The organism is Sinomonas flava, from assembly GCF_039531875.1.
Taxonomy (GTDB): domain Bacteria; phylum Actinomycetota; class Actinomycetes; order Actinomycetales; family Micrococcaceae; genus Sinomonas; species Sinomonas flava.
In genome coordinates, this window is sequence record NZ_BAAAQW010000005.1 from 105,041 (window position 1) to 220,383 (window position 115,343).

Annotated in this window: 94 protein-coding genes (2 of these 94 running past the window's edge); 51 read left to right on the forward strand and 43 right to left on the reverse strand. The window is 67.5% G+C overall.

From position 1 onward, the window contains the following. The 4 genes from ABD298_RS09055 to ABD298_RS09070 all read right to left on the reverse strand — a co-directional run. Window positions 1-799: the 5' portion of a DUF4386 domain-containing protein gene (locus tag ABD298_RS09055; protein WP_344299354.1), read on the reverse strand. 326 nt of this gene lie to the left of the window's left edge; 799 of the gene's 1,125 nt are visible here — the first part of the coding sequence; its start codon is at window positions 797-799; its stop codon lies beyond the left edge, outside the window. Window positions 800-905: 106 nt separating this feature from the next. Beyond that, a complete protein-coding gene (locus ABD298_RS09060; protein WP_208711856.1) occupies window positions 906-1,109 on the reverse strand; it encodes a cold-shock protein in 204 nt (67 codons plus the stop codon). Between the two features lie 212 nt (window positions 1,110-1,321). After that, window positions 1,322-1,783 (reverse strand): hypothetical protein, encoded by a 462-nt coding sequence (locus ABD298_RS09065; protein ID WP_344299355.1) that lies wholly within the window; start codon window positions 1,781-1,783, stop codon window positions 1,322-1,324. Window positions 1,784-1,844: 61 nt separating this feature from the next. Beyond that, window positions 1,845-2,951: a fatty acid desaturase family protein gene (locus ABD298_RS09070; protein WP_344299775.1), complete on the reverse strand. Its 1,107-nt coding sequence runs from the start codon at window positions 2,949-2,951 to the stop codon at window positions 1,845-1,847. Between the two features lie 297 nt (window positions 2,952-3,248). Here ABD298_RS09070 and ABD298_RS09075 point away from each other — a divergent pair, with 297 nt between their 5' ends. The 4 genes from ABD298_RS09075 (at window position 3,249) to ABD298_RS09090 (ending at window position 7,867) form a co-directional block, all read left to right on the forward strand. Beyond that, the gene (locus ABD298_RS09075) at window positions 3,249-3,716 is read left to right on the forward strand and encodes a hypothetical protein (RefSeq protein ID WP_344299356.1); all 468 of its coding nucleotides are present in this window, start codon (window positions 3,249-3,251) and stop codon (window positions 3,714-3,716) included. Between the two features lie 61 nt (window positions 3,717-3,777). Further along, window positions 3,778-4,320, forward strand: a complete 543-nt coding sequence (locus tag ABD298_RS09080; protein ID WP_344299357.1) for a hypothetical protein — start codon at window positions 3,778-3,780, stop codon at window positions 4,318-4,320. Window positions 4,321-4,456: 136 nt separating this feature from the next. Further along, a complete protein-coding gene (locus ABD298_RS09085; protein WP_344299358.1) occupies window positions 4,457-6,190 on the forward strand; it encodes a glycoside hydrolase family 13 protein in 1,734 nt (577 codons plus the stop codon). A gap of 225 nt (window positions 6,191-6,415) precedes the next feature. Next, window positions 6,416-7,867 (forward strand): amino acid permease, encoded by a 1,452-nt coding sequence (locus ABD298_RS09090; RefSeq protein WP_344299359.1) that lies wholly within the window; start codon window positions 6,416-6,418, stop codon window positions 7,865-7,867. A 97-nt stretch (window positions 7,868-7,964) separates the two neighbouring features. On the opposite strand, the gene ABD298_RS09095 is transcribed toward ABD298_RS09090, so the two are convergent. Further along, window positions 7,965-8,885, reverse strand: coding sequence for a LysR family transcriptional regulator (locus ABD298_RS09095; RefSeq protein WP_344299360.1), 921 nt, complete (start codon window positions 8,883-8,885; stop codon window positions 7,965-7,967). Between the two features lie 177 nt (window positions 8,886-9,062). Between ABD298_RS09095 and ABD298_RS09100 the strand changes: the two genes are divergently transcribed. Further along, window positions 9,063-10,469 (forward strand): MFS transporter, encoded by a 1,407-nt coding sequence (locus ABD298_RS09100; RefSeq protein ID WP_344299361.1) that lies wholly within the window; start codon window positions 9,063-9,065, stop codon window positions 10,467-10,469. A gap of 55 nt (window positions 10,470-10,524) precedes the next feature. Then, window positions 10,525-12,012: an FAD-dependent tricarballylate dehydrogenase TcuA gene (tcuA, locus tag ABD298_RS09105; RefSeq protein ID WP_344299362.1), complete on the forward strand. Its 1,488-nt coding sequence runs from the start codon at window positions 10,525-10,527 to the stop codon at window positions 12,010-12,012. Window positions 12,013-12,173: 161 nt separating this feature from the next. Here the strand turns inward: tcuA and ABD298_RS09110 are convergent, their stop codons facing one another. Both ABD298_RS09110 and ABD298_RS09115 read right to left on the reverse strand, forming a co-directional pair. After that, entirely contained in the window at window positions 12,174-13,499 is a 1,326-nt protein-coding gene (locus ABD298_RS09110; RefSeq protein WP_344299363.1) for an MFS transporter, read from the reverse strand. A gap of 4 nt (window positions 13,500-13,503) precedes the next feature. After that, window positions 13,504-14,559 carry an MBL fold metallo-hydrolase gene (locus tag ABD298_RS09115; protein ID WP_344299364.1) on the reverse strand — a complete coding sequence of 352 codons (1,056 nt, stop codon included), beginning with the start codon at window positions 14,557-14,559 and terminating at the stop codon, window positions 13,504-13,506. A 109-nt stretch (window positions 14,560-14,668) separates the two neighbouring features. On the opposite strand from ABD298_RS09115, the gene ABD298_RS09120 reads away from it, so the two are divergent. Continuing rightward, window positions 14,669-15,613 carry a LysR family transcriptional regulator gene (locus ABD298_RS09120; protein ID WP_344299776.1) on the forward strand — a complete coding sequence of 315 codons (945 nt, stop codon included), beginning with the start codon at window positions 14,669-14,671 and terminating at the stop codon, window positions 15,611-15,613. A gap of 35 nt (window positions 15,614-15,648) precedes the next feature. Here ABD298_RS09120 and ABD298_RS09125 read toward each other — a convergent pair whose 3' ends face one another. The 4 genes from ABD298_RS09125 to ABD298_RS09140 all read right to left on the reverse strand — a co-directional run bounded on the left by ABD298_RS09125 (window position 15,649) and on the right by ABD298_RS09140 (window position 20,152). Further along, window positions 15,649-16,656: a TolB family protein gene (locus tag ABD298_RS09125; RefSeq protein ID WP_344299365.1), complete on the reverse strand. Its 1,008-nt coding sequence runs from the start codon at window positions 16,654-16,656 to the stop codon at window positions 15,649-15,651. After that, a complete protein-coding gene (locus ABD298_RS09130; protein ID WP_344299367.1) occupies window positions 16,653-17,903 on the reverse strand; it encodes an MFS transporter in 1,251 nt (416 codons plus the stop codon). The genes ABD298_RS09125 and ABD298_RS09130 overlap by 4 nt, the downstream gene beginning before the upstream one ends. A 976-nt stretch (window positions 17,904-18,879) precedes the next feature. Next, the gene (locus ABD298_RS09135) at window positions 18,880-19,215 is read right to left on the reverse strand and encodes a hypothetical protein (RefSeq protein WP_344299368.1); all 336 of its coding nucleotides are present in this window, start codon (window positions 19,213-19,215) and stop codon (window positions 18,880-18,882) included. Between the two features lie 685 nt (window positions 19,216-19,900). Then, complete coding sequence (locus tag ABD298_RS09140; protein ID WP_344299369.1) at window positions 19,901-20,152, reverse strand: hypothetical protein; 252 nt, start codon at window positions 20,150-20,152, stop codon at window positions 19,901-19,903. 167 nt (window positions 20,153-20,319) lie between these two features. On the opposite strand from ABD298_RS09140, the gene ABD298_RS09145 reads away from it, so the two are divergent. Then, complete coding sequence (locus tag ABD298_RS09145; protein ID WP_344299370.1) at window positions 20,320-20,736, forward strand: hypothetical protein; 417 nt, start codon at window positions 20,320-20,322, stop codon at window positions 20,734-20,736. A gap of 91 nt (window positions 20,737-20,827) precedes the next feature. Here the strand turns inward: ABD298_RS09145 and ABD298_RS09150 are convergent, their stop codons facing one another. Genes ABD298_RS09150 through ABD298_RS09160 form a run of 3 tightly spaced genes read right to left on the reverse strand, consistent with a single transcriptional unit; the run spans window position 20,828 to window position 23,402 of the window. Continuing rightward, complete coding sequence (locus tag ABD298_RS09150) at window positions 20,828-21,589, reverse strand: IclR family transcriptional regulator (protein WP_344299371.1); 762 nt, start codon at window positions 21,587-21,589, stop codon at window positions 20,828-20,830. Window positions 21,590-21,633: 44 nt separating this feature from the next. Continuing rightward, the gene (locus ABD298_RS09155) at window positions 21,634-22,956 is read right to left on the reverse strand and encodes an MFS transporter (RefSeq protein ID WP_344299372.1); all 1,323 of its coding nucleotides are present in this window, start codon (window positions 22,954-22,956) and stop codon (window positions 21,634-21,636) included. Window positions 22,957-22,988: 32 nt separating this feature from the next. After that, complete coding sequence (locus ABD298_RS09160; protein ID WP_344299373.1) at window positions 22,989-23,402, reverse strand: cupin domain-containing protein; 414 nt, start codon at window positions 23,400-23,402, stop codon at window positions 22,989-22,991. A 130-nt stretch (window positions 23,403-23,532) separates the two neighbouring features. Here ABD298_RS09160 and ABD298_RS09165 point away from each other — a divergent pair, with 130 nt between their 5' ends. Beyond that, the gene (locus ABD298_RS09165; RefSeq protein ID WP_344299374.1) at window positions 23,533-24,462 is read left to right on the forward strand and encodes a DUF6282 family protein; all 930 of its coding nucleotides are present in this window, start codon (window positions 23,533-23,535) and stop codon (window positions 24,460-24,462) included. Continuing rightward, a complete protein-coding gene (locus ABD298_RS09170; protein ID WP_344299375.1) occupies window positions 24,462-25,223 on the forward strand; it encodes an HpcH/HpaI aldolase family protein in 762 nt (253 codons plus the stop codon). Before ABD298_RS09165 ends, ABD298_RS09170 begins: the two co-directional genes overlap by 1 nt. A 35-nt stretch (window positions 25,224-25,258) precedes the next feature. On the opposite strand, the gene ABD298_RS09175 is transcribed toward ABD298_RS09170, so the two are convergent. Both ABD298_RS09175 and ABD298_RS09180 read right to left on the reverse strand, forming a co-directional pair. Then, window positions 25,259-26,179, reverse strand: a complete 921-nt coding sequence (locus ABD298_RS09175) for a dihydrodipicolinate synthase family protein (protein WP_344299376.1) — start codon at window positions 26,177-26,179, stop codon at window positions 25,259-25,261. Window positions 26,180-26,257: 78 nt separating this feature from the next. After that, window positions 26,258-26,638 (reverse strand): hypothetical protein, encoded by a 381-nt coding sequence (locus tag ABD298_RS09180; protein ID WP_344299377.1) that lies wholly within the window; start codon window positions 26,636-26,638, stop codon window positions 26,258-26,260. Between the two features lie 214 nt (window positions 26,639-26,852). Between ABD298_RS09180 and ABD298_RS09185 the strand changes: the two genes are divergently transcribed. Together ABD298_RS09185 and ABD298_RS09190 are read left to right on the forward strand one after the other, a co-directional pair. Further along, on the forward strand, window positions 26,853-27,257 hold the full coding sequence (locus ABD298_RS09185) for a hypothetical protein (protein WP_344299378.1): 405 nt from the start codon (window positions 26,853-26,855) through the stop codon (window positions 27,255-27,257). Window positions 27,258-27,353: 96 nt separating this feature from the next. Beyond that, window positions 27,354-27,938 (forward strand): dihydrofolate reductase family protein, encoded by a 585-nt coding sequence (locus tag ABD298_RS09190; RefSeq protein WP_344299380.1) that lies wholly within the window; start codon window positions 27,354-27,356, stop codon window positions 27,936-27,938. Between the two features lie 134 nt (window positions 27,939-28,072). Here the strand turns inward: ABD298_RS09190 and ABD298_RS09195 are convergent, their stop codons facing one another. Then, window positions 28,073-28,609, reverse strand: coding sequence for a flavodoxin domain-containing protein (locus ABD298_RS09195; RefSeq protein WP_344299381.1), 537 nt, complete (start codon window positions 28,607-28,609; stop codon window positions 28,073-28,075). 223 nt (window positions 28,610-28,832) lie between these two features. Here ABD298_RS09195 and ABD298_RS09200 point away from each other — a divergent pair, with 223 nt between their 5' ends. Further along, the gene (locus ABD298_RS09200) at window positions 28,833-29,507 is read left to right on the forward strand and encodes a biotin transporter BioY (protein ID WP_344299382.1); all 675 of its coding nucleotides are present in this window, start codon (window positions 28,833-28,835) and stop codon (window positions 29,505-29,507) included. 38 nt (window positions 29,508-29,545) lie between these two features. Continuing rightward, window positions 29,546-29,833, forward strand: a complete 288-nt coding sequence (locus ABD298_RS09205; protein ID WP_344299383.1) for a CHY zinc finger protein — start codon at window positions 29,546-29,548, stop codon at window positions 29,831-29,833. Between the two features lie 51 nt (window positions 29,834-29,884). On the opposite strand, the gene ABD298_RS09210 is transcribed toward ABD298_RS09205, so the two are convergent. From ABD298_RS09210 to ABD298_RS09220, 3 genes are all read right to left on the reverse strand, one after another. Then, entirely contained in the window at window positions 29,885-30,427 is a 543-nt protein-coding gene (locus ABD298_RS09210) for a flavodoxin domain-containing protein (RefSeq protein WP_344299384.1), read from the reverse strand. Window positions 30,428-30,544: 117 nt separating this feature from the next. Beyond that, window positions 30,545-31,219 carry an SRPBCC family protein gene (locus tag ABD298_RS09215; RefSeq protein WP_344299385.1) on the reverse strand — a complete coding sequence of 225 codons (675 nt, stop codon included), beginning with the start codon at window positions 31,217-31,219 and terminating at the stop codon, window positions 30,545-30,547. Window positions 31,220-31,283: 64 nt separating this feature from the next. Beyond that, on the reverse strand, window positions 31,284-31,826 hold the full coding sequence (locus ABD298_RS09220) for a TetR/AcrR family transcriptional regulator (protein WP_344299386.1): 543 nt from the start codon (window positions 31,824-31,826) through the stop codon (window positions 31,284-31,286). A 94-nt stretch (window positions 31,827-31,920) separates the two neighbouring features. Between ABD298_RS09220 and ABD298_RS09225 the strand changes: the two genes are divergently transcribed. After that, the gene (locus ABD298_RS09225; protein WP_344299387.1) at window positions 31,921-32,628 is read left to right on the forward strand and encodes an MBL fold metallo-hydrolase; all 708 of its coding nucleotides are present in this window, start codon (window positions 31,921-31,923) and stop codon (window positions 32,626-32,628) included. 21 nt (window positions 32,629-32,649) lie between these two features. On the opposite strand, the gene ABD298_RS09230 is transcribed toward ABD298_RS09225, so the two are convergent. After that, complete coding sequence (locus tag ABD298_RS09230; RefSeq protein ID WP_344299388.1) at window positions 32,650-34,494, reverse strand: hypothetical protein; 1,845 nt, start codon at window positions 34,492-34,494, stop codon at window positions 32,650-32,652. Window positions 34,495-34,693: 199 nt separating this feature from the next. Between ABD298_RS09230 and ABD298_RS09235 the strand changes: the two genes are divergently transcribed. The 4 genes from ABD298_RS09235 (at window position 34,694) to kce (ending at window position 38,874) form a co-directional block, all read left to right on the forward strand. Next, a complete protein-coding gene (locus ABD298_RS09235; RefSeq protein WP_344299389.1) occupies window positions 34,694-35,746 on the forward strand; it encodes a LacI family DNA-binding transcriptional regulator in 1,053 nt (350 codons plus the stop codon). Between the two features lie 70 nt (window positions 35,747-35,816). After that, window positions 35,817-37,139, forward strand: coding sequence for an MFS transporter (locus tag ABD298_RS09240; protein WP_344299390.1), 1,323 nt, complete (start codon window positions 35,817-35,819; stop codon window positions 37,137-37,139). A gap of 13 nt (window positions 37,140-37,152) precedes the next feature. After that, on the forward strand, window positions 37,153-37,929 hold the full coding sequence (locus tag ABD298_RS09245; RefSeq protein ID WP_344299391.1) for an SDR family oxidoreductase: 777 nt from the start codon (window positions 37,153-37,155) through the stop codon (window positions 37,927-37,929). 12 nt (window positions 37,930-37,941) lie between these two features. After that, window positions 37,942-38,874 (forward strand): 3,5-dioxohexanoate:acetyl-CoA acetone transferase, encoded by a 933-nt coding sequence (gene kce / locus ABD298_RS09250; protein WP_344299392.1) that lies wholly within the window; start codon window positions 37,942-37,944, stop codon window positions 38,872-38,874. Between the two features lie 270 nt (window positions 38,875-39,144). Here kce and ABD298_RS09255 read toward each other — a convergent pair whose 3' ends face one another. The 3 genes from ABD298_RS09255 to ABD298_RS09265 form a co-directional block, all read right to left on the reverse strand. Further along, window positions 39,145-39,321 carry a hypothetical protein gene (locus ABD298_RS09255; RefSeq protein WP_344299393.1) on the reverse strand — a complete coding sequence of 59 codons (177 nt, stop codon included), beginning with the start codon at window positions 39,319-39,321 and terminating at the stop codon, window positions 39,145-39,147. Window positions 39,322-39,808: 487 nt separating this feature from the next. Continuing rightward, the gene (locus ABD298_RS09260) at window positions 39,809-40,717 is read right to left on the reverse strand and encodes an Ltp family lipoprotein (protein WP_344299394.1); all 909 of its coding nucleotides are present in this window, start codon (window positions 40,715-40,717) and stop codon (window positions 39,809-39,811) included. Window positions 40,718-41,231: 514 nt separating this feature from the next. Further along, on the reverse strand, window positions 41,232-41,771 hold the full coding sequence (locus ABD298_RS09265) for a hypothetical protein (RefSeq protein WP_344299395.1): 540 nt from the start codon (window positions 41,769-41,771) through the stop codon (window positions 41,232-41,234). A gap of 66 nt (window positions 41,772-41,837) precedes the next feature. Here ABD298_RS09265 and ABD298_RS09270 point away from each other — a divergent pair, with 66 nt between their 5' ends. Further along, window positions 41,838-42,272 (forward strand): hypothetical protein, encoded by a 435-nt coding sequence (locus ABD298_RS09270; protein WP_344299396.1) that lies wholly within the window; start codon window positions 41,838-41,840, stop codon window positions 42,270-42,272. A 44-nt stretch (window positions 42,273-42,316) separates the two neighbouring features. After that, window positions 42,317-42,568 carry a hypothetical protein gene (locus ABD298_RS09275; RefSeq protein ID WP_344299397.1) on the forward strand — a complete coding sequence of 84 codons (252 nt, stop codon included), beginning with the start codon at window positions 42,317-42,319 and terminating at the stop codon, window positions 42,566-42,568. 128 nt (window positions 42,569-42,696) lie between these two features. Here ABD298_RS09275 and ABD298_RS09280 read toward each other — a convergent pair whose 3' ends face one another. Then, window positions 42,697-43,383 (reverse strand): DUF2848 domain-containing protein, encoded by a 687-nt coding sequence (locus tag ABD298_RS09280; RefSeq protein ID WP_344299398.1) that lies wholly within the window; start codon window positions 43,381-43,383, stop codon window positions 42,697-42,699. Between the two features lie 78 nt (window positions 43,384-43,461). Between ABD298_RS09280 and ABD298_RS09285 the strand changes: the two genes are divergently transcribed. Beyond that, entirely contained in the window at window positions 43,462-44,805 is a 1,344-nt protein-coding gene (locus ABD298_RS09285) for an MFS transporter (RefSeq protein ID WP_344299400.1), read from the forward strand. 54 nt (window positions 44,806-44,859) lie between these two features. Here the strand turns inward: ABD298_RS09285 and ABD298_RS09290 are convergent, their stop codons facing one another. Continuing rightward, window positions 44,860-45,495 carry a GntR family transcriptional regulator gene (locus ABD298_RS09290; protein WP_344299402.1) on the reverse strand — a complete coding sequence of 212 codons (636 nt, stop codon included), beginning with the start codon at window positions 45,493-45,495 and terminating at the stop codon, window positions 44,860-44,862. A gap of 26 nt (window positions 45,496-45,521) precedes the next feature. On the opposite strand from ABD298_RS09290, the gene ABD298_RS09295 reads away from it, so the two are divergent. Further along, complete coding sequence (locus ABD298_RS09295; protein WP_344299403.1) at window positions 45,522-46,328, forward strand: carbon-nitrogen hydrolase family protein; 807 nt, start codon at window positions 45,522-45,524, stop codon at window positions 46,326-46,328. Window positions 46,329-46,390: 62 nt separating this feature from the next. Here the strand turns inward: ABD298_RS09295 and ABD298_RS09300 are convergent, their stop codons facing one another. Further along, a complete protein-coding gene (locus ABD298_RS09300) occupies window positions 46,391-47,746 on the reverse strand; it encodes an MFS transporter (protein ID WP_344299404.1) in 1,356 nt (451 codons plus the stop codon). 235 nt (window positions 47,747-47,981) lie between these two features. Between ABD298_RS09300 and ABD298_RS09305 the strand changes: the two genes are divergently transcribed. From ABD298_RS09305 to ABD298_RS09315, 3 genes are all read left to right on the forward strand, one after another. Next, window positions 47,982-49,202: an exonuclease domain-containing protein gene (locus tag ABD298_RS09305; RefSeq protein WP_344299405.1), complete on the forward strand. Its 1,221-nt coding sequence runs from the start codon at window positions 47,982-47,984 to the stop codon at window positions 49,200-49,202. Further along, complete coding sequence (locus ABD298_RS09310; protein WP_344299406.1) at window positions 49,199-50,092, forward strand: winged helix-turn-helix domain-containing protein; 894 nt, start codon at window positions 49,199-49,201, stop codon at window positions 50,090-50,092. The genes ABD298_RS09305 and ABD298_RS09310 overlap by 4 nt, the downstream gene beginning before the upstream one ends. Window positions 50,093-50,195: 103 nt before the next feature. Further along, window positions 50,196-50,648, forward strand: a complete 453-nt coding sequence (locus tag ABD298_RS09315; RefSeq protein WP_344299407.1) for a hypothetical protein — start codon at window positions 50,196-50,198, stop codon at window positions 50,646-50,648. A gap of 19 nt (window positions 50,649-50,667) precedes the next feature. Here the strand turns inward: ABD298_RS09315 and ABD298_RS09320 are convergent, their stop codons facing one another. The 6 genes from ABD298_RS09320 to ABD298_RS09345 all read right to left on the reverse strand — a co-directional run bounded on the left by ABD298_RS09320 (window position 50,668) and on the right by ABD298_RS09345 (window position 57,773). Next, window positions 50,668-51,912: a hypothetical protein gene (locus ABD298_RS09320; protein ID WP_344299408.1), complete on the reverse strand. Its 1,245-nt coding sequence runs from the start codon at window positions 51,910-51,912 to the stop codon at window positions 50,668-50,670. A 59-nt stretch (window positions 51,913-51,971) separates the two neighbouring features. Continuing rightward, complete coding sequence (locus tag ABD298_RS09325; protein WP_344299409.1) at window positions 51,972-53,150, reverse strand: SIR2 family protein; 1,179 nt, start codon at window positions 53,148-53,150, stop codon at window positions 51,972-51,974. Between the two features lie 445 nt (window positions 53,151-53,595). Then, the gene (locus ABD298_RS09330) at window positions 53,596-54,201 is read right to left on the reverse strand and encodes a hypothetical protein (RefSeq protein ID WP_344299410.1); all 606 of its coding nucleotides are present in this window, start codon (window positions 54,199-54,201) and stop codon (window positions 53,596-53,598) included. A 14-nt stretch (window positions 54,202-54,215) separates the two neighbouring features. Further along, window positions 54,216-55,244 carry a helix-turn-helix domain-containing protein gene (locus tag ABD298_RS09335; protein ID WP_344299411.1) on the reverse strand — a complete coding sequence of 343 codons (1,029 nt, stop codon included), beginning with the start codon at window positions 55,242-55,244 and terminating at the stop codon, window positions 54,216-54,218. A gap of 46 nt (window positions 55,245-55,290) precedes the next feature. Next, window positions 55,291-56,766 carry an ADP-ribosylglycohydrolase family protein gene (locus ABD298_RS09340; RefSeq protein WP_344299412.1) on the reverse strand — a complete coding sequence of 492 codons (1,476 nt, stop codon included), beginning with the start codon at window positions 56,764-56,766 and terminating at the stop codon, window positions 55,291-55,293. Between the two features lie 44 nt (window positions 56,767-56,810). Further along, window positions 56,811-57,773 (reverse strand): ARPP-1 family domain-containing protein, encoded by a 963-nt coding sequence (locus ABD298_RS09345; protein WP_344299413.1) that lies wholly within the window; start codon window positions 57,771-57,773, stop codon window positions 56,811-56,813. A gap of 98 nt (window positions 57,774-57,871) precedes the next feature. Here ABD298_RS09345 and ABD298_RS09350 point away from each other — a divergent pair, with 98 nt between their 5' ends. The 6 genes from ABD298_RS09350 to drmB all read left to right on the forward strand — a co-directional run bounded on the left by ABD298_RS09350 (window position 57,872) and on the right by drmB (window position 71,224). Then, on the forward strand, window positions 57,872-58,612 hold the full coding sequence (locus tag ABD298_RS09350) for an NUDIX hydrolase (protein ID WP_344299414.1): 741 nt from the start codon (window positions 57,872-57,874) through the stop codon (window positions 58,610-58,612). A gap of 17 nt (window positions 58,613-58,629) precedes the next feature. Continuing rightward, complete coding sequence (locus ABD298_RS09355) at window positions 58,630-59,277, forward strand: TY-Chap2 family putative peptide chaperone (protein WP_344299415.1); 648 nt, start codon at window positions 58,630-58,632, stop codon at window positions 59,275-59,277. Window positions 59,278-59,712: 435 nt separating this feature from the next. Continuing rightward, entirely contained in the window at window positions 59,713-64,500 is a 4,788-nt protein-coding gene (locus tag ABD298_RS09360) for a sacsin N-terminal ATP-binding-like domain-containing protein (protein WP_344299416.1), read from the forward strand. Further along, a complete protein-coding gene (locus ABD298_RS09365; RefSeq protein ID WP_344299417.1) occupies window positions 64,497-66,299 on the forward strand; it encodes a UvrD-helicase domain-containing protein in 1,803 nt (600 codons plus the stop codon). Before ABD298_RS09360 ends, ABD298_RS09365 begins: the two co-directional genes overlap by 4 nt. Further along, window positions 66,292-69,519, forward strand: a complete 3,228-nt coding sequence (locus ABD298_RS09370; RefSeq protein ID WP_344299418.1) for a helicase-related protein — start codon at window positions 66,292-66,294, stop codon at window positions 69,517-69,519. Before ABD298_RS09365 ends, ABD298_RS09370 begins: the two co-directional genes overlap by 8 nt. Beyond that, complete coding sequence (gene drmB, locus ABD298_RS09375) at window positions 69,506-71,224, forward strand: DrmB family protein (protein ID WP_344299419.1); 1,719 nt, start codon at window positions 69,506-69,508, stop codon at window positions 71,222-71,224. The genes ABD298_RS09370 and drmB overlap by 14 nt, the downstream gene beginning before the upstream one ends. Before the next feature lie 49 nt (window positions 71,225-71,273). On the opposite strand, the gene ABD298_RS09380 is transcribed toward drmB, so the two are convergent. Beyond that, a complete protein-coding gene (locus ABD298_RS09380) occupies window positions 71,274-72,368 on the reverse strand; it encodes a DNA cytosine methyltransferase (RefSeq protein ID WP_344299420.1) in 1,095 nt (364 codons plus the stop codon). Window positions 72,369-72,540: 172 nt separating this feature from the next. Here ABD298_RS09380 and ABD298_RS09385 point away from each other — a divergent pair, with 172 nt between their 5' ends. From ABD298_RS09385 to ABD298_RS09405, 5 genes are read left to right on the forward strand one after another with little or no spacing between them, the layout of a single operon-like run. Beyond that, window positions 72,541-75,360, forward strand: coding sequence for a DUF1156 domain-containing protein (locus tag ABD298_RS09385; RefSeq protein WP_344299421.1), 2,820 nt, complete (start codon window positions 72,541-72,543; stop codon window positions 75,358-75,360). 9 nt (window positions 75,361-75,369) lie between these two features. Beyond that, window positions 75,370-78,756 carry a Swt1 family HEPN domain-containing protein gene (locus tag ABD298_RS09390; RefSeq protein ID WP_344299422.1) on the forward strand — a complete coding sequence of 1,129 codons (3,387 nt, stop codon included), beginning with the start codon at window positions 75,370-75,372 and terminating at the stop codon, window positions 78,754-78,756. Continuing rightward, window positions 78,756-80,282, forward strand: a complete 1,527-nt coding sequence (locus ABD298_RS09395; RefSeq protein WP_344299423.1) for an ATP-binding protein — start codon at window positions 78,756-78,758, stop codon at window positions 80,280-80,282. The genes ABD298_RS09390 and ABD298_RS09395 overlap by 1 nt, the downstream gene beginning before the upstream one ends. Further along, window positions 80,275-81,246, forward strand: a complete 972-nt coding sequence (locus ABD298_RS09400; protein WP_344299425.1) for a PD-(D/E)XK motif protein — start codon at window positions 80,275-80,277, stop codon at window positions 81,244-81,246. The genes ABD298_RS09395 and ABD298_RS09400 overlap by 8 nt, the downstream gene beginning before the upstream one ends. Continuing rightward, window positions 81,243-84,236 carry a Z1 domain-containing protein gene (locus ABD298_RS09405; protein WP_344299426.1) on the forward strand — a complete coding sequence of 998 codons (2,994 nt, stop codon included), beginning with the start codon at window positions 81,243-81,245 and terminating at the stop codon, window positions 84,234-84,236. Before ABD298_RS09400 ends, ABD298_RS09405 begins: the two co-directional genes overlap by 4 nt. Window positions 84,237-84,247: 11 nt before the next feature. On the opposite strand, the gene ABD298_RS09410 is transcribed toward ABD298_RS09405, so the two are convergent. Together ABD298_RS09410 and ABD298_RS09415 are read right to left on the reverse strand one after the other, a co-directional pair. Continuing rightward, on the reverse strand, window positions 84,248-84,562 hold the full coding sequence (locus ABD298_RS09410) for a hypothetical protein (protein ID WP_344299427.1): 315 nt from the start codon (window positions 84,560-84,562) through the stop codon (window positions 84,248-84,250). 271 nt (window positions 84,563-84,833) lie between these two features. After that, window positions 84,834-89,999, reverse strand: coding sequence for an AAA domain-containing protein (locus tag ABD298_RS09415; RefSeq protein ID WP_344299428.1), 5,166 nt, complete (start codon window positions 89,997-89,999; stop codon window positions 84,834-84,836). 1,744 nt (window positions 90,000-91,743) lie between these two features. Between ABD298_RS09415 and ABD298_RS09420 the strand changes: the two genes are divergently transcribed. From ABD298_RS09420 to ABD298_RS09440, 5 genes are all read left to right on the forward strand, one after another. Continuing rightward, on the forward strand, window positions 91,744-93,996 hold the full coding sequence (locus ABD298_RS09420) for a HelD family protein (RefSeq protein WP_344299429.1): 2,253 nt from the start codon (window positions 91,744-91,746) through the stop codon (window positions 93,994-93,996). Continuing rightward, window positions 93,993-94,670: a DUF6308 family protein gene (locus ABD298_RS09425; protein ID WP_344299430.1), complete on the forward strand. Its 678-nt coding sequence runs from the start codon at window positions 93,993-93,995 to the stop codon at window positions 94,668-94,670. The genes ABD298_RS09420 and ABD298_RS09425 overlap by 4 nt, the downstream gene beginning before the upstream one ends. Before the next feature lies 1 nt (window position 94,671). Continuing rightward, window positions 94,672-95,253 carry a DUF7255 family protein gene (locus ABD298_RS09430; RefSeq protein WP_344299431.1) on the forward strand — a complete coding sequence of 194 codons (582 nt, stop codon included), beginning with the start codon at window positions 94,672-94,674 and terminating at the stop codon, window positions 95,251-95,253. Window positions 95,254-95,388: 135 nt separating this feature from the next. After that, window positions 95,389-95,988 carry a TerD family protein gene (locus ABD298_RS09435; protein ID WP_344299432.1) on the forward strand — a complete coding sequence of 200 codons (600 nt, stop codon included), beginning with the start codon at window positions 95,389-95,391 and terminating at the stop codon, window positions 95,986-95,988. Between the two features lie 21 nt (window positions 95,989-96,009). Next, a complete protein-coding gene (locus ABD298_RS09440) occupies window positions 96,010-96,591 on the forward strand; it encodes a TerD family protein (RefSeq protein WP_344299433.1) in 582 nt (193 codons plus the stop codon). 78 nt (window positions 96,592-96,669) lie between these two features. Here ABD298_RS09440 and ABD298_RS09445 read toward each other — a convergent pair whose 3' ends face one another. Together ABD298_RS09445 and ABD298_RS09450 are read right to left on the reverse strand one after the other, a co-directional pair. Then, window positions 96,670-98,460, reverse strand: a complete 1,791-nt coding sequence (locus ABD298_RS09445) for a GmrSD restriction endonuclease domain-containing protein (RefSeq protein ID WP_344299434.1) — start codon at window positions 98,458-98,460, stop codon at window positions 96,670-96,672. A gap of 482 nt (window positions 98,461-98,942) precedes the next feature. Then, window positions 98,943-100,292, reverse strand: coding sequence for an MFS transporter (locus ABD298_RS09450; protein ID WP_344299435.1), 1,350 nt, complete (start codon window positions 100,290-100,292; stop codon window positions 98,943-98,945). 145 nt (window positions 100,293-100,437) lie between these two features. On the opposite strand from ABD298_RS09450, the gene ABD298_RS09455 reads away from it, so the two are divergent. From ABD298_RS09455 to ABD298_RS09495, 9 genes are all read left to right on the forward strand, one after another. Beyond that, the gene (locus tag ABD298_RS09455; protein ID WP_344299436.1) at window positions 100,438-101,271 is read left to right on the forward strand and encodes a PaaX family transcriptional regulator; all 834 of its coding nucleotides are present in this window, start codon (window positions 100,438-100,440) and stop codon (window positions 101,269-101,271) included. A 96-nt stretch (window positions 101,272-101,367) separates the two neighbouring features. Continuing rightward, the gene (locus ABD298_RS09460; RefSeq protein WP_344299437.1) at window positions 101,368-102,987 is read left to right on the forward strand and encodes an FAD-dependent monooxygenase; all 1,620 of its coding nucleotides are present in this window, start codon (window positions 101,368-101,370) and stop codon (window positions 102,985-102,987) included. Further along, a complete protein-coding gene (locus ABD298_RS09465) occupies window positions 102,984-105,107 on the forward strand; it encodes an acetate--CoA ligase family protein (RefSeq protein WP_344299438.1) in 2,124 nt (707 codons plus the stop codon). Before ABD298_RS09460 ends, ABD298_RS09465 begins: the two co-directional genes overlap by 4 nt. Further along, on the forward strand, window positions 105,104-106,774 hold the full coding sequence (locus tag ABD298_RS09470; RefSeq protein ID WP_344299439.1) for a (2,3-dihydroxybenzoyl)adenylate synthase: 1,671 nt from the start codon (window positions 105,104-105,106) through the stop codon (window positions 106,772-106,774). Before ABD298_RS09465 ends, ABD298_RS09470 begins: the two co-directional genes overlap by 4 nt. Window positions 106,775-106,825: 51 nt before the next feature. Next, complete coding sequence (locus ABD298_RS09475) at window positions 106,826-107,968, forward strand: cupin domain-containing protein (RefSeq protein WP_344299440.1); 1,143 nt, start codon at window positions 106,826-106,828, stop codon at window positions 107,966-107,968. Continuing rightward, window positions 107,965-108,867, forward strand: coding sequence for a fumarylacetoacetate hydrolase family protein (locus ABD298_RS09480; RefSeq protein WP_344299441.1), 903 nt, complete (start codon window positions 107,965-107,967; stop codon window positions 108,865-108,867). The genes ABD298_RS09475 and ABD298_RS09480 overlap by 4 nt, the downstream gene beginning before the upstream one ends. A 1-nt stretch (window position 108,868) precedes the next feature. Further along, the gene (locus ABD298_RS09485; protein ID WP_344299442.1) at window positions 108,869-109,636 is read left to right on the forward strand and encodes a maleylpyruvate isomerase family mycothiol-dependent enzyme; all 768 of its coding nucleotides are present in this window, start codon (window positions 108,869-108,871) and stop codon (window positions 109,634-109,636) included. Window positions 109,637-109,852: 216 nt separating this feature from the next. Continuing rightward, window positions 109,853-110,554 (forward strand): VOC family protein, encoded by a 702-nt coding sequence (locus ABD298_RS09490; RefSeq protein ID WP_344299443.1) that lies wholly within the window; start codon window positions 109,853-109,855, stop codon window positions 110,552-110,554. Window positions 110,555-110,563: 9 nt separating this feature from the next. After that, window positions 110,564-111,961 carry an FAD-binding oxidoreductase gene (locus tag ABD298_RS09495; RefSeq protein WP_344299444.1) on the forward strand — a complete coding sequence of 466 codons (1,398 nt, stop codon included), beginning with the start codon at window positions 110,564-110,566 and terminating at the stop codon, window positions 111,959-111,961. 38 nt (window positions 111,962-111,999) lie between these two features. On the opposite strand, the gene ABD298_RS09500 is transcribed toward ABD298_RS09495, so the two are convergent. The 5 genes from ABD298_RS09500 to ABD298_RS09520 all read right to left on the reverse strand — a co-directional run. Next, on the reverse strand, window positions 112,000-112,830 hold the full coding sequence (locus ABD298_RS09500; RefSeq protein ID WP_344299445.1) for an alpha/beta fold hydrolase: 831 nt from the start codon (window positions 112,828-112,830) through the stop codon (window positions 112,000-112,002). A gap of 120 nt (window positions 112,831-112,950) precedes the next feature. Then, entirely contained in the window at window positions 112,951-114,015 is a 1,065-nt protein-coding gene (locus ABD298_RS09505) for a DNA polymerase IV (protein WP_344299446.1), read from the reverse strand. A gap of 5 nt (window positions 114,016-114,020) precedes the next feature. Continuing rightward, the gene (locus ABD298_RS09510; RefSeq protein ID WP_344299447.1) at window positions 114,021-114,386 is read right to left on the reverse strand and encodes an alpha/beta fold hydrolase; all 366 of its coding nucleotides are present in this window, start codon (window positions 114,384-114,386) and stop codon (window positions 114,021-114,023) included. Between the two features lie 106 nt (window positions 114,387-114,492). Further along, entirely contained in the window at window positions 114,493-115,176 is a 684-nt protein-coding gene (locus tag ABD298_RS09515; protein ID WP_344299448.1) for a hypothetical protein, read from the reverse strand. Next, window positions 115,173-115,343, reverse strand: the 3' end of a protein-coding gene (locus ABD298_RS09520) for a UvrD-helicase domain-containing protein (RefSeq protein WP_344299449.1). Its footprint extends 3,159 nt past the window's final position; 171 of the gene's 3,330 nt are visible here — the last part of the coding sequence; its start codon lies beyond the right edge, outside the window — the gene reads right to left on this strand; the stop codon is at window positions 115,173-115,175. The genes ABD298_RS09515 and ABD298_RS09520 overlap by 4 nt, the downstream gene beginning before the upstream one ends.

A 115,343-nucleotide genomic window follows, 5' to 3' on the forward strand; every position in this document is an offset into this window, starting at 1 on the left:
CCGCGGCCGCGTACTGGGAGCTGAGAGTGACCAGGGAGAGGCTGCCCACGCTGGTCGTCGGCACCGCGATGAGCGCCGTCCACGACGCCGCCCCCACCACGAAGCCCAGCACCGCCAGGCTCGGGCTGGCGGGCAGCAGCGCTACGAGGAGCGCCGTGAACACGACGAGCCCGAACAGGGACGGCACGAGCCAGAGCAGCTGCTGCGCGACGTACGACGCCGTGTGGTCGGCGATGAAGCGCAGCGTCGCCTCGCCGCCGGAGACCGGAGGCGGGTCGACGAAGTACAGGGCGAGGGCCGTCAGGCCGAAGAGGACGAAGAGGAGCCCCGCGACCCCGGCGGTCCGGTACAGCGGGACCCACGCGCGGGCAGCAGGCCAGGGGAGCGCCGTCATGCGTCGAGCGTAGGCGCGGAGGCCGCCGCGGGCCTTGGGCCCAAGGGCCTGCGTCGCGCGGCCTACGTCGACTTCGCCGACGAAGCCGAGTTCGGCTGGGTCATCCTCGCGGTACGCGTCGGCGACGCTCTTGAACCCGATCGCCATCCCCAGGACGAGGCGCGTGTAGTCCGGGGCCAGCGCCTCGATGACCTGCCGGACCACCTGGGGGAGGACCTCCCGCAGCAGCGCGGCCTGTTCCGGGGAGCCCCCGGAGAAGGACACCGACACCATGTCGTCCACCCGGGCCAGGGTCTTCAGCGATTCCTTGAACATCTCGGTCGCGGCGGGGTCCTCGGGCTCCCACGAGAGGGCCGCGGTCAGGATCCCGATGCCGCGCTGGACCATTTCCGTCTCGTCGCTCATGGTGCCATCCTTACCCGCCCGTCTGGCGGTTCACGTTAAAACAGCACGGGCGGGTCCGCCGAAGCGGACCCGCCCGTTGGCGCCCTGGATCAGGGGCCTACACCCTTCAGAGGGGACGGATGTTCGTGGCCTGCGGGCCCTTCGGTCCACGCTCGGAGTCGAACTCGACCCGCTGGCCCTCGTCGAGGGAGCGGAAGCCGGTGGAGACGATCGCGCTGTAGTGGGCGAAGACGTCAGGGGTGCCGTCTTCGGGGGCGATGAATCCAAAGCCCTTCTCGGAGTTGAACCATTTCACGGTGCCAGTGGCCATGCGTGTTTCCTTCTTGTGTTGATCCGGTCGCTTGTCCGCGGCCGGTTTTGTGCTGCGTCGGCGGCGCCGGCGCGGGACAGATGTGGTGATGGAGGTTGAAGAGGAGGGGCGCTGCCTCGGCTGTTTGCGAGTGCGCGGTTCGATGATGGCTGACGTGGGCGGCGGACGGCGCCGTTCTCGCGCGTCGGCTCTGGGTCGATCGTCAGTCCAGTCTACATGTTCCCGGCACTTTCGCCCGCAACCGCTGCGGGGCCTTCTCTGCCGTCGTAGGCCGTGGCGATGCGCGGCGCGGCGGCTTCGAAGACCGTGCCACCGCCCGGCATGACGATGTAGGCCAGGAACTCCTCGTCGAAGCTGGCAATTCCTGCTTCGACGGCATCCACCTTGGCACGGATCAGCTGGGCCAGCTGGCGCCAGCGCCGCCGGGCGTCCTCCTGAGGCGCGCTGCGCCGGTAGGGACGCAGCCCCCCGGGAGCGCTCGGTCCCGGAAGCGGGAGGACAATTCGGAACCGGTGGCCGCCGGAGCTGAAGGCGAGCACGGCCCGTCCCTGCTGCGACACGCAGCGGAAGCCCGCGGCACCTGCGGCGAGCAGGACGGCCTCGATCTCTGACTGGGAATCCGAGCAGGTCAGAGAGGCCCCCCGGACGTAGTTGACGGTCACGGCATCACGCATGCGCTTCGGCACCGCGCTGAAGTGCGGACTGCTCGATGCATGGTGGAGTTCTGAGTGGCCATTACGCCCGCCGGTACGCGGCAGTGACCGGGCATTCGAAGGGATCGCGCGCGGCGAGCCCGACCCGGTTCAGGTAGCCGACGACGATTCCGTAGGAACGCCACAGGCTCGTCTCGGTGTAGGGGACCGCGAGGCGTTCACACTGCTCCCGGACGATCCGCCGCGCCTTCGCGAGGTGGGGTCGGGGCATGCTCGGGAAGAGGTGGTGCTCGACCTGGTAGTTCAGGCCGCCCATGAGCCACGTGGCCCACCAGCCGCCCGTGATGTTGCGCGAGGTGCGGACCTGCTTGCTGAAGAAGTCCAGCTTCGCATCCCGCGCGATCACCGCCATGCCCTTGTGGTTCGGGGCGAACGTTGCCCCCATGTACAGGCCGAACACCGCCAGCTGCACGCCCAGGAATGCGAATGCCATGCCGAGCGGCAGGAGCCAGAAGAGCGGGACGAGCACGAGGCCAAAGCGCAGCGTGATCAGGCCCAGCTCGGTCCAGCGTCCCTTGACCTTGCCCCGGGAGAACAGGTGCCGGAAGCTCAGGAAGTGCAGGTTGAGCCCCTCGAGCGTGAGCAGGGGGAAGAACAGCCAGCCCTGGCGGCGGGTGATCCAGGCCCGGAGACCGCGGGCTTCTGCAGCGTCCTCGACCACGAAGGAGATCGTGTCGACCTCGATGTCCGGGTCCTTGCCCACCCGGTTCGGGTTGGCGTGGTGGCGGGTGTGCTTGGAGTCCCACCACGAGTAGCTCATGCCGGCGACCGCACCGAGGGCCCTCGCGAGGCGATCGTTCGCCGGTCCCGTGGTGAGGATCTGACGGTGAGCCGCCTCATGGGCCAGGAAGGCGACCTGGGTGAAGAGGATTCCCAGCCCGGCCGCGATCAGCAACTGGAACCAGCTGTGGCCCAGGAGGACGGAGCCGGCGAGGAAGCCTGCCAGCGTTGCGAGGAGGGCCACGCCCACGACGGCATAGAACCACGGAGTGCGGCGCAGGAGCCCGGTCTCGCGCACCACGTGGGCGATCTGGAGGTAGGCCTGGGTCAGCGGCGGGAACGTCTCGGTGCCCGCATAGGGCTGGGCGCGGCGAGAGGCGTGGACTGCGGTGCTGGATGCTGTGGCGATGAGGGACCTTCTTGACTGCTTCCGCTCGACGGCGGATGCGCCGCGCCGGCGGCGCTGGCAGGCGGGAATGTGGATAGGTGATGGAGGCTGCCGGACAAGGGGCAGGGACCGCCGCAATCGAGCGGCAGGGATCCTTCCAGCACAGCGCGCTGCCCGCGCCGGGAAGGAGGGGAAGAAGGAATACGTGACGCTCGGAGATCTCATCGAGCCTGCGCTGACGCGTCATCTGGACCACCATCTGGGTAGTCCGCGTCCTCACCAGTCTACACGTCATTTCAGTGGAGTACTGTTGAAGCCATGCACTACGCCATATCTCCCCGCGCCCCTCGAGCCGGGGGGCAGGGCTTTGCGATCACGGAGCTCGCCTCGGTGCTGGGGGAGGAAGCCTTCGGCCACCCCCGTGAATACGGGTTCGGCGAGTGCGATGCCGAGACGATGCGGCAGCTCAGGCTGGCCCGCGACGTCCCGGACGGCACCGTGAGGATCTACAGGGCGCTTCCTCCCGGCCTCGGGGAGATCAACAGCGGGGACTGGGTGACGTTGTCCAAGGACTTCGCCCGGCAGCATGCCATACGCGATGACTTCATCGCCAACGACTGGCCCATCGTCTACGCCGACGTCGCCGCCCGGGCCGTTCTCACCGATGGCAAGTACCTCGACCAGTACGGCTACGCCGGTCCGTCCCTGACCGGGCTCGAGGACCACGTCGTGGAGGACGAAGCGGAGCTTCCCGACGCCGGCAGCAAGACGGTCTACGACGACTGACCGCCTGCCGATCCCTGGAGGCCACCCTCACTTACCTTCGGGTCGCGGCAGTCCTATGCTGATGGCATCTGAGGCCTTCGGCACTGGGGGAATGGTCATGAACAGGGTCGTCGAGAACTCGATGATCGTCTTCTTCATTCTGGCCGTCCCGGCCGTCATCGGTGGCCTCTTCGCAGGGGTAAACCTCTGGGCCAGACTGGTCGGGCGCATCGGCATGGGGCTCGTGATGCTCCTCGGAGGCGCGGCGGTGAATGCCTCGTTCCTGGCCTCCGGCGCCGACTATGCGACGTTCGCCAATGACGCGAAGTTCGCCTGGGTGACGCACCTCTGGCGCGAAGTTGTCCCCGCCAAACCCCTCCTGTGGATTGGGCTGCTGGTCGTGTTCCAAGCGCTCATGGGCATCATGATCCTCTCGGGAGGGTGGCCGACCCGCATTGGCCTGATCGGCGCGATTCTCTTCCATGGTGTCCTCGGCGTGTTCTTCTCGTGGTTCCTCACCGCGTACGCCGCGGTGGTCCTCGTGGCCATCGTCCCGCTGCTCCGCGCGGAGTGGCGCGCCGAAGCCCACGCCGCACCCCCTCCCATCAGGCACCGGCCGGCCTGACAGGGCCGGAGGGCCGGGACGGCCACTCGCTCTTCGGCATGCTGCGATCGCCGTGCAGCCGAAGGCCCCGGGGGCCGCGCTCTGGCCCGGGGGTCCGCACCGTGCCTACGATGCCGGGACCGCGACAGGAGGACCCATGACCGTTCCGGACCGCTCGCCCCACGCCGACCCTGCAGCGGATCCCCAGTGGTTCCGCAGCGCCGTCGTCTACCAGATCTACCCCCGCAGCTTCGCGGACTCCGACGGCGACGGCGTGGGCGACCTCCGCGGGATCATCGGAAAGCTGGACTACCTCGAGCGGCTTGGCGTGGATGTCGTCTGGCTCTCGCCCGTGTACCGGTCGCCCCAGGACGACAACGGCTACGACATCAGCGACTATCGGGACATCGACCCGCTCTTCGGCTCCCTCGCAGACCTCGACGAGCTCATCGAGGGTCTCCACGCCCGCGGGATGAAGCTCGTCATGGACCTCGTGGTCAACCACACCTCGGACGAGCACCCGTGGTTCGAGGAGTCGCGCGCGTCGAAGGATTCGCCGCGGCGTGACTGGTACTGGTGGCGCCCACCCCGGCCCGGCCACGAGCCCGGCACTCCCGGCGCGGAACCGAACAACTGGGGCTCGTTCTTCTCCGGGTCCGCGTGGCAGTTCGACGAGGCCTCGGGCGAGTACTACCTCCACCTCTTCTCCAGGAAGCAGCCGGACCTGAACTGGGAGAACACGGAGGTCCGGCACGCCGTTTACACGATGATGAACTGGTGGCTGGACCGCGGGGTGGACGGGTTCCGGATGGACGTCATCAACTTCATCTCCAAAGACCCCGCGCTCGCGGACACCCCCATCCACGAGGGCGAGCTCCACAGCCACGACCGCCGCGGCTACGCGTGCGGCCCCCGGATCCACGAGTTCCTCCACGAGATGCATCGGGCGGTGTTCGCACACCGCGACCCGGGCCTGCTGACCGTCGGCGAGATGCCCAGCGTCACGGTCGAGGACGCGGTCCTGTTCACCGATCCCGACCGCCACGAGCTGGACATGGTCTTCCAGTTCGAGCACGTGAACCTCGACCACGGCGGGGGCAGCAAATGGCGCCCCGGCCGCATGCGGCTGACCGACCTGAAGGCCTCGTTCGGCCGGTGGCAGAAGGGGCTCGAGGAGCGCGGGTGGAACAGCCTCTCCTGGGGCAACCACGACCAGCCGCGGATCGTGTCCCGCTGGGGCGACGACGGGGAGTACCGGGAGCTCTCGGCCAAGATGCTCGCCGGTGTCCTGCACCTGCACCGCGGCACCCCGTACGTGTACCAGGGCGAGGAGCTGGGAATGACGAACATGGCCTTCGCCGGGATCGACGCGCACCGGGACATCGAGGTCCTCAACCACTACCGCGAGGCCACCGGCGGCCTGGGCCTGGACCCGGTCCAGGTCCTGGAGTCCATCGCCCCGCTCAACCGGGACAACGCCCGCACGCCCGTCCAGTGGGACGCCGGGCCCAACGCCGGCTTCACCACCGGCACCCCCTGGATCGTGGTCAACCCCAACGCCGCGGAGATCAACGCCGCGGACCAAGTGGACCGTGAGGACTCGGTCTTCGCGTTCTACCGCGAGCTCATCCGCCTCCGCCACGAGCTGCCGGTGATTGCCGACGGCGACTTCACCATGCTCCTGCCCGAAGACGAGGCCGTCTACGCCTTCACCCGTCGGCTCGACGCCACGGAGCTGCTCGTGCTCGGCAACTTCTCGGGCGAGCCGCAGCCAGTGGACCTCGGCGACCCCGGCTGGGGCCGTGCGGAAGTCCTTCTCGGAAACTACCCCGACAGCCCGGGCCTGGACCTGGGGCCCTGGGAGTTCGCCTGCCGGATCCGCACCGTCTAAGCCTGAACGCCCATGTTGGGGCCCGCCGGAGGGCCCTGTGCGCGGTACTGATCGGAAAAGCTGACCGATAGTGTTCGGAAAGAGTCGCTTTACCTGATGGGACACAGCTCCAGATACTGAACGAGGCCGATGTGGTGGGCGTCACGTTGGGGAGCCGCTGCCCGCGGAGGCCGCACAGTCCAGAAGGCCCGGCAACGGGTCTGGAGCAACGGTGGGAGTTTCTCGATGAGTGGGCACAATCCTCGGTCGGTGTGGCGACGCAAGCCACTGGAGGAGATGGAAGACGAGACCGTCAAGAGCGGGCTGTTCAGGAGTCTCGGCCTGTGGCAGCTGACGGCGATCGGTGTCGGCGGGATCATCGGCGTGGGCATCTTCTCCCTCGCCGGGCTCGTGGCGCACGGCGACGCCGACAACCCCGGGGTCGGGCCGGCGGTCCTGATCTCGTTCCTGGTCGCGGGCCTGGCCTCCGCCGCCGCGGCGCTCTCCTACGCGGAGTTCGCCGGCATGATCCCGCGCGCCGGCTCCGCGTACACCTACGGCTACGTAGCGCTGGGCGAGATCACCGGCTGGTTCATCGGGTGGGACCTGCTGCTGGAGTACATCGCGATCGTGGCCGTGGTGGCGATCGGCATCTCCGGCTACCTCGACGCCTTCCTGAGCGGCTTCGGCGTGCACCTCCCGGCGTGGATGACCTCCACAGTCGACGAGGGCAAGGGCGGCATCATCAACGTGCCGGCCATCCTGATCTGCCTCCTGGTCACGCTGATCCTCAGCCGGGGGACCAAGGCGTTCGGCCGCTTCGAGCTCGCCGTCGTGGCCATCAAGGTCACCCTGATCCTGTTCATCGTGGGCCTGGGCGTCTTCTACATCAACACCAACAACTACACGCCGTTCATGCCCAGCGGCTTCGGGCCCGTGATGAGCGGCGCGGCCACGGTCTTCTTCGCCGTCTTCGGCTACGACGCCATGAGCACCGCCGCCGAGGAGGCCACCGAGGGCAAGAAGCACATGCCCAAGGCCATCATCCTGTCCCTCATCATCGCGATGCTCCTCTACGTGGCCGCGACGCTGGTCCTGACGGGCATGCAGAACTACCAGGACATCGACCCCAAGGCCGGGTTCGCCTCCGCCTTCACCGGGGTGGGCCTGCCGGTCATCGCGAGCATCATCTCGGTGTTCGCGGTGCTCTCCATCCTCACCGTGATGCTGACCTTCCTGCTCGGCGTGACCCGCGTCTGGTTCTCCATGAGCCGCGACGGCCTCCTGCCGAAGTGGTTCTCGAAGGTGGACCGCGGCGGGACCCCGCAGCGCGTCACCTGGATCGCCGGCGTCGGCTCGGCGTTCCTGGCCGGCGTGTTCCCCATCCGCGCCGTGGCCGACCTGACCAACATCGGCATCCTCGCCGCTTTCGTGGTGGTGTGCGTCTCGGTGATCGTGTTCCGCCGCACCAAGCCGAACGCCCCGCGCACCTTCCGCCTGCCGTGGATGCCGGTGGTCCCCGCGGTGGGCGTCATCGCCTCGCTTCTGCTGATCAGCCAGCTGCACTGGGAGACCTGGCTACGCTTCGTGGTCTGGCTCGTGATCGGGCTGGTCATCTACTTCGCCTACGGGCGCAAGCACTCGCTCATGAACCCCGACAGCCCGCGCCGCTTGCAGGAGGCGAGCCTGCGAGGCTGACCGAACCCTTCCGAGGGGCGGGCGGACGACGGCGGGTGGGCACCCGGCGTCGTCCGCCCGCTCTGTGTTCGGGTTCCGCCCGGCCCGCGGGCGATCCTCAGCCCTGCTCCGCCTTCCACGCGCGACCGGTCTCGAGGAGGATCGTGCCCATGGCCGTGCCGGCGGGGGAGAGCCGTTCGCCGCGGCGGCGTGCGAGCACGATGCGCCGGGCGGGCGGCCTCGGCGAGATGGCGGTGACGACGGTGATGTCCTCGCGGAGGCTGTAGAGGGAGAGCTGGGGCACGAGCGCGATGCCCATCCCGACGGCGACCATGGCCTGCGCCTCCTGGTAGCTGCGCGCCTCGAACGAGACGACCGGGCTGAAGCCCGCGGCCTCGCACGCGTCCTGCAGGAGGGCCAGGACGTTGGAGGACGTGCGGATGATCCAGGGCTCGTGCCGGAGCTCCTCCATCCGCACGCTGCGCCGCCCGGTGAGCGGATGGCCGGCCGGGACCAGGAGGACGCTGGGGTCGCGGCGGATGAGCTCGGTCCGGGCGCCTGCGGCGCCGGAGGATTCCTCCTCCTCGCGCGTCCACGTGATCGCGAGGTCGATCTCCCGGGACGCGAGGAGGTGCCCGATATCAGAGCGGGCGGCGCTGTGGACCCGCAGGTCAACCTGGGGGTGGCGCTCGCGGAACGCGGCGATCGCCCCGGCCAGGAAGGATTCGGTGACGGTGGGGATCGTGCCGAGCCGGAGCGTTCCCCTGCGGAGGCCTGAGATCTCCCCGAGCTCCTCGTGCGCGGCCTGGACGGCTCGCTCGATCTGCTCGGCGTGGCGCACCACCGCCTGCCCGGACTCGGTGAGCGTCACCCCGCGCGGTCTGCGTTCCACGAGGGGCTGGCCCGCTTCGTCCTCAAGCTGACCGATCTGCTGCGAGACCGCCGAGACGGTGTAGTTGAGCCGCGCCGCAGCGTCCGTCAGCGACCCGGCCCGCGCGACCTCGACCAGCACCAGCATCCGCCGGATGTCCATCGCCATGAGCCAATCCTATAGCGGTCCTTAAGGCGACTTCAGAAACTTTAGCTGGTGCGGAAGGAGAACGGGTTCCACGATGGATTCAGACATCAAAGCATCACGACCGGCCGCTCCCGCCTCTGGCGGACTGGGCCCCTGAGCGCTTCCATCGAACTGACGCTTCTATCGAGGAGGATAGAGTTGCTCACCGCATCTGTGGCGGCCGCCCGCGTGGACCGCCTGCCCATCACCCGAGCGCACAGGATCGCGCTCGCCACTTTGGCCTTCGTGTTCCTCTTCGAGTTCGGGGACCTCAACACTTTCGCCTACGTTGCCCCCGCACTGGTCACGCAGCTCGCGTTCTCCGTTCAGGACGTCGCCATGGTCACCTCGGCGGCCTTCGTGGGCATGGCGATCGGGGCGATCTTCGGGGGCCGCGTCTCGGACCTGATCGGCCGCAAGCGCGCCCTCATCTACTCGACGCTGCTGTTCTCGGTCTTCTCCCTCGTCAACGCCGCCGGGGTGAACGTGCCCACCTTCTTCCTGTTCCGCTTCCTCACCGGCGTGGGGCTCTCCGCCATGGTCGTCGCCGCCACGACGTACATCTCCGAGGTGATGCCGGGGGCCCGCCGCGGCCGCATGCAGGCCGCCGTCATGGCCGTCGGCCTGGCTGGCATCCCCGCCATGTCCTTCTCCGCCCGCGCCATCGTCCCCCTCGGCCACGACTCCTGGCGCTGGGTCTTCGTGCTCGGCAGCGCGGCCCTGCTCGCCGTACCCGCGCTCCTCGTCCTTCCCGAGAGCCCGCGCTGGCTCGTCCACCGCAACCGGCTCGACGCGGCCGAGGCCTCCCTCGCCCGGCTCGAGGCCGGCGCCGGGCAGCTCCCGCCGCTCGCCTCCCTCCCGGAACGCACGACGCCGCTCCCCGCCGGCCGCCCGAGCAGCTACCGCGCGCTCTTCATGGGCAGGACGGGTCGCACCACGCTCTTCCTCGCGGTCGTGTGGATCTTCCAGACCCTCGGCTTCTACGGCTTCGTGGCCTGGGTGCCCACCCTGCTCGCGCAGCACGGCTTCAGCGTGGCCGAGTCGCTCGGGTTCTCCGCGCTGACCACCATCGGCGCCGTCCCCGGCGCGCTGCTCGCGTGGCCCGTGACGGACCGGTTCGGGCGGAAGGTGCCGATCGTCGTCGTCAGCCTCGCCACCGCGGCGAGCGGCCTCGCGTACGGGCTGACGTTCAACCCCGTGGCCATCGTGTTGTTCGGGTTCTCCGTGAACCTCCTCATCCAGACCTTCGCCACGCTGCTGTACACGTACAGCCCCGAGCTGTTCCCCACCGGGCTGCGCAACGCCGGGCACGGGCTCGTGTACGGCAGCGGGAGGCTCGCGAACATCGTCGGCCCCATGATCGTCGCCGCCCTGTTCTCGGCCTTCGGCTACCAGGCGGTGTTCGTCTACATCGCCGCGTGCTGGCTCATCGTCGCGGTGGCCGTCGCCCTGTTCGGCCCGCGCACGGGCCGACGGCCGCTCGAGGACGTCGCGGGCGACGCCGACTCACAGAGCGGCGGTCGACCTGCCTCCGGCCCGATGCGGACCGGGTCCTCGGCCGCCTAGACCCGTCCCCACACCCCGCTGATCAGCTCCACCACCACAAAGAATGGATACCCCTGTGCCTGAGTCGAACCACACCCCTGCCAACGCCGCGGACGTCATCGTGGTCGGGGGCGGCAACGCCGCCTTCACCGCGGCGCATGCCGCCGCCGTGCGGGGCCGCACGGTCCTCCTGCTCGAGAAGGCGCCGCGTGAGCTCTTCGGCGGCAACAGCTACTACACCGCCGGCGCAACCCGGATCGCCCACAGCGGCCTGGCGGACCTGGCCGACTTCATCGAGCCGGACGAGCGCCACGCCGTCACCGAGGTCCCCGCCTACAGCGCCGAGGACTACGTCAAGGACATGGAGAAGGTCACCGACGGGCGCAACGACCCCGCCCTGACCGAGGTCCTCGCCACCGAGTCGGCCGACGGCCTGCGCTGGCTCCACTCCCTCGGCCTCAGGTACCGGCTCATGTACGAGCGCCAGGCCTACGAGCGCCCCGACGGCACGTACCTGTTCTGGGGCGGGCTGCATGTGGGCAACGTGGGCGGCGGCGAGGGCCTCATGCAGGACCACCTGGCCCTCGCCGAGAGGCTCGGGACGGAGGTCCGGTTCGGACAGGACGTGGTGGGGCTCGTGACCGAGGGCGGCACCGTTGTCGGCGTGACCGTCCGGCAGCCGGACGGCACCGAGACCGAGCTGCGCGCCGACTCCGTGGTCCTCGGCGCGGGCGGCTTCGAGGCCAGCAGGGAGCTACGCGCCGAGCACCTCGGCCCTGGCTGGGAGAACGCGAAGGTGCGCGGCACGCCGTTCAACACCGGCCAGATGCTCACAGCTGCCCTTGCGCTCGGCGCTGGCAAGGCGGGTGACTGGAGCACCTGCCACTCCACCCAGTGGGACGCCTTCACGCCCGGGAACGAGTCGAACCGCGAGCTGACCAACCGGCTCACCCGCCAGAGCTACCCGCTCGGCATCATCGTCAACGCGCACGGCCAGCGGTTCGTGGACGAGGGCGAGGACTTCCGCAACTACACGTACGCGAAGCTCGGCCGTGCCGTGCTCGAGCAGCCCGGCTCCATCGCGTACCAGATCTTCGACGCCGCCCTGCGGCCCATGCTGCGCGCCGAGGAGTACGAGATGCCCGGCATCTCCGTCGAGACCGCGCCGACCATCGAGGCCCTCGGCGCGAAGATCGGTGTGGACCCGGAGGCGCTGGCCAAGACGGTCAACGACTACAACACCTCGATCGACCTCACCGTCCCGTTCGACCCGAACGTCAAGGACGGGCGCGCGGCCCGCATGATTCCGGTCAAGAGCAACTGGGCCACGCCGCTGACGGCAGGCCCGTTCTACGCCTACCCCGTCACGTGCGGCATCACCTTCACGTTCGGCGGCCTGAAGTCAGACACCCACGGCCGGGTCCTGGACACCTCAGGCGAGCCGATCCCGGGGCTCTACGTGTGCGGGGAGATGCTCGGCGGCCTGTTCGCGGGCAACTACCCCGGCGGCTCCGGCCTCGCCGCCGGCGTCGTGTTCGGGCGCCGGGCAGGCTCGCTGGCCTGACGGTGGTTGAGCGGGGCAACGGTGGTTGAGCGGGGCAACGGTGGTTGAGCGGAGCAACGCTGGTTGAGCGGGGCAACGGTGGTTGAGCGGAGTCGAAACCACGGCCGGACGACGGCGGTGACTCGCCCACCCGGGCGAGTCACCGGCGTCGTGCGCTGGATCTACTCGATGGAGGCGAGGTCCCGCGTGCGGCCCTCCCGCGCGAGGAGGATGCCCACCCCGCACACCACGAGCGCGGCGGCCCAGGCGATGCCGAGCACGGTCGTGCTGGACGTGGCCGCGATGATGCCCGCGGCGATCATCGGCGTGAAGCCCGCGCCGATCGTCGAGGAGACCTGGTACGCGATGGACGAGCCGGTGTAGCGGACGCGGGTGGGGAACATCTCCGCGATGAACGCCCCGAGCGGGCCGAAGAGGAAGCCCTGGATCGCCTGGCCGAGGATGACCGCGACCGCGTACCCGGCGACCGTGCCCATGCCGATGAGCCACAGGATCGGGAAGACCGCGGCGATGGCGGCGACGATGCCCGCCACGAGGATGCGCTTGCGGCCGAACCGGTCGCACATTCGCGCGCTCACGATCGTCGTCGCGAGCATCGCGGCCGCGGCGACGGCCTTGGCGTTGAGGACGCCCGTCTGGTCCGCGCCCTTCTCCACCGCCTCGCTCACGGCCCACACGGTGACCATGCCCGCCATGGTGAACTGCGCGACGCCGGCCAGGACCGTGAGGAGGAGCTCACGCGGGTACCGGGAGAAGACCTCGACGATGGGGAGCCGGCGGCTCTCCGCCGCATGCTCGAGCTTCTGGAACAGCGGGCTCTCGGCGACCTTGAGACGGATCACGAGCGCCAGGCCCACGAGCACCGCGCTGAGCAGGAACGGGACGCGCCAGCCCCAGCCGAGGAACTCGGCCTTGGGCAGCAGCGTCATCGCGGACATGACCAGTGTGGACAGGGCCGCGCCGGCCGGGGCGCCCATGTTGGCGAAGCTCGCGGCGAAGCCGCGCTTCCCGCTCGGGGCCTGCTCGAGGGCGATGAGCATGGCGCCGCCCCATTCGCCGCCCACGGCGATGCCCTGGATGACCCGCAGGGTGACGAGCAGGGCCGGGGCGAGGACGCCGATCGCGGCGGCCGTCGGGAGGAGGCCGATGGCGGTCGTCGCGAGGCCCATCATGAGCATCGACAGGATGAGCATCTTCTTCCGGCCCAGCCGGTCGCCGAAGTGGCCGAAGATCGCGCCGCCGATCGGGCGCGCCGCGTACCCGGCGGCGAGGGTGCCGAAGGACGCGAACGTGGCCCAGCCGGCGTCGAGGTTCGCGAAGAAGACCTTGTTGAACACCACGGCGGCGGCCATCGCGTAGAGGAGGAAGTCGTAGTACTCGACCGCGCTGCCCACGAAGCTCGAGGCGAGGATGCGCCGCATCTGCGGCGTGTTCAGGGAGGTCCCCGCGGCGGGGGAGGTGGGTGCGGTGGCGGTGTGCTGTGCCATGGCTCTAGTCCTGGTTCGTCGTGGTGCTGGCCGCGAGCATCTCGCGGCGCGCAAAGCTGATTGTCTCAAGGTCGTCCGGGACGAAGACCGGCCCGTCGAAGGTCTCCGCGGCTTCCCGCCAGACCGAGGGGTCGGCGTCGCCCGGGACGAGATGGTGCAGGGCCAGTGCCCGGGCGCCGGCGGCGGCGGCGATCTGGCCTGCCTGGCGCGGGGTGGTGTGCGACTTGAGGTGGTGCTCGATGGTCGCGATCCGCGTCGCCTCGTCGACGTCGCCGTACGAGCGCTCTGCCCAGCCGAGGTCGATGGCCTCGTGCAGGAGGAGGTCGGTGCCCTGCGCGAGCCGCACGAGGTTCTCGCACGGGGCCGTGTCGCCGGAGACCGTCACGGAGCCGTCCACGGTGTCGAAGCGGAACGCGAACGCCGGGGCGATGGGCGGGTGCGCCACGAGCGTCGCGGTGACGGTGACCAGCTCGTCGGCGTAGACGGTGAAGGGCTCCATTCCCGCGGGGGTGGGGTTGTCGTTGGGGTGGAATCCGGACGCGGTCGGGAGCTGGATGTCGGCGGCGTCGAACACGGTGTAGGGGGAGGGGCGCAGCGAGTCCAGCATCCGGTCTGTCAGGTCCGTCGAGTACGCGCGGAACAGGTTCTCCACCATCGCGGCGGTGCCCGCCGTGGGTGCGTCCTCGAAGAGCGGGCGCACGCCCGGACCGGCGTGGGCGTTGAGCGGGGGCAGGACCGACCGGTCGCCGGGGCCGAGGACCTGCACGCGTCCGCGCTGCTGCTTCCCGGCCATCATCCAGCCGAACAGCAGCATCCCGGCGAGGTCCACGGCGTGGTCGGAGTGGAGGTGGGTAAGGAAGATCCCGCGCAGCTGGTGCGGCTCGAAGCCGGCCTCGGCGAACTGGGTGCTCGCGCCGCGGCCGCAGTCCACGAGGTAGACGGCCTCGCCCACGACCACGGCCGTGGAGATCCCGTGGCGGCGCGGCCCCTTGCGGGACGGTCCCCACCAGCGGGGGCCGCCGGCGGTGCCGAGGGTGACGATTCTGGGCGAGAGGGACATCGTTGTTCTCCTGCGGGTTGAGGTTCCCTCCTACTATGAGGTGGCTCATATAGTTGGAAAAGCGAAAGTATTTCTCGATCTTCCTTGAAGGAGTCAACGTTTGCTGTCTGTGACCCTGCGCCAGCTCGAGTACTTCCTCGCCGTGGCCGAGGAGGGAACGCTCGCTGCCGCGGCGCTGCGGCTGCACATGACCGCCGGATCCCTCTCGGTCGCGCTGAACGCGATGGAGAAGACGCTCGGGGTGCAGCTGCTCGTGCGGCGTCGGGCCAAGGGAGCCGTCCTCACCGCGGCGGGGCGGGAGCTGGTCGACCAGGTCCGGCAGACGCTCGCCGCGGCGCAGGCGTTCGAGTCGTCCGCGGGGGCGATCCGGGGCGAGCTGGTCGGGACGCTCGCAGTCGGCTGCTTCGACACCCTCTCGCCGTGGCTCCTCCCGCCGGTCCTGGAGTACTTCGCCGAGCACCATCCGCGGGTGGACGTCGTGGTCTCCGAGGCGTCCTCCGACGAGCTGCAGGAGCGGCTGCTGCAGGGCGAGCTCGACGCCGCGTTCATGTACCGGCTGCACGTGGACCGCGACCTCGAGTGCGTCCAGGTCGCCGCGGTCCGGCTCCAGCTCGTGCTCCCCGCGGACCACCGCCTGGCGGGGCAGGACGAGGTGCGCTTCGCCGAGCTCGGGGACGAGCCGGCGGTGCTCCTCGGGCTGAAGCCGGCCCCGGACCTCGTCATGGCGATGACCGAGGCCGCCGGTTTCACCCCCAACGTCCGCTGGCGGCTCCGCAACGTGGAGACCGTCCGGTCCGTGGTGGGCCGTGGGCTCGGCTACACGATGATCATGGGCCGCCCCAGCGGCGACCGGACCTACGACGGCCACGCCCTCGTGTACAAGCGCATCGCCGACCAGCTCCCCGACAACTCGGTGCAGCTCGTCCTGCAGGCGGGCTCGCTCGGCAACGCGAAGGTCAGGGCGCTGCGTGACTTCGCGACGGCGCATCTCGGGGAGGTCGTGGACCCGATGCAGCGGGGTGGAACTGGGGGCGCGGCGGGCCGGCGGGGCTGATTGCGCGCGGCCGAGGGTGGCAGCAGCGGCCCGGGCTACCGCCGTTCGACAGATGGCGACCAGGCATGCTCGATGAAGAGGGTGGGCCTGCCCGTGCCGTCAGCGGGCACCGACCAGACGTCGCTGTCGCCTATCGGAACCCCGCGGGCGAGGCCATAGAGAACCGTGGTGCTGTCCAGCCACTCAGCCTGGTCGTCCACGTTGCGGCCCTCCGCGAGGACGGTCACGTCGCCGGTGGCGAGGTCCAGGACGGCGAGCACCCTCGTGCGCGGCTGGTTCGGGTCGGCCTTGTACTTGAAGGCGATCCTGGTCCCGTCCGGTGAGAGCGAGGGGCACTCCACGCCGGGCCGGACGGCGGTGAGGGCCCGCGCCCGGACGCTGCCCTTGACGAGCCACGTGCGGTCCGCCGAGCCGACCGTGGCGTAGAAGGTGTCCCCGTCCTCGGCGAACGTCACGCCCCAGAGGTTGTGCTCGGCGGGGCTCAGGGTGACACCCGGGATGTCGATCGCGTACGTCTCCAGGTTGCCGAAGCTCCCGCCGTCCGTCGCGGAGATCTCTGTGGCGGTGGAGAACCCGCCGACGTAGCCGCTTCCGGCCACGAACACGGTCGACGACGCGAGCGTGCCGTCCGCGAGGAGCCGGGCTCGGCTGGGCGCCCCGTTGAGGATGCGGGAGCGCAGCAGGTTCCAGTCGGCGTCGAAGATCTCCTCGTCGGTGGTGTTCGCGAGGCCCGGTCTGGCGTGAAGGCAGACCCGGCGCGCGGCGGCCGCGTAGACCCGGTCGCAGGCCCGGTCCGTGATCGTCCGCGGGCCTAGGGAGTTCTCGATCGGGACGGTCGCCACCATCCCCTGGCCCTGCCCCGACGCGACGTTGCGGAAGTAGACAACGGGGCCTGCGGGCGTGCTTGCGGCGACGGCGGCCTGGGAGGGGGCGCGGGACTCGGACTGGTACTGGGCGTACGCCCAGGCGCCGTAGCCGCCTGCACCGCCGAGGGCCAGGACGGCGATGACGATGAGCAGGATGCTCCGAGCGCGGGTGGTCACGCGGCCGCCGTCCGGGCGGTGCGCAGCAGCATCGCAGCGAGCGGCAGGGCGGCCGCGAGTCCGACGGCGACCAGCCACATCGCGGCGTCGCTCCCGACCGTGTACCAGAGCAGGCCGAAACCAGTCGACGCGAGCAGACGGGCGACGGCCACGACCGTCTGCGCGGCGGCGATCCCGGTCGCGGCGGCCTGCCTGGGCGCGAGGAGGCCGGCCATCGCGGCCAGCACGCCGTCGGTAGCGCCGTAGAAGACGCCCAGCAGGGCCAGTGTTGCGACGGTCGCGGGCAGCCCGGCCCAGGGCATGACGGCGCACGCGTAGGCGGCGAGGAGAGCCGCGTGACCGGTGAGGAAGACGCGTTTGCGGCCCCACCGGTCCGCGAGTCGGCCGATGGGGATGGCCAGGACCAGGTACGCGGTGTTCGTTCCGACATACAGGAGCGGGAACCACTGGGCGGCAAACGACGTGCGGGCCTGGAGGACGAGGTAGAGGAACCCATCGCCGACCGTGAGCAGTCCGAGAATCCCGGCGGCGAGCAGCAGCCGCCGCATCGGGCCGGTGTTCACGTCCCGCCACCGCGGGCGCGGCGGCGACGGCACGGCGTCGGCCGGGAGGCGCCCCCGATCATTCGGGACGAACAGGCCCAGCAGGGCAAGCCCGACGAGCGCGAACGCGAGCGAGGCTACGAAGACGACGCCGTAGCCGTTGGGGATCGCCAGCAGGATCAGGAACGCCAGGACGGGTCCGAGCGTGGCGCCGATCGTATCGAGCATGCGGTGGACGCCGAACGACCGGCCGAGGTGCTCCGGCTGTGCGGCGAAGCGGATCATCGCGTCCCGCGGGGCGGTGCGGATGCCCTTGCCGACGCGGTCGACGGCGATCACGGCGGCGAGCGAGTTGAACCCGTTCGCCGCCAGCAGGACCACCTTTGCCGCGGCCGAGAGCCCGTAGCCGAAGAACGCGACCCACTTCTGACGGCCTGACCGGTCTGCGGCCATGCCCGCAGCGATCCGGACCGTGGCGCTGACGCCCTGGTAGATCCCGTCCATGAACCCGTAGGCCACCGTCGACAGCCCCAGCGATGCCGTGACGTAGAGGGGAAGGACCGACGCCACCGACTCGGAGGAGACATCGGTCAGCAGGCTCACCACGCCCAACGCGACGATCGTGGGGGCCAGCCTGAAAGGCGGCACCTTGCCGGCGGGGACTTCGGTCCTGCGGCTGCGCCAGTCCGCGAGGGATAGATACATCGGCCGCTCCGATCGCCGCCATCGCCCCATGTGGGCCGGCTCCGCGGCCACACTGCGGCGCCGGTAGGCCCACTCTCGCATATCGGTGTACGCGAAAGCTCCACCTCAGACCACTCGAAAAAGCCACTTGGAGTACCCGACTTCGCGTTCACGCTCCTCCCGTCTTGGGCTGCCTGGTAGGCGGTGGAGGAGCGGGTGTAGCTGGCGCGGGTGGGGAACGTCTCCGCGATGAATGCGGCCAGTGGGCCGAAGAGGAAGCCTCGGACCGGCGCGACCGCCCGATGAGCCCGCCGACTACCGCGGCACGCTCTCGAACGCGTGCACGACGGCGGCACGCGCCTCGCCGTCGAGCGCTCGCAGGGGCTTGGGGAGGCTCAGGCCGGCGGTGAGGCCGAGGATCTCGGCGGCCGCAGCGGCGACGCGTAGGCTCCCGTGCTTCGCGAAGAGGTCCCAGAGGGGCGCGAGGCGGGCCGAGAGCGCGAGGGCGCGGCCGGCGTCGTGCGTCTGATCCGGTGAGCCGAGCGCGTCGTGACGTCTTCGAAGAGGCCGAAGACTTCGTCGGGGGTGAGGGCTGGTAGCAGACGGGAGCGAGGAGGACCGCGGCAGCGCTAGCCTGCTGGGCGTTGGCAGCGTGGGCGATGACGTCGCGGGTCCGGAGAGCGCCGATACCGGCCAGCACGGGCATGCCGCCAGCGGTGGGCGACGGCGAGCTTGAGCACGCGGCGGCGTTCCTCCCGAGTGAGGTAGGCGTAGCTGCCGGTAGCGCCGAGGACGCCCAAGCTGTCGGCGCCGCCCGCGGCCCCGCGCTCGACGAGGCGCGTGAGGCCGGCCTCGTCGATGCGGTGCTCGTCGAGCGGCGTCAGGATAAGGCGCTCAGGCCGGTGAGCACCCGGCTCCTTGGGCCCAGATCGCAAACGGCACTCACCGGCAGGAAGCCTTGGCGGCGCTGGATTCTGGGCAGACGGGGGTGGATCTGTCAGAAGCCGACCCCGACCGCTATTCCTGAGCTGTAGCTCCGGCTCTCCTTCACTTCCATGGACACATGCCACCACGCCTGAATGCTCGTAAGCGGGATGCGAATGGCCGGAACTCTTAGCGTGACGGAGTTGACCAGCACTGCATCACGCAGACTGAGCGCTGTTTCCTCTTGGCCGCCCCCCATCCCGAACGCGCCCATGAGGGGAGCGACGCGTTCCTCGATATAGCGTTTCGCCGCCTCAGGGTCACGCTTGACTCGACGCCAGTCCCCACCTTCCTTCGCTTGCTCAGCCATGTCGTCGCGCGTAATCGCAAGGAAGGTCTCTGTGCTCACTGGATAGCCCTGAATCACCCATCCGCCCACGAGAAGGCGCAGCCGGGGACAGGCTTTCCTTCTTCGGCTGTCGATACGACGGCCTGAAGCCTGCCATCCACTCCACCGCTCACGTTTGTCATCATGTTCCGGAGGATATAGGGCACAAGTTCGGCTGCATTCGCCATTAGGAGGTGCGCCCCATGCCGTGTCGTCAGGGCACCCGCTTGAAGCGGCGGCGGTTTATCACGCGGACCTGAAAGGCGGCCCTGCCGAATGCATTGCGCACGATGATGCCGGCGACTCGCCCGAGTGGGGCAGCGTCGCTGGCGTCGTGTGTCCAGGCCCGTCTTGGTTCATTCAGTTCCCGTAGGACGACAACGCCGACGTCGACCACGCCGTGGCGTGTGGGAACGTCGTGTTCCTGATCGACTCGAAGCTCTACCGGTGGGGCACGTACCAGTGGGATGCGCGCCGGAACCGCGACGTTCTCATCCGGACGGATGGGTACGGGTCGGCTCGTCCCAACGCGATGCACGTCGCCGCCGCAGGCTACCGCCGACAACCCCGCCGTGCACGCCGCGCTCGTGGGGAAGCTCAAGCCCCCGGTTCCGCCCGTTCCGCCGGGGACGGGCGGCGCCGGACCCGGTGGAGGGTGAGCGGACGACGGCGGGTGCGTGGCCGCCGTCGTCCGCTCGTCGCGCTCCTACCGGCGCTTCTTCTTCCGGGGCTTCACCATCGCGGCGGCGAGGATGGCCGCGGCGAGCTTGGGCGCGTCCTCCCTGCGGAAGTGGATGGCGCGGCTCATCTCGCACTCGTGGTCGGGGTCGATCTGGATGCACGGGTCATCGTCGTGGAGGATGCTCGGCCACACGACGAGCTTCTCGCCCATCCCCCGCGAATCGGAGTAGGCGAGCGTGGGGACCACGGGCTTCTTGGTGACCTTGAACTTGGGCATGGACACTTTCCTTTCACCTGCGGCTAAAGCCGCTACGCGGAACGCGCTCCGCGTAGGTCCCACCTATTGCGGAGGGGCACCCCAAGCGGTGAAGAGGGAATCGCTGTCACGAGAGAATCTTGGCACGGTGCTCCGACATTCGCAGGTTGACCAGCGATACTCGACCCATGGTCATCAACATCAGGCTTATCGATCGGCAGATTGCAGACCGAGATGATCCGCTCGGGCGCGATTGGTGGGGCTACGACCCTGATGTAACGCCAGAGGAGCTTTGGGAGAATAACCGCGGCGACTGGTGGTTGGCCAAGAAGCGGATCGAGGGGGAGCGGTGGGCAGCGCTCAACTATCAGGGCCGAATAGTGCTTGTGGCGGAACTCTACGGCCCGCGCCACGAGACGGTAGCGGATAGCCGAACGGGCAAGCCGAAGAGGGCCCTTGTGGGCGCCCCGCTGCCAGCGGGGCATCCCGTGAGTGAGGCTTTAATGGGCACTCAAGTCGAGTACCGCAGGAACCCAGTGTCGTACGATCCCGACCCAGAATCTGCGGGCGTCGTGAGCTCGGCCGAGGGGAGCGACCGCTCCTAGGCAGGAGTCCGATTGCGCTGCATGACCGGGGTGCATAGGACGCCGGTGACCCGCCTACAGGGGCGAGTCGCCGGCGTCGTGCGTGAGGGGTCTACGCGGCGGTCGAGGCCCCCAGCAGCCCAGAAAGGGCGGCCGCGGCAGTCTTGAGGTCCGCCACGTGGCGCCCCTTGGCGGACGTGTCCAGGACGCCCGACGGCGCCACAAGCGCGAGCGTTGCGATGATGCTGCCGCCTGCGTCGAACACCGGCGCCGCGATCGCGGCCACGCCGTCGATCACCGCCTCGCTCACGGTGTAGCCCGAAGCCGCAGCTTCGGCGAGCTTCCGCTCGACCCCGGCCCGCTGGGGCCCCAGCTTCGCGAGCGAGCGCTCCCTGGCTCCCGCGGAGCCCCACGTGAGGAACGCCAGGCCCTGCGCGGACTGCGGGCCCAGCGGTGCGCCGATCCGGACGGTCATGTTGACGGACTTCCCGGCCGGTTCCTTGGACGCGACGGCCACGGCGCTGGAACCGGTCCACAGCCCGAGGACTGCGGTCTGCCCGGAGATCTCGGCGAGGCTCGCGAGGAGGGGCTCGGCGACGTCGACGATCTTGGGCCCCGTCAGCATGGAGGCGGCGATGCCCATGATGAGGGGGCCCGGCCGGTAGTCGTTGTCGTTGATCCGCTGCAGGAAGCCCTCGGATGCGAGCGACTGGAGGTAGCGGTGCGCCGAGGTCCGGCCGATCCCCAGTTCCTCGGCGACGTCGTTGATGCGCACCTCGGTGCGGTCCGAGCTGAACATCCGCAGGATCTGGGCGCTCCGGCTCACCACCTGCAGGCCGCCCGACGGCGCGGCGTCGTCCCTCTCCGTTGGCATAGCCCACACTCTAGCCGTTGCGCTGCCCCGCACAGGCGCCAGTGTCACGGCTGCCGCTCGGCGGCGATCGTGTGCTCGGCCAGGTTCCGGTCCTTGGTTTCCGGACCCCAGAGGGCGCCGGCGATGAGGCAGATGCCGCCGACGGCGAGCAGCACCGTGGGGGTGAGGTTCAGCGGCATGATCCCGGCGAGCGCGGCCATGTAGAACGCGTAGAACGAGGGGATGATGAGCGCCAGGGAGTAGCCGACGCCGTACCCGGTCGCCCGGATCTCGACCGGGAAGCGCTCGGACATGTAGGCGCCGATGGCCCCGAACGCCGGGATGCCCAGGAGCGCGATCGCGGTGACCGCCACCGTCGCGGCCCAGAAGCCCTTGACCATTCCGGAGGCAAAGAGCACGAACAGCGGGATCGCCAGGATGGAGCCCACTCCGCACAGGACGAAGAACGCTCGGCGCCCGATCCGCTGCGACAGCATGCCGAACAGCGGGTACGCCACCGTGACCACCGCGAACGCGACGATCATCAGCGTCGAGGTCTGGACCGCGGTGAGCCCGGTGGTGGAGGCGATGGTCGGCGGCAGGATCACGATCGAGGCGTTCGACGAGAACCACACGCCGGTCATGAGGAGGAACGCCTGGGCGAGCGGCTTCCGGTTGGACCCTGCGAGGAGCTCCTTGAACGGGTTGACGCGCTTCGTGGAGGTCTTCTCCCACGCCGGGCTCTCCTCGACGCCGCGCGCGTACACGACCGCGAAGCCGATCGAGATGATGGCGCCGACGACGAAGGCGATGCGCCAGCCCCACTGCGAGTACGCCGACGCCGGGCTCCCGGCCGGGGCGAAGGTGAGCACGAGCAGCGTCAGCGCCGAGATGACCACGTACGAGGAGGGGAACCCCAGCGCGATGAGGCCGGCGTTGCGGCCGCGGTTGCGCTTGGCAGAGTGCTCCATCGCGAGCGGCACCGCGCCGGTGTACTCGCCGCCGAGGAAGACTCCGCCGATGAACCGCAGCACGATCAGGGCGATCACCCCGGCGATCCCCACGGTCTGGTAGCCCGGCAGCGCCGCGATGAGGCCGGTCGCCACACCGGCACCGGCGACGGCGGCGACGGTCGCCTTCTTGCGGCCGATCTTGTCGCCGAGCCAGCCGAAGATGACCGAGCCGAGCGGTCGGGCGATGAGGGTGGAGGCGAAGACGAGGCCGCCGAGGATCGCCGTCGTGCCCGGGTCGATCGAGGCGGGGGTGAAGAAGGCCATCGCCGGGGCGAGAGCGATCACGGGCAGGTAGATGTCGAACATGTCGATGAAGAAGCCGGCGCTCGCGCCGACCACCGCGCGGCGCTCGTGGCCGCTGGTCGTGGTGCCCACACTCCGAGTGTGGCGGTTCACCGCGTGCGCCGTCATGACTGCTCTCCGATCGTGAGGGGCTCCTTGGCGCCCAGGTTGGCGACCCAGGAGGTGAGGTGGGCGTAGTCGGCCCGCGGGGGGACGAAGATGTCGATGTTCACGCACGGGCCGGAGGTCACGTCGATGTAGTGCTCCTTGCCCCGCTGGACGAGCATGAGGTCCCGTGGCCCCATGTGGTGGGGGACGCCGTCGACGTAGTAGTCGGCTTCGCCCTCGAGGATGAAAACGAGCTGGTCGAAGTCCTCGTGCGAGTGGGGGCGGAGCTCGAGGCCCTTCTCCACGGTGTTCCACACGATCATGACCTCGTCCGTGGCGTAGGCCTTTCGGGTGATGCCCGGGCGGGCGACTTCGAGGGGGATGTCGTCGAAGCTGACGACCTCCGAGTACAGCGACTCGTTGAGGGACACCGCGATCTCCTTCGATCCTGTGTTCCGCTTTTCGGAACGGCTTGTGCGCAATGTGGAACGAGCGTAGCATCGTGATCACGGTCACTGTCAATGCCCCTCGAGGGCACAACTGAACGGAAGGACAGCAACGATGCTGAAGCCCGAAGGCCACGAGCCCGTCGCCATCGACGACCCGGAGGTCGCCGCGATCCTCGACGGCGCCGTCGACCTCCACGTCCACCCGAGCCCCTCGCCGTTCCCGCGCCGGCTGCCGATCGCCGAAGCGGCATGGCAGGCGCACGAGGCCGGCTTCCGGGCGATCCTCGTCAAGAGCCACCACCACTCGATGGTCACGGACATCCGCGCCGCGTCCGAGGCGCTCGGCGGCCTGCCGATCCCGGTGGTCTCCGGGGTGGCGCTGAACAACTACGTGGGCGGCCTCAACCCGTACGCGGCCGAACTCGCGCTCGCCCAGGGCGGCCGAATGGTCTGGTTCCCCACGATCTCCTCGCACGCCCACATCTGCGTGCACGAGGCCGAGGGCCAGAACATGCGCTTCCCCACCAACAACCTGGGCCTGCGCCACACCACCGAGATCGGCATCCTCGACACCGACGGCGCCATCAAGCCCGAGGTCCTGGACATCCTCGAGGTGATCAAGGCCCACGACGCGATCATGTCCTGCGGCCACCTCGACGCCGACCAGACCGAGCGGCTCATCGAGCAGGCCTCCTCCATGGGCATCAAGCGGATCCTCGTGAACCACCCCAACTTCGTGATCGGCGCCGAGCCCGAGCGGGTGCGCCGGTGGGTGGGCCTCGGGGCGCGGATCGAGCACTCGATCTGCCAGTACGACGACCGCACCTCGTTCTACCAGTGGGGCCTGGACACCCTGCTCGGCTTCGTGAAGGCCGCCGGCGTGGAGAATACGCTCCTGGGCTCTGACCTGGGCCAGGCCAACAACCCGCTGCCCGTGGACGCCTACGCGCGGATGGTCCGCGGCCTGCTGGACGCGGGCGTGTCCAAGGAGGATGTGCGCCGTCTCATCGCGGACAACCCCGCCGACCTGCTGGGGATCTGATGGCCTTCTCGCAGTCCCTCCGGGACCTCATGGCCGAGCGGCCCGTCCTCGGCACGTTCCTGAAGATCCCGCGGTTCGAGATCGTGGACATCCTGGCCCTGTCCGGCTTCGACTTCGTGGTCTGCGACTACGAGCACTCGCAGATGTCGGTGGGGGAGGCGTGCGACGTCGTGCGGGCCGGCCGGGCGCGCGGGCTGCCGGTGCTGGTACGGGTACCTGCCCTGGACCGGGGTGACATCAACCGGCTGCTCGAGGCCGGCGCCGCCGGGATCCAGCTGGCCCGCGGCTCGGGCGCCGCAGCGGGGGAGCTGCGGAAGCTCGTCTCGTACCCGCCGCTCGGTACCCGGTCGGTGTCGCTGGCGCAGCCGGCCGCCGACTACGGCATGGGCGTGACCCTCGCCGGGCACTTCGAGCGGTCCAACTCGACGGTGCTGGCGGTGGGGCAGTTCGAGACTGCCGACTACGCCGACGGGATCGACGCCGCGATGGCGGCCCTGGACGTGGCGTTCATCGGGCCCGTGGACCTGTCCGTCGACCTCGGGACGCCGGGGGAGCAGGACTCGGAGCCGATGCGGGCCGCTGCAGCGGCGATCGAGGCGGCCGCCGTCGCCCGCGGGGTGCCGATGGGGATCTTCGCGGGCTCGCCGGAGGCCGCGGCCGACGCCGTGGCCCGCGGCTACCGCTATATCGTCGCCGGCTCGGACCTGACCATGGTTGCCGGTGGGGCGAAGCAGTTCAGCTCGCTGCTCACACGGGTGTAGGGGACGCACGACGGCGGGTGTGCACCCGCCGCGCCTCAGCTGGCCTGGCGGTCTCGGGGCGGCAGGCTGCCGAGGGCGCGCACGACGGCGGCGCGCGCCTCGCCGTCGAGCGCCCGCAGGGGCTTGGGGAGGCTCGGGCCGGTGGTGAGGCCGAGGATCTCGGCGGCCGCCGCGGCGACGCGGAGGCTGCCGTGCTGGGCGAAGAGGTCCCAGAGGGGCGCGAGGCGGGCCGAGAGCGCGAGGGCGCGGTCGGCGTCGTGCGCCTGGTCCGGTGAGCCGAGCGCGGCGCGGGTGACCTCAACACAGAGTTCCGGGAGGATCCCGGCGAGCACGCTGTACCAGGCGTCCGCGCCGTGGGTGAGGGCGGTGGCGGCTGAGGCATCGCCGCTGATCCCGATCGTGACGCCGTCGGGGAGGAGGGCGCGGAGGGCGGAGATGCGGTCCGCGGCGGCGGCGGGGTCGGTCGGGACGGGCGGGATCTTGATGGAGGCGACGTGGGGGAGCTGCGCGATGGCGGCGTGGAGCCCGTCGGTGAAGGCAAAGCGCGTGGTGGTGGGGTTGTCGTAGACGACCAGCGGGACGGAGAGCTCGGCGGTGACGTCCTCGAACAGGCCGAAGACCTCGTCCGGGGTGAGGGGCTGGTAGGACACCGGGGCGAGGAGGACGGCGGCGGCGCCGGCCTGCTGGGCGTCGGCGGCGTGGGCGAGGACGTCGCGGGTCCGGAGGGCGCCGATTCCGGCCAGCACAGGCGTGCGGCCTGCGTGGGAGACGGCGACCTCGAGGACGCGGCGCCGCTCCTCGCGGGTGAGGTAGGCGTAGCTGCCCGTCGAGCCGAGGACGCCCAGACTGTCGACGCCGGCCGCGGCTGCCCGCTCGACCAGACGGGCGAGGGCGGGCTCGTCGATGCGCTGCTCGTCGAGCGGGGTCAGGGTGAAGGCGCTCAGGCCGGTGAACATGCGGCTCCTCGGGTCGGATGTGGCCAGCATATTCGGGACCGGGGCCCTCGCTGCGTCTGCTGCGGTCGACCGGAATCCTTACAGGACGGCTTCTGGGGCTGCTGCAGCTTTCGTTCCGAACCCACGAACGAGCCAGCGAGCCCCCACTCCGAGCGCGAGGAAGGCTGTCAGGATGATGCCGAGTTCCTCGGCGATCCACACGCGGCCAAAGATCTGCCATCCGGCCAGGATCGGAAGATCCACCATGAGGACGAGCGCCACCAGGAATGCGAGTATCGCCAGTATTCTCCGCCACACCTTTGCGCTGGGGCTGAAGAACCAGGCTCTGACGCTGCCTGCCATTGCGATACAGGTAATGCCCACGAGGAACAGAAAGCCAACGATCCCGGTGGTGCTCTCAGTTCCGCCATTCGCCCACATCAGGGCGACCTTCAGGAGCCATGCGAGTCCGCCGATCACGGCAAGTGCGCCCGAAACACGTAAAGACATGACGTTCAGTCCGACGCAGAAAGCGGCTGCCGGCTATCAAGTCCCTTGTGCAGCACCGGAAGCCCCCTGAAGGTCAACATGGAACGTGAGGTGGCCAGTGTAGACCCGGGGGTGAGGGGCCAACCAGCGCGAGCATCGGGGAGGCGCCTATTCTGGGATTGCCGGCAACGATCAGGAGATCACGATGGCATCCACCCCAGTCTTCGCATCGGGCCGTGCGCGCCGCGGACTGTCGGCGCTCATGATCCTCGAGGCGGCCAGTCTCGCGGTCGTCTCGACCCTCCACCTCTCGGGCATGACGGGAGAAGGCAGGCGGCCCTACAGCCCGACGTCCGCGGGCGTCGCCGAGGCGATCATCGGCGTCGTGCTCGTCGCGGGGGCCGTCGCCCTCCTCCGCAGCCCCCGTCGCGGGCGGCTCGCGGCACAGGTCGCGACCGGCTTCGCCGTCGCCGGCTTCATCGTCGGTTTGACGTTCACCCTCCTCGGGGGCGAACCGGGGGACGTCGCCTACCATCTCATCGCCCTTCCCGTGCTCGTCGCCACCTTCGTGCTGCTGTTGATCAGAACCAGGCCCCGGGCCGGCCGGTAGGGCGCGGCGGCGCGCGGTTCCGGGGAACGTCTGGCGTGTCCAGCTTCTTGACGCGGGGGCTGTCGACTCGGTTATGGGGCGCGTACGGTCGGACGCATGGCGACCTACACCTTCGATGTCTTCAGCTCACTCGACGGGTTCGGCTCCGCGACGGATGAGTGGACGGGGTACTGGGGCAAGCAGGGCCCCGAACTCCTCGAGCACCGTGCCGACCTCTTCGGCGAGGAACAGCTCATGGTGTTCGGCCCGGACACCTACCGCATGTTCTCCGGCTTCTTCCTCTCCGGCGAGGAATTCGGCGATATCTGGACCAGGCGGATGAGCGCCATGCGCAAGGTCGTCGTCTCGCGGTCCATGACCCCGGATGAGCCCCTCTCCTGGCCGAACACCACGCTCATGCGCGGTGACGCAGTCGAGGTCGTCGCGCGGCTCAAGGAGGAATCCGACATCCCGCTCCGATCCCACGGCAGCCTGAGGATGAACCACGCACTCATGGCCGCCGGTCTCGTGGACCGCGTTCAGGTGACTATCTTCCCTGTCATCACGGGGATCACCGGCCGGGCGCCTGTCTTCGGCGGCGCCGCCGACTTTGACCTCGACCTGCTGGAAACGCGGACCCTCGATGGGCGCACCGAGCAGCTGGTCTACGCCCCGCAGCTGCACTCCCCGCGGCCGCGGTAGGCACGGTACAGGCGTCCGACCACGTCTTTGAGGCCTGATGGGCGAGGGCGGGAGGGCCCGCAGATCCACGGCCCTCTGCGCACGACGGCGGGCGCGCACCCGCCGTCGTGCGCCCGCCGACCGCGGGGGAGCCGCTACGCCGCGGCGGCGACCTGCGCGGCGAAGTCCTCGGCGAAGCGTCGCACTGCGTCCCAGTCGGTGTAGACGTGGTCCTGGCCGGTGTCGGTGCTCAGGGCGCCGCGCTTGCTGGCGGCGATGCCGCGCATGAGCTGGCGCTTGGCGAAGCCGTACTGGGTGTAGAGCAGCGCGCCGGCCACGAGGGAGACCTGCTCCGGGCTCCAGCCCGAGGCGGTCTCGAAGTCCTGCACGTACTTCTGCGCCTCGGCGGTGTCGCCGACGAGCGCGAGGCTCACCGACACGAACGCGGAGGCGCGCGAGGTGAGCGCCTCGAGGTTGGCGGCGGCGAAGTCGACGACCTGCGCGTCGTGCTTGCCGACGTGGACGGATCCGGCGAGGATCACGGCGGCGCAGGTGTCAGGGATCGTCTCGAGCGCCTCCACGTCCGCGACCGTGACCTCGTGGCCCTGCTCGCGCAGGACGTCCGCCACGAAGGCGGCGATCGTGCCGGTGTGCCCCTCGGTGGTGCCGTAGGCGACGAGGATCTGGGTCATGGACGCTCCTTGGGTGCGCGGCCGGCCGCCGGGGTGCCGGGCCAATGGCACCAGCGTACGAGCCGGTGACGCACGCCCGCGATGTGCTACGTCACGGGCGCCCGCTTTTGTAGCCACCGATCTACAAACCACCGGCGCGCGTGGTGGATTCCCCACAAAACAGCCGGCCCCGCGGCGGCATAGCCTTCCTGCAGAACGTCCGCCCGGACCCACTGGAGGAACCATGAGCAACCCCACGACGCCGACCCCCGCATCCGACCGGCCCGCCCCGCAGGCCGAGACGAACCCCGGTGACACCCCCCGCGAGAGCACCCGCAAGCCCCGCCGCATGTGGGACTCCCGGTCGCTGGCCCTGATCTCCGTCTTCGCCGCGTTCATCGCGGCCTCAGCCCTCGTCCCGGGCATCCCCGTGGGCGGCTTCGGCGTGCCGATCACGCTGCAGACCCTCGCGATCATGCTCACCGGCCTCGTCCTCGGCGGGGGCCGCGCCGCCGCGGCGGTGGGGCTCTACCTCGTCCTGGCGTTCGCCGGGCTGCCGATCTTCTCGGGCGGCCGGGCCGGGCTGCAGGTCATGGCGGGCGGGTCCGCCGGCTACATCGTCGGGTTCGTCCTCGCGGCCTTCCTCGTGGGCGTCGCCGCCGAGCAGATCATCCGGCGCCTGCCGGCCAAGCGCCGGGGCCTGTGGTTCTTCCTGGCCGCGGCCGTGGTCTCGGTGTTCGCCTCCCACCTGCCCGGCGTGCTCGGGATGATGGTCAACCTCAAGCTCTCCTGGCAGGCCGCCTTCGCCGCCGACCTCGTCTTCTACCCGGGGGACCTTCTCAAGGACGCGGTGGCGGCCGTCGCCGCGGTGGCCGTGCACCGGGCGTTCCCCGACGTGCTCGTGCGCCGCGTGAAGTGAGCGGGGGAGCTCAGGCCGTGCGGGTCTTCGGCGTTACCGTGGACGATGAGACCCGCTGCGTCCACTACCGCACCGAGGTCGACGTCATCGCCATCAAGTTCGCCTGCTGCGGGCGGTACTACCCGTGCCACCTCTGCCACGCCGAGGACGCGGACCACGAGGCGCAGACCTGGCCCACGGACCAGTGGGCGGAGCCGGCGGTGCTCTGCGGCGTCTGCAAGGGCGAGATGGCCGTCCGGGACTACCTGGCGGCCACCTCGTGCCCCGGCTGCGGGGCCCGGTTCAACGAGCGCTGCGCTGCCCACCGGCACCTGTACTTCGGCTGAGGCGAGACGGACGACGGCGGGCGCGCACCCGCCGTCGTGCGTCCACCGCTCCTAGGAGGCGGCGGGCGCGAGCTGGGCGGCGAAGTCCTCGGCGAACCGCCGGACGCCGTCCCATTCGGTGTAGACGTAGTCGCGGGAAGTGTCGGTGTCCATGCTCCCGGGCTTGCCCTCCACGATCTTCTTCATCATGTGCCGCATGATGAAGTTCATGTGCGTGTAGGGGAGTCCGCCGCTGAACATCGCGACGGTGTCCGGCCGCCACCCGGTCTGCTCCTCGAAGTTCTTGACGTAGCTCTCGGCCTCCTCGGGCTCGCCGTGCGAGCTGAGGCTGACGGAGAAGAAGGCCGACGGCGCCGCGGACAGCGCCTCGAGGTTGCTCCGGACGTACTCGACCATGCGGTTGTCGTGCTTGCCCATGTGGATGGACCCGCCGACGATCACGCCGTCGTACCCGGCCGGGCTCGCGTCCCGGGCCTCCTTGAGGTCGGAGACGGTCGCGTCCAGGCCGCGCCCGCGCAGGACCTCCGCGATGAAGTCCGCGACCTTCGCCGACTGCCCTTCGTGCGTGCTGTAGGCGATGAGGACCTTGCCCATGACGGCTCCTTCCAGAGGCGGGTTTCCTCCATGGTCCGCCGGGTCGCGATCGGAGCCCAGTGGCGAAGGTCCCGCCGGGTGGGGCCCGGCGCACGACGGCGGGTGGTCGCCGCCCGCTCAGCCGGCGTGCGTCCCTGCCCGCTCGGCGTTGCGCTTGAGGACCGCGAGCATCCGGGACTGCATGACCCACACGAGCGGGGGGAAGATCCACGAGAGCAGCCAGCCGACTGAACGCGGCCGGAAGGTCTCGTAGCCGCCGATCACGAGGCGCGTCCTGCCGCCCGGGAGTTCCTTGAGCTGGAAGCCCCAGAGGCCCTCCGTGTAGGCCGAGGGTCGAGGCTCCTTCGGGTCGAGGGGACGGCCGGTGAGGTCGCTGAGGCCATGGAGCCCGAGGAAGCGGTTGGGCTCGAGGGCGGCGACGGTCCAGGCGTCCACCGCCCCGTTGCGTTTGGTCCAGTACTTGACGGTGTCGCCGAGCTTGAGGTCCTGCCATTCGGGGTGGATCCGGTCGGCGCTCTGCCGGCCGCCGTTGTCGAGGCGGTCCCAGGAGTACCAGCCGGCGCGGTCGCCGCCGAGCTGGACCAGCCACGGCCAGACGGCCTCGGGCGGCGCGTCGATGGTCACGGCCATTGTGGCGCCGCGCTCGCCGTCGGGGACGATGCCCTCGCCGGGGTAGGGGCCCTCGACCTCGTCCCGGGCTGCGCCCCAGTGCCTGAACACGGGGCGGAGGGCAGCCGAGCACGCGATGGCCGCCGCGGTGGACGCGCCGACGGCGGTGAGCACCTTGTTCATGCGTCCAGCGTCCCGAGTGGCGGTCGAAGCCGCAAGGGGGAACGCGGCGGCGACGGCAGGGAGATCACCTGCGCGGCGCACGTTCGGCGTCGAGCACCGCAACGACGCGTCGCAGCCCGTAGTCGAACGCTTCGTCGACGTCGCCGCCGAGGCGGAAGGCTCCAGCGAGCTCCATCTGCACGAAACCGGTCGCCCATGCGGTGACCAGCCGGGCCGCATCGAGCGCGTGCTCCTCGCCGACCAGGGCGGCGACGGCGCGGATGACGGGCGCGGCCGAGCGCTGAAGGGCCTCCTGCGGAGCGGAGGGAGTGAAGATCAGGCGAAACGCCTCGGGGTGCTCATGGGCGAAGCTCCGGTAGGCGGTGGCCAGACGTGACAGGTCAGGCGCTGCGGTCTCGAGCCGACCGGTCAGCTCGTCGATGCACGACGCCGCCACCGCCGCGAGCAGAGCGTCCCTGTCCCGGAATCGCTTGTACAGCGACGGGGCCCGCACGCCGACACGAGCGGCCACGGCCTGCATCGTGAGCCCGGCCGGTCCGGAGGACTCGAGGATCTCCCGCGCGGCCTTGACCGCGCCGTCGTTCGTAATGCGTGCGGGTGCCGCCATCCAAGCCTCCTCTGCTGTTGACGGCAGCCATCATGGCTACGTACTGTAGCTATAAAGGCTACTGACCGTAGCCATCATAGCGGAAGGGATCTCCATGAAGCTTGCGCCGCACCTGCATCGTCTCGGCAACGACATCGTCGCCTCGTACCTCGTCGACGTGCCCGAGGGGATCACGCTCATCGATGCCGGCCTGCCGGGCCACTGGGATGACCTGCGCCGCGAGCTGGACGCCATCGGCCGCCCGCTGTCCGACATCCGCGGCCTGGTCCTCACCCACGGGGACAGCGACCACATCGGCTTCGCCGAGCGCCTGCGACAGGAAGTCGGCGTGCCCGTCTTCATCCACTCCGGCGACGCCCATCGCGCGCGCACCGGCGAGAAGCCCAAGACGCCGATGGGGCCCGCGCGGCTCGCGCCCACGCTCGGCTTCTTCGCCTACGCGCTGCGGAAGAACGGGCTGCGCCCCCGGTACGTGCAGGATGTCGTGGAGATCGCGGACGGAGACGTGCTCGACCTTCCCGGAAGCCCGGTCATCCTCGGGATGCCGGGGCACTCGCCCGGGAGCATCGCCGTGCACATCCCGGTGGCGGATGCGGTATTCGTCGGCGACGCGCTCACCACGCGCCACGTGCTCACGGGGCGCGAGGGCGCGCAGCCGGCTCCTTTCACGGACAACCCGGATGAGGCGTTGGCCTCCCTCGATCGGCTCAGCGGGATTCCGGCATCCTGGGTTCTCCCCGGCCACGGCGCGCCCTGGCGCGGGTCGCCCGCCGACCTCGTTGCGGCCGTCCGGTCCGACTGACCGCCGCCCCCCGGCGCGGTCCTACCCGTCCTCGGTGCCGGCGAGGTGCGCGGCGGCGAGGAGGACGCCGCGGGCAACGGCGGCGCGGGTCCCCTCGGGGATCTGAAGGGAATCCGAGGCGCCGAACGTGACGACACCCGCCCGCTCGAGGTTCCGCAGTGTCCACACAGGCCCGTGGCCGAATCCGGCTACGTCTGGGACGTCGACGTCCTCGGGGGCCAGAGCGTGAATCAGCGGGGGCAGGGATTCCCTGACGATGATCGAGCCGAACCCGGTCTTCATGGGGGCGGCAAGCGTCGCCGCAACGAAGATCTCGGCCACCCTCTCGGCCAGGTCGAGCGGCGGGAGTGCCTCGGCGCTCCACTCGGCGGCTGCTGGGCCGGGTCGCACGCTGGACGAGTTGGTCCGGATGACCTGCGCGGCCGAGAGCGCCTCCCACCACTGGGCGAGCAGGGGGACGTCGGCCATCGACAGCGCCTGCACGGGCGCGCCCTCGTCGCGGTGATCGCCGACGCGCTTCGCGACCCCGACAGCCCGGATGCCCAGCATCTTCGCGACCTGCCGGATGTCCCCACGGCGCACACCGCCAGTCTGCGTCACCGGCCTGCCGGGGCCCACCCATTCGAGCAGGTCCTTCACTGCGGCGATGAGCGTCGTCTGCGCGAGAGCGCGGCGGCGCGTCTCCGGGCTGACCTTCTCCGCGTCCTCCACCATCGCACCCAACGGGCCCGAGGCGCCAGCGTCGTCGAGGGCATCTTCGACGGCCCCGTGTGCCTCCTCCCATCCGTCCAGGTTGCGGCCTTCGTCGAGGCGGAAGTGCACGTAGTCGTGCAGCGTCTCGAGGGCGGCCCCGAGTGCCTCGGAGGTCTCCAGGTCGGGGTCCCAGAGCAGGTCGATCAGCGGCTCGACGTCGGTGGCCCGGTGCAGGTCCAGGCCCTCGCCTCGCGCGATGCCCACCAGCATCTCCATCATCTTCAGCTCGTCGTCCACCGTGGGAGCGGCGATCGAGGGCGCACTCTCCAGCCATGCGCCGAAGCCTCGCAGCAGCGCGCGGTCCGCGGACCGCGCGCTACGGGCCCCGCCCTGCCGGGTAGCAGCTGGGCGCTGCCCTCTTGTACCGCTTGCCTCCTGTGGGCGCATGAAGCTGCTTCCCGGGGCGTGGAGGGACGACCCCGGAAGGACCGCGGGCGCGGATCGGCCCGGGCTCGCGTCCACGAGCACCCGCCCCGCGAGGTCGCGCACCGAGACTCCCTCACTCGCGGCGCGCGCGCTGAGGGATGCCGCGACAAGGAGCGCGGATCCCTCGAACAGCGCCAGCCCGCCGTGCCGGTGCAGGCTCTTCAGCGAGTCGAACGCGTGCCCCTTGCGGGCGAGAGCGAGGACATCGGTGGCCGCCGCGCGTGCAGTACGGCGCCACCGCGGCACCCGGGTGGCAGCAAGCGCGGCATGCAGTCCCGGGTTGGTATGCCAGCTGTCGAGAAGCCCGAGACTGACCCCGATGAGGTGCGAGATCGCCGGCGCATCGCCGGCCGGGTCGCTTTCGACGCCCGCGAGCACGGCTGCGGCCTCGTCCTCATCGCCCTCCGTGAATGACTCGGCGAACAGCCGCAGGACCTCCAAGGCCCCGACGCGCTGCGCGCCGATGGGCGTGAACAGCGCGAGGTTGTGGCGCTCGGTCGCGCGGTCGAGCGCTGCATTGACCTCGTCGAGGTCGGTGTCGGCGTCGAGGTTGTTGAGGTCGATCCCTTCCGCTGCGAGCAGCGGCGCGAGATCGTCCATCATCCGGGCCGCCGTGCCAGGTCTGTGGACCACGCCCATCTGGGCCAGTCGGGCAGCGAATTCGGGATCGTCGAAGGGTGATGCCACGCAGTCAAGGCTAAGCGCTGCGACTGGCTATCGGGGGAGAAGACCCCCTCCGAGACCAGCCAGCTGCGGGATGCGCCCGAGCGTTCAGCACCAGTCAGCCCCAATGCTTAACGTTGCTTAACGTTCCACCGTCTTCTGTAATGGAGGTCACACGGCCTGGAGAGGCCCTGACTCAGACCTCACAGGAAGGAGGTTCCGCATGACCGCAGCAGCCGCCGAACGACCGACGAGGGTCTCTGCTGCGGCCGTAGCGCGGGCGGCGGGAGTGTCCCCGGCGACCGTGAGCTACATCATGAACGGACGCGGAGGCGTCTCGGCCGAGACGCGTCGGCACGTTCTCGGGATCGCCAACGAGCTCGGCTACCGGGCGTCCGGCCGGAAGCAGACTCCGGATCCGCAGCTGACCCGCGTCGTCGGGCTCATCGTCCCGAACATCGTGAACCCGATGTACACGGGCTGGGCGCAGAACATCATCACGGCGACTGCCGCGGAAGGTTTCGACGTCTTCGTCGCCACCACCCAGGACGACGCGGACTCCCTTTCCCAGATTGCGACGACCCTCGCCGCCCGCAACGTCGACGGGGTCATCATCGCCGCGGCGTTGCGGCGCGACGCCCGGTCACTGCAGACCCTCAGGCAGCGCCGGATCCCCTACGTCTACCTCTCCCGCCGATCCGAGCAGGTCCCCGGGGACTTCGTGGGGATCGACGACGACGCTGCCGCCGCCCAGCTCATGGCCCATGTTCTGGGCCATGGGCGCACGGAGATCGCAACGGTGATCGGACCGCGGTTCTCGACCGCTTCGCTTGCGCGGGAGATCGCCTTCGTCCGCACCGCGGCACAGGCGGGTGTCACGATCTCAGGGTCGCGCAAGGTGAGCACGCGCCTGAACGCCCAAGGCGGGATCGCAGCCGCGCAGCGGCTCCTCCGCTCGCCTGACCGGCCGGAGGCCATCGTCTGCGGATCGGACGAGATCGCGATCGGCGTCATGGAATACGCGCTCTCCCTGGGCCTGCGCATTCCAGACGACCTCATCGTCGTCGGGAGCGACGGCCTCCCGCACAGCCGATCCAGGCTGATCGGAATGACGACCATCGTGCAGCCCGTCCAGCAGATGGCCACCAAGGCCTTCGAGCTCCTCCTTGACCAGATCACCTCCAAGCGCACGAGCTTCGTCCACGAAATCTGCGAGCACCAGCTCCATATCGGCACTTCCTGCGGCTGCCCGGCCCAGCCGGTCGCCGCCCCTTAGCTCCTAGCCCCGCATCATCCAGCCGCGGCCCACTGTCGGGCCGTCCTACCCGCACAGAAAAGGCACAGCCATGTCCTCATCGGTTCAGACGACCGCCCAACGGTCGAAAGAGGCAGTCAACAAGCTCATTTTCCGGCGCGTCATGCCGCTGCTCATCGGCGCCTACGTGCTGGCGTTCCTTGACCGCACCAACATCGGGATGGCCAAGGATCGCCTCGCGATCGACCTGGGCATCAGCGCGGCGGCCTACGGCATCGGTGCGGGGCTCTTCTTCCTGACGTATGCGCTGTCCGAGATCCCCTCGAACCTCATCATGCACAAGGTGGGCGCCCGGTTCTGGATCATGCGCATCATGGTGACGTGGGGCGTGATCTCGGCCGCCATGGCGCTTGTGAACGGCGAGTGGTCCTTCTACATCCTGCGGATGCTGCTCGGCATCGCCGAGGCCGGGCTGTTCCCCGGGGTGATGTACTTCCTGACCCAGTGGTTCGTGGTCAAGGACCGGGCCAAGGCGAACGGGCTGTTCCTCCTCGGTGTCTCGATCGCCAACATCGTCGGTGCGCCGCTGGGCGGCCTCCTGCTCATGCTGGACGGAGTCGGCGGCCTGCACGGCTGGCAGTGGATGTTCATCGTCGAGGGCGTGCCCTCCTGCCTGCTGGCGATCGCGGTCTGGAAGTTCCTGCCCAACAAGCCCACCGAGGCCACCTTCCTCACCCGTGCGGAGGCCGAGGACCTCGAGGCCCGGATCGCCGCCGAGGAGCGCCAGGGAGCCGCGGCCGCGGGCAACTCGAAGCTGCGCCACATCCTCAAGGACAAGCAGATTCTCCTGGTCGTCGGGATCTACTTCACGCACCAGATCGCGGTGTACGCGCTCAGCTTCTTCCTCCCGTCGATCATCGGCTCCTACGGCAAGCTCAGCCCGTTCCAGATCGGCCTGCTCACGTCGGTCCCCTGGATCTTCTCGGCCGTCGGCGCTCTGGTGCTGCCGCGACTGGCGACGAACGGCTCGCGGTCCCGCGCCATCGCGACCGCGACGATGATCGGCATTGTCGCCGGCTTCGTGCTCGGGGCCGTCGGCGGACCCGTGCTGGGCATGATCGGTTTCTGCCTCGCGGCGTTCAACTTCTTCGCCCTCCAGCCGATCCTCTTCACCTACCCCGCCACCCGGCTGACGGGGGCGGCGCTGGCCGGAGGCCTCGCGTTCGTGAACACGATCGGCCTGTTCGGCGGATTCCTCGGCCCCTACGTCATGGGCATCACGGAGGACCTCACCGGATCGAAGCTCTCCGGCCTCTGGTTCATCGTCGCGCTGTGCGCGATCGGCGCCGTCCTGACGCGCTTCCTCAAGCGCGGCACCGAGGATTCCTCCGCATCCGCCCCCGCAGCCCACTAGAGGAGCAGAAGTCATGGACAACGGTCTCAACTATTCCGGACGCAAGGTCCTCGTCACCGCTGGCGCGGCCGGCATCGGCCTGGCCATCGCCACCCGCTTCAAGGACCTCGGAGCGTCCGTCTTCGTGACGGACGTCGACGAGGAGGCGGTCCAGCGGGCGAGCAGCTCCGGGTTCTCGGCGAGCGTCAGCGATGTCTCGGTCGAGGCTCAGGTCGCGGAGCTCATGGAGGAGGTCGACGCCGCGCTCGGCGGACTGGACGTCCTCGTCAACAACGCCGGGATCGCCGGCCCCACCGGTCCCATCGACCAGCTCGACGGCGACGCCTGGAGGAAGACGTTCGACGTCAATGTCCACGGCCAGTTCTACGCGGTCAAGCACGCACTCCCGATGCTGCGGAAAGCGGAGGAACCGACGATCGTCAACCTCTCCTCCGCCGCCGGACGGCTCGGGATGGCCGGCCGCAGCCCCTACTCGGCGTCCAAGTGGGCCGTGGTGGGCCTGACCAAGACCCTCGCGATCGAGCTCGGAGGCGAGGGCATCCGCGTCAACGCCATCTGCCCGGGAGCGGTGAACGGTCCCCGCATCAGCGCGGTCATCGATGCCAAGGCGGCGATGCTGGGCCGCCCCGTGCAGGAGGTCTCGGACCTCTACCACGGCCAGTCGTCCCTGAATCGGCTCGTGGACGCCGAGGACATCGCCAACATGGCCGTGTTCCTCGCCGGCCCGCTGGCTAAGAACGTCAACGGCCAGGCCATGGCCGTTGACGGCAACACCGAGAAGCTCTACTAGGAGGCACTGGACATGTCGCTCAAGCGCAAGGTCATCATCACGTCGGCCGTCACGGGCGCGATCCACACGCCCTCGATGTCGCCGCACCTTCCCGTCAGCCCGGAGGAGATCGCGGAGGCGGCGATCGGAGCGGCCGAGGCGGGCGCCGCCGTCGTGCATCTCCACGCGCGTGACCCGAAGGATGGGCGGCCGTCCCAGGATCCGCGGCACTTCGAGCCGATCCTGGAGAAGGTCACCGCGAACAGCGACGTGGTCATCAACATCACCACGGGCGGATCGCCGCACATGACGGTCGAGGAGCGGATGCGGCCGGTGGCCGCGTTCAAGCCCGAGCTTGCCAGCCTGAACATGGGGTCGATGAACTTCGGCCTGTACCCTATGCTGGACCGGTTCGCCGAGTTCGAGCACGAGTGGGAGCGCGAGTCCCTCGAGAAGTCCCGGGACCTGGTCTTCAAGAACACGTTCGCGGACATCGAGACGATCCTGGGGATCGGCAACGCCAACGGGACGCGCTTCGAGTTCGAGTGCTACGACATCTCCCACCTGAACAACCTCGCCCACTTCCACGGGCGCGGCCTGGCCAGGGGGCCGCTGTTCGTGCAGTCGGTCTTCGGGCTGCTCGGCGGAATCGGCGCGCATCCCGAGGACCTCATGCACATGCGGCGCACCGCGGACCGGCTCCTGGGCGCCGACTACGAGTGGTCGATCCTCGGCGCCGGCCGGAACCAGATGCCCCTGGCCACGATGGGGGCGGCCATGGGTTCCCACGTGCGCGTCGGACTCGAGGACTCCCTGTGGATCGGCCCGGGGCAGCTCGCGAAGTCCAACGCCGAGCAGGTCTCACGCGCCCGGGTGATCCTCGAGGCGCTCAACCTCGAGGTCGCGACCCCGGACGAGGCCCGCGAGATCCTGCAGCTCAAGGGCCGCACCAACGTCGGCTTCTGAAGTTGGGGGGACGGACGACGGCGGGTGCGCACCCGCCGTCGCCCGTTTGCCTTTTCGCGGGTACCGGGGGAAGAACAGCTCTGGGAGCTGCCTTCCGAGCCGGTGGGGGTTCTCGCTGAGCGCGCCTGTGACGAGTTCGAAGGCGGCAGCGGCGACAGCACGGTCCTCTGTTGTGGTAGCTGTTGGCGGGCGGGGATGCTGAATGCCAGAACGGATCCAAGCAGCCAGGACATAAGTGCGCCGGCGATAGTCAGAGCACCGGATGCCCCATTACTTGGTGACGTGCACGACAACGGCCCTGTCGGTGGATTGGGTGGTGCCGGGATTGTCGATCCCGGTGACTGTCCAGTTGCTCAGCAGGAGCACGGTCTTGCCGGTGTCCGAGTTGTAGACGACCTTCGTGAAGCCCAAGGCCTTGAGGTCGTCGTCCAGAGCTTCAGCGTTCATTCCGACGATGTCGGAGGGTATGACAGCCGTCGCCGGTTTCGCCGGTGTGGTCGATGTTGCCGGCTTCGCCGGACTTGTCGACGGGGCTGGGGTGGGCGCGGGAGCAGCGGTAACCGTCACCGTTACGGTGGGTCCAGGAACCGTCACGGTTTCGGTGACCGCGGGAGCAGCGGCCGTGGCGCCGCCGCACCCCGAGAGCGTCAGCATCATCAGGGCAGCGCAAATGAACTTCTTCACCAAATGTCCTTGATCGGAAGGGGTCAATAGTGTGGCGTCAGTTGGCGTAGACCGTGTTCGCGATCTTCCAGCGTGTCAACCCGTGGTATGACCCCGAAACTGTAAATGCCGACCGTGATGATGATTGATTTGCCTCATCACAATTTCCCCCATAGTGATGGTCGGGTCGGCCTTGTTGAGACGGCATAGCCGATTTCATATCTGATGCTCCGGCTCAGACGAGCCGGAGCATCAGAGTTGTGAGATGAGTTTAGAGGCCGGTCTTGGTTGCCCCGTACTCAGCCTGCTCTGGCGTGAAGCCCTCGAAGATCAGCTGGTCGACGAGTCCGGAATGGGAGAAAGAGGTGAACTTGAGGTAGTCCTTCGCCTTCTTCGCGGCCTGCTCGTTCCAGTCGACAGTCACACGGTCCACCGCCCACGTCGCGTCGGCGGTCGAGTACTTCTCGAACTCCAGCTGACCGATCAGTCCGGTACGCGAGAACGCGCTGTAGTCGAGATAGCTCTTGGCCTTCCGCAGCGCATTCTGCTGACTGATGGTGCCAGCCTTGGCGGCAGCGTCAGCGGCCGCCTTCGCTGCCGCATCTGCGTCGGCCTTCGCCTTGGCCGCCGCATCGGCATCTGCCTTGGCCTTGGCGGCAGCGTCCGCGTCCGCCTTGGCCTTGGCGGCAGCGTCCGCGTCCGCCTTCGCCTTGGCAGAGGCCTGGGCTTCAGCAGCTGCCACCGCCGGATCCTTGGAAGGTGCCGGTGTAGCAGCAGCGGTGGTCGCCGTCGTCGCCTTCGACGTAGAAGCGCTGGGCGAGGTTGACGGGGTCGCGGCAGCTCGAGTCGCATTGAGGATAATTCCGAGCAGGATGAAGACCGCTGTGACGATCAGCGCCACCTTCTTGTGCCTGTCATACCCCTCAAGAGGCATCCCCTGCTTGTCCCGGGTCTTGTTTGCGAGCACGAGAATCAGGTCGACAAGAGCCCAGATGCCAAAGCCGCCGAACGTAACCAGCTTCAGGATGCCGGTCCCGACCTTTCCCAGATAGAACCGGTCAACGCCGAAGACGCCCAAGAGGAGCGATAGCAGCCAAGTCACAAGGAATGACTTGCTGCTCTTGAGGGGGCCGCCATAGCCCGGGCTTGGAGGGTAGGGCGCGAGATTCGGATGGCTCATGAGAGTCCTTTCATAGGACACCTCACCGACGTGCGAGTGGAGCGTGCGGGGTGGGTGCGTGGATTGACGCACATAGAGGGGCATAGAACGCAGGCTGCAGAAGGCGGCGCATAGGCCAGCCGAGATACAAGCATGATCGCTTCCCCCAATAGCGTCACGGGCGTCATCGCCCGTAACCAGATAATACACGTCTTTGACGCGCTAGATTCAGCCTCCTCGTAAGCGCCGAGCCGAAGTTGCATGCTGGCCTTCTTGCACATGATGCAAGATCTTGCACCTGGGGAATAGAGTCCTCCCCCGGTAGAGGAGAAGGTCCTAAGCTTCAGAGGCGTCGGCTGCCGCTCGAGGAGACGGCAACCATTCGGTTTGGATTTGTCCGCCGTGCCCGAATGTCCCTATTGAGACTCGCGGCGGCCTAAGCCAGCCTCTGCAGACGCTCGCACACTTTATTGTGAGTGGCGCCGACGGCCACATCGTGGGGGCCGTCCCTTCCCGACGCGTTCATGCCTCGGGGCTACACCCGGACCGGGTCGCCGACCAAACGCTTGAGCTCGGCAACTTCGGCAGTAAGTTCGTGGACCTGCTGGGTTACCCGCGTGAACGCCCGCCGGCGCCGCCACTCCTCGACGAAGCTCACCACCATGGCGACGACGCACAACGGTACGGCGAGGGCGAACGCCCACCCGGCGGAGGCGAGGAAACCCCCAGCCACGGGAAGCGCAGCCTGCACATTGTTGAATTCGTTCACCCCGTCGGCCAGCCCGCTGAGGAGGCCGTCGATGGGTTCCAGGAACTGGCCGACCATGGGAATGCCGGCCAAGGAGGGAGCGACAAGCCGCTCATGGGCGTCGCCGCCCCAGCGTCCCTCGCCGAGATGGAACAGGACGTAGACGGCGGCCACGGCATTCGCGAACCCGAAGACGAGAACCGAACCGAGCGCTGTCAGGTCGACGCGCCAGTACCGCCACAGGGCCAGCAGCACCGCGGCAACGATCGCAGCACCCCACGCCAGATTCGTCAGGGCCTCGCCGTTGAAGCCGCTCAAAAAGTCCACCACGCGCATTCCTTCCCCGCAGTCCTGTGGCAGGTTATCGCGTAGGTCGGCCGGTACGCTGACGGCATGTCCGCGGAGCTGAGCAACGACTCCTTCATCGGGCGCCTGCTGGAAGAGATCTCCTGGGAGAAGGCGACCCACTACCGGCGAGGCGGAAGGCGGCGCGAGAACGTCCTCACCGCTGAGGTGCTGCTGCCGCTCTCCTATCTGCCACGGGACCTGTTCCTCGGCGAGGTCCTCATGGGTGCCCGCGGGGCTGACGATGCCCGCCGCGTCGTCATCTCCGAGATCGAGGCGGCCGACGTCACGCTTCTCCCCGATCAACTGGAACCGGTGCCCGACGTCCGCGTCCAGCCCGGTGCCTCCTTCTCGCTGCCGGAGAGCTATGTGCTCGTCGAGGCCAAGCGGAACGGCAGAGCGTCCTTCCAGCCTTCACAGCTCGCCAAGGAATACCTGGCCCTGAAGGCTGCGGCGGGGGAGCGGACGCCGCTCCTCTCCTGATCCTCGGCGCTCCGCCGCCCGTCGTGGTGAGGGCGCTCGGACGGATGGCGCCTGAGGAAGCGGTGGCGGCGTATCTGCCGCTCTTCTTCGGAGAGCCCGCCGTGGACGCCGACGTTGTCGAGACGTTCAGGAATGAGGTCCGGGAATCGATCGCGTGGACCACATGGGCGTACATTGCGGAGGTGGTGGCGCGACAGCTCGGGGTCTTCCGCGGCTTCGGCCATCTCGAAACCGTCGAGCGCATGGTCGAGCGGCTGGCTGAGTCCGTCGTGAGTGCCGTGCGTTGGCACGCGTAGCGTTGCCGCGCTGACAGAACGATGCAGGTGAGCGGACGACGGCGGGTGCGCACCCGCCGTCGTCCGCTCACCTCACACAGATGCTGGCTCAGTGGCCTTCTGTCACCGGCCGTTCCCTCTTCAAGCCTCTACTCCCAAGCCGCCGGAAGCATCTCCACCTCGTACGCGACCCGGCTGACGTTCCCTTCGCCGTCGGCGAGTTCCACGCGCCACCCGTCCGCGAACTGGTCCACGCCGGGGACCATCGGAATGGTCCCGCTCATCACCACCGTGCCGGGCCGCAGCAGTCCGGCTTCATCGAGCCGGTCCGCCCAGTAGCGCGGGGGGAGCAGCTGCGAGGGCGAGCCGTCCTGGATGAGCGTCTCGGCGCCGTCGTGTGTCACCCAGGCGCGCAGGGAGAAGCCGTCGAGGGCGTCCTCGACATCGGAGAGCCGCCACGCGACGTCGCCCAGGATGTCCGGGCCCGCCTGCTTGCTCCAGGCGACGGAATGCACCTCGAGGTCGCGGTCGGTGTGGTCGCACGCCGCGGTCACGAGGAGATCGTCAGGCCCGTCGCCGACGATGAGCGCCCACTCCGCCTCCCCGGATGTCCGGCCGTGCTGCACCTGCGTGCTTCCCGCCTGGGTGGCCTGGGTCGCCGAGAGCGGGTACAGGGTCGGGATGGTGGTCGGTGCGGGCACCCCGAGCTCGGCCAGCTCGTCGACGTGGTGCTGGACCTGGGCGGTGTCGCGCCCGGCGTAGCCGCCGTTGAGGACATAGCTGATCGGGATTTCCCGGGGACCGCTTCCGACAACGTCAAGACGGATTAGTGCCATCATTTTCTCCCAAGGGGTTGCGTAGACATCGTGTATACAACGAGTATGGGGCTAACCCTGAAAGGAGACAAGCGTCATATGAGCAGTCACGCGCAGACCCCATCGGCCCCGGTCGAGCGGCGCACCCTCTACAAGGCCTTCACCGCCAGCCTCAGCGGCACGGCGCTCGAATGGTACGACTTCGCCCTCTACGGCGCCGCGACGGCGGTTGTCTTCAACAAGCTCTTCTTCCCCGACGACGACCCGGCGATGGCCACCATCAAGGCCTTCCTCACGTACGCGGCTGGGTACATCTCGCGCCCCATCGGCGGAATCGTCTTCGGCCGGCTGGGCGACCGGATCGGCCGCAAGCGCGTGCTCGTGTGGACGCTCGTGCTCATCGGTGCGGCGACCTTCGGCATCGCCTTCCTGCCCACCTATGCCCAGGCAGGCCTATGGGGGCCCGCGCTGCTCGTGCTCCTGCGCTTCCTTCAGGGCGTTGGCGTGGGCGGCGAGTGGGGCGGCGCCGTCCTGCTCTCGAGCGAGTTCAGCAAGCCAGGCGAGCGGGGGCTCTGGGCTTCGGCCGCCCAGGTCGGCGTGCCGCTCGGCTCGGTCCTGGCCAACCTCGTGCTCATCATCATGACCGCGAGCATGCCTGCTGCGGACTTCCAGTCCTGGGGCTGGCGGCTCGCCTTCGGGTTCTCGATCGTTCTGGTCGGGTTCGGCCTGTGGATCCGCCACACTCTTGAGGAGACGCCGGTGTTCCAGCGGCTGCTCGAGCGGGGAGAGGCCGCCAAGGCTCCCGTCACCGAGGTGTTCCGCACCCAGGGGCGCGCGCTCACCGGAGCGATCCTCTGCCGCGTCGGTCCCGACGTGCTGTACGCGTTCTTCGCAGTGTTCGTGCTCGTCTGGCTCAAGACCGGGCCCAACAAGCTCAGCGACTCGGAGGCCCTCACCTGCACCATGGTGGCTGGCGCGCTCCAGGTCGTCACTATGCCGTTCGCAGGCTGGCTCTCCGACCGGGTCAACCGCAAGTGGCTCTACGGCATCGCGGCCCTGGCCGGTGGCGCATGGACGTTCATCTTCATCGCCATGACCCAGACCCGTTCGTTCGGGCTCGGCCTGGTCGGCGTGGTCCTGGGCCTCGTGTGCCACTCGTTCATGTACGCGCCGCAGGCGGCGCACATCGCCGAGCAGTTCCACGCACGGCTCCGCTACACCGGGTCCTCGCTGGCCTACACCTTCGCGGGGATCATCGGCGGCGGCTTCGCCCCCAGCGTCTTCGCTGTGCTGATCGCGATGGCGCCCAACGGCTACACGATCGCCGGGTACGTGCTGTTCGCGGCCATCGTCACCGTGGTTGGCCTCGCGATGGGCCGCAAGGTGGTCGACGACGTCGACGTTGTACCTTCCGTCCCTGCGGACAGCTCCGCCGCCCGCTGAGGCAAGCGGCGCACGACGGCGGCCGCGCGCCGCCGTCGTGCGCTATGCCTTCCGCTAGATCACCAGCATGCGGCGGGTCGCATCGAGGTGGTGCGCCACTGCCTTCTCAGCACGCTCCACGTCGCCCGACTCGAGGGCGTCGACAATCGTGGTGTGCTCGGCCAGCACCTCCTCGCGGCGGTGCGAGCTGCGCTCGAGGGCCGAGACGCCGATGACCACGTGGCGGGCTCGGACCGACTCGTACAGCTGCTCGAGCACGGGGTTGTGCATCGCGCGGATGAGCCGGGTGTGGAAGTCGCGGTCGGCGGCAATGAACTCGGCGAACGTGCCGCCGTTGATGAGGCGCTTCTGCTCGTCGAGGCACTCGCGCATCGCAGCCGCTGTCTCCTTCTCGACCCCCCGCGCGACTGCCTCTCGGACGGCCCAGGCCTCGAGGACGGTTCGGACCTCGAGGATATTGCTGATCAGCTCCGGGGTGAGCGGCGGTACGAGAGCGCCCCGATTGGGGACGAGCTGCACGAGGTTCTCCGCGGACAGCAGCAGAAGCGCCTCGCGCACCGGGGTGCGGGAGATGCCCAGCTCGGAGGCCACTTCCTGCTCGTTGATGAACGTCCCCGCGAGAGCGGCGTCGCCCAGGAGCAGTCGGCGGAGATGCCCGTACGCCTTGTCCCGTCCAGAAGAAGTTCGCATACAACGTATATACCGTGGAGGACTCAATGATTCCATCGAACAACCTGACTGTCGCCGCGGCACAGTTTGCTGCCGGCACCGACAAGACCGCCAATCTGGACGCGGTCGCGAAGCTCACCGTGCGTGCCGCGGATGCGGGCGCCGACCTGGTGGTGTTCCCCGAGGCCGCCATGGTCCCCTTCGGGGAGGTCCTCGCTCGCGCCGCCGAGCCGCTTGATGGGCCGTTCGCCGACCGGGTGCGCGAGATCGCCGAGGCCAGCGGGGTTGCCGTCGTGCTCGGGATGTTCGAGCCCAGCGGCGACGGTCGGGTCCACAACACGCTCCTCGCCACCGGCCGTGGGGCCGAGGCCGCCTACCGGAAGATCCACCTGTTCGACGCGTTCGGATCGCGCGAGTCCGATACCGTGGCGCCCGGGAGCGACCTCGTGACCTTCCGGCTCGGGGGAGTGACGGTCGGACTCGCCACCTGCTTCGACCTGCGGTTCGCGGACCAATTCACCGCGCTCGGCAGGGCGGGAGCCGAACTTGTCTGCGTGCCTGCCTCCTGGGGGGACGGGCCGGGGAAGGCCGAGCAGTGGGACCTGCTCACGCGTGCACGGGCCACCGATGCGCAGGCGTGGCTCGTCGCGTGCGACCAGGCCTGGGTGCCGCCTCGCGGGGCCGACCCGCTCGGCCTCGGCCGGTCCTGCGCTATCGACGCGCTGGGGCGGGTGCGAGGCCGGCTCGGGCATGAGCCCGGGCTACTGGTGCAGGTCGTCGATGTTGCCGAGGTGCGTGCAGTGCGGGAACGGGTGCCGGTGCTGGCGGGAGCCCTGCCTTCGGCGCGTCACTGAGGCGAGCGGACGACGGCGGGTGCGCGCCGCCGTCGTCCGCTCACCTCGCCGAGGTGACGGGGTCAATGGCCAGCGGCGACTGCTTCGAGCTCGCCGTCGGAGGCTTCGGCGCGAGCGGGCTTCACGAGGAGCGTCGCGAGCGCGGCGACCACGAGCGGCACCGCGAGGGCGGCGAAGTAGCCCGACGGGCCCAGGCCGGTGAGGAGCACGCCGCCGAGGGCGGAGCCGACGATCGAGCCGAGGCGGCCGACGCCGATGCCCCAGCCGGTGGCGGTCGCGCGCAGCTGGGTGGGGTAGGCGTTGGCGATGAGGTAGTTCAGGGCGAGCTGCTGGCCGCCGATGCCGAAGCCGGCGAGGCCGATGAGCGTGAACACGAGGCCCCACTGCGTGCCCGCGGCGCCGAGGCCGAGGGCGATGAGGATGCCCGCGCCGAACATCCCGAGCAGGAGGGTGCGGGCGTTGACGCGCGGCAGGACCGCGGAGAGCGGGATCGCGAAGACGATGAAGGCGGCGTTGACGGTGACGGTGCCGAGGGCGGCGGTGCCGGCGTCGAGGCCGAGGGCCTTGAGGGCGGTCGGCATCCAGAGCAGGAGCAGGAACCAGGCGATCCAGTTGAACAGGTAGGTCGCCCAGACGGCGACGGTGACGGTGCGGTAGGCGGGGGAGAAGAGGGCCGCGACGGAGCCGCGCTTCTCGCCGGCGTCCTCGACGGTGAGGACAGTGCCATCGGCGATGGTCTGGCCCGTGGCGCGGGTGATGAGGGTGCGGGCGCGGGAGAGGGCGTCGTCGGTGCCCTTCGCGACGAGGTAGGCGGGGGACTCGGGCAGGACGGCGAGGACCCCGAGCAGGAGCGCAACCGGCAGGGCGCCGCCGATGAGGAAGATCCCGCGCCAGCCGACGGCGGGCAGCCAGGCGGCCGCGACGAGGCCGCCGATCATCGCCCCGCCGGGCAGGCCCAGGAGCACGAGGGTCATGAGGGTGCCGCGGCGCTTGCGCGGGCTGTACTCGGCGGTGAGGGCGAGGAGGGCCGGGGTGGCGCCGCCCATGCCGAGGCCGATGAGGAAGCGGAGCACCACGACCTGCCACGCGGCGGTCGCGAACGCGCCGGCGAGCGAGAACGCGCCGAACACGGCCAGCGCCAGGAGAATCGTGCGCTTGCGGCCGATCCGGTCGCCGAACGTTCCGAGCGTCATCGCGCCGAGCGCCATGCCCACGGTGCTCGCGGTGATCACCCAGGTCATGTCGGTGGCGCTGAGCTTGAACTCATCGGCGATCGCGGTGCCGATGAACGCGATCGACTGCGTGTCGAACCCGTCCAGCAGCGCGATCACGAAGCAGAAGGCCACCACGGCCCATCTCCTCGCGCCCATCGGCGTTGTGTCCATGGCGTCCTGGACGCTCAGGGTCCGCGTAGTCATCGTCGACTCCTCACTGGTGCGTGCACGGAGGACGACGGCGTCCCCCGGCTTGGTCTGCTCTGTGAGGCTATGGGTGGGGGTTGGATGGCGGCCAATACTTGTTTCGGCTCGATTGATATGCGCGAGCAATGGCTCGCCCGATTCGCCGCGGGAACGCTGGACCAAGCGGTTTTCAGAAGTGTCGGTGGACCGGGGTAGATCTATGACCAGGGGATCACACACTTTGGGGGGATTCATGTTCACAGACACCTTTGCGGTGCTCGACGTCGAGACCACAGGCCTGGGCCGCTACGATCGGGTGGCGGAAGTCGCGGTCGTCACGGTCGACCACACCGGCAAGCAGCTGGATCGCTGGGAGACGCTCGTCAATCCTGAGCGAGACCTGGGCCCGCAGCACATCCACGGGATCCGGGCAGAGGAGATCCGTAAGGCACCGACGTTCGCGGACATCGCAGATGAGCTCGAATTCCGTCTATCCGGCAACGTGCTGGTGGCTCACAACCTGTCCTTCGACTCGCGCTTCCTGAGGCAGGAATTCACGCGCCTCGGCCGAGAACTGCCGGGCCGCTTCCTCGACCTGGGGATGTGCACCATGACGGCCGCCCGTTCGTACCTGCCCGGCTCCCGCCGCGGACTGCGGGACTGCTGCGATGCCTTCAGCATCGATATCCTCGATGCGCACTGCGCCGGGGCCGACGCCGAGGCGACGGCCACGCTGCTGGGTTGCTACCTCGACATCGACGCCCGCCCCTGGCACTCCGCCCTGGAAGCGGCCGTCGACTGGTTCGGGACCCCGCCGCCCATCGCGCGGGTCGCCTACCGCAAGCCAGCCGACTGGCAGCCTCCACACTTCCTCGAGAAGCTCGCGGCCGCGCTCCCGGCGAGCGCAGGGCCAGCTGAGCATGATCAGTATCTCGCCATCCTCGACCGCGCGCTGCTCGACCGCTACCTGTCCGCAAGCGAGAAGGATGAGCTGCTCGCCCTCGCCGCGGACCTGGGGATCGACCGCGAGACGGCGCTTCGCCTGCACGGGGAGTACTTCGACGCCGTCGTGGACGCCGCGTGGGAGGACGGGATCGTCACCGAGTCGGAGCGAGCCGACCTCCTGCTGCTCGCCGGACTGCTGGGAATAGACGACGCCGCGCTCGCGGCAGCGTTCGAGCCTCGCCTCCCGCGAGAGTCTCCTGCCCGCACGACGCCGACCCTGGCTCCCGCGGTTCGCCACGGTGACCTCGTGTGCCTGACCGGAGACATGCAGATGGCCCGCGAGGACATCGTCGCCAGGCTCGGACGCCTTGGCATCGGAGTGCACCCCGGAGTGACGAAGAAGGTCAAGCTCCTGATCGCAGCCGACCCTGACAGCCTCTCGGGCAAGGCGAAGAAAGCGCGCGACTATGGCATCCCGGTGGTCAGCGAAGACTACCTGTTCACGCACCTGCTCAAGGGGGAGAAGTGACCAGCGGCGGCGCGAAGTTGACCCTTCATCAGGCGATGAGGCAGGTCCTCAGATTAGCGGGGCGGCCGATGACCGCCCGAGAGCTCGCCGATGCCATCAACCGGAAGGGACTCTACTCGCGGGCTGACGGGGCACCCGTTCCGACAAACCAGATCCACGCCCGAGCGAAGAATTATCCTGATCTCTTCGTCAAGGAGGAGGGGCGGCTTTCGCTCGCGAGCCCGGAAGGATCGGTGGCCGCCTCACCGCCGGCCAGCAACCTGCCTACATACCCGGCCACCGCGGTGCAGAAGACTTGGCGCGGGGCAGCCTCCCCTTCCGAGAGGAAAGCGGATGCGCCCTCTTTACGTCCCGCTGCTGAACGTGAGCTGTTGGCAGACGCGCGGTTCCGACGTGTCGGATCCATCGATCCGCTCGTTCCCAACGCGCCTGGCATCTATGCCATCCCGGTCGTCGCGGCCGGGGCGCTCCCTGAGCCCTTCCGCAGCTACGCGCTGGGCCGAGACGACCGTCTCATATACGTCGGGCAGGCAAAGACCAGTCTCCGGAAGCGCCTGGTGGATCAGGAGCTTCGGGCGAGGGGGCACGGGACGTTCTTCCGTACCATGGGCGCCGTGCTTGGATATCGGCCTCCCCGCGGCTCACTGGTGGGAATGGCCAATCAGCGCAACTACAGGTTCTTACCCTCGGACACCGCACGGATCATCGCGTGGATGAACACCAACCTAGAGGCCTCGTGGATCGAGACCTTGGACGCCATTCACCTCACCGAACAGACGCTGATCGCTGATCTCCGCCCGCTGTTCAATCTCCAGTCCAACCCCGCGGCGCTGCGGGAGCTGAAGGCCGCCAGGGACGAATGCCAGGCCATCGCCAGCGCCGTCACCTAGTGAGCCGGCCTGCAGTGCGGCGGGGAGTCGGCTCGCGCCGGGTCATAGATAACGCCGCCGGCCTGCCATCGCGATTCTGAAGTGCAGGTCTTTATCATGATTCATGGCGAGCGAAACCTTCCTGATGCTCTGGAACCCAGGGAAGTTCCGAGAGTTTGCAGGGGAGATCCCAACGCTGCAAGCCGAGATCGCAGCCCGCGGTACGGCGAGTGACTGGTGGTCTGCCGGAACTCGCGTTCATGATATCGACGAGGGCGACCGAATTTTCCTCATTCGCACGGCGGTGAAGCCATGGTCCGTGATCGCCTCCGGGCATGCTTCCGGGACGGTCTACCACCCCGCGCGACATAGCGCCGATGAGGTGGGCTACAACAACAGGGTCCCCATCGAGTGGGATCATGTGCTCGCACCAGAGCACGCCATGCCGATCCCTGAACAGGAGCCCGAGCTCTACGCGTACGTGACTAAGCGCCAAGCTAGCGGGAACAAGCTGAGTCCGGAACGGGCGGCGACGCTAAGCCGATATTGGGAGTCCCACCTTCGGCAGCTTGCCTGACATCGCTCGGCGCCGGCCCTCAACTTTCCTCGACGCGCTCCTCTTCCTTGATCGCCGCGCGGAACGCGCGCACTCCGCTGGACAGCTTGTTCTTCGTGGACTTCACACGATCAAGCGCGTCATCGCCCAGCTGCTTTGCGGCATCGACGCTCTCGGCGCCGGTGTCGATTACCCTGTCTCTTACATCCGCAACCGCGTCGACCCATCGCTGCGTTTCGCGAAGCTCGATACTGCTCTCGATGCCTAGTCGTCCCTGGAAGTCGATGACGCCTGTGGCGGTGCGGTTGCTCGAGGCCACCACCGAGCGAGCCAGCGTGGGGTGTAGAAGGACCTTCGTGTTCGCCCACTCTGCGGCCGCATCAATCCTGCGCAGCACGTGCTCAGTGCTTTGCGAGATTAATTCGCGGCGGTTCTGTCGGGCAGCCTTAAGTCCCAGTCGATGCTCGTTCAGCTCTTCGGGCGAAGCGTCTAGCACGCGGTCAAGCTCGAGTACCGCAATCGCATCCTGCAGTTGGAAACAGCGAGCAATAATCGCGAGCCACTCGTGGATCTTGGACTCAACATCCTTGGCCACCTTGGCGAGCTCACCAATCTTGGCCTTGTCGTCGACCTTGTCCGCTAACGCGTCCAGCTGACGCAACGCATATCCCTGAGTGCGGGCCACTGTCGCAGTCGTCGACTGCACCTTGGACCAAGTGACTTCGGAGACTCGACCTACCTCTTCTCGGACGGTCATGGCCTCCTCGACGACGAAGTCCACGCCGATCATGTCCGCGAGTACGGCGTCCTTCTGTGCACGGAGGATGTCGTCGACTTTCTCATCGATAACCTCGAGGTATTCGGTAATCTCATCTAACGACTGCTGCAGCGATGCTTGATGCATCTGCGCAGCGAGAAGTGCCAGGCCGGCTGGATTGGCTGCAAGAGCGGCGCCTGGGACGAACTGAATGATGCCCTTGATCTGGCCGCCCTGAGCCTGCACTACGCCCAAGTTGAGGCCGGTCTTCGAGCTCTGCATCAGCCCATACTTCTTGACCAGCTGAGCCGATTCCTCGGTCATCTTCACCCATCGACCTGAGTTGGCGGACAGCTCTGAGCCCACCTGTGCGGCGGTGGCGGCGGCACCGAGCATAGTACCGAGGCGCGCTCCCCGGAGTTCCCTCGAAGGTAGGCCCTCCGACGTGAGGAATCGTTCGACCGCGCTCGACTCCCCGATGACCGCCAGACCATCTCCGTCGTTGATCAGCTGAATTTCGTTGTCCATCGTCGATTCCCCCAAGATGCGAAAGGTGTGCCCGGAAGACTGCGGGGTCTGAGAGGATCCTACCCGGATAGCCGGCCAGTCCTAGTCTGTGAGGGCCGGACACCAGACGCCCGTCGCTCCGTCAGCCCGAACTCCTCGAGCGCCGCTCGTACGCGCTCCCATACCGGCCCACCGTGACCGTCATGGTTCGCGACGAGGTCCAGCAGGTCGGTTCGCAGCTCCTGGTCCCGCGCTTCAAGGCTAGCGCCGTACTTGTCCGCTAGCAGGTAGGTGTGTTCCTGAGTTGCGTGCGCCAGCATCGCGTCCAGGAAGACTTCGAGGCGGCGGCCAGTCTCGCCAAGGTCGACAGCTCGCCCTCCCTCGTCCGCCATAGACACCACAGCGAGGCGGCCCTCCCACGCCTTCGTCTGCAGGCTGTTCGTCCCCACCATGAGCGCAGTGCCCATGACCCCCCGCCCACCCTCGGGCAGGGCGCGTCGGACGGCGTGGACGATCTCGTGGAAGTGGTCGTCGCCCAAGCCGAAGCCCACGAACAACAGGTGGTGCGTCATGAGGTGCGCCTTGACCAGCGACGAGAGCGCCTCGCGGTTGGCGTTGAAGCCGAGGTAGTCATCCCGGGTCAGGACGATCGTGCGCGGATCTGCGGCGTCGCCGTGCAGCTTGAGCAGCCAACGCCCGGTGCCCGTTTGGCGGGGAATCACGAAGCGCGGCGCCTCTGCATCCTCGCAGGCGCGTTCAAAGAGGTTGTCGTAGTTCAGGGTGATCGCACCCTCTGAGGGCAGCGACGCCAAGAGTGCCGGCGCAAGCCCGTACCGGGGCACGTTGACCTGGTCGGCGATGCTCTTCCGGAAGCCCGGCTCGATGGCCTGCTCCATGTAGAGCGTCTCGAGGAGGCTCGCCTGGTCGAGGAGGCTCAGATCTTCCAGCTGCTCGGTCTGTGTGGTGGACAGCCCCAAGCGCTGGGCGAGGTCCGTGAGCAGTTCCTTCCACGAGGGCGCCCCGGCGCTCATGCTCACACCGGCGCCGAGGAAGGGCACAACGCGTCCAGCCCGGGCCTTGACTCCGAGATCTTCGGCCTTGGCTCGCAGCTCGTCGCCGAGTCTGCGCCACCAGCTGTTTGGGTCGGATCGGCGCAGCCTCTGGGCGAGGGTGTAGGCCGCATGGTCGCGCACGACGACGGCGACGTCGACCTGTTGTCTGCTCGCCACCTCGCGGGTCGCGTTGAGCAGCGCGGTCATTTGGGCGGTCAGGTCCTGAGCCGATCCACCCGCGCTCCCGAGGAAGGGGAGGGCAAGAAGAGGACGCGGGCGGTAAGCCTTGGACGGTCCGATCTCCCGGAGCGCAACGTCGGCAAACGCATGAACGCGCTCTTTGATGGCCGCTGGCGTCCAGCGGTTGTCGGAGGGCACAGCTGTCGCCACTGGAAGCGGCAGGCCCTGGTAACCCGTGAGCGGGAAAGCCAGCGCACTTCCGTCGCCAAATCCCGCTGGTGCCAGCAGGCGGGCCTGATCTCGTAGTTCGGGGTACGTGTCCGTGACCCACGAGTCCCTGACGCTCAGCCACGCATCGGTCGGCAGGAGCCAAGCATCAGCTTGGAGGTGGAGGAGGTCAGCGCGCAGGACGAAGACGTGGCCGGATGTCATGGTGCTTTCGTATCACAAGGGCCAAGGCTAGTCGCCATGTTCACGGCCATCGTGGTGTGTCAGCAGGATGCAGCCGAAGAGGCGCGAATTCACCGAGATGAGCGTATCCCCCTGAATAGTGCGCATCCCAGACAGTTACGGCGTCGACGGTGACTTCCACGAGGCCGATGTGTCGTACAACGTGTGCGAGCCCTTCCGGCAAGCGCGTCCACTGCTGCTCGTCTCTGACGAAGAATTGATGGCTGGGCTCATGCTCAAGAAAGAGCGCCTCAGCCATCTTTCCTCGCGCCGTGATGAAGAAAATCAAGCCGTCGATGCGTCGTTCCGCATTTCGCTCGACTTCAAGTCGGGTCGGACCGTAGCGGGGTGGCCTCGGCTCGGTGTCCTCGCTGATGCGACAAGCCGAGACTCCCAAGGTGAAATCCGTCAGCAACGCATCCAGAGTGGCCTGCAGGCCCGCGACGCGCTCCCCAAATGCGTCTTCCATGTCCGGCGTGGCCGCTGCCCATTCCGGATCAGCCCACGAATCCCGGTAGCGTGAGCGGTTAGCAGCCTTGCCAAGGCCTTCCGCCCCCAGGCTGGCTACCCACTGGAGGTGAATCCGGCGCAGATCGACGAGCACCTCGAGTTCGTCTCCAGATGGCATTGCTCCTCCCGGTCTTACAGGCCGGGGCGGTCGGCCGCGAGACCAGCACGCACCGCATCGCCCCAGCTGCCGAACACGTTGCGGATCGAAGCCACCGAGGGGCGCGTCTGGCCCGCGTCTCCTTCCATAACGACCCACTCGTGGTAGCTCTCCACGGTCCTCTTCCGGTCGGGGTCGGCGACGAAGTCGCTCATTGCCTCCCGGTAGTCGTGCTCGGTGAACTTCAGGAGGCCCTTTGAACGCCCGCGCGCACTCGTGCCGAGGCCGATGGCCGCGAGCCCGTCGTTCCAGCCGCCAAAGCGCTTCTGGATGGTCTGCCGCGTCGGAGGCCAAGGCGTCGCACCCTTCCGTGACTCCAGGCCGAGGACCGGGATGAGCTCGTCTCGCAGCGCCCCATACCGTTGGCCCGTGATGGTGGCCTCCGGATGCTGGGCCACGTGCTCCTGCGCGGCCGCGATCACGCCGAGGATTGTGGCAATGTCGTCCGGTTCCACGGACGCCGCCGCAAGCACGTCCTTCAGGTCCGTGATGACCTCAAGCAGAAGTTCCGCCGCCGCGCCGTCCAGATCCGGGCCGAGGCCCAGATCCGATCCCAGCAGATACCAGACCCCGGCGGCGACGACCTCGTCGGAGAAGATGTTCTCGCCTTCGAGCTTGTCGAAGACGATGTCCGATTCGCGGAGTGCTTCCTCGGCCACAGCTGCGTCGACCGAGGGGTAGAGGGCGCGGATTCGCTCTACGGCAATCGTCCGTGGAGCGCCGGTGGCCGCGATCCGTCGAGCCAGTTGCCCATACTCGAGGAGGAAGGCAGCCCGGGCGGCCGCGCTGGCGGACTCGCGCGCCTCAAGGCGCTTCTTGCGGGACTCCTCGGCGCTCGTTCCGCCCAGCTTCGAGACAATCTGGCGAACGCGTTCGCGGGTGACCCCGAAGCTCGAACCGATGGACTCGAGGGTCTCGCCGGCAGCGTAGCGCTCGACCATCTGCTGGTTGCGCTGCTGCACTGTCAGCTCAGGGGCGGTGCTCAGATCGGTAGCGGTGCTCATAGCCATACTCCTATCTCCTCCTTCCGACATTTCTGGGCCCCAACACCTACGCGCGCCGGAGCACCTCCATGAAGGCCCGGTTCGGCGACGCCGCCGGCAGCACGGACCGCACCTCATCGAGCGCCTCGAGCCCGGAAACGCCCCGCACCTTTGCCCCGTACAGCGCCGCGACGGTCGGCGTCCGCGACTCCATCCGCACGCAGTGCAGGAGCACGCGCTTGCCCTCCGCGCGGAAGGTGGCGATGGCGGCGGCGGCGTCGCGGAGCACGAACTCAAGGTGGGCGTTGTACTCGGGCCACGCGGAGTCGATGATCCAGAACCTGGCGTGGTCGGCTGTCGGGACGGTGGCATCCTCGGTGCCAACACGGCAGAGGCTCACGACGGCGTCGTAGTCGTCCCGCTGCAGCGCCGGCGCCGCGCCGAGCAGCACGCCCGGGTCGGCCGGGTGCTCGACCACGTCAATCGCCGACGACGGCACGTACGGCGAGTGGTCGAAGTGCGCGGCCGCAGGCCACGCGCCAGGCCTTCGCCCCTCCCCGCGGGCCAGCTCCATGCCGAGCCGCTGCAGGTCCAACGCGGTCATGCCCGGCCAGCCGTGCAGCCGCCGGCGCCACTCGAACGGCACCGCCGAGATCCCGTACGCCGCCCCGAGCAGCCCGCCGGCGATCGCGGCGACGGTGTCGGTGTCGTTCCCGCCGCGCACGGCGTCCTCCAGCGCCGCCCGCAGGTGCGCCGGCCCGACTGCCGACCGCGTCGTGGCGATCGCGCTCCACGCCCCCTGGAACGCCTCGACCACCCAGCCGTTGTTCCGAAAGTCCCGCGGCCGCGACGCCTCCGCCACCGCGATCCGCTCCTCCCACAGCGCCCGCCGCTCAGGATCAACCAGCGGCAAGCCCACCTGCACGTAGAGCTCCCCAGTCAGGACAGCGTGCCGGATCGCGGCGCACCACAGCACGCACGCGTCCACGGCGTCGGGGTCGGCGTGCGTGAGGGCCGACGCCGCCGCTGCCGGCCGCGCGAGCTCCTCCGCCGGCCGCCCCACGAACGCCAGAGCGGCGGGAGCCGTCCGCATGAGCGACCCGTTCCCGGCCCCGCGGCCTGTGCGGGCGAGGAAGTCCGCCGCGGCGGCGGTGAAGTCGGCAGCGGTGAGTTTCGACTCCGCTGCGCTCCGCTCAACCAACGTCTGGGCTGCGGCGATGACGGCCGAGGTCTGCGCCCCGACGTCCTTCGCCTCCTGCGCCCAGGAGGCCCAGCCGCGTACGGCCGACGTCCACTCCACGGGCTCGCCGGCGGCGACGGCGTCGGCCTGCCCGAGGAGGCATCCGGCGAGGGGGACGGCCATGGAGGTGTCGTCGGTCCATTCGGCGGGGGCGAAGCCGAAGGGGCCGCCGCCGATCATGGCGAGGGGCGTGCCGTCGGGCAGGGGTGCGCCGAACTCGTAGCCGGCGCCGAGGGCGTCGCCGGCGGCCATGGCGACGAGGGTGCCGGCAGCGCGGTCGTTCTGGAGCGGGGTGAGGTTCATGGGGACTCCTTCGGGTGCAGGTGGAGCGGGAGCAGGGCGTCGGGTCAGAGGGCGGCGAGCGGGTGCGTCGCGTCCCAGACGGAGAGGTGGGCGAACTGCGCGGGTCCGGCGGCACGCTGCACTGCCAGGCCGCTGTAGGCGTAGCGCCCGACGGCGGCGCGCACCGGGGTGCTCGCGACCGCGCCGTGGGCGGTGGTCGGTGTAGCGAAGAGGCGGCGTGGGTCGGTGGCGAGCCCGGCCACGAAGTCGCGGGCCCCCTGCCCGCGTGTGGGCTGGGCGGCGAGGAGCTCGGCGTGCGCGGCCTCGAAGCGCAGTGCGTCGGCGAACTGCTCCCAGTGCCGGGCGAACAGGGCCGAGGTGCCGAACAGCTCGAGCGTGAGCGCGCGCCCGCCCAGACCGACGACGACGCCGCGCTGCCCCTCGAGCACTCCGGGGGTTGAGCGGAGCGAAGCGGAGTCGAAACCGCTGGCGGCGGTGTCGAAGCCGTCGTATGCCTCGACGAGCGAACCCGTCGCGCTCACACCCGCGGAGAACCGGCCGACCCGCTGCCAGACCCGGCCCTGATCGGCGGCGCGGAGGGTGCGGACGCCGTCGCCGGTGGAGCCAGACAGACCGCCCAGACCCGCAAGTTCGGCGCGGACGTGCAGGGGAGCGCGGCGGGCACGGCGTCCGTGCTGGATGCTCGGGCCGCCCCAGCGGCCCTCCTCGACGCAGAAGGCCGGGACATCGGCGTGCTCGCCGGGGGCGAGGATGCGGCTCTCGGCGGCGATGCGATGCTGGTGGCCTCCCTCGAGGAGCTCGCCCTCGATGAGGAGGGCCGGCTTGGCGCCCGTGTTGGCGACCGTCAGGCGGTTGACCTGCGGGCCTGCGGCGAGCTCGGTGACCTGGAGCTGGGCGTGGGCGCCGGTGGTGAGGCCGAGGTTGCCCGGAGTGTCGGACCAGACCGGGAAGATCGTGAACGGGCCGAACTGCTGGCCGATGCCGACGTGGAGCTGGGGGAAGTCCATGGACTCGCCTTCCTGCCGAAGAATTTACGCTGATCTGCGCTAAATCAGACTGTAGGCACGGCTGGCACTTTTCGCAAGAGTGAGATTATTCTTGTCGCATGGTGTGGTGCGACGAGCACGGCAAGCGACTGGAGGACTACCCGCGGCCGAGCGTCGCGGTGGACACGGCGGTCCTCACTGTCGAGGACAACGAGCTGAAGGTCCTTCTGGTCCCGCTGGTTCAGGGCAGTGAATCCACGGTGGTTGAGCGGAGCGAAGCGGCGGTGGTTGAGCGGAGCGAAGCGGAGTCGAAACCAAAGCTCGCCCTGCCTGGAACCTTCCTCCACGAGGGCGAGACCCTTGCTGATGCAGTTCTGCGGTCCCTGCGCGACAAGGCTGGGGTGTCGGGGCGTCGGCCGCGGCAGCTGCGCGTGTTCGACAATCCGGCGCGCGACCCGCGGGGCTGGGTGCTTTCGGTGGCGCACGTGGACCTCGTGCCGGTCGCCGTCCTGGGGGAGTCGCTGGCGCACGACGGTGTGCGGCTGGCTTCGGCGGACGACGCCTCAGTCCTCGACGGGCTTCCCTACGAGCAGGGGGAAATCGTGGCTGCTGCTGTCCAGTCGGTTCGCAAGGAATACGAGGCTGAGCCCGATCCCGGCGCGCTCCTGGATGAGCCGTTCACCCTCGCCCAGCTACGCAGGCTGCACACGGCTGTGCTGGGGGAGGAGCCTATGCGAGACACCTTCCGGCGGTCCATGGAGCCGAGGCTCAAGCCAACAGGTGCGATGACCGGCGGTGGTCGAGGCCGGCCGAGCCGGACGTGGCGGCGTGGATCTCCTACAAATGCTCCGCAACGGTAATTAGGGAGGATATTGGGATGTCGACGTACCCCGAAGGCGATACCATCGCATGGCATCAGCTGACCGCGCTATCCTGGCGGGTAATGAGTGAGCTTGCCCGAGCGGACCCCGAGCTCTACATTGCGGCCATAACTGACGATGGAATGGGCAACAGTCCACAAACATTTGTATTCATGATGCGCCGCGGCAAGGTGTGGTTTCAGGCCAGACGCGGAGGCGGTGGGTTCTTCGTTGATGAGGTGGGGAAGATGATTCTGTGGGAGCATGCGTTCGCGTTGCGCAGTGCACGCGAAGTTGCCGCGCACATGATGCGCTTGCAGGGTGGTGGCTCGCCCGTGGTGCTCCCCGCGACTAGACCGAGGGCACTGGGCTATCGTGTGATGGCGTCCATGCTGGAACTTACACTCGGCGATAAAGAGCCGTGGACGGTGCAGTGGGATCAGGGGGGAGGTGGTTACGAGACCCGGGGACGGCACCCATATGAAGATTCGGCGTTCTCGCTCATTCGCGATGGGAGGGTAGTAGCAAGCTTCGACAACTTCGGTTGGATGAGACGCCCCAACGAGGAGGAGGGATCGGCGGTTGAGCTGATGCCTTTGTATGTTGCCCACGGTCGCCGAATTCTTCCGCTAGTTGCCGAGATATTCGGTGCGGATGTCAAGTGAACGATCCATTATTCTTGTAATGTTGCCGAGTCGCAACCGTCCGGCGTCTTCAGAAGCGCGGCACTGGCAGGAGATAACGACGACGTTCCTGTGCGAGGCTGGGGCCCATACCCGCATGGGTCGATGGCTCACGGCAGAGTAGCGGCGACGAGCCGCCAACTCGGGACATCAGCCCAATCGGCCTGCATTCGGGCCCGTCCGCCCGCGCAATTCAGCGGCGGCGGACGACCGCATGCCGTCATTGTCGGACGCCAAGGTATATTCGTGTACACCCACCGGTGGCGCTGGGGAAACAAGGAGGCCGGCTGTGGCTTGGGGAACTGCCGATCCTGCTCTGCAGAAGCGAGTGCGGGAGTATCGGCGCGATGTGATTAGATCGCGCAATAACGTCCACGGAGCCCTGGCACAGCACGCCGCCACGGAGTACAAAGCCCGGTGAGTGAAGAAGTGGCACCGAACTGGACAATGAGCGTCCCCGAGATCGAGCGGGTCGTGTGGGAACAGACCGCCGCGTGCTTGGCCGTCTATCGGGAAGACCCGAGTCGCGTCGAGCAGGACTCCAACAACGAGCTCCGCATCTCGGAGGGCGGATATGCGGACCGTCAGTTGTTCGAACTAGTGCAGAACGCGATCGACGCTGCGCGCGACGGCGGCGGCCGTATCGCAGTACACCTCACATCCAAGACTCTCTATGTCGCGAACGACGGTGCGCCGTTCACAGCTGACGGTGTGCGAGCTGTGATGGCATCCGACCTGTCTCGCAAGGATGACGACCGCATCGGGCGGTTCGGGATCGGATTCAAGTCGGTCCTCGCTGTCACCTCGAGCCCCCGAATATTCAGCACGTCGGTGTCGTTCGCATTCGATGCCACATGGGCTGCCGAGACCCTCAAGGACGCGGGCTTCACCTCACCGAACTACCCCGTGATGCGTCTGGCCAGGACGATGAGCGCAACCGTGGAGGCCCAGCGAGACCCTGTCCTCTCTGGGCTCATGGGCTGGGCAAGCACTATCGTCGTGCTTCCGGTCTCGCGGAGGCTACAAGAGCTCTCGAACCAGCTCATGTCCTTCCCACCCGAGTTCGCACTGTTCTCCACACACATCCGAGAGGCTGCGCTGATCGACGGCACCCGGACCGACGGTCAGGGGAGTCCGCTGTCCATGCGCATCCGCCAGACGACGGGTAGCGACGGCGTCGTAACGCTGCATGCGGGGAACTCCGAGACGCGTTGGGTCGTCGAGACCCGCAAGCATCGCCCGAGCGTTCGCTCCCGAGTGGAGGCTGGCCGGGTCGCTCGACGCGACTCTGTCGACATCCAGTGGGCAGTGTCGAAGTCACGGCGTAATGGCAACTCCCTCCTTCACGCTGACGGTCAGTTCTGGGCCTACTTCCCGACCAAGGCTCGAACTACTCTCTCCGGACTGCTGAACGCACCGTGGAAGCTCAGCGACGATCGCCTGGACCTTCTCCCTGGGAGCTTCAACGAGGAGATCCTCCGTGACGAGATCCCCGTGCTCGTCGCTGCTGGGGTCGCTCGACTCCACAGCCTTTCCGAAGATATCGGCAGTGACCAGATCGATGCAGCCGACGTCCTCGACGTGCTCCCAGCACGCGGACGCGAGACCCGCGGCTGGGCAGACACTGTCATCGGCAGAGAGGGCTGGGACAACCCCGTCTTCTCCCATTTGCGCGTCTGCCCGTCGGTCCCTGACGGCGTAGGCACGCTTCGCGTCCCTACCGACCTCTTCCGCGCTCCCGCATCGACGTCGCCGGAGTGGGTGAAGCCCTGGAACGAGTGGCTGAAGGCCTGGGCAGAAATACCGAATGCGCCCCTAACGGCTTGGGTTCACCCCGATGCCTACTCGAATCAGGAGCGGCGCCTGAAGCTGGATCGGCTCTTCGGGCGCCGGCCGCGCACAGTGGCCGAGTGGCTGGAAACACTTGTGGCGGATGGGTCTGTCGCTGCATCTGCGAATGCAATAGCGCTTGCAGCACAAATGACGGATGACCTCAAAGATGCTCATGACCCTCAGTCAAGAGCGCTCCGCGACGAGGTTTCCAAGGCTCGAATCATAAGGCTCGAGGACGGTACCTTCTCGCAACCTGAGTCGGGGAAGCTCTTCGTGCGGGCCTCTCCGGAGGACAGCGGACACTCCTTCGTGGATAACAAGCTCACTGCGCTCGACGGAGTGAAGAGCGACCTAGCCAAGCTGGGCGTGCATGTGATGGATACCGTGGGTGCGCTACGAGCGTTCTTGGCGGCACCTGACAAGACGGACGCTCATTGGCAGCGGATCTGGGCCGCATCCCGGGCCGTGCCGCTTGATGTCGCCGTGAACCTGTACCGCGAGTACCTGCCCAGCCCGCTGGAGCACTCTGTCTGCGTGCGCGTGGCCACTGGAGCGATGCGTGCTGTGGCCGAAGTGTTCCTCGCTGGCGAGATCATCCCCCCGAACTCTCGTCGAGATCGCGAACGTCTCGTCGATCCGGTCTTCCACGCGGAGGACGAGTCACTGCTCCGACAAATCGGAGCAACCGATAAGCTCGTCTGGCGGCACGATCCACCCTCGGAACCTTGGCTTGAAGCATCCATCGAGCGACTTAGAACCCAATTTGTCGACCGCATCCAGAAGACGACGGGAACACGACCGGCAGCCCAGAAGGTGGTAGCCGAGGGGCCTCCACCGCCATGGCCAATCGAACCTCTATCCACGATGTCGGAGGAGGCGCGGCTTGAGGCGACACGCCAGATCCTTGCACGACCACTCCCCGATCAGTGGACGATCTACCACGCGACGGCGCGGAATTACCAGCGTTTCAAGGTCGACGCACCGGAACTCTCGTTCCTCCGTAGGCATGGTCTGTTGAACACCTCGTTCGGACCGTTACAGCCGTCGCAGACAGTGCTCGCCAGCGCCCACGACGCAGCTGACCCGAACATCCTGCCGGTATACGAGACTTCTGAAGCGGTGGCCCAGGCTATCGGCATCCGCACGAGCGTCGATGACTTGACTGCAGACACGTGGGCGGCTCTGAAACAGGTCGCCGACGAATGGAACGACGACGAGAGGCGCGCCGAGTTCTACGCGTGGCTCCCTGGCCGCCTCAACCCTGAGTTTCTCGTCGCCCGCGTCGGCCCGCGCCGCGAGAAGGTCAAAGTCAAGAATGTCGGCGTCACGTCTGACAGGTCCGTGTACGCATCGATGCTAGAGGCGAGAATCCCGGCGCTGTGGGTCGCGAGTCAAGCCGACGTCGACGAGCAGTTCATCTCGTGTTGGGGGATGCCTGACGGCAAGGACCTTCTGCAAGAGGAGATCGTGTCTGAGTCCTCGGGCGAGCCCGAATACCTGGTGGATCTCTTCCCTCCGGTTAAAGTGCGGCTCGCGGCACAAGCGCCAGAAGCCATGGACGTCAGTGTCCAATCGTGCAGCCGACTCGTCAAGATGATCGCCACGCCTGATGGCCAGCGCGCACGGTCTATTCCCTACCACCGGGACGGCGACACTATCATGGTCACCGCAGTCGAACCCCGCGCCCGCCTCCAGCAGGCGGCGGAGGCTCTCAGCCTCGGGCTGCAACCGGGTGACATCGCGAAGATCTTCGACGAGATGGAGCGCAACGCCGCGAACAAGCGCCGACACGCAATCAAGAATGCGAAGGACGATGACGATCGGCTCCTCACAGCCGTCGGCGTCGACGCCATCCGCCGGATCGTCCCCGCGCAGGCGCTGGAAGAGCTCGATGCCGCGCATGGAAGCCTCGATGATCGCGATGTAGCGGCGCTCGCGCGCGCCGTCCATGGAGTCGGAATCCTGAAGCAGCTTCGAGGAGCCCTCGAGAGCGCCGGCCTGGAACCGCCCAAGGAATGGAGCGGGCGGCGGATCACTCGTCAGTGGGTGTCCGCGCTCGGCTTCCCGACCGACTGGGCGGGTTTCCCAAGCGCCGACCGCCCCGCAACTGAGATCATCAATGGACCTGTCAATCTCGGCGACCTGCACCCCTATCAAGTGGCCGTGACGCGCACGATCACAGCGCTACTGCGCGGAATCGGCCCCGACCGCGGAATGGTCTCGTTGCCGACCGGCGCAGGCAAGACGCGCGTGACCGTTCAGGCCCTCGTTGACGGGGTCCGCGATGGTGATATTGCGACCGACGTGCCTCTCGTATGGATCGCCCAGACCGACGAGCTGTGCGAGCAGGCGGCCGAGACGTGGACCGAGGTCTGGCGTGCTCGTGGACTCCGTATGCCGATGCGTCTCGGAAGACTCTGGTTTGACCGTGAAGTCGACGAAGAGCCTGGCAGCTTCCAGCTCATTATCGCCACGATCGCCAAGGTCGGTTCGATCGCGAAACGAGACGATGCGAGCTATACGTGGCTGCAGACTCCTTCGGTCGTCGTCATCGACGAAGCACACACCTCTGTGGCGACGTCGTACACTTCGGTCCTCGAATGGCTGGGCCGCAGTACGCGCGGCCGTCGGCTGGAAGACAGGAGGCCGTTGATCGGCCTCACTGCGACACCTTTCCGCGGCAACAGCGCCTACGAGACCGAACGCCTCGCGAACCGCTACGACAACAACCGTCTGGACCGCGGTGCCTTTCGGAACGACGATGACTCCTATGGTGAACTCCAGTCGATGGGTGTCCTCGCAGCCGTGCGACACGCTTTGATTGACGGCTCCGAAGTCCGGCTGAGCGACGACGAACTCACCCGAATCGCGGAGTTCGGCGGCGGTCGCCTTCCGTCCGAGGTCGAGAACCGTCTGGGTGAACGACTCGATCGGACTCGTCGAATCGTGGACCACATCGCCAGCCAGCCCGACGACTGGACGATGCTCGTGTTCACCCCGTCGGTCGAGAACGCCCGTATCGTTGCAGCACTCCTCTCGCACCGCGGAATCTCCGCGGTGTCGGTCTCAGCCGACACCGACGCAGCGGCGCGCCGGTACTACGTCGAAGAGTTCAAGGCTGGCAGGATCCGAGTCATCACGAACTACAACATCCTTGCCCAAGGGTTCGATGCCCCGAAGGTGCGGGCGGTATACGTCGCCCGGCCGACTTTCAGCCCCAACGTCTACCAGCAGATGATCGGGCGCGGTCTTCGCGGGCCGAAGAACGGCGGTCTCGACGAGGTGTTGATCGTCAACGTCAACGACAACTTCGTGAACTACGGCGAACAGCTCGCGTTCACCGAGTTCGAGTATCTTTGGAGCCGACGATGACCGACGTCGTGCTCGACGACAGCCAGCTGGCGGCCGTCGAGGTCGAGCCGAGCGCACGACAGATTGTCATCGCCGGCCCCGGGTCCGGCAAGACCGAGGTGGTGTCGCACCTCATCGAGCGCCTCATCGATGTTGAAGGCGTTGACCCGGTCGATGGGATCATGGTCATTTCCTTCTCCAACGCAGCAGTCTTCGCTGCGGATGCACGCCTCCGGGCGAACGACACCGGTCCGGCCGCAGTCCAGACAATGGACTCGCTCGCAAGCGAGATCATCGGCGATTTGGCGGACGACGATCCCAGCGACTTCGGTTTCGACAAGCGCGTACAGATGGCTACGAGGCTGCTCTCGAACCACGGGTGGGACCGACTTGAGGGGCTGAAGCACCTCGTCGTCGACGAGGTCCAGGATGTGGTGGGGGTTCGTGCCGACTTCCTGCTCGCACTCACCCGCTCCCTTTGCGAGGACGCCGGGTTCAGTATGCTCGGTGACCCGGCCCAGGGGATCTACGACTGGCAGCTGCGCGTAGACATGAAGCCACTCTCCCTGACGACTTCCCTTGATTTGCTGGCCAAGCTCCAGCGGCTGGGCGACGTCGAGGTCAAGCACCTCACCGGCCAGTATCGAGCTCTCTCGCGCGATGCCAAACGCGTGATAGAGCTCCGCGACTCCGTGCTTGGGCCAGACTCCGGCTCGATGATCGAGGAGTTCTTCGCAGGCGTCGTCGCGGGCTCCACTGTCACCGATCTCGCCTCGAATGCCGCCAAGTGGCGGGGGACGACGGTCTTCCTGACTGCCAACAATGGGCAAGCTCTCCTCACCGCCGGCTCGCTGGCAGACGCAGGACTCGGGGTCGAGGTTCGACGCAGCGCGCAGCAGCGGGTGCTAGCCGGGTGGATCGCGAGGCTGCTTGCAGACAGTCCGACTGCAGGCATTACCCGTGACGAGATCGAAGAGCGCGCGAATCAAGGAATCCTGCACCCCCACACACCAGCAGAGATCTGGCGCGCACTCCGCTCCGTCACCGGCGGACAGGGGCGTGAGGTCAACATCCCAAACCTTGCGCGAGGATTGCTCCGCGCACGGCCGCTCCTTCCGGATCTCATCGAGCCGATCCAGTCGCCATTCATCGTGTCTACCGTCCACCGGGCGAAGGGACTCGAGTTCGACAACGTCGTCTACGTCGACTTCCCGGACAAGCCGCGGCTCGATGGGATCGATGACGCTCTCGACGATGGTGAGGCGGCTCGACGCCTCTTCGTCGCACTTTCCAGGGCGCGACGCCTTCTCATACGGGCCGATGGCCCCGACGACCGTCAGCTGCGGAGCATCGCGCCACATGGCGGCACACCCCGTCGCTGGTACCTGGGCGGCTTCAAAAAGTGGATGACCTTTGGGTTCGAGCTCCGGGTCGACGACCTGGATCGAGCTTCACCTCCCGGACTCGACCCCGCGGCCACCCAGCAGCACATCGCGTCGAACCTCAAGCCCGGGGATCCGCTCCAGATCGATCTGAACCTCGACAAGTCCACTCTGCGCCTCCCCGTCTGGGACTTGGTCCACCAAAACCATGTCGTCGGGACGACGTCGGAAGCCTTCGGGGAGTCAGTCGTCTCCCGAATCGGAACACGGGAGGGAAAGAGTAGCGGCTGGCCGCGTCTCAATGGCGCCCGCGTCGAGAGCATCGCCACGATCTCGGGCCCTCCGCAACAAGGCACCGCAGGTCGCCGAGGGCTCTGGCTCGCGCCCGTTTGCGCTGGCATGCTGCGCTTCGAATGGAACGGAGAGTCCGATGTCTGACCTCTCACCGTGGTACACGGCCCGACAGCACATGGTCGACGCCGTCCGTGAAGACCTCTACGGCTCGGTGGACGACGAATACCTCACCGAGGAGCCGCTAGAGCGCTTCATAGTCGGCATCCTGCATCCCCGCAACGGTGCGGGATCCGATGCTGCCATCGAGGATGCCAACGAGACCCCAGAAATCGAGGCCGGCACGGCGATCGACGCTGACTACGACCCCGGCGTCTCGTTCGCCCACCTCCGATACCCTTCAACGATCGGCCTCACCTTCGGCCTCGCTGCCACGACCGCAGCTCTGACGGTCGAGCTCTCTGCCGACAGGTACGAACCCGACGAGGACGACGATGGCGAGGCCGCAACGCATGGGGTCGCGACCCGCGCCAGATCTCGTCGCATCACCAGGTGGAAGCGCGTTCCCGTCGGACCGGTACGGCTCTCCATCGACCTCGCCTCTCGCTCGATGGAGACCTATTCCGTCGCTAACGGGCTCGAGCTCCGTACAGTCATCCGCCCTGCGCAAGAAGGAGTCATCAACGCCACCCTCGCACTTGTCAACACCAACGCGAGGCCTGAGAAGGGTCATGTGGACCACGTGTGCTGGTTCCGTCCGGAGATCCGTGTTCGCACCGTGGACGGCGAGTTCGCGGACCGACGACCCGACCGTTTGCTCGCCCACCTGGACGCCGACGAGCAAGGCGGTGAGCTTCTGTACCGGCGAGAGCGACACCTCGCGGTCGGCCATGGCGTCGCAGTCACGTGGGACGAGAGCGAGCACGTCAATGAACTCGTGACGACGTTCTTCCCCGAACACGACCTCAAGCTCGCCAAGGCCGACCGCGATGACCTCCATGGGCTTGAAATGCCGAGCCTCGCCACCGCCGCCGACCCGCGACACTTGACGTTGCCACTCGATGCCCTGGTCGATACATACGAACAGTGGATCAACCAGCAGCGGTCCGCGGCCCGGGCCGAGGATCTACCCTACTATCATTCCGAGACCGCGGGCCGCCACCTGGACGACGCGCGCACGGCGGTCGCTCGGATGCGTACCGGCATCGCACTCCTCAACGCCGACTCTCTGGTGCGGAAATCGTTCCAGATCATGAACGCGGCCATGCAGAAGCAACGCGAGAAGCAGGAATGGATCCGAAACGGTTCCACCGGGGTCACCGGGGTCTGGCGCCCGTTCCAACTCGCGTTCATCCTGATCAATCTCGGAGGCCTCGCCGACACCAACAGCAAAGAGCGCGACGTCGCCGATCTCCTGTGGTTCCCGACGGGTGGCGGCAAGACCGAGGCGTACCTCGGTCTGATCGCGTTCGCCCTCGTCCACCGCCGGCTTCGTGGTGCCGGCGACGACGGGCAAGGCGGGGGTGTCGGCGTACTCATGCGGTACACGCTCCGGCTTCTGACGCTGCAGCAGTTCGAACGTGCGGCGGGACTGATTTGTGCCCTCGAAGACCTCCGGGCGGACGACCCAGACCTCAAGGATAAGGCGTCATTCTCGATCGGCCTCTGGGTGGGCCAAGGGGCGACGCCGAACAACGTCGGCGACGCAGCGAAGGCTCTGCGAAAACTGGCAAGCAACGAGGATCCCGGAGACATCGGCAACCCGGTTCAGCTCCTGCGCTGCCCTTGGTGCGGTGAGAAGCTGCGCCCACAGGACTACGAGGCTGACAGGCGAGCAAGTCGCATGACAGTGCGCTGCCCGAACCTTGGGTGCCGGTTCCACGAAGGACTAGGTCTTCCAGTGCATCTCGTCGACGAAGACGTATACCGCGAGCGACCATCGCTCATCATCGGCACCGTAGACAAGTTCGCGATGCTCGCGTGGAACGAGCACGCCGGGCGATTATTCGGCAACGGGAGCAGTGCCGGACACGACGCAACTCCGGATCTGATCGTCCAGGACGAGCTCCACCTGATCTCGGGACCGCTCGGCACTCTGGTCGGTCTCTACGAGACGGCAATCGACTTCCTCGCCACCGACCCCCAGACGCACACGCGCCCGAAGTTGGTCGCGTCAACTGCCACCATCCGCCGCGCGTCCGAACAGGTCTCCGCCGTCTTCAATCGCTCGGCCGTCCAGTTCCCGCCGCCGGGCATCGACGCCGCCGACTCCTTCTTCGCAGTCGATGCCCCAGCGCACGAGAAGGGTACGCGGCGCTATGTCGGCCTCATGGCCCCGAGCACGAGTCACGCAACCCTCCTCGTTCGGACCTACGCGGCCTTGCTTCAAGGCGCAAACGACCTCGACGCCGAGGACGAGGTGAAAGACGCGTACTGGACCCTGCTCGGGTACTTCAACAGCCTGCGGGTTCTAGGTGCCGCCTACATCCAGTCGATCGACGACGTCCCCGACCGTATCAAGGTCATCGCCACGCGGCTGGGGACCGAGGAGCGAACGATCCGTGACCCGAACGAGCTCACCTCGCGTAAACGATCGAGTGAGATCCCAGAGCAGCTCGAACGTCTACAGACGTCGTACCCGACCGCTGACAGTCCTGATGTCGTGCTCGCAACGAACATGATCTCAGTCGGCGTCGATGTCGACCGCCTCGGACTGATGGCGGTCATGGGACAGCCGCAGACGACATCTGAATACATCCAATCGACGAGTCGCGTTGGACGCCGCTACCCAGGACTCGTCTTCACCCTGTTCAACGCGTCACGATCGCGCGATCTCTCCCACTACGAATCGTTCACCTCCTATCACCGTGCGCTGTACAAGCAGGTGGAAGCGACAGGAGCGACACCATTCGCCCCACGCGCGCTCGACCGTGGCCTCCACGGTCTGTTCGTGATCCTCGCCCGCCACACGACACCCGGCGCTGCGGCCGACAGGTCGGTCCGGGTCCCACCCGGCTCCGAGGTGTTCGAGGGCATCGCGAAGGTCATCGCGGCTCGCGCGGCCGCAGTCGCCGACGCGGACACCGCCGACGCCGTCGAAGAGGCGATCTCGGAGCTGGCCGAAATATGGTCGGACAGCGACGTCACGCAATATGCGAACTGGGGTGCCAGAAGCCGCGTCAGAGCTCTGATGGTCCCTGCCGGGAGTTCACCCGACGATGGAACTGGAACGCAGCTCGCCGAGACGTTCCCGCCCGGCGACACGCCGTGGCCGACGCTCACGTCGCTGAGGAACGTCGACCGAGAGAGCACGATCAAGATCATCAGCGCCAGATCGAAAGCAGGCACGTCGCATGGCGATGACTGACAAGCCGAAGGCCAGGCAGAGCCAGCTGGTCACGACCTATGGGATAGGCTCGCTCTTTCCGTCGGGTGACCAGAGCTTCATGATCGCCGGTCTGGACGACTGGGACGAACGGTGGTGTGCGGAGGTCGAAGAGCCTCGCCTTGCACGTTCACTCCGCGTCCGGACATTCCGAGCACCCGCGACAGGAAAGCGGAGCGGGGATGTTCCGGCGATTCGCTTCCCCACCTACCACTACTGCCCGAACTGCAGGCGGCTCGACCGCTACTGGAAGTTCAACCCGAGGGAGATGCGGTGCGACGACTGCGAGCGAGACTTGACGCCGTCCCGGTTCGTTGCGTGCTGTGAGAGCGGCCATATCGAAGACTTCCCGTATTTCCAGTGGGTGCACCGCGGACAGAGCACCACCAGTGGACAGCACAGCCTCAAACTCACGACGAAGGGGGCGTCGTCCTCACTCGCCGACATCGTGATCTCCTGCTCGTGCGGAGTGCACTCTCATGACCTGGACGGCTCGTTCTCCCCTGGCGCGCTGGCGCAGATTAAGAGTTGCGGAGGAAAGCGCCCGTGGCTGCCCGGTGCGGAAGACGAGACTTGTGAAAGACCGTTGCGGGTGCTCCAGCGCGGTTCATCGAATGTGTGGTTCGCAGAAGTTCGATCGAGCATCTCCATCCCCCCATGGTCGAGTCCCAACGCACAGTTTGTCGCCAGGAACTGGACCATGCTCGAGCACGTGCCGACTACAGCGCTTGCAGATGCGGTCGCGGGCGCGATTCGAACCCAACACACTCCAGGCCTGACGCTCGATGGCATCCTCGCGATCGTGCGCCAGCGCAAGGGACTCGACCCGAGCCATGTCCCTACCGACCAAGAGCTCCGCGCCGAGGAGTACCGAGCGCTCATCGACGGCAACGATCGCGGCGCGCACGACACGTTCCAGTGCACTGCCGTCGATGTCGCGGCCGACCTCGATGGCATCGTCGCGCAGGTGTCGAAGGCAACACGGCTTAGGGAAGTCCGTGCACTCCAAGGCTTCTCCCGAGTGACACCGACACCGACAACGACGACAAGGCCGCAGATCGCTCAACTGAGCCAGAACGTCGGCCATTGGCTGCCAGCCACCGAAGTACTCGGCGAGGGGATCTTCGTTCAGCTCGACCAGGAACTCATCTCGGACTGGGAGAAGTCGGAGCCAGCGAACGCACGGCGGGAAATGCTCGCCAAGTCCCTGAAGCTACGCGCGACAGAGTCAGGATCTCCCGGTTCCGATGCGCCGTCCGCCAGGTTCCTCCTCATCCACTCCTTGGCCCACGCACTCCTCAAGGAGCTCAGCCTCGATGCCGGCTACCCGGTGGGATCTCTGCGCGAACGGATCTACGCAGACCCAGACCAGGCCGGGGTCCTGATCTACACGGCGTCGTCAGACGCGGCCGGAAGCCTCGGCGGGCTCGCTGCTCTCGCCGATGGGCGACGGTTCGCACGTGTCCTCCGCTCAGCGATTAGTCGCGCGAGCTGGTGCTCGAACGATCCCGTCTGCTCTGAATCGGGCCCCTCCGGGACAGACGGCCTGAACCTCGCCTCATGTCACGCCTGCCTGCTCCTACCTGAAACCAGCTGCGAGCATCGCAACATCTTCCTCGACCGCGTTGCGCTCGTCGGAACAATCGATGCTCCGCTAAGTGGCGCTCTCCACAAGGTACTTGGGTGATGCCGTCGGGGATGATGTCGCGCTGGGCTGGAATGCATGCCGCGTATGTCTATATGTGGTCTGCGAGGTGGCGTGCAATAGCCCTCCCCAATGGAATCGGAACGGCGTTGCCGATCTGGCGCGCGATCGCCGTCTTCGATCCGACGAATCGGTGCGAATCAGGGAAGCCCTGCAGGAGTGCGGCCTCGTAGTGCGTGATGGCGCGGTTGGCGGTGGGATGAAGGTAGCGCCCCTTCTCGGGCTTGAAGAACTCTGTACGTATCGTCACCGAGGGCCGGTCGGAGCGAAGCCGGCCCATGACGTCTCCTGAACCTGACGTGTGCTTGCGCCAGCAGGGCGCCTGAAGATGTGTCGGGAGATCGAACCGATTGCCTCCGGCGGGAATCGCAGCGAATCGATCCAAAGACAGCTGCTGGTAGCTGCGGCTCCAGTGGAGCTCCCTTGGCGAGAAGGACCCGGCGAACGTGCAACCGTCTCTGACGTGTGCCCGTTCCGTGAACAGGGAATCCATGTCGGGAATCAGCGGGACACCGACAAAGGTCTCGGCCACCGTCCTATGTGGCTTGAGCGTCCCCCGGCCGCCGGAGGCGTGGGTCGCCTCGGGGAATCCGGGCGATGGGAGGTCGCGGTGGTGGCCGATCAGAACCGCACGTTTGCGAGCCTGGGGTGCGCCGTAGTCCGCGGCGTTCAAAATGCGTGGCTCGAATGCGTAGTCTTCCAGCTTGCCGCCCGGCTGAGTAGCTCTCTGGAAATCCTGAAACTGAGGCGACTTCTCGAAAGCTGCCACATTCTCGACCACGAAGTATTTCGGCTGGACACGAATCAGCGTTTCAGCGTATTGCCGCCACAAAAAGTTCCGTTCGTCTCGGATCTGCTGCTTGCCAAGCGTCGAGAACCCCTGGCACGGCGGCCCGCCCACCACAACGTCAATTTCTTCGGGCATGGCTGCTGTGGCGAGCCAATCCTGGATCATTCCTGTATAGACGATCCCTTCGCCGAACGTCGCCTCGTACGACGCGGCCGCAGCCGGGTCCATCTCGACCGCAGCCACGGTTCGGAACCGCAGGGACGCAGCGTGGAACCCCGCAGTCAGCCCGCCAGCTCCGGCGAACAGGTCGAGGACTCGGATCTCATCGCTGCTCATGATGCTCGATCCTATCCGGCTCAGGGACGGCTTCGAGCAGCCCTTCGGGCGTGGCGCGGCAGCCGGCGCACGCGGATGCCGCACCGTCTCGCTAGAGTTGGGAACTGTGCTGCATGGGGGTCATGTACTGCCCACGCATGAGGGCGGCATGCGGCACGCTGAGTGGAGTGGAATGAAGAAGAAGCTGATCGAGGTAGCGCTGCCCCTCGAAGCGATTAATGCGCAGTCCGCGCGTGAGAAGTCGATCCGGCACGGTCACCCGTCCACACTTCACCTTTGGTGGGCTCGCCGACCGCTCGCGACGGCGCGGGCAGTCCTGTTCGCACAGCTCGTCGACGACCCGAGCGAGCGCGCAGCCGAGTTCCGCCAGGAGGCGGAGCGGAGAGGCGAGCACGACGTCGACGCGTACGTCGAGCGGCGCATCGACGTCGAGCGTGAGAGGCTCTTCGACCTCATCACACGGATGGTCGATTGGGACAATCTCAACGATGAGTCGCTCTTCGACCAGGTGCGCGCGGAGATCATGCGATCGACCGACGGCCGCCCGCCGGCGATTCTTGACCCCTTCGCGGGCGGTGGCACCATTCCGCTCGAGGCCCAGCGACTCGGTCTTGAAGCTCACGCTAGTGACCTGAACCCGGTTGCCGTCCTCATCAACAAGGCTCTCATCGAGATCCCGCCGAAGTTCGCAGGTCGACCGCCAGTCTTCCCCGAGGCCGAGGCCCAGCGTCATTGGTGGCCGAAGGCGACCGGCCTGGCTGAGGACGTGCGTCGCTATGGCGCGTGGATGCGTGATGAGGCCGAACGGCGCATCGGCCACCTTTACCCGAAGGCGACACTCGCCGACGGCACGACGGCGACGGTCATCGCATGGATCTGGGCACGCACAGTAACGTGCCCGAATCCGGCGTGTGGCATTGAGATGCCCCTCGTTCGATCTTGGTGGCTTGGCAAGAAGAAGGGCAAGGAAGCTTACGTCGTGCCGACCGTCGTCCACGGCAGGGTTGAGTATTCGATCGGACATGACCCGAAGCGATCTACGAGCAAGGAAGATGACGGGACGGTGGGCAGGCTCGGCGCAAAATGCGTGTCCTGCGCCGCGGCTGTGCCGCTCAACTATATACGCGAATTCGGCCGCGAACGCGGTCTCGGTAGCCAGCTTATCGCAGTCGTTGCGGAGGGAAATCGGCGGCGCGTCTACTTGAAGCCGACTCCAGATGATAAGCAGGCGGCTTCCGTCGAAGCGCCAGCGAACGTTCCCGGTGGCGATCTCCCTAGAAATCCGCGTGATTTCAAGACTCCTAATTACGGTCTTACGTCGTTCGCATCATTGTTCACGAACCGACAGCTGACGGCACTGACGACATTCAGCGACCTCGTGGGTGAAGCCAGGGAGCGTGTACTCCAGGCCGCCCTCGCTGCTGGCCTCGAAGAAGGTGATCGTCTCGAGGCAGGTGGGACAGGCGCCGCGGCATATGCTGATGCCGTTGCTACCTACCTGGGCTTTGTGGTGAACAAGCACATCGCGCGTAATAACGTGATGTGCACTTGGGAATCAGGGATGGACCGGCTGAGGGGCTCCTTCCAGCGCCAAGCAGTTCCCATGAATTGGGATTATGCGGAAGCGCACCCGCTAGGGTCCGCAGGCGGTGGGTTTTCGGCCGTTCTCGAATCAGAGGCCGAGGTGCTGGACCTACTTCCTGAGACTGCCGTCGCGGGTCATTCTCAGCAAGCCGATGCGGCCTCACGTGATTACTCATCGTTTGTGCTGTCTACTGATCCACCCTATTATGACAATATCGGGTATTCAGACTTGTCGGATTTTTTCTATGTTTGGCTCCGGCGATCGCTGCGGAACGTCCACCCTGAGCTGCTGAGCACGATGCTTGTCCCCAAGGCGGAAGAGCTAGTTGCGAACCCGTATCGTCATGGCGGAAAAGAAAGCGCTAGAGAGTTCTTCGAAGCTGGTTTTGAGGACGTCTTCGAGCACGCTCGTGATTCTGCGGACGCCGAGTATCCAATAACGGTCTACTATGCTTTCAAGCAGTCGGAAACTGACACATCCGGGACCGCGTCTACTGGATGGGAGACGATACTCGGGGGAATGGTGCGAGCAGGATGGACAGTGACCGCTACGTGGCCAGCTCGCTCCGAACTCGGGAGCAGGATGATCGCATCCGAGACGAACGCGCTCGCTTCGTCGATCGTTCTTGCACTTCGACCGCGCACCGAGAACGCCTCGATCGTTGATCGCCGCAGTTTTCTGGCTGAGCTCCGATCGAGTCTTCCCGACGCTCTCCATAATCTCCAGAAAGGCGCAGTTGCGCCCGTCGACATGGCGCAGGCAGCGATCGGCCCGGGGATGGGTGTCTTCTCGAAATACGCCCGTGTAGTGGAACCCTCTGGAGAGGCGATGAGCGTCCGCGCAGCGCTGAGCGCTATTAACGCAATCCTGGACGAAGTGCTCTCGCTACAGCAAGGCGACTTTGACGACGACACTCGGTGGTGCATTGCGTGGTTCGAGGCCCATGGGTTCGACGTATCGCACTACGGCGAGGCCGAGACACTCGCCGGCGCTAAGAACACATCGATCGCAGGCCTTGCGCGCGCGGGTGTGATTTCGAGCGGAGGAGGCAAGGTCAAGCTCTTTGCCCCAGAGGAGCTGCCGGAGAACTATGATCCGCGGACAGATGACCGTATCTCGCTGTGGGAAGTCGTCCTCCACATGGCAAAGGCCCTTGAAACCCATGGACTGGACGCTGCTGGTGGAATCCTCGCAGCTGCAGAGGAACGCGCGCTCGACATGACGTCGGCTCACGAGCTGGCCTACCTATTGTTTTCCATCGCAGAGAAGCGGGGTCTCACGAAGGCTGCCATCGTCTTCAACAATCTCGGCTCCTCGTGGCCGGAGGTGCGTGCGGCCGCAGCCGCTGTGGAGCGGTCACAGGGCTGGGTGGAATCGACGCTGGACTTCGACGGACTGGAGGTCTGATTCGTGGCAATGACGAACATCGATCGCGTCGGAATTGCGCTCGACGTGCTCGCGAAAGAACTCGAGCCCTTCGTTGAACGGGTCCTTCTCCCGCACCTGCCCGAGGGCATCACCGACTGGACCCGGCTGCTCGCGGCCAAGGACGGCCAAGACGGAAAGGAGTACCTCCCCAGCGACCCTCAAGTGCAGCTTCGCGTCATCACCGAACCGCTCGGGACTCTGAAGTACGCCTTCAATGGCGTCCTATCCCGTGCCGAGCAGAACCTGGCGAGCGAGCTTCGCTCCGTACGCGACGCGTGGGCACATCGCAAGCCCTTCAGCGCAGACGATGCCTACCGCGCTCTCGATACAACCGACCGCCTGCTGCGCGCGATCGGAGCTGCGAAATCCGCCGACGCAGTGCGCAAGGCGAAGCTTGACGTGCAGCGATCAGCCTACGCAGAGGAGACACGGCGGGATACGCGCGCGCAGGCTGGCATGCCGGGCCTCGCGTCAAGCGACCTCTTGCCCTGGAACGAGGTTCTTCAGCCGCACGCAGATATCGCGTCCAACGATTTTGCACGGGCAGAGTTCGCAGCGGACCTTCATCAAGTCGCGACCGGTGCAGAGTCGTCCTCGGATTACAACGATCCCATCGAGTTCTTCAACCGCACGTTCCTTACCGAGGGGCTGAAGAACCTTCTCAGCATCGCTGCCAGGCGATTGAGCGGCGACATGAATGCTGCTCCTGTCGTCAATCTGCAAACCGCCTTCGGCGGCGGTAAGACGCACTCGATGCTGGCGGTGTGGCATCTGTTCAGCGGTCGCGCGACGACGGAGTACCCCCAGGGTGTGCAAGATCTTCTGAGCACGATCGGCGTCGACCCTGCCGACGCCACGGCGAGTGTGAAGCGTGTCGCTATCGTGGGGAATGAGCTCTCGCCAGGGCAGGCGTGGGAAAAGCCTGACGGAACAGTGATCCGTACGATCTGGGGGGAGCTCGCGTGGCAACTTGGCGGCGCGGACGGTTACGCGCTCGTCGCTGAATCAGACCGCACGGGGACAAACCCCGGCGCTGCCCTGCGCACGCTTCTCGAGCAACACGCGCCGGCAATCATCCTCATCGACGAGTGGGTGGCCTATGCCCGCGGGCTGTACGGCCAGGACCACTTGGTCGGAGGAAGCTTTGAAACGCAGTTCACCTTCGCCCAGCAGCTCACCGAGGTGGTGAAGGCTGTGCCTGGCGCGCTGCTCCTGGTCTCAATCCCCGCGTCTGACGTCAGGCGTGATGATGATGCCCCCGTGGCCTCCGATCTTGAAGTTGGGGGCGCGCACGGTCGCGCAGCGCTTGAGCGTCTCCAGAACGTGGTGTCCCGCGTGGCGCAGCCGTGGACTCCGGCGTCGAGCACGGAGTCATTCGAGATCGTCCGGCGTCGGCTCTTCCGTGAGCCCGACGCCGCGGCGCGCCGCAAGATCGATGCGACGGCCAAGGCGTTCGTCGACTTCTACCGGAGAAGTTCCGGCGAGCTTCCACTTGAGACCCGAGACCCGGCCTACGAATCGCGCATCCGTGATGCCTATCCGATCCACCCGGAGCTGTTCGACCGCCTGTACGGCGACTGGTCGACTCTCGAAAAGTTCCAAAGGACGCGCGGTGTTCTCCGACTCATGAGCGCCGTGGTGCACGCGCTGCACAGTTCCGGAGACGATTCGCCGTTGATCATGCCCGGCTCCATCCCGCTCGATTCCTCGGCCGTGCGAGACGAGCTCACCGGGTACCTCGACGACGGTGACCGATGGAAGTCGATCATCGAGAGTGACATCGACGGCATTAATGCCACTGCCGTGTTTGTAGATCGCGAAAAGCCGTTGTTCGGGAGTCGTGCTCTGACCCGGCGGATCGCCCGTGCTACCTTCATGGGGTCCGCGGCGACTCTGCGCTCCAGCCATAAGGGCATCGAACGCAAGCGGGTGTTCCTGGGCGTCGCGATGCCAGGAGATACGGTCGGCAACTTCGGCAGTGCGCTTCAAATGCTTGGAGAGCGGGCAAACTATCTGTACGGCGAGGGCGACCGCTACTGGTTCGATCTTCAGATCTCGCTTAACCGCACGATGTCGGAACGCGCACAATCGTTCAGCTCTGCGGACGTCGAGAAGTTCGTCATGGACCGTATTCGTCACCAAGCGAAGTATCCTGCGACCTTTACGGATGTGATCTACGCGCCGGCGGATTCCTCAGACGTGCCGGACGCGGAGAACGTGCGTCTCGTCATTGCCGGGCCACAGCACCTTCACGATGGAAAGAGCTACGGGTCGAAGGCCCACGAGTTCACTCGGAGCGTGGTTTCGACGAGGGGCTCGGCGCCGCGGCTGGGTGTGAACACGATTGTCGTGCTGGCAGCTGATCAGGCCCGTTGGGCCGACCTCGATCAGGTCGCCCGGCACTATCTCGCCTGGGATGCTATCAGCCGCGAACGCAAGGTGCTCGACCTGACACAAGGGCAAATCGAGACAGTGCAGCGGCGCCTGACCTCGCTCAACACAACTGTCGAACAGCGGATCCGTGAAACGTGGATATGGGCCCTCTACCCGCAGCAGCCAGACGGAGGGTCGCCGTGGACCTCGTCGCAGGTCAAAGCCGACGGGGCGGTCGAATCGATCGTGCGGACGGCGGGCGAAAGACTCGAGAAGACCGACACAATCATCACCCGCTACTCGATGCAGTCGATCGCCATCGAGCTGCAGAATCACCTGCGCAGCAAATGGAACGACGGTCGGATCAGCGTCCACGAACTTTGGGAGTACCACGTCAGGTACCCCTACCTGGCGCGCCTCCGCGACAAGAAGGTACTGCTGGATGCCATTGCCAGCGCAATGCACGACGCCGCGTGGCTCCAGATTGGCTTCGCACTGGCGGACGGGTATGACGCGGAATCGGGGGACTTCCTAGGATTACGCCTGCCGTTCGACGACGCCGCCCCAGCGGCCATTCTGGATTCGATGCTCCTGGTGAAGCCGGAGTTGGCGGTTGCCCAGCGCAAACGTGAGCAGGATCGGGCTAGCGGTGAGTCCGGCACCGAAGGCCCCGGTCCGGAACCGCACGGCGGCGGCTCGGGTTTGACTTTGCCCAAGGGAACAGACGGATCCGCGGAGCCGAAGCCAGGGCCAACGACGATCGCCAACGCGCGCTACACCGGCGCCGTCGATGTGAAGCCTACCGGCGACATTCCTGCCCAGCTTCGGCAGATTGCTGAGGAGCTCCTGGTACACCTGCAGGGTGCTGAACCGGACATCTTTGAGGTGCGGATCACGATCGATGCAGACAAGCGGTCTGGCTTTCCAAGCGCGATCGTTCGTACCGTCCGCGAAAACGGCTCGCAGCTCGGGTTCACCAAGAACAAGTTCGAGGAGCTGTGATGGCAGGAGCGGCGCCTCGAGTGACGAGGACACGTGACATACCGCCCGATCCCTCCATCGCCCGCGCAGTTGGCAGGCACCATTCATTCGAGACGGCGGTTGCCGACCTCATCGACAACAGCATCGATGCTGGGGCCCGGAACGTCTGCGTGCGGTTCCTCGAGACCCAGGGTGCCGTTGTCGGGTTGCGACTCATCGACGATGGCGAGGGAATGGACGGAGCGTCGATTGATGACGCGATGACGTTCGCCCGAACCCGCGACTACTCGCCCGGCGATCTCGGTCATTTTGGGCTCGGCCTCAAGGCGGCCTCACTCAGCCAAGCGGACGTGCTCCGCGTCTACTCGCACCGCCTCGGCGCGCCTCCGACGGGTCGGATGATCGCGGCCTCTGAACCGACCCAGGTCGCAGAGCTCGACGACGAGGAGGTGGGTGGACTGCTCGAGGGCATCACTGTCGACTTCGTATTCACGACTGGGACCGTTGTCGAATGGGCGGATCCACGCACTTTCCTGAGCAGTACAGACGTCTCCGACCGGGCCCGCTGGATTGATGGACGAATCAGCGCTGTCATGTCGCATCTCGGTGTTGTCTTCCATCGAAGGATCGCTTCGGGTGCCGTGCGCATCGTCGTGGACGTTTACGACTTGGAGCACCGGGAATCGGGTGTGCCTCGCGTAGTCTCGGCAATCGACCCGTTCGGTTACGACAGGCTGCCGAACGACCCATACCCCGCGGACCTCCGCACTGCGATCGACGGGGGTGAGGTCCTCGGGCGCGCACATGTTTGGCCTGCCGCGCAATCCGGACGACCGGAGTTCAGGCTGGGCGGAAGACCGGGAACCCTCGCGCAGGGCCTGTACTTCTATCGCAAGGACCGCCTGCTCCAGATCGGGGGGTGGAACACGCTTACTGTCAGCCGGCCTGAACTGGAATACGCACGCATTGCCTTGGACGTCACGGCCACCTTAGAGCCGCACATCACCATCAACCCTGAGAAGGCGGGCCTCGAGCTCGATGCTGATCTGCGGCAGGCTCTTCTCGGCGCCACGGTCGGCGAGTCTGGGCTCACCTTCGCAGGATTCCTCACTGCGGCTGCCGGAGCTCGTGCCGAGTCGAGGAAATACACGAAGCGGCCCGTCGAACTCGTCGAACCCGGCCGTGGGTTCGGCGCAGATCTTATTGATGCATTCGGCTCGACTGTTGACCGCGCTGATGCGGATCCTGTCGACATTCGTTGGGCGCTGGAGAAGTCCGAGTCGCCGCTCCGAATTGATCTCGACCGGCGAACGATCTGGCTCAACCAGCAATACCGTGATGTGATCGCGGGGCCCGGCAGCATGGACGCCGACGACGCCCCGTTCGTGAAGACACTGCTGATGATCTTGTATTCAAGGTATTTCGAAGGATCTCACCTTGGGTCGCGCGAGAAAGCGGAATTGGCGGCGTGGGAAGAGCTTCTCACCGCCGCACTTCGTGAGGAGCTCGCCTTGCAGGCCCGGGAGCTGGGGAAACCGGATGAGTGATCGCGACCTAACTCCAGAGACCGTTGAGGACTACTTCAGTGCCGGGGTCGAAGCAGCGTTCACGCTGAGCGACTCAGTTGGGGCCGTTCTCGAGATAGACCCGCCTCGCCAGGAACTTCGACTGATCAGCCCCGCGCTCGGGGCGGAGCCGGACGTCGCATCCTACGAGCGGATCACGGTCGAAAGAACCAGTCTCCTCGGGAAGCAGGGGGACTGGTTCCGACTGACTGTCGACGCCACGCGCATGCACTACGAGGGCTACGTCCTGATCGTCTCCATCGTGGACCAGCTTGAAAGCGGCGCGTCGTTCCGGCATGCGGTCTCAGAGTCGCTGTCTGGCCTGAAGAGTCTCCTCAGCAGCCGCCGCCGGATGACCGACGAGAAAGAGGCTGGGCTGATCGGTGAGTTACTCGTGCTGGGGCAGATCGTCGATTCCGCGGGAGAAGACCTTGCGATGCAGGCTTGGCTCGGCCCCCTAGCGGAGGAACACGACTTCGGATTCGAAGAATTCGACGCAGAAGTCAAGACCACGCGATCAGAATCGCGGGTGCATGTGATCGGATCCGAATCGCAACTGCAGCCCGCTACAGGCCGGACGCTGTATTTGACCTCGATACAGATAACGCTAGCTGGTGCTTCCCAAGATGGGTTCACCCTCTCAGACCTCGTTGCGCAAACCCGAAAGAAGTTGGACCGGACCCGTAGGACCTTCGACGCAGCCATTCAGGGACTCGGATGGTCCGATAACGACGCCGACCTCTATCGGACGCGTTTCCAGATGCGGTCTGTGCCGCGCGCCTACCTGGTCGATGAGCAGTTTCCTGCCATCACTGGGCCACGGCTCGATCACGTCATCCCGCAGCGCACCCTTGTCAGTGCTGTCTCGTATCGTGTCGACGTCAGCCACCTTAACTATGTGGCGCCACCCGCGCCCCTCGACGACTTCTGTGAGGAGCCTTCATGAGTGAACTCGAGACCGCGATCCGATCGGTATTCGACGGCATGCGCGAAGCCGGGCCGAAGAAGCTTGTCTCGAAGGTGAATGCTTGGCTCGAAGACGTTGCATTGTCGGCGACCGAGAGTGAAATCGTTGACGTGATCATTTCGGGGGACGGCAACGCAGCCGCACGGAAAGCCGCGCACATGTGTCTTGCCCGGTGGGACTCACAAGCCGATGCTCCATGGGCGGCCGAGACTGAACGTCAAAGCCCCGAGCGCCGCGCGCTGATCTTCGAGAGGCTTGGGCTCGCCGCAGCATCGAGGGAGACGCTGGACGCGGCATTTCCGACGGTCACCCAGCGCGACATCGTGATTTCCAGTCCGGGCCCCTGGGATCCTTGGTACACCGCGGAGAGGAAGGCAAATCACGACTTCTACTGGAAGGCCTATAGTGGTGTGCTCGAGCGGAATGGCTGGGACCCTGATGTCATCGCGAACCTCGATGAGTCGACCTCAGACATCGTCAGTCGCCTAGCTGACCCCGCAGGCGCGACGTCATACCAGTCGAAGGGCCTGGTCGTGGGACACGTCCAGAGCGGTAAGACAGCGAACTTCACTGGGATCATTGCGAAAGCAGTGGATACTGGTTACCGGCTGGTCATAGTGCTCACCGGCACGATTGAATTGTTGCGCGGACAGACCCAGAGACGACTCGACCGCGAACTAGTCGGCGAGGAGAACATTCTCGGTGGTCGTGATCCAAAGGATCCCGACGCCGTACGGGGAGTCGATTACATCGGCGATCAAGATTCGGACTGGTTAGAAGGAAAGTTCCTCCGGCACGGCATTGATATTAACTCTCAGACCGATATCCCTGCTATTAAGCGTCTTACAACTGCCTCCGGCGACTATAAGGCCCTCAAGGCCGGGCTTGATACGCTCGACTTCCGCCGGGCCGGCGAACTTAAAGACCCTCTCAAGCCCATGTACGATCCGGTGAATCTCTTCAGCACTGACGTCAGGCTCGCTGTCGTCAAGAAGAACAAGACGGTCCTTGAGAAGCTCCTCCGCGATCTTCACGACGTCCATGCGTCGTTAAAGGAGATTCCGGTACTGGTGATCGATGACGAAGCTGATCAGGCCTCCGTCAATACGACCAATCCAGGCCGCGCGAAATCGAAGGAGGAAAAGGAGCGCACTGCGATCAACAAGCTCATTTCACAGATCTTGTCTGAGATGCCGAGGGCGCAGTATGTCGGCTACACGGCGACGCCCTTCGCAAATGTTTTCGTCTCGCCCGATGATGCTGTTGACATCTTCCCAAGCGATTTCATCGTGGGCCTTGAGCCCTCTGGCGAGTACATGGGGGGCAAGCAGTTTCACGATCTGGACCCGCTGCCGGACGATGAACCGATAACCGCGTCCAATTCGAATGAGAAGGCGTTCGTCCGGAACCTGTATGCAGCCGACAATGAAACCGAGCGAGCCGAGATTCGCGAGGCTCTTGACGCGTTTGTCCTGAGCGGGGCAATCAAGCTCTGGCGCGCCGCACATGATCAGAGCCTGTCTTTCCGTCACCACACAATGCTGGCCCACCAATCGGTGAAGCAGACGGAGCACAAAGAGCTCGCCGAGCTCATTGAGGACGTCTGGAAGACCGCACAATACAGCCAGATCGCCGGGCTCTCGCGGCTTCGGAGACTTTTCGAAGACGACTTCAGGGTTGTGCACAACGCCCGCGGCGATTGGGGCGCAGCGCTGCCCGACGACTTCGACGAGCTGAAGGCATACGTTGGTGATGCGCTCGACTTGATCACAGCTGCTGGCAACCCGGTCGTCATCGTGAACGGCTCCAAAGAGAGCGATTACAAGGCCGCAGACTTCACGACCGGACGATATTGGCGAGTGATGGTCGGCGGCGCGAAGCTCAGCCGCGGATTTACCGTGGAGGGGCTTACTGTCTCTTACTACCGCCGACGTGCGAACGCGGCGGACACCCTCATGCAGATGGGCCGCTGGTTTGGCTATCGGCGCGGCTATCGCGACCTCGTGAGGCTCTATATCGCGCGTGACATTGTCGACGCGCGCGGGAAGACCTATGACCTCTATGACGCGTTCACCTCGATCGTCCAGGACGAGGAGTCCTTCCGGGCCCAACTCCGTCGCTTCGCCCGACTCGGAGATGACGGCCATCCGGAAGTGCGTCCTATTGACGTGCCGCCCCTCGTCTTCCAACAGCTGCCCTGGCTTAAGCCCACGGGCGCAAACAAGATGTACAACGCGGTGCTTGACTTCGAGGGCGATGGGGGAGACCTCAAGGACTTCCCCCGGCAGGCGGACCGCGGCGACGGCTCGGCAAATGAGACTCATTTTGCTGCCATCCGCGGCTGGCTCGCTGATCTGGGCGAGCCCATGGAGTTCGAGTATGCGGACGATAAGTCGGCCTCAGGGCCAGCAGTCAAGACCTTCGAAGCTCGGATTGTCATCGTCGATGCAGAGTCCATGTACAGCGCTTTGCAGCAGTTCAGTTGGACCGAGAACTACTCATTCAAGCCCACGTTGCGCTTCATGCGGCAGGCAATTGACGAGGGCATGCTGACAGATTGGGCCGTGATGGTCCCGGAGCTGAAAGGGGTGCAAAGTCGGAACGTTGATGGTGCGTCGATTCAGATCCTCAGCCGCAGCAGACGAGATGATCGCGCGGGCTTCTCCGGAAGCTCCTTCCGCCAGCGTCCGGCAGTTGAGCGCATCGCTGGGAAAGAGGAGGCGCCCGGTGGCCCCCAGGCAGCAGAACTGAGCACCCCTACACGGGGAGCTATGCTGCTGACCTTCGCCGCCGACCCGGCTTCTGGGAAGGATCGCAATCCGGACCTGCTCGAAGATCCGATAGTGACGAAGGACGTGGCGACGCTATTTTCACTCGCTATGCCTTACAAGTCCGCGCCACGAGGTCGAATCGGCTTCCGCGTGCTCGATACTTCGAAGAAGGACCAAGCCATCATCGACGCGACATGACGCGGCCACGGTCACAGGCGGTCGATCCAGGTGTCTTCTTCGCGGGTGTCCCACGCCGAGCCGGTTACCGGAGCTGCGTAGTTCCGCCGCTCCTCGATGCGGCGAAGGATCGGGCGTACATCCTTCGCATGCAGGTCGCGGATGGTGGCAACTGATCTGATGGTCACGGACTCGACGATCGCCTTGCGGTCGTCCATACCGTCGATGCCAGCTGCGGCGAAGGCATCGCGGAGCAGCTGAACCTGCTGATCAGAGATCTTTCGCTCAGTCGGCGCTGCGGGCGGCTGCTCGGTGGAGACATTAAAGAGTCCGTCTTGATCAGTCATTCGTTTTGTCCTTCGGTGGGCTGACTCCGGCTGACGTCGGTCGGCAGTCGGCTGCGCGTGAGTTTCGGACGGCCAATGGCGTTGGTGCCAGCCGATCGATTGAGGCGGGTGCCCTCTTGGATGGCGTCCCGCGAGGCACTCCGCGCCACAGCATCGGCCCATGCTGCCTGTCGCACAGCCGCGATTTCGCGACGCGTGCGCTCCGCTGCTGCCTCCCGTCCCACCTGTTCTTTGGTGGGCTGGGCGGTAAGGCCTAGAACCTGCCACAGCCTCATCGGACCTGCCACCGATATTGCTTGGCATCGTTCAAAAAGGCGATGGTCGGGCCTGTAAGTCTCTTGAGCTCGAAAAGCCGTAACAGTTCACGGTCCAGTTCGGCGTGGTCGATCCCTGACGACATGAGCTGCTCGAAAGCGACGACGATCTCCGATTTCGGCACATCATAGATGGTGCGGGGCCCGAGCTCACGCAGGACTACTGGTTCCTGACCGGGGACGTAGAGGGTGGCCTGAGTGAGGTTGATGAGGCCGTCGTTGAGGCGGCCGATTCGACCGTCACGGAGGGCGGCGTTGGCCGCCTTGTTGTACAGGCGAGCCAGTGCCTTGCCTACGCGGGATCCACCAGTAGCCTGCTGGTACCGCAGGTAAGCCTCCCTCGCGATCATCGGTCCTTCCACTCGGACGATCTCGACGAGGCCGGCTTCCACCTCGTGCAAGCTATTCGGCGTCGCCTGCGCAAGCGGGCGGCCGCTCCATTGGACATACGGCTGGAGCTTGATCACGCCCGCTGGCAGAAGGGATGGCTGGTCGCTGATCTCCTCGCCAGCCAGATCGGGCTCGTCAGCAGATTCGGGCTGAAAGGTGTCTGCGAGCTCGTCTTCGAGTTGCTCAAACAGGTCCGAGAAATCGCCGAAGTCGTTTTGGGGCTGTGCTTCAGCCAGATCCGGACCCTCGGCAATGGCCGCGGGTTGCTGTGGAACGTCGATGTCCCGGCCAGGCGCGCCCCCGTCGTGCATCGCTCCTTCGGGCGCAGTCACGACCGGCTCCGGCGTCCCCGACACCTCCCTCACCATGGTTCGTGCGGGGGCATCGCGCCACTCGTCCCCGGTCGGGATGCCCAGCTCCGCCAGGTGCGCCCACACCGCGGCCATGGCGGACTCGGGGTCGCGGTAGTACGCGGAGCCGCGGATGCGCTCGAAGGTCCAGCCAGCCCGCTCGAGCACCTCCTGCCGCGTCCGGTCTTGGTGCCACACGTCCGGACCGTGCCAGCGGTCGCCGTCGCACTCGATCGCGAGGCGCCGCTCGGGCCCGGAGACCACGATGTCCAGACGGTACTGGCCTACCTTCTTCTGCACCTCAACCCCGGTGAAGCCGCGGTTCACGAGGTCCGTGACTACCCGCCGCTCGAACTCTGACTCGCACGCCGCGAGCAGCTCGTCCTGCTCCGCGCGGTGCGCGATGTAGCCCGAGCAGTGCTGGATGAGGCCGGCGCGGAAGTCGCCCTGCGGCAGCATGCCCGGGTCCACGGACGTCACGACCCACATCTGGTTCCGTGCACGGGACGCCGCGACGTTGATGCGCCGCCGCTCGGACTCCTTGGTCATCGCGCCGAACCGCGTGGTGGGCGCTAGCGGATCGACGGCGACCACGGTCGTCACGATGATGACGTCCCGCTCATCGCCCTGGAACGCCGGTGCTTCGCCGCACCGGATCGCCCGGGCCTCGAACTCCTCCGGCCCGAGCTCCTCGTAGAGCCGGTCCCAGATGAGCTTCGACTGGCTCGATCCGAGCAGCGACACGACCCCGAACGTCATCCCGTCATAGGCCGGGTCCGCAACGAGCTCATTGACCAGCGCCACGACCTGCTCGGCCTCGGGCTTGTTGACGTCGCCCTGGCGGTAGCCGTCCTTGACCCGTACGACGCCGAGCGGTGCCCAGCCGGGCGAGGGCGCCTGGTCGCGCAGCGGAACGATTCGGCCGTTGTACGAGAGGTCGCTCGAGAACGCGATGATTTCGGGCAGGCAGCGGAAGTGCTCCGAGAGCATCACCGGCGAGGAGAACTTCTGCGCCGCGAGGTCGTAGAGACTGTTGTCCGGGTCGAAGAGCGACTTGTACCCGTGGACGGACGTCAGATGGTCGTCGAGGATGTCGAAGACCTTCTGCCGGTCCAGGCCCACGTGCTCTGGGCTGGTCTGCTTGTCGTCGCCGACGACGATTGCCCGCTTCGCGAGCGCGAGCAGCGGCAGGGCCTCGAAGCCGATCTGTGAGGCCTCGTCAATGATCAGGACGTCGAAGGTCGGGACCGCGTCCGGCTGGAAGCTCATTAGCGCGCGTGAGGTCGTCATGACCCAGACGGGCACGGCGTCCTTCGACTCGTTGAGCGCCTCCCGCATAATCTGCGTCCAGCGCGCGGCGTACTTGCCGCCGGTCTTGCCGTACTTCTTCACGGCTTGCACGTAGGACTGGAGCGCCTGGTGCTGCTTGGGCCCGAGGTTGCCCTTGAGCCGGCGCCACGCGAGCTCCTCGACGAGGCGCGAGACCGTTCGGCGGCGGTTGCGGCCGAGCTCGTCGACGCGCGCCTGCAGCTCGGCGGGAGTCGGGAGGTTCGCGACCCCGGAGATCCAGCAGTCGAGCTGGCGCCACTGCCAGCCGGCCTCGATGAGATCCGGTGCGGGCGCCGAGGCCGGGTCCTGTTCGAGCGCTTTGGCCCAGCTCGGTGCGACGGCGGCAAGGCGGGTGCCGAGCTCGCGCAGGCGGCGAGCGGGTTCGAGGAGCGCGACCAGACGTGCGGCCTCGTCCCGCAGGCGTGCCCACGCGTCCCGGTCGGAGGTCTGGAGCGCGTCGAGGAACTGGAGCCACAGTGGCGACGCATCCAGCGTCGCTGTGCCCGCCTTGAGGGTGGACTCGAGGGCAGCCAGCTCGGCCCGGGCGTCCTTGGCCTCAAAGTGCCGGAGGGCCTTCTGGAGGTCCCCGGCCAGTGCCGAAGCCTCGGCTGAGGTGCCCAGCCGGTCGTAGCGGACGCCCAGCTCGTAGAGTTCGGTCGCGACCTCGTGCCGCTTCCCGGGGAGCGACATCAGCACCCGGAGCGTGTCGATCTCGTCCGCGATGTCATTCTCGGGACGCACCGAAAGGATGCGGGCGACGCCGGCGCGAGGCTGGTTCGTGTAGACGCGGACCAGCTGGGCTCGCGCCAGCTCGAGCGAGACTGCGTCTGCGGCCAGCGCGGCGTCAACCGCCGAGCGGGCCGGCTGCCCGTTCACGGTGTAGGCGGCGAGTGCCTTCTTCAGCCGCCCGTCGAACATGCCCAGCTTTCCGGAGACGCCGAGCTTGTCCCTGGCCTGCTGGACGACGGCGAGGGAGTCAGGGGTGGCAGGCTCGGTGAACTCGACGGTGTGCGCCATGAGGGAGGTGCGGTGGGCCATCGCCTGCTCGCGCAGTGAGACGAGCGTTGAGGTGTATTGCTCGAGCTCCTTGACGAGGAGTGCGTCGTCGAGCCGCGCCACCAGCTCCTTGAAGGAGGACGATTCGAGGCCCGCGAGCACGTCGGCGAAGGCCGCGACGGACTCGCGCGCCTTCACGATCCGGCTCCTGTCCGACTCCGAGAAGCGCTGCCAGTCCGCGAAGGCGTGCCGGACGCCGTCGGCAGCGGTATCGCCGTCCGCTGCCACTTCCCACAGGTGGCCGACCTCCACCAACGTAGGCAGGTCACCCGGGTTCGGCACTGCGGCGAGGGCGGCGAGCGCGTCTGTGGCCTCAACCGATCCGAGGAGCCGCAGGTACTCTGCGTACTCGGCTTTCGTCAGGGGGATCCCGGCGGAAAGGTCGAGTGTGTCGGGGACGAAGCCCAGCGTGGACTGATTGGCCCGGACCCAGACGGCCGCCGCCTGAGGGGTGGGATCCGCCCCCGCCAGCCACTCGCCGTCGGCCGTCTCCACCTCGGCCTGCCGGGCGCGGAGCATGTCGGTGGTCGCCTGGGCGAGCCCGCGGTCCGTCTCGTCGAGCTCGCGGCGGTAGCGCTCGATGGCCGCGTCGGCGGCGGCCTCGTCGAGCCGCCCGACGCGCTCCTGGATAGTGGAGACGGCCCGCTCGAGCGCCTTGCGGCTCTCCGTGTCCGCGCCCAGGACGGACACGGTGAGGTCGCGGATCCCCTCCGGGATCTTGTCCGAGAGGACCTTGAGCGCCTGTTCCTTCTCGGACACGACGAGCACCCGCTGGCCGTAGGCGACGTAGTGGCTCACCAGATTGGCGATCGTGTGGGACTTGCCGGTCCCGGGAGGGCCCTGGACGGTGACGCCGGGCATCTTCTGGGCGAGCTCGAGGATGCGGCGCTGCTCGTCGTTCGCGGGAAGCGGGAGGAGCGGAGGCTGCGCCGGCGCGCTGGAGGAGGCAGCGTCGTCGTGCGCGGCGCCTGGGTGCTCCGCCGGCGAGGCGACCACGTCCGCGAGCGGGGCCGGAATGGTGCCGCCGTCGAGGTAGATCTCGCGCATCCGGCGCAGGAAGCCCTGGGAGTCGGGAACACGGCGGCGCAGGTACAGGGTCCAGGTGTCCGCGGTGACGAGATTTTCGCCCGCCGTCTTGGGGAGGGTGCTGGCGACGGTGCCGTTGTCGTCGAGTGCGCGGGTGAGGCTCTTGAGGACGTCGCCCCGCTCTATAGCGTTCCACGGATCCAGCTCGAGCTCCGTGACTGCGGTTCGGGTGCTGTTGAGCGACGCCCTGTCGTGGAGGTCCAGGCCGAAGGTGTAGTGGACCTCGACTTCAGCATCTCCGGCCGGACAGATCGAGATCTCCTGGGACTTCGGGTTGAGGTCCACCTCGACCGGTACGGTCAGGAGCGGGTGGTCCACGCTGTACCCGTCGACGTCCCAGCGTGCACGGCCAAAGCCCCACACCAGCTCGACGGACTCCCGCTCGAGGACCAGCCGTTCGCGCTGCTCGAAGAGCTCGCGGTGGAGGTTCTTGACGGTGCTCGCTGCGTGATGCCGCTGCGACCACGGTTCCCAGTTTTCGTTGATCCACGATTCCGCCGCGGTGGCGAGCGCCTCGTGGGCCGCCAGCTCGTCGGCGTAGGCGGCCTCGGCCTGCTCAGCGTCCGTTTCGGAGAGGTTGCGGGCTGGCGGCGCCGGCGGTTCGGCGGTGAACGTGGGACGCCGGGTGGGCGAGAGGGTGGTGCCGTCGTCGAGCACGCCCTCCAGCTTCGAGGGGATCGGTGGCGCCGGCGGGAGGTCGATGAAGTCGACTGCGAGCCATTTCTCCTCCGAGGCGGCGAGCCGGACGGCAGGATGGTTCGGGAGGGAGGACTCGTCGAGACGGAACAGCCTGTAGTCCGCGATGTTCCGGACGGGCTTGTTGCGCTGGGCGTCGTACTCGGCCAGGAAGTCGATCAGGCGGAGAACCTGATCGCGGTCTTGCGTGCTGTGCGCGGTCAGGTCCGACGTCACGGTGTCCCCCTTGGTGGTGCCGGCCCGGTGCTGCGTCGGGCGCCAGGGACATTCTACGGAGCGTGGGGAGGTGCGTGCGCCACTATCACGGCCCATCGGATCGTTCCAACTTCGACAATTCGTCATCCACGACTTACGTTTCGACTTGGGAACAGTGGGAGATGGGGGTAACTGTGGGAATCGGCGACTGGCTTCGCGGCGGACGGCAGAGACTGACAAGAAAGACGGTGCCAGCTGTCTATGACGTCGAGATTGAAGCGGGCTTGGTCCCCGATGTCCCCACTTCTATGAGGATCGATCGGAAGATTGAGATCGATTCGTGGGACGTCTTCTGGGCTAGGCGCAGCCGGAAGGGCTTCTCGGTCCCTGACGATGGCTTCCGTGCGGCATTGGAGGAAGACTTCAGACGTTACGCTGGGTGGCTCGACCGCGTCTTTGCACTCCTGCCGCCGGCGCATTCATTCGCGGGTGAGAAATTGTCTGCAGATCAACGCCTTTGGTCTGAGTTGGTATCGAGGCCCCTCGTAAACGGTGTGCTTGACAAAGTACTGGCGCGTGTCTTGGGTGAGTCGTTCTGGCCCGCAGTCCCCGAGGAATACCAGCCCAGGGTGCGCGAATCTTTCAACCGTCTGAGCGACGAGCGGCCGACGGCCCCGTCTCGCGAGATGTCTGTCGATGAGGCGACGGCTGTCGATATTGGGAATGACAAGGCCCGCCGCGCAGAATACGCGCGGTTGACCACATGGAACTCGTTCTGGTCGATGCGTCAGGCTCCTGAGCCGGAACCCTTGGCAAAGCGGGTCTTCGAGCAGTGCGTAGATGATCAGGCACGATGGCTTGAGATGCTGCTCGAGTCCGTCCCTCCGGCTCTGCGGCGACCGCGGCCAGAACCTGTCGTCGCGATACTCAGAAGCAAGCTCCTGGAGAGTCGAGCGGACGAGGCGTCCGTAATTGCTGCACGCGCCCATGTCATCTCAACGTACTTCTGGCCTTGTTTCGGGTCGCAGCATGCAGATATGGCGCAAGCCATCATTGCTCGGTTTGAGGCACAGCGGCCTGCTGTGTCACTCGAGACCCGTGAACAGGATGCCATCCCTCCTGAGGCTATGCTGAGCGCTCAGGGCGGAACACATCAAACGCACTCGAATCACGGGGGACGGGATAAAGAATCGGTAGATGAGGGCTCCGCCACGCGTGGTGTCCTGAGCTCTTCAAATCGCCTCTGCGATTGCCCGGGCTGTTGGGCGCGTCGGGCGAGCAGGGGAGCCGTTCCACCCATCGAAATCGAACTCAAGCGAGTCTTTGCGCGACTATTCGTCGAGAAGCAGCTTCGCGACGCTCTGTATGACGACGTGCCACGGAAATACGTAGACGTTCTCCGGACTCGCAGGCTGACTTCGCTGTCGTTCACCGTTGATAGCGACGAAGCTACGTGCTGGATGTCGAGGGAGGCGTCCCTCCGCGCAATCGTCGGAGATCTCTTCGATGCTCAATCCCCGCGTCCTGAGAAGGATTATGTCGAAGCCCTGTCGGCCTACATTGTGACAGTAGAGGATCGGGTGTCGGCTCTTCCGGAGTGGTCCCAGGCCGCCGTGCCGTCTCGAGGCGGCGGCCACACCGGACCTTAGTGCGTGTTCACGCCCCACGGCCTCCGTTGTGCTTGGCGCGCCGAGAAATGTCGGTGACAGCGGATACATTGACTCCAGCACCGATGACATGGCACTGGACAACTGGGGGATGACCGATGAGCATCGTCGACGAAGCCGCACGCTCGCTTGAGGATCCGCGCGAGAAGGCGGCAGAGCAGGACTACTTCGACGTGTCGGTCGAGGCGCGGCAGCGGGCCTGCGACTACTGGGACCATGGCCCGGTCTCGGGCTCGACCCCTGCGGAGCGGGAAGCCTTTCTGAAGCAGAGAAGGCGGCATGAGTGTCCCGAGCCGGGTGAGGCCGTGGCGCACGGCCGCATCGACGCTGAGGACGGCACCAAGCTTTATATCGGCAGGCGCTACATCAAGGACGAGGACGGCGCCCCGCTCGTCATCAGCTGGAAGACCAAGGCCGCCGTCCCGTTCTACCAAGCGACCCCAGTGGATCCGCAGGGCCTGGCCCGCAAGCGCACCTTCGAGTCGCTGAACAACCACGTCATCCACTACACCGACACCTGGTTCGTCGAGAAGCCGAACGCCGAGGCTCCAGATGCTCACGTGGACGAGCCGACATCGTCGCCGGAGTACTCTGACGTGTTGCTCGAGGCCCTCGAGGCCAACCGCAGTGGCGAGATGAAGGACATTGTCCTTACCATCATGGCCGCACAGGATCGGATCATCCGTGCGGACAAGGACCAGCTCCTCGTCGTGCAGGGTGGCCCCGGCACCGGCAAGACAGCGGTCGCCCTCCACCGCGTCTCCTGGCTCCTGTACAACTTCCAAGACACGATCAATCCCGAGGACGTCCTCGTCGTCGGCCCCAACCCGACCTTCACCAAGTACATACGGAAGGTCCTCCCGGATCTGGGCGACAAGGACGTCGTCCAGCGCTCGCTGCACGACTTCATGGGCAGCCGTGTTGTGGTGACCGCGACGGAATCGCCCGAGATCGCCGCCATCAAGGGCTCCGCCCGGATGGCGGACGTCATCTCCGCCGCACTGTATGGCCAGCTCACCGTGCCCACCGAGCCGATTGTGCTCAAGCGGCAGGGCAGCGGCGCCCCCGTGACAATCAGTGCCGGTGACGCGGCTGACGCCGTGCGCGGCCTGCGGGCCCAGAAGTACGACGTCGGGCGGCGACGCCTGCGGGCGCGCCTCGCCGAGCTCGGGGCTCGCCAGCTGGGGTGGCGGGGGATCGCGAGCTTCGAGGACCTCTTCGACGCCAAGAGCCTCGAAGGCGCTCTCAACGCGCTGTGGCCGGAGGTCAACGCCGTCGACTTCATCCGAGGGCTCCTGGGATCGGTCGATGCGCTCCTGCGGGCGGGTGTCGGAATTCTCGGTAAGGAGGAATCCGCGCTCCTGTACCGACCGGTGGACGGAAACGCTGCCCTGCAGCCCTGGACCTTGGACGACCTCGCTCTGATTGATGAGGCGCAGTCCATCCTCACCTCGGTCGAGACGCGCTATGCCCACATCGTCGTGGACGAGGCCCAGGACCTGTCAGAGATGCAGCTGCGCGCGGTTCGTCGTCGCTCCAAGACTGGTTCGATGACCGTGGTGGGCGACATCGCCCAGTCCACGGGAGCACACGCCCGAGACTCCTGGGTGACGGTTCTGGCACACCTGCGCTCCGACCTGCCGAGCCAGATCGCCGAACTCGAGCACGGGTACCGCGTGCCCTCCGAGGTCTTCGACGTCGCCCGGCCCGTGCTGGCGCTCGCAGCGCCCAACGTGACCCCGCCGGACATCGTGAGGACTGTCGGTAGCGAACCGTCATGGATCCGCTCCGAACCGGCGGCGTTTGTCGAGGACGTTCTGGCCGCTGCCCGGGGCCACGCGAGCCTCGGCCGCTTCGTGGGCATCATCGCCGATCAGAAGCATTGGCCGGCATTGGCCGAGCGCTTCAGGGCAGATGGAATGACCTGGAGCCAATCGGACAAGGGTCAGCTCGGCAGCACCTACAACCTCGTGTCGCCCCACGACGCCAAGGGCCTCGAGTTCGATGCCGTAGTACTCGCAGACCCGGCGACACTCGTCGCGGAGCCGCACGGCCACCGTCTGCTCTACATCGCCCTGACACGCACGACGAAGTACCTCGACGTCGTCTTCCCGCGGGGAACGCTGCCCGAGGTTCTCCGACCGTTCACTGGGGACGCCCCCGAGGCGCCGGAGGTCGAGACGGCATTCGGAGGCCTCGACGCCGACGAGGAGCTCGCCAAGCTCGGTCCCGTCGAGCGTACGATCGCCGAGCAGACCGCTGCGGTGTTTGCTGATCAGATCCGCGGGACGGTTCAAGACAAGCTCCATGCCGCCGTCGTCGCGAAGATCATGAAGGAGCTGCTCGGATGACGGTGAACCAGGTTGCGCTTGCCTTCCATGGGATCCCGGAGGCGACGGCACTGGACCACCTTGAGAAGTACTTCGGACTGGGCCCCCACAAGGGGCGAGAGTTCGAGGGTGCGCACTTCGAACTGTTCTCCCCGTCTCCTGCCGACGAGATCACTGCGAATGACCTTGTAGCCGTCTCCCTGCTGTCCGTTCACGTGCCGGCCAAGGCGGCCCTTGGCCTTCTCGATTCGAAGAGTCATGAGATCTCGGACCTTCTCGTGCAGATCCCTGGGGACTTGAAGCTTGAGGATCTCCGAATCGAGCGCCATGAAGGGTACTTCGGCGAAGGTAGCCCGATACGCGACCTATGGAGGCTCATGCGATCGAAGCACGCTACGTGGGGGATAGGGCCGACCACCGCGAGCAAGCTGCTGGCGCGCAAGCGGCCCGCGCTGGTCCCGATTTACGACAGCGTGGTGGCCCGAGCGACCGGGTTCTCGCACGATGGGGGGACCTGGCTGGCTTGGCATGAGGCCCTCGCTTGCGCGCACTCCATCGTGCCGGCGCTCGAGTCGCTGCGGTCCCAGAGCGGGCTCGGCCACATCTCCTTGCTGCGGATCCTCGACGTTGTCCTCTGGATGGAAGGTCGTCACGGGAGACGCCCAGTGGAGACGGTTGGGGAAAGCGAGGATTGACATGGCGGTGGGAGACGCCCAAGCGGCCTTTTGGCAGGCGGCCGCGCGCGACGGCGTCGTGCTCGAGAAGGCGAAGGTGCCGTGGATTAACCAACGCGGGCACTATGGCCTGCCGCCCACCGCAGGGGCTGCGGTTGAGTCGCTGGACAGGATCTTCCATGCACTCGGCGGGTTGGCACCAGAGCAGCAGGCCGAACGCGTGACCGCTCTCCCCGGGGACTTCTTCCACGCTGAATCGGGAACCTTCATCGAGACCGACGAGCTGCAGCATTTCACCTCGTTCAGGCTCACCACCTTGGACCTTTACCCCGACCATGCCGCCCTCGGCTATGACTGGAACCACTATCGAGCGCTGTGCCACGAGCTGGCCCCGAAAGCCGACAGATACAGGGCGGCAAAGCCAGCGGCAGGGTTTGGGCCGGGTGGGAGACAACGTCAGCGCGCGTACAACGACGCCCTGCGCGACTTGGCGACACCGGCTACGGGACATCCTCCGTTGATAAGGATTCCCCTTGTCGACGCGGATGGTGAAGGAGCCTATCGCCGCCACCGGCGCGAAATCCTCTCGGCGTTGTTCGACTGAAGCGCCGCATTTCAGCGTGTTGTTGTGTCCACGGTACGAACCGGGCGCAAGGAATGTCGGTGGCGTCTGATATCTAGAAGACATGGGGGAATCGGGCGCTCCATTACAGCCCGGATAAGTATGGGGGAGTGCCTTATGGGGCTCACACTGCGCAAGGGCGACGCCCTGACGCTCACCAAGAAGGACGGGTCCAGCCTCACTCGGATCCACATGGGACTCGGCTGGGATGCGGCCGAGCAGAAGCGGGGATTCCTCGCCTCGCTGCTGTCCGGCGGAAAGCCCCAGGAGATCGATCTGGATGCATCTGCAATCCTCTACACGTCCGACCGGAGGGTTCAGGACATCGTCTACTACGGGCAGCTGAAGAGCCGCGACTTTTCAATCACGCATACCGGGGACAACCTGACCGGCGAAGGCGACGGCGACGATGAAGTGCTGTTGGTCGACCTGAACCGGGTGGATGACTCCGTCAAGCACATTGTCTTCGTCATCACGAGCTACAGCCGGCAGACGTTCGACCAGATCGAGAATGCGTTCTGCCGAGTCGTCGACGATGCGCTGCCGTCCAAGCCCGAGGTCGCACGCTTTGACCTGACAGAGCAAGGCCGATTCACCGCCATGATCATGGCTTCGCTCTCCCGAAACGGGCAAGGCTGGAAGTTCACGGCCATCGGCAAACCCGCCAACGGCAAGGTGGCACACGATATCGCCGCCGAAGCCGCCACAGTTCTCTGACATTTCACACGGAAGGACATCATGAACACTCTGACGCTGAGCAAGGGCAGCTCCCTGTCGCTGACCAAGACCGATCCGGGCCTCAAGCACGCGATGATCGGTTTGGGGTGGGACCCCCGCACCACAGCGGGAGCCCAGTTCGACCTCGATGCCTCTGCGCTCCTTCTCGGGGCGAACGGACGGGTCCGCAACAACGATGACTTCATCTTCTACAACCAGCTCGAGGCCAAAGACGGCTCGATCATCCACCAGGGCGACAACCGGACCGGCGAGGGCGAGGGAGACGACGAGCAGATCCTCATCGATCTTTCGAAGGTCTCCGCCGGCGTTGAGCGGATCCTGATCATCGTCTCCATCGATCAGGCCGAGGCCCGCGGACAGAACTTCGGCATGGTTCGCGGCGCGTTCTGCCGCGTCGTCAACAACGACTCCGACCAGGAAGTCGTGCGCTATGACCTCACAGAGGACGCCGCATCGGAAACCTGCATGGCCTTTGCCGAGCTCTACCGTGACATGGGTGAATGGCGCTTCCGGGCCATCGGACAGGGCTACGCGGCGGGTCTTTATGGCGTGGTGACGGCTCACGGCGTCGTCCTCGACTAGCGACGTGGGGGGGCCGCTCGCTAGGCGACGCGGCCCTCCGCGAGCCACACCATCTTGGGGGAGCCGAAGCTGCAAGCACTAGAGGCTCTCGAAGTAGCGGCGAATCACCTTCGCCATGAGCTTTCTTCTTACCACGAGGAAATCGGTATAGCTCGCAGCATCGACCTCTCTTATCCCGTGCGGGATTGCATTTTCTTCTAAATTCCTCTCAAGGTCTAATTCATCGGTAATCTCTCCAATTACCAGCTCTCCCGTCTCGATCTGGTCAAGAATCCTCGATAGGTAGATCGTGGGAGGCTGGTTGCCAATGCTGATATTTATCGATGTTTCTGTCAAGGCAAAATTCGCCACCTGGTTGTAGTCGGCTCGGTCCGGGTAGCCATTCTTCTGCAAGTAGTCCTTGGGGACGATATGATGAATATCCCCGGACTGCTGGTGCATCGATGCTATAGTAATGCTCTTGGAGAGAAAACCCCGCGAGAGACTCTTGACCTGAGCTGCGAGGAACGTCTGGAAGAACGGGCTTGCGGTGCTCGTGGTTTCAAGAGCGGCCGGAAGGGCCACCTCCCAAAAGCCGTCCGTTAGTTCAGATTGCTCAATTTGCTTGAGATATGCGGCCGCGCCAAGACTTCCGATCCGGCGCATGTCCTGCTCCCATGTTGACTCGAAGCTTCCTGAGTGGCGACCAGTGAGCATTGACATGACGAACCAGCGGCGAACAATGCGCTTCCGCTCTCCCTCAGAAAGCGTGTCATCCCCGCGAAGGCGTAGATAGAGCGCGTAGGAGAAGTTGAGCACGTTTTTCGACCCAATCATATCTGCCGCAATGAATCCTGCAGACTTGATCGTCAAGATGAAGTTCTCGAAGTGGTACTTCCTGACGATCTGCAGGAGCGCATCTTCGAGCTTGTCGAACGCGGCGGGTATCAGACTCTCATCTACCTTTCGGGTCTCGGGGTCGCGCCCAGAAAGCTCACTGACAATTGAAGATGCTTTCCCGCGGCTGAAGCCGAGCAGTCCTGCGACCCGGATGACGTCGCTGTAGCTCGGGTCATATAGATCCTCTGCGTCGTCCTTGAGCCAGGCGATCTCCTTGATGTATGGGGTCGAGCAAAATTCGCCATCGTTTTCCCTGATGTCCTCGTAAGCGTGCGGCGCAACGGCAAGGTGGCAGAAGTAATCGATGAGCTTCCGCAGATTCCTGCCTCTGTCACCGTACGTCGCAATCTTGCTCATTGCGAAGTCCGCACTGCTCAGCGGAACCCCTTTTGAGTTGATCCGGATGAAGATCTCAGAGACCGTCTCCACGTCAAGATCATCGTTTAGCGAAATCATGCCGATCTGGGCGTTCTTAATTGATTCGAGTTTGGCGATGTTCTCCTCAACAGCGAGGCTGTCGGCGTCGGGATTCGCCTCCAAGTATGCTTTGACAAAGCGGTACGTCGATGTTGCGTTGAACAGCTCGCTAATATCGGGTATCCACTCGCGACTCTTCGCGATGACGGGTGTTACAGTTGCGAATTCTTCTGTTACGGGGTTGAACGCGATCGTAATCCGGACGGGCTTGTAGCGCTTGTTCACTGTCTTCATTCCCGCTACAGCTGCGCGAAGTGCCGTTATTCGCTGCTGGCCATCAATCAAGATCTGCTGGTGGGCGGCGACGTTCCCTCCTTTGAGATGCGCGCCGACTGACTGCCAGGTAATGAGGTAGCCGACGGGGTACCCCTTGTACAACGAGTCCATCAAGTCGCGGACTTTTACGCTGTCCCAAACAAAAGGTCGCTGGAGTTCGGGAATCGCTATGCGCTCACCGCGTACATCTTCCAAGAGTTGCGTGACGGCCGATTGGGTGACCTTGTATTTCGCCACTTCTGCACCTCTCGATCGAGCTTCCGAGAATCGTTCTACGACGACCTTAGACTCATGCGTGGCTGAAGTGGAACCACACGACATACCGCAATGGGCTGGGCCGCGGCGCGCCCATTCCATAAGAACGTGCGGTCGCGGCGCGGGTTGAGCTTCAGAGCGGACCACTGATGCCGCCCGGAGGGAGGGCCAGCGAAACGAAGATTGATGGGTCCTCGCCGAAGCGAGGTGACACGGTGTGCCCAGACGCCTTCGCGCGCGCCGAACTCGGTGCGCAGCGGAGTAGAGGCCGTTCGGAAGACGTCCGCCTCATGCCACCGTTGGGGGCTCACCCAAAGAGCTTTCGTCGCCATGGCGGCTCCCATTTGCGCAAGGGGCAGTATCCAGAGACTCCAAGGAGAAGCCTCGAACACGCTCGTTCGAACGTGGTCGAGGCTTCTGTGGTCGAGCCACTGAGAGATGTCACATGGACACGATTACCCCTCTCAGTGCACGATCCCCGACGCCTCAGGCTCGTCGACGTCCCCCGATGTCCCTCCGGCCGGCACAGCCGCCCGCACCCGGTCGGCAGGCGGCACAAGCAGCACGGCCGCCACGCCAACCACAGCCGCGATCGCCCACACCGAGAAATTGACGAACGTCCCGAGCGCGGCAGCCACCAGCACGCCTCCGCCCGAGATGGCGAGGACCGCACCGATGCGCCCGACTCCCAAGGTGACGCCGAGCGCCGTCGCCCGTACCCGGTTCGGGAAGTAGGTGGCGACGAAGCCGTTGACGAGAATCTGGGCGCCCACGGAGCCGAAGCCCACCACGGCGACCAGCACGTACATCACCACGATCGGCATGACGCCCGTGCCCATGAGCACCAGCGCGATCCCGGAGCTCGCGAAGGAGACGGCCGTGACCCGCTGCGGCCCGAAGCGGTCGGCGAGGCGGGAGGACAGGATGACGCCGACCACCGCGCCCACGTTCACCGTCAGCAGGAAGGTCAGCGACGAGGCGAGCGAGTACTTCGCCAGGATCATCAGCTGGGGGAGCCAGGTGTTGAGCCCGTAGACCAGGATCTGGCCCGAGATCCCGGCGACGCAGAAGAGCAGGGTCGCGGCCAGGAGCCGGCCCGTGAACAGCGTCCGGAACCGGTTCCGCTCCGCTGGCGCACCGAGCACCGAGGCGGCCGGCATCTCGATCCCGTACCTCTCCACGAGGGCGCGCGCCTCGGAGATGCGCCCCCTGCCCACGAGGAACGCCGGGGACTCCGGGAGGAACCTGAACAGGAACGGCAGGACCAGCACGAGCGGGAGGCCGCCGATGGCGAGCATGCCCCGGAAGCCGACCGCGGGCAGCAGCGCGAGCGAGAGCAGCGCAGCGAGCACGCCCCCCACGGAGTAGCCGGAGAACATCACGGCGTTGTTGAAGTTCCGCTTCGCTGCGGCCGAGTACTCGACAGTGAGGGCGATCGCCGTCGGGATGACCCCGCCGAGGCCGAGGCCGGACAGGAAGCGGAACACGCCGAACAGCTCGGCGGAGGGAGCGGCGGCCGTGAGCAGCATCAGGACCGAGAAGAACGCGATCGAGCCGATGAGGACCTTGCGGCGCCCCAGCACGTCGGTCAGGTAGCCGACCAGGATCGCGCCGAAGAACATGCCCGCGAGGGCGTAGCTCCCGATCGCCCCCGCCGTGACGGGCGTGAGCCCCCACGGCTCGTACTTGAGCAGGGCCGGCGTGATCGCGCCGTAGATGACGAGGTCGTAGCCGTCGAAGACAATGGCCACGAAGCAGAGGAAGACAACGGCCGCCGCCGAACGCGGCTTCGCCTGGGTGGAGGACAGCGACATTACTGCTCCTGGGTGTCGAAGGGTGTCGAGGTGGTTCTCAGATGACGAGAAGAGGTTGTGGCGCGGGCCACAGCAGAAGGTGACGCTTAATGTGTAACAGTAGGGCGCAATACCGTCAATCTTTTGTTGCACATTCGGAGGTGCGATGAACCAGAAGCCGCGCGCGGTGATCCTGAACCTCTTCGGCGACTACCTGCGGTACGCCCAGGGCGAGGCGCGGCTGGGGGAGCTGGTCACCCTGCTAGGCGCCTTCGGCATGGAGCCCGCCGCCGTGCGCGTCACGCTCTCCCGCCTGCGCAAGGAGGGCTGGTTCACCACCCGCCGCGAGGGGCGGGAGACCGTCTACGTCCTCTCGCCGCGGATGATGCAGATCCTGGTCGAGGGCCGCAAGCGGATCTTCCAGCGCGCCGAGGAGCCCTGGGCCGGCCGCTGGACGATGGTGATCTACCAGGTCCCCGAGGCGAACCGCGCCGTGCGCGAGACCCTGCGCCGGGAGCTCGCCTGGCTCGGCTTCGGCCAGCTCTCCCCGTCCACGTGGATGGCCGCCCAGCCCCGCTTCGACGAGGCCAAGGCCCTCGCCGCCGAGACCGGCGAGGCCAGCATCGACGTCCTCTGGGCCAGCAGCGGCTCCCTCGCCGAGGACCGCCGGCTCGCCGCCCGCTGCTGGGACCTCGCCGCCCTCGACGCCGACTACCGCGCCTTCATCCAGCGCTACTCCCCGCTCGACGACGCCCCCGCCAACGCCGCCAGGCCCGGGCACGAGGCCATGGTCGAGCGCACCATGCTCGTCGGCGACGCGCGCGGCCTCGCGTTCAGCGACCCACTGCTCCCGCTCGAGCTCCAGCCAGACGGCTGGCTCGGCCGCGACGCGTACGAGCTCTTCCGCCGGGTTCACGCGCAGCTGGCCGGCCCCGCCAACGCCTACGTCGACGAGGTGATCGGGGGCCGGTTCGCGGCCACCCCGCCGCTCGGGGTCTAGCGGCCATCGATAGAAACAAACTCTTGACGTTGCCCGAGTTTTTGTTACATCATGGCGGGGAGGACGATTTCCGAAACCCACCAAGGAGTGATTGCCATGGCGCTGCGCGTCGCCTGCATCGGAGGAGGCCCCGGCGGCCTCTTCTTCTCGAGCCTGCTCAAGCGCCGGATGCCGGAGGCCGAGGTCGTGCTCTTCGAGCGGAACCAGGCCGCGGATGCCTTCGGCTTCGGCGTCGTCTTCTCCGACGCCACCCTGAGCGGGATCGACGCCGTGGACCCCGTCCTGCGCGACGGCCTCCGCGACTACGGCACGCACTGGGACACCATCGAGGTCTGGCTCAAGGGCGAGCGCCGCTCGATGGCCGGCAACGGCATGGCCGCCATCCACCGCAAGACCCTCCTCCGGCTCCTCCAGGACGGCGCCCGGTCCGCCGGGGTCGACATGCGCTTCGGCCACCAGGTCCCCTCCCTCGAGGAGCTCTGCCGCGAGGGCGACTTCGACATCGTGGTGGGGGCCGACGGCGCCAACTCCCGCACCCGCGAGGAGCTCGGCGAGGCACTGGGCCACACCGCGGAGGCGGCCACGGCCAAGTTCATCTGGTTCGGCACCACGCACCTCTTCGACGGGCTCACCTTCGTGCACCGCAAGAGCCAGTTCGGCAACTTCGCCGCCCACGCCTACCCGATCAGCGACGACCTGAGCACCTTCATCGTCGAGACCGACGAGGACACGTGGCGCCGCGCCGGTCTGGACGAGTTCGACGTCACCCAGCCGCCCGGCTCCTCCGACGAAAAGACCCGCCGCTTCCTCGAGGAGCTCTTCGCCGAGGACCTCGCCGGCGGGACCATCGTGGCCAACAACTCCCGCTGGGGCACCTTCCGCACCCGCCGCACCCGCACGTGGCACGCCGGCAACGTCGTGCTCCTCGGCGACGCCGTCCACACGGCCCACTTCTCCGTCGGCTCCGGAACCAAGATGGCCATGGAGGATGCGATCGTCCTGGCCCGCGAGCTGACCGCCGGCCACCCGACCCTCGAGGACGCCTTTGAGGCCTACGAGGCCGAACGCATCCCGCAGACGGCCAAGATCCAGGACTCGGCCAGCGGCGGCCTGAGCTGGTGGGAGCACTTCGGCCGCTACCACGAGGCGTTCGCCCCCTCCCAGTTCGCCTTCCACTTCTTCTCCCGCAGCATCGGCCTGGACCGGATCGCCCGCCGCGACCCCGCCCTCGTCGCCGACGCCCGCGGCTTCTGGCGCTCCCAGCACGGCGCCGCGCCGCTCGCGACCCCGCTCACCCTGGGGGAGACGGCCTTCGCGGGCCGCTGGCTCGCCCTGACGCACGACGCCGCCGGGCGGCTCGGCCTCTCCGACCCCTCGGGCGCGTGGCTGGCTGCCGTCGAGGACGCCGCAGCGGCCGGGCCTGACGCGGCCCTCCTCGTCACGGCGCCCGCCTCCGAGGCCGAGGTGGCCGCCGCGGCAGGCGCGGTGCCCGCCGAGGCCGCGGCCGTCGTCGTGCGCGGCGGCACCGTCCTGACCCGGCGGCTCCTCGCCGAGGAGGCACGGCTGGGCCGCGGCATCCCCGCGGTGGTCGTGGACGAGGGCGACGAGGCCGCCGCCGAGACGCTCGTGCTCTCCGGCCGCGCCGACGCCGTCGCGCTCCCCGAGGAGGCCGCGAACCGGCAGGCCCCGGCGCTCGCGGCGGGGGCGGCGCGGTGAGCGCCCTCGCCGTCCCCGGCGTGCAGCCCAGCGTGCGGACCGGCCTGTCCGCGCTGTTCGAACCCCGGGGCATCGTGCTCGTCGGGGCGTCGTCGACCCCGGGCAAGCTCGGCGCCGCGATGGCAGAGTCGCTCGCGGCGTTCGCCGGCCCCGTGCTCCACGTCAACAGCCGCCCCGCCGCCACCCCCGGCGTGTTCGGGGGCATCGCGGAGGCCGTTGCCGCGAGCCCAGAGCCGGTCGACCTCGCCGTGCTGTGCGTCCCGGCCGCGGCCACCGCCGACGCGCTCCGCGAGGCCGCTGCGCACGGCGTCACCGCGGCGCTCGTGTGCGCCGGCGGGTTCGCCGAGGCCGGGGGAGCTGGCCTCGAGCACGAGGCAGCCGTGCGGGCCGTCGCTGCCGAGACCGGCATCCGCGTGCTCGGCCCCAACACCTCCGGCTTCTTCGTGCCCCGCAGGGACCTGCGCGCGAGCTTCGTCCCCGGCGTGGCCGGCCTGCACGCCGGCTCGGTGGGCGTGGTCGCCGCGAGCGGGGGAGTGAACCACGTGCTCGCCTTCCACCTCGAGCGGGCGGGCGTCGGCGTGAGCCTCGGGGTCGGCATCGGCGCCGGGCTCGGCGTCACCGCCCCGGACGTGCTGGAGTACCTCGCCGAGGACGAGGCGACCGCCGCTGTCGCGCTCCACCTCGAGACCGTCGCCGACGGGCCCCGCCTGCTCGACGCCGTCCGGCGGCTCTCCGCGCGCAAGCCGGTGGTCGCCCTCGTGGTGGGGCGGAACGACGTCTCCGAGTTCGCCCAGTCCCACACCGGAGCCCTCGCGACCTCCTGGCGCACCACCCGCGCCGTCCTGCGGCAGGCCGGGGCCGTGGTCGTCGACGACGAGACCGCGCTCGTCGACGCGGCGACCGCCCTCTCCGGGCGACGTCCGGCACCCCGGGAGGCGGCCGCCGTCGGCCTCGTCACCGCGCAGGCGGGACCGGGCCTCATCATCGCCGACCACCTCCACGGCGCCGGCGTGCCCCTGCCGCGCCTCGCCGACGAGTCGCAGCGGGCCATCGCAGAGGTCCTGCCGCCCCTGACCTTCCAGGCCAACCCCGTGGACACGGGCCGGCCGGGCCCCGGCTACGACCGGGTGCTCGGCGCCGTCGCGGACGACCCCGCCGTGGACCTGCTCGGCATCTACGCGATCACCGAGCCCGTCCTGGACCTCGCCGCGGCGCTCAAGGACGCGGGCGTGGACGGGGTGCCGGCGGTCATCGGCGTCGACGGGCCCGAGTGCGACGTGTGGCGCGCCCGCGAGGCCGCCGCCGGGCTCGGCGTCCCGGTCCTCGCCGGCCCCTCGGCGCTCGCCAGAGGCCTCGCAGCCCTCGCCGCCGACGCCCGCGCCCAGCACCTGCGCGAGGGGGAGGACGACGGCGCGGCCGCGCGCTGGCCCTCCGACGGCACCGGCCCGCTGTCCGGGCCCTGGGACGAGGACCGCGCCAAGGCCCTCCTCGACGCGCTCGGCATCCGCACCCCCGAGCGCCGCCGGGCTGCCACCCGCGCTGAGGCCCACGCCGCGTTCGCGGAGCTGGCGCGCGCCGGGGGAGCGGTCGCCGTGAAGCTGCTTGACGCGAGCGTGCTCCACAAGACCGAGATCGGCGGCGTGCACCTCGGCATCGACTCCGCCGCCCGGCTCGATGCGGCCCTCGACGCGCTCGAGGCCGCGGGCGCGTCCGCGTTCCTGCTCGAGCGCATGGCCGAACCCGGCGTCGACCTCGTGCTCGGCGCCCGCCGGGACCCGGTCTTCGGGCCCGTCGTCGTGCTCGGTGTGGGAGGGATCGCCACGGAGGTCTACGCCGACGTCGCGGTGCGCTCCCTCCCGGTCTCGCGCCGGTCCGCGCTCGCGATGCCGGACGAGCTCGCCGCCCGCGAGCTCCTGCACGGCTTCCGCGGCGGCCCCGAGCTCGACGCCGGCGCGCTGGCCGACGCCGTGCAGGCACTCGGCGGGGCACTCCTGGCCAACCCCCGCATCGCCGAAGCAGAGATCAACCCCCTGCGGGTCACCCAGAAGGGGCTCGTGGCCCTCGACGCCGTGGTCATCGAGCCCGCCGACACCCCGCTCACCGTCGAGGAGGACGCATGACGCACCCCACCCGTGAGGGAACCGTTCCCTGGCCCGCCGAGCTCGCCGCCGAGTTCCGGGCCAAGGGGTACTGGGAGGACCGGGCGCTGGGCGCCTATGTCCACGACACCGCCGACCGGCTGCCCGAGAAGACCGCCCTTGTCGACGGCGCGGTGGGGATGACGTACCGCGAGCTCGCGGACCGCATGGACGCCGGGGCCGAGCGCCTCCTCGCGCTTGGGCTCCGTCCCGACGACCGCGTGCTGGTCCAGCTCCCCAACAGCTGGCAGTTCGCGGTCCTCACGCTCGCGTGCTTCCGGGCCGGCATCATCCCGGTCATGGCGCTGCCCGCGCACCGCCGCTACGAGCTCGCGTTCCTCGCCGACCTCGCCGAGGTCCGGGCCCTCGTGGTGCCGGACCGCATCAAGGAGTTCGACCACCGGGAGCTCGCGGCCGAGGTCGCCGAGGCCGTGCCCAGCGTCGAGTGGACGCTCGTCAGCGGGGACGCCGGCCCCGCCGGGACGCCGCTGGAACCGCTGCTGGCCCCGGGCGACCACCCCGCCGGCGCCCGCGCCCGCCTCGACGCCGCCGCCCCGGACCCCGACAGCCCGGCCTGCTTCCTGCTCTCCGGCGGGACCACCGGGCTGCCCAAGCTCATCACGCGCACGCACAACGACTACGCGTACAACGTCCGGGTCTGCTCGGAGGCAGCGGGCCTGACGGAGGAGACCGTGTACCTCGGCACCCTCCCGGCCAGCCACAACTTCCCGCTCGCCTGCCCGGGCATCCTCGGGGCATTCTTCGCCGGCGGGACCGCCGTCATGCTCCCCTCGCCCTCGCCTGCGCGCGTGTTCGCGACCGTCGAGGCCGAACGGGTCACGATTGCGGCGGCGGTCCCGGCCGTGGCGCAGCGGTGGATCGAGTACCAGCAGGAGGCCGGGGGCACGCAGCTGGCGAGCCTGGCGGTGCTGCAGGTGGGCGGGTCGCGGATGCCGGATGAGCTCGCGCGGAAGGTCAGGCCGGTCCTCGGGGCCCAGCTGCAGCAGGTGTTCGGCATGGCGGAGGGCCTGATCAACATGACCCGGGTCGACGACCCCGACGACGTCGTCTGCACCACCCAGGGCCGCCCGGTCAGCGAGGCGGACGAGGTGCGGATCGTCGACGAGCTCGGCCGGGACCTCCCCGACGGCGAGGCGGGGGCCATCCTGACGCGCGGGCCCTATACCCCGCGCGGCTACTACCGGGCGCCGGAGGCGAACGAGCGCGCTTTCACCGATGGCGGCTGGTACGCGAGCGGCGACGTCGTCGAGCGCCGCCCCGACGGGAACCTCGTGGTCCAGGGCCGCGACAAGGACATGATCAACCGCGGCGGGGAGAAGATCTCTGCGGAGGAGATCGAGAGCCTCGTCTACCGGCTCGAGGAGGTCACGATGGTCGCGGCCGTCGCGATGCCGGACCCGGTCCTGGGCGAGCGGCTCTGCCTCTACGTGACCCTCCGCCCGGGCGCCGAGCTGACCCTCGAGCGCGTCCAGGAGGCCCTGCGGAGCTACGGCATCGCGGCGTTCAAGCTCCCCGAGCGGCTCGTCGTCGTCGAGGAGCTCCCCACCACCAAGGTCGGCAAGATCAACAAGAAGGAGCTCCGGGCGGACATCGCCGCGCGGCAGGCCGCCCTGGCCGAGTCGCGCTGAACGGCGCCCGGAATGACGGAGAATCGGAAGAACCATGGCAAGGAGGCCACGATGAGTATCGAAGGCGACGTCACCCACGAGACTGCGCACAACGCGATGGTCGCCGCCGAGCCGACGCCCGAGGAGGCCGCCGAGCTCGAGGCGATGTACGCCACGATGGCGCAGGAGAACATGATCCCGCTGTGGACCCAGCTGGACGAGCTGATGCCCATGGTGCCCTCGCCGAAGGCCGTGCCGCACGTGTGGCGCTGGAACACCCTGCTGCCGCTGGCCGAGCGCGCCGGCGAGCTCGTGCCCGTGGGCCGCGGCGGGGAGCGCCGGGCCATCGCCCTCGCCAACCCGGGTCTGGGCGGCCTGCCGTACGCGACGCCGACCCTCTGGGCCGCCATCCAGTACCTCGGCGGCCACGAGGTGGCCCCGGAGCACCGGCACTCCCAGAACGCGTTCCGGTTCGTCGTCGAGGGCGAGGGCGTGTGGACCGTGGTGAACGGGGACCCGGTGCGGATGTCCCGCGGCGACTTCCTGCTCACGCCCGGCTGGAACTTCCACGGCCACCACAACGAGCGCGACGAGCCGATGGCGTGGATCGACGGGCTCGACATCCCGTTCGTGCACGGCATGGACGCGGGGTTCTTCGAGTTCGGCACCGAGCGGGTCACCGACGAGGCCACCCCGGAGATCTCCCGCTCCGAACGGCTGTGGTGCCACCCCGGCCTGCGCCCGCTGTCCCAGCTCGAGAACACAGTGTCCTCCCCGATCGGGGCGTACCGGTGGGAGCACACCGACCGGGCCCTGACGGAGCAGCTCGCGCTCGAGGACGAGGGCCACCCGGCCACCGTCGGGCAGGGCCACGCCGCCGTCCGGTTCGTCAACCCGACCACGGGCGGGGACGTCATGCCAACCATCCGGGCGGAGTTCCACCGGCTCCGCGCCGGCGTGCAGACCCCCACCACCCGCGAGGTCGGCTCGAGCGTCTACCAGGTCTTCGAGGGCGAAGGGGCGTTCGTCCTCAACGGCGAGCGGACCGCCGTGTCCAAGGGTGACATGATCGTGGTGCCGTCGTGGGCCGCGTGGTCCATCGAGGCAGAGACCCAGTTCGACCTGTTCGCGTTCGGCGATGCGCCGATCTTCGAGCGCCTGCACTTCAACCGCACCTTCATCGAAGGCCAGACCCCCAAGGAGAACATCAAGTGAAGCTCGCCACCCTCCGCACCCCCGGCCTCGGCACGGGGCGCACCGTCGCCGTACGGCAGGACGAGGACGCCTACGTCGAGGTGACCGGGTACGCCGACCTGGGCACGCTGCTGGCCGTGCCCGGCTGGCAGGAGATCGCGGCGAAGGCCGACGGCGCGCGCCACCCGATCGAGGGCGCGGACCTCGCCCCGGTGGTCCCCACGCCGTCGAAGGTGCTGTGCGTGGGCCTGAACTACGCCTCGCACATCAAGGAGATGGGCCGGGACCTGCCGGCGTACCCGACGCTGTTCGCGAAGTTCGCCGAGACGCTCACCGGCCCGTACGACGAGATCGAGCTGCCCGCCGCGGACCACGCGATCGACTGGGAGGCCGAGCTCGTCGTCGTGATCGGCAAGCAGGCCCGGCGCGTGCCCGAGGCCGAGGCGGGGGAGTACATCGCCGGGTACACGGCGGCGAACGACATCTCCATGCGCTCGTACCAGTTCCGCACGAAGGAGTGGCTGCAGGGCAAGATGTGGGAGCGCTCGACCCCGGTGGGGCCGGTCATGGTCACCCCGGAGGAGCTGGACCGGGACGCGGCGATCACCACCGACGTGGACGGGAACCGGATGCAGATGGGCTCGATCGGGGACCTCGTGTTCACCCCGGAGCACCTCGTCTCCTACATCTCCGAGATCATCACCCTCAACCCGGGCGACCTCATCCTCACCGGCACGACCGGCGGGGTCGGGCGCGCCCGCACCCCGGAGGTGTACCTGACCGACGGGCAGACCGTGACGGTCTCGGTCGAGGGCATCGGCGAGCTGCGCAACGTGGCCCGCGCCCAGGCGGAGCTGCCCGCGGTGCTGCCGGCCGGCGTCGTGCTTCCCGAGAACGCGGCCGCGGACACGGGCGCCTGAGGTGGTCGCCCGCCACGACCTCGTCCAGGACGCGGAGGTCCGCGCCGGGCTGCTCACCGCCCGGCGCGGGACGGCGTTCTTCGCCCGGAAGCTCGGCGAGCTCTCCTACGCGGAGATGGACGGGCACTCGCTGCTGCCGGGGTGGTCGCGCCGGCATGTCATAGCCCACGTGGGCTACAACGCCCGGGCGATCGCGCGGCTCGTCGAGTGGGCCGCCACTGGCGTGGAGACGCCCATGTACTCCTCGCCGCAGGCACGGAACGAGGAGATCGAGTTCGGCGCCACCCTGCCGCCGATCGCGCTGGTGAACCTGTTCGACCACTCGGCGATCCACCTCTCGGTCGAGTGGCGCGACCTGCCCGATGCGAAGTGGGGCGAGGAGGTCCGCACGGCGCAGGGCAGGCTCGTTCCCGTGTCCGAGACGGTGTGGATGCGCATCCGCGAGGTGTGGCTGCACGCGGTCGACCTCGGCAACGGCGCCCGCTTCGCCGACATCCCCGCCGACGTGCTGCGCCGCCTCCTCGGGGACATCTGGGAGGCCTGGGAGAAGCGCGGCGAGACGGCAGGCCTGGCCTTGCGGGTCGTGGACGGGGACGACGACGGGCTCACCCTCGGCGACCCCGGGCCCGGGGCGACGGTCATCGGGGGCCGGCTGGCCGCCGTCGTGCGCTGGGCCGCCGGCCGGGGCGCCGAACCCGGGCAGGACCTCACCGCCGCGCACGACGGCGAGCCGCTCGCCGAAGTGCCCGCCGCGCCCCGGTGGATCTGACCGGAGCTGGCGAGGCGCAGGGCGGTACTTCCCGCCGGTACTTCCCGCCGGAATTGTCGGGTTCCCGCGGGTGCGCGGGCGTTGCACCCGCGTGAACCCGACAATTGCGGGGGCGAGCGGCAGGGGCGAGCAGAATCAGCCCGCGCCCCGCCAGCGCGCGAGCAGAATCGCCAGTAGGCTCTCCGACGAACAGCCCGACCGACGGAAGGCGCCCGCGTGATCCACGAGCTCAACCACCTCGGCGTCGTCGTGCGCGACATCCGCGCGTCCCTCGACTTCTACGCCGCGCTCGACGCCCGGGTCGTCTTCCACGAGACGGTGGTCGGCACGCCGGTGCAGATCGCGTACGTTCAGCTCGCCGGCGGCCTCGTCGAGTTCATCCACGACCCCGAGGCGCTCACGCCGCTGCCGTTCGGCCCGGACCACCTCGCATTCCTGAGCGACGACCTCGACGCCGACTACGCCCGCCTCCTCGCCGCCGGCTGCCTCGACGCCACCCCGCCCAAGCCCGCCGGCACCGGCTTCGGCCGGCTTGCCTTCGTCCTCATGCCCGACGGCGCCCGCATCGAGCTCCTCCAGCGAGACCTCGACCTCCGCATCCCCGAGACGCCCGGCGCCGTCGCGGAGTCCCTCGACCACTTCGCCTACGCCGCCAGCGATCCCGACGCCGCCGGCCGTCTCTTTGCCGACACCTTCGGCATGCAGCCCGCGGGGGAGGGCCGCTTCCGCTTCGGCCGCGACGCCCTCCAGCTCACGACGCCGGCCGGCACCGGCCCGCGGTTCCCGCACCTCGCGCTGCGGGTCGCGGACGTGGACGCCGCCGTCGCGACCCTTGCCGAGCGGGGGTTGGCCCCAGAGCGGACGCACGACGGCGCGCGGGTCACCGACCCCGACGGCCTCGCCATCGTGCTTCGGTAGAGTCCAGACATGCCAGCATCCTCCGCCGACTCCGCCGCGGCCACCCTCGAAGCCCTCCTGCCCGAGGGCCGCGTCCTGACCTCGGCGGCCTCCTTCGCGGGCTTTCTCCACGACGAAGGCGAGTGGGCCGTCTACGGCGACCCGCTCGCCGTCGTCCGTGCCGAGAGCACCGAGGAGGTGGCCGCGGCGGTGCGCTGGTGCGCCGAGACGGGCACCCCGCTCGTCGCGCGCGGGGCGGGGACCGGACTCTCGGGCGCGGCGAACGCGATCGAGGGGTGCGTGGTCGTCTCGTTCGAGCGGATGAACGCCATCCTCGAGGTCAACCATGCTGAGCGGTGGGCCCGGGTCCAGCCCGGCGTGGTCAACGACGACCTGCGCGCCCACGTCGCCCAGCACGGCCTCTGGTACCCGCCGGACCCGGCGTCGTCGCCGTGGTCCACGATCGGGGGGAACGTCGCGACCAACGCCGGCGGGATGTGCTGCGTCAAGTACGGCGTCACCCGGGACTACGTGCTCGAGCTCGAGGTGGTCACGGGCACCGGGGAGGCCACGCGGCTGGGCACGCGCACGGCGAAGGGCGTGGCGGGCTACAACCTCGTGGGCCTCATCGTCGGCTCGGAGGGCACGCTCGCCGTCGTGACCGAGGTCGTGGTGCGACTGCGGCCGCTGCCGCCGGCGCCGATCACGGTGGCCGGCATGTTCGACTCGGTGGTCGACGCCGGCCGGGCCGTCGCGCTCGTGGCGGAGTCCGGAATCAGCCCGTCGGTGCTCGAGCTCGTGGACCGGCACTGCCTCAAGGCCGTGGACGACTGGAAGCACATGGGCCTCTCCACCGAGGCGAATGCGGTGCTCATCGGCCGGACGGATGCGCCGGGAGAGCAGGGCCAGTTCGAGGCCGCCGAGCTCGCGCGCTGCTTCGAGGAGGCCGGGGCGAGCCTCGCCGCGATCTCGGCGGACGAGCAGGAGTCCGAGGCGCTCTACGCGGCGCGGCGCCTCGCGTACCCGGCGCTCGAGCGGCTCGGCCCGGTGCTCACCGAGGACGTCTGCGTGCCCAAGGCCAGAGTGCCCGAGGTGCTGGCGCGGATCGAGGAGATCGCCGCGGCGCACAACGTGCTGATCGCCAACATCGCCCACGCCGGCGACGGGAACCTGCACCCGCTCATCATCACCACGCCCGGGGACGACGCCGCGCGGGGCCGCGCGCACGAAGCGTTCAGCGAGATCATCGACGCCGCCCTTGCCGCCGGCGGGACCGTGAGCGGCGAGCACGGCGTCGGGACTCTCAAGCTCGCCGGGCTGGCCAAGGAGCTCTCGCCGGTGAGCCTCGCGATGCACCACGCGGTCAAGAACGCCCTCGACCCCCACGGCATCCTCAACCCCGGCCGCGCGATCCCGCCGCTGGGGTAGGGGCGGGCAGGCGTCGCGGGGGGAGGCGGACGCCGCGCCTACGCCGGCTGCTGGAGGAAGCGCCGGAAGAGGCCGAGGATCTTCTCCGAGGGATGGTTCAGCGCGCTGTGGCCTGCCCGCGGGATGACCATGCTGGTGCTCCCCGGCAGGGAAGCAGCGAGGCCGGACGCAATGGTCCGGAAGTACCAGGGGCTGTGCGCCCCGGCCAGGAGCAGGAGGGGAACCCGGATGCCGGCGTACCGGTCGGCGGCGGCGTGGGTGCCGTCCAGCAGCGTGATCTCGTGCGCGAGGGAGGGGACCATCTCCTTCCAGGAGTGTCCTTCGCGGGTGAGGCGCGACGCGGCCCAGACGAGCGCCCGGGCGGCCGGATCGGGCAGCGGCACCCGTGCGAGGACAGGGTCCATCTCCCGCGAGAAGACCATGACGGCGCCGACGTGGTCGCCCTTGGCCGCCGCGGCGACGAGCTCGGGGAGCGTCTGGGTGGGGAGGCAGCCGTCGATGTTGACCGCGGGGTCGTAGACACCGACGCGGCTGACCGGGAGGCGGAGGGCGGCCTCGAGCGCGATGCCGCCGCCGTAGCTGTGCCCCAGGACGACCCGGCTCCCGGTGGCGTCGAGGACGGCCTTCAGGTCGTTCACCTCGGTGTCCATGGAGTAGTCCGGCGGCTGCGGGCTCGACCCGCCGCGGCCCCGCCGGTCGTACACGTGCACCGGCATCGTGGCGGAGAGCCGGCTGGCGAATCTGCCGTAGAGCAGAGTGCGGGTGAGGCTGCCCGCGGCGAAGACAGCACCGGGTCCGCTGCCGTAGCTGAAGACGCGCAGCGAGCCGCCGTCTGAGGTTCGGACTAACTGGACTTGGGGGGCGTCCACTGCGTGCTTCTTTCTTGCTGGACTGCGCCCCCAGCCGCAACGTTGTGTGGACATGATAGGCCCGTCCACTGATGGGGCACAGGGCAAGATGCGATCTCGGGCAAAGAGAGAGCGACGCCGTCACCAGCCGCTGCGAGTGGGCGTGTGCCCCTGCCGGGCATCGTCGGGCATCGCCATCTCGGCCCGGAGCCCCAGGAGTCGAATGGGCCGACCGGCCTCGATGGCGGACGCGAGGCCGAGGGCGTGGGCGAGGATCTCGTCCCGGTCGGAGGTCTCGGGGATCTTCCTCCCGTGGGTGGTCGTGGTGAACGGGGCGTACCGGACCTTGAGGGTCAGCCCGACCACGGGCCTGCCCTCGGCCGCGACGTCCTCGAGGACCCGCGCCGTCAGCTCACGCACGGCCTCGTCCACGTGCGCTGGGTCGGTCAGGTCGCGCTGGAAGGTCGTCTCGCGGCTGTGCCCGTGGGCCACCCAGGGGGTGTCATCGACGACGCTGCTGCCCTCCCCGCGGCCGAGCTGCGCGTACCACGGGCCCATTCTGGGGCCGAACTCTGGGACGAGGTCTTGGGGATCGGTGGCGGCGAGCTGGGCGACGGTGGTGATGCCGAGCTTCGCCAGCCGGGCGGAGACCTTGGCGCCGACGCCCCACAGGTCCCTCGTGGGCCGGCTGCCCATGACCTCGAGCCAGTTCGCCGCCGTGAGGCGGAAGACGCCGGCCGGCTTGCCGAAGCCCGTGGCGACCTTGGCGCGGACGAGGGTGTCGCCGATGCCGACGCTGCAGTGAAGCCGTGTCCGCTTCAGGACGGCTGCCTGAAGTTGGCGGGCGTATGCCTCCGGGTCCTCGGTCTCGACGCCCATGAACGCCTCGTCCCAGCCGAGGACCTGGACGACGGCGCCAGGCTGGGCGCGGAGCGCGGCCATCACCTCCTCCGACGCCGCGAGGTAGGCCTCGTGGTCGACAGGCAGGATGACGGCGTCGGGCACCTTCCGGGCCGCGATCCGCAGGGGCATGCCGGAGCCGACGCCGAACGCCCTGGCCTCGTAGGACGCCGTCGAGACCACCGCGCGCTCCGTCGGGTCGCCCCGGCCGCCGACGATGATCGGCCTGCCGGCGAGCTCCGGGCGCCGGAGCACCTCGACGGCAGCGATGAACTGGTCGAGGTCCACGTGCAGCACCCACCGCATTCCACTCACCTCATCCGTCTGGTCACAGACTCGCCCGCGGACGTCACTGCTTGTCCGTGAGGGAGAGGACGGCGGCCGCGACCTCCGCGGGCCGTGTGATCTGCTAGTCGCGGAGCGGCGGCCGAGAGGAGGAACCCGCCCCAGCTGTGCCCCACGAGCGTCACGCCGTGGAGGTCGCGCCGTTCGACGTATTCGACGAGCGCGTCCACGGCGGCGCCGAGCCCGACGCCGGCTGGATCGTCACCGGGCGCGAGGCCCGGCGAGGTCGGGGCATGCACGACGTGCCCCGCTGCCTGGAGCCTTGCCCCGACGGGCCGCCACGCCCACCCCCCATGCCACGCGCCGTGCACCAGGACGAAGGTCTCAGCCATGCCCGCAGAGTAGTGCCGGTGCAGGTGCGTTGAGAACGGGTGGCACAGTGCTCCTAGCGGCTACTGTCTGGCCAGGTCGATCCCGAGGGTCTTCACGGGCACGGGCCTATGTGTGTTCGGAGGCGTCCGGCTGCGGGACGGGCGGCCCGACAAGGATGGTCGATCCGGCCCCGTCCCGCTCGAGCCCCACCTCCAGACCGAGGAATGCCTCAGCCTCCCGTTGGGTGAGACAGCACACGACGACCATGGTCGTCGGATTCGTGGAAACGATGATCTCTTCAGCAGCTGCCCGCAGCTCGTCGTCGGTGGTTTCCTCGGGGTAGGTGAGCAGGTTGACGGCATCTCCCCGTCCGCGGCCGTGGCGGCGAGCGAAGGCGCTAGTGCTCTTCAGCAGCTGCTTCCGCTCCGGCGTCATGAACGCAGACGCGGCGGTCACGAAGGCAACCCAGACGCCCACGCCAAGGAAGTAGACCGGAAGGAGCGATTCCATAATCGGACCCAGACCGAGGAGCCCGGACATGAATGCTGCAACGATCATGAATGCAGATACAGCCAAGTACGGCAGATGCCGCGCCAGCCATGGCCGGGGTCCCACGATCGCCGAGACACGGCCGCATCGGACCAACTGGCCTCGCGCCGCCGCCGCAGCAATCATCGGTGTGAGGTAGACAGCAATACACCATGCTCGGAGTCCGCTCGCCGTGGCCGCGGCGAATTGTCGGGCCACCGCGGCCGACTCCCACACGCGCAGCCTTTCCAGCGTCCGGCCCTGTGCCTGCGTGCCGCTCATGCTCCTGGCACCCCCGACACCTCGAACACCCGTCCTAGCGCCGGCAGGTGCATGAGCACCCGCAGCACGGGCCTGCCGGTCGCCGCCTCGACAGCCTGCCGGTAGGCGGCCATCTGCCCGAGATAGTGCGCACGGATGTGGCCCTCTGGGTCGGTGCCCGGGTAGGT

Bases quoted from the DNA above. Each gene is read 5' to 3' on its own strand.
- ABD298_RS09220 (WP_344299386.1), bottom strand. From the start codon at position 31,826: ATGGCGGCACCCGCACGCATTACGAACGACGGCGCGGTCAAGGCCGCG.
- ABD298_RS09130 (WP_344299367.1), bottom strand. From the start codon at position 17,903: ATGTATCTATCCCTCGCGGACTGGCGCAGCCGCAGGACCGAAGTCCCC.
- ABD298_RS09405 (WP_344299426.1), top strand. From the start codon at position 81,243: ATGAGTGAACTCGAGACCGCGATCCGATCGGTATTCGACGGCATGCGC.
- ABD298_RS09090 (WP_344299359.1), top strand. From the start codon at position 6,416: ATGAGTGGGCACAATCCTCGGTCGGTGTGGCGACGCAAGCCACTGGAG.
- ABD298_RS09175 (WP_344299376.1), bottom strand. From the start codon at position 26,179: ATGTTCACCGGCCTGAGCGCCTTCACCCTGACCCCGCTCGACGAGCAG.
- ABD298_RS09075 (WP_344299356.1), top strand. From the start codon at position 3,249: ATGCACTACGCCATATCTCCCCGCGCCCCTCGAGCCGGGGGGCAGGGC.
- ABD298_RS09475 (WP_344299440.1), top strand. From the start codon at position 106,826: ATGAGTATCGAAGGCGACGTCACCCACGAGACTGCGCACAACGCGATG.
- ABD298_RS09410 (WP_344299427.1), bottom strand. From the start codon at position 84,562: ATGACTGATCAAGACGGACTCTTTAATGTCTCCACCGAGCAGCCGCCC.
- ABD298_RS09300 (WP_344299404.1), bottom strand. From the start codon at position 47,746: ATGACTACGCGGACCCTGAGCGTCCAGGACGCCATGGACACAACGCCG.
- ABD298_RS09285 (WP_344299400.1), top strand. From the start codon at position 43,462: ATGAGCAGTCACGCGCAGACCCCATCGGCCCCGGTCGAGCGGCGCACC.
- drmB (WP_344299419.1), top strand. From the start codon at position 69,506: ATGGCGATGACTGACAAGCCGAAGGCCAGGCAGAGCCAGCTGGTCACG.
- ABD298_RS09355 (WP_344299415.1), top strand. From the start codon at position 58,630: ATGTCGACGTACCCCGAAGGCGATACCATCGCATGGCATCAGCTGACC.
- ABD298_RS09345 (WP_344299413.1), bottom strand. From the start codon at position 57,773: ATGGACTTCCCCCAGCTCCACGTCGGCATCGGCCAGCAGTTCGGCCCG.
- ABD298_RS09335 (WP_344299411.1), bottom strand. From the start codon at position 55,244: ATGAGCACCGCTACCGATCTGAGCACCGCCCCTGAGCTGACAGTGCAG.
- ABD298_RS09460 (WP_344299437.1), top strand. From the start codon at position 101,368: ATGGCGCTGCGCGTCGCCTGCATCGGAGGAGGCCCCGGCGGCCTCTTC.
- ABD298_RS09370 (WP_344299418.1), top strand. From the start codon at position 66,292: ATGTCTGACCTCTCACCGTGGTACACGGCCCGACAGCACATGGTCGAC.
- ABD298_RS09325 (WP_344299409.1), bottom strand. From the start codon at position 53,150: ATGACCGCGCTGCTCAACGCGACCCGCGAGGTGGCGAGCAGACAACAG.
- ABD298_RS09085 (WP_344299358.1), top strand. From the start codon at position 4,457: ATGACCGTTCCGGACCGCTCGCCCCACGCCGACCCTGCAGCGGATCCC.
- ABD298_RS09270 (WP_344299396.1), top strand. From the start codon at position 41,838: ATGTCCGCGGAGCTGAGCAACGACTCCTTCATCGGGCGCCTGCTGGAA.
- ABD298_RS09425 (WP_344299430.1), top strand. From the start codon at position 93,993: ATGACGGTGAACCAGGTTGCGCTTGCCTTCCATGGGATCCCGGAGGCG.
- ABD298_RS09430 (WP_344299431.1), top strand. From the start codon at position 94,672: ATGGCGGTGGGAGACGCCCAAGCGGCCTTTTGGCAGGCGGCCGCGCGC.
- ABD298_RS09390 (WP_344299422.1), top strand. From the start codon at position 75,370: ATGACGAACATCGATCGCGTCGGAATTGCGCTCGACGTGCTCGCGAAA.
- ABD298_RS09190 (WP_344299380.1), top strand. From the start codon at position 27,354: ATGGCGACCTACACCTTCGATGTCTTCAGCTCACTCGACGGGTTCGGC.
- ABD298_RS09260 (WP_344299394.1), bottom strand. From the start codon at position 40,717: ATGAGCCATCCGAATCTCGCGCCCTACCCTCCAAGCCCGGGCTATGGC.
- ABD298_RS09320 (WP_344299408.1), bottom strand. From the start codon at position 51,912: ATGGACAACGAAATTCAGCTGATCAACGACGGAGATGGTCTGGCGGTC.
- ABD298_RS09235 (WP_344299389.1), top strand. From the start codon at position 34,694: ATGACCGCAGCAGCCGCCGAACGACCGACGAGGGTCTCTGCTGCGGCC.
- ABD298_RS09450 (WP_344299435.1), bottom strand. From the start codon at position 100,292: ATGTCGCTGTCCTCCACCCAGGCGAAGCCGCGTTCGGCGGCGGCCGTT.
- ABD298_RS09275 (WP_344299397.1), top strand. From the start codon at position 42,317: ATGGCGCCTGAGGAAGCGGTGGCGGCGTATCTGCCGCTCTTCTTCGGA.
- ABD298_RS09065 (WP_344299355.1), bottom strand. From the start codon at position 1,783: ATGCGTGATGCCGTGACCGTCAACTACGTCCGGGGGGCCTCTCTGACC.
- ABD298_RS09215 (WP_344299385.1), bottom strand. From the start codon at position 31,219: ATGAACAAGGTGCTCACCGCCGTCGGCGCGTCCACCGCGGCGGCCATC.
- ABD298_RS09225 (WP_344299387.1), top strand. From the start codon at position 31,921: ATGAAGCTTGCGCCGCACCTGCATCGTCTCGGCAACGACATCGTCGCC.
- ABD298_RS09255 (WP_344299393.1), bottom strand. From the start codon at position 39,321: ATGAACGCTGAAGCTCTGGACGACGACCTCAAGGCCTTGGGCTTCACG.
- ABD298_RS09290 (WP_344299402.1), bottom strand. From the start codon at position 45,495: ATGCGAACTTCTTCTGGACGGGACAAGGCGTACGGGCATCTCCGCCGA.
- kce (WP_344299392.1), top strand. From the start codon at position 37,942: ATGTCGCTCAAGCGCAAGGTCATCATCACGTCGGCCGTCACGGGCGCG.
- ABD298_RS09365 (WP_344299417.1), top strand. From the start codon at position 64,497: ATGACCGACGTCGTGCTCGACGACAGCCAGCTGGCGGCCGTCGAGGTC.
- ABD298_RS09305 (WP_344299405.1), top strand. From the start codon at position 47,982: ATGTTCACAGACACCTTTGCGGTGCTCGACGTCGAGACCACAGGCCTG.
- ABD298_RS09395 (WP_344299423.1), top strand. From the start codon at position 78,756: ATGGCAGGAGCGGCGCCTCGAGTGACGAGGACACGTGACATACCGCCC.
- ABD298_RS09245 (WP_344299391.1), top strand. From the start codon at position 37,153: ATGGACAACGGTCTCAACTATTCCGGACGCAAGGTCCTCGTCACCGCT.
- ABD298_RS09330 (WP_344299410.1), bottom strand. From the start codon at position 54,201: ATGCCATCTGGAGACGAACTCGAGGTGCTCGTCGATCTGCGCCGGATT.
- ABD298_RS09195 (WP_344299381.1), bottom strand. From the start codon at position 28,609: ATGACCCAGATCCTCGTCGCCTACGGCACCACCGAGGGGCACACCGGC.
- ABD298_RS09515 (WP_344299448.1), bottom strand. From the start codon at position 115,176: ATGAGCGGCACGCAGGCACAGGGCCGGACGCTGGAAAGGCTGCGCGTG.
- ABD298_RS09115 (WP_344299364.1), bottom strand. From the start codon at position 14,559: ATGTCCCTCTCGCCCAGAATCGTCACCCTCGGCACCGCCGGCGGCCCC.
- ABD298_RS09440 (WP_344299433.1), top strand. From the start codon at position 96,010: ATGAACACTCTGACGCTGAGCAAGGGCAGCTCCCTGTCGCTGACCAAG.
- ABD298_RS09295 (WP_344299403.1), top strand. From the start codon at position 45,522: ATGATTCCATCGAACAACCTGACTGTCGCCGCGGCACAGTTTGCTGCC.
- ABD298_RS09080 (WP_344299357.1), top strand. From the start codon at position 3,778: ATGGCATCTGAGGCCTTCGGCACTGGGGGAATGGTCATGAACAGGGTC.
- ABD298_RS09435 (WP_344299432.1), top strand. From the start codon at position 95,389: ATGGGGCTCACACTGCGCAAGGGCGACGCCCTGACGCTCACCAAGAAG.
- ABD298_RS09510 (WP_344299447.1), bottom strand. From the start codon at position 114,386: ATGGCTGAGACCTTCGTCCTGGTGCACGGCGCGTGGCATGGGGGGTGG.
- ABD298_RS09470 (WP_344299439.1), top strand. From the start codon at position 105,104: ATGACGCACCCCACCCGTGAGGGAACCGTTCCCTGGCCCGCCGAGCTC.
- ABD298_RS09240 (WP_344299390.1), top strand. From the start codon at position 35,817: ATGTCCTCATCGGTTCAGACGACCGCCCAACGGTCGAAAGAGGCAGTC.
- ABD298_RS09095 (WP_344299360.1), bottom strand. From the start codon at position 8,885: ATGGCGATGGACATCCGGCGGATGCTGGTGCTGGTCGAGGTCGCGCGG.
- ABD298_RS09140 (WP_344299369.1), bottom strand. From the start codon at position 20,152: ATGCCCAAGTTCAAGGTCACCAAGAAGCCCGTGGTCCCCACGCTCGCC.
- ABD298_RS09350 (WP_344299414.1), top strand. From the start codon at position 57,872: ATGGTGTGGTGCGACGAGCACGGCAAGCGACTGGAGGACTACCCGCGG.
- ABD298_RS09315 (WP_344299407.1), top strand. From the start codon at position 50,196: ATGGCGAGCGAAACCTTCCTGATGCTCTGGAACCCAGGGAAGTTCCGA.
- ABD298_RS09060 (WP_208711856.1), bottom strand. From the start codon at position 1,109: ATGGCCACTGGCACCGTGAAATGGTTCAACTCCGAGAAGGGCTTTGGA.
- ABD298_RS09150 (WP_344299371.1), bottom strand. From the start codon at position 21,589: ATGCCAACGGAGAGGGACGACGCCGCGCCGTCGGGCGGCCTGCAGGTG.
- ABD298_RS09380 (WP_344299420.1), bottom strand. From the start codon at position 72,368: ATGAGCAGCGATGAGATCCGAGTCCTCGACCTGTTCGCCGGAGCTGGC.
- ABD298_RS09420 (WP_344299429.1), top strand. From the start codon at position 91,744: ATGAGCATCGTCGACGAAGCCGCACGCTCGCTTGAGGATCCGCGCGAG.
- ABD298_RS09340 (WP_344299412.1), bottom strand. From the start codon at position 56,766: ATGAACCTCACCCCGCTCCAGAACGACCGCGCTGCCGGCACCCTCGTC.
- ABD298_RS09170 (WP_344299375.1), top strand. From the start codon at position 24,462: ATGGCCTTCTCGCAGTCCCTCCGGGACCTCATGGCCGAGCGGCCCGTC.
- ABD298_RS09210 (WP_344299384.1), bottom strand. From the start codon at position 30,427: ATGGGCAAGGTCCTCATCGCCTACAGCACGCACGAAGGGCAGTCGGCG.
- ABD298_RS09110 (WP_344299363.1), bottom strand. From the start codon at position 13,499: ATGGCACAGCACACCGCCACCGCACCCACCTCCCCCGCCGCGGGGACC.
- ABD298_RS09505 (WP_344299446.1), bottom strand. From the start codon at position 114,015: ATGCGGTGGGTGCTGCACGTGGACCTCGACCAGTTCATCGCTGCCGTC.
- ABD298_RS09495 (WP_344299444.1), top strand. From the start codon at position 110,564: ATGCCAGCATCCTCCGCCGACTCCGCCGCGGCCACCCTCGAAGCCCTC.
- ABD298_RS09400 (WP_344299425.1), top strand. From the start codon at position 80,275: ATGAGTGATCGCGACCTAACTCCAGAGACCGTTGAGGACTACTTCAGT.
- ABD298_RS09455 (WP_344299436.1), top strand. From the start codon at position 100,438: ATGAACCAGAAGCCGCGCGCGGTGATCCTGAACCTCTTCGGCGACTAC.
- ABD298_RS09185 (WP_344299378.1), top strand. From the start codon at position 26,853: ATGGCATCCACCCCAGTCTTCGCATCGGGCCGTGCGCGCCGCGGACTG.
- ABD298_RS09385 (WP_344299421.1), top strand. From the start codon at position 72,541: ATGAAGAAGAAGCTGATCGAGGTAGCGCTGCCCCTCGAAGCGATTAAT.
- ABD298_RS09165 (WP_344299374.1), top strand. From the start codon at position 23,533: ATGCTGAAGCCCGAAGGCCACGAGCCCGTCGCCATCGACGACCCGGAG.
- ABD298_RS09145 (WP_344299370.1), top strand. From the start codon at position 20,320: ATGGTCATCAACATCAGGCTTATCGATCGGCAGATTGCAGACCGAGAT.
- ABD298_RS09280 (WP_344299398.1), bottom strand. From the start codon at position 43,383: ATGGCACTAATCCGTCTTGACGTTGTCGGAAGCGGTCCCCGGGAAATC.
- ABD298_RS09200 (WP_344299382.1), top strand. From the start codon at position 28,833: ATGAGCAACCCCACGACGCCGACCCCCGCATCCGACCGGCCCGCCCCG.